This is a genomic window from Duganella sp. SG902 (assembly GCF_013376005.1).
In the GTDB taxonomy this organism is placed as follows: domain Bacteria; phylum Pseudomonadota; class Gammaproteobacteria; order Burkholderiales; family Burkholderiaceae_D; genus Rugamonas.
In genome coordinates, this window is the sequence record NZ_JABMJK010000014.1 from 1 (window position 1) to 105938 (window position 105938).

General features: G+C 65.4%; 70 protein-coding genes. 28 read left to right on the plus strand and 42 right to left on the minus strand.

What is annotated here, in order from left to right; genetic code table 11:
- Nucleotides 1-362 precede the first annotated feature (362 nt).
- Nucleotides 363-4259 (plus strand): DUF3427 domain-containing protein, encoded by a 3897-nt coding sequence (locus FHW83_RS24045; RefSeq protein ID WP_373997260.1) that lies wholly within the window; start codon nt 363-365, stop codon nt 4257-4259.
- Between the two features lie 7 nt (nt 4260-4266).
- On the opposite strand, the gene FHW83_RS24050 is transcribed toward FHW83_RS24045, so the two are convergent.
- Nucleotides 4267-4689 (minus strand): very short patch repair endonuclease, encoded by a 423-nt coding sequence (locus FHW83_RS24050; protein WP_176648896.1) that lies wholly within the window; start codon nt 4687-4689, stop codon nt 4267-4269.
- A 246-nt stretch (nt 4690-4935) separates the two neighbouring features.
- Here FHW83_RS24050 and FHW83_RS24055 point away from each other — a divergent pair, with 246 nt between their 5' ends.
- Nucleotides 4936-6156 carry a DNA cytosine methyltransferase gene (locus FHW83_RS24055; protein ID WP_229224336.1) on the plus strand — a complete coding sequence of 407 codons (1221 nt, stop codon included), beginning with the start codon at nt 4936-4938 and terminating at the stop codon, nt 6154-6156.
- Here FHW83_RS24055 and FHW83_RS24060 read toward each other — a convergent pair.
- From FHW83_RS24060 to FHW83_RS24100, 9 genes are all read right to left on the minus strand, one after another.
- On the minus strand, nt 6146-6928 hold the full coding sequence (locus FHW83_RS24060; protein ID WP_176648897.1) for an Eco29kI family restriction endonuclease: 783 nt from the start codon (nt 6926-6928) through the stop codon (nt 6146-6148). The genes FHW83_RS24055 and FHW83_RS24060 overlap by 11 nt on opposite strands.
- Nucleotides 6929-7129: 201 nt before the next feature.
- Entirely contained in the window at nt 7130-7396 is a 267-nt protein-coding gene (locus FHW83_RS24065) for a PAAR domain-containing protein (RefSeq protein ID WP_308936768.1), read from the minus strand.
- Nucleotides 7397-7401: 5 nt separating this feature from the next.
- Nucleotides 7402-9030, minus strand: a complete 1629-nt coding sequence (locus FHW83_RS24070) for a DUF2235 domain-containing protein (RefSeq protein ID WP_176648898.1) — start codon at nt 9028-9030, stop codon at nt 7402-7404.
- Nucleotides 9021-9614 carry a DUF3304 domain-containing protein gene (locus FHW83_RS31395; RefSeq protein ID WP_176648899.1) on the minus strand — a complete coding sequence of 198 codons (594 nt, stop codon included), beginning with the start codon at nt 9612-9614 and terminating at the stop codon, nt 9021-9023. Before FHW83_RS31395 ends, FHW83_RS24070 begins: the two co-directional genes overlap by 10 nt.
- Entirely contained in the window at nt 9611-10426 is an 816-nt protein-coding gene (locus FHW83_RS24080) for a DUF4123 domain-containing protein (RefSeq protein WP_176648900.1), read from the minus strand. The genes FHW83_RS31395 and FHW83_RS24080 overlap by 4 nt, the downstream gene beginning before the upstream one ends.
- Nucleotides 10426-13059: a type VI secretion system Vgr family protein gene (locus tag FHW83_RS24085; protein ID WP_373997261.1), complete on the minus strand. Its 2634-nt coding sequence runs from the start codon at nt 13057-13059 to the stop codon at nt 10426-10428. Before FHW83_RS24085 ends, FHW83_RS24080 begins: the two co-directional genes overlap by 1 nt.
- 9 nt (nt 13060-13068) lie before the next feature.
- Complete coding sequence (tssG, locus tag FHW83_RS24090; protein WP_176648901.1) at nt 13069-14007, minus strand: type VI secretion system baseplate subunit TssG; 939 nt, start codon at nt 14005-14007, stop codon at nt 13069-13071.
- The gene (tssF, locus tag FHW83_RS24095; RefSeq protein WP_176648902.1) at nt 13971-15800 is read right to left on the minus strand and encodes a type VI secretion system baseplate subunit TssF; all 1830 of its coding nucleotides are present in this window, start codon (nt 15798-15800) and stop codon (nt 13971-13973) included. The genes tssG and tssF overlap by 37 nt, the downstream gene beginning before the upstream one ends.
- Nucleotides 15801-15895: 95 nt before the next feature.
- Nucleotides 15896-16804 (minus strand): hypothetical protein, encoded by a 909-nt coding sequence (locus FHW83_RS24100; protein ID WP_176648903.1) that lies wholly within the window; start codon nt 16802-16804, stop codon nt 15896-15898.
- 269 nt (nt 16805-17073) lie between these two features.
- Between FHW83_RS24100 and FHW83_RS24105 the strand changes: the two genes are divergently transcribed.
- The gene (locus tag FHW83_RS24105) at nt 17074-17718 is read left to right on the plus strand and encodes an ABC transporter substrate-binding protein (RefSeq protein WP_229224338.1); all 645 of its coding nucleotides are present in this window, start codon (nt 17074-17076) and stop codon (nt 17716-17718) included.
- On the opposite strand, the gene FHW83_RS24110 is transcribed toward FHW83_RS24105, so the two are convergent.
- Genes FHW83_RS24110 through FHW83_RS24145 form a run of 8 tightly spaced genes read right to left on the minus strand, consistent with a single transcriptional unit; the run spans nt 17715 to nt 23944 of the window.
- Entirely contained in the window at nt 17715-18980 is a 1266-nt protein-coding gene (locus FHW83_RS24110; RefSeq protein ID WP_176648905.1) for an NAD(P)/FAD-dependent oxidoreductase, read from the minus strand. The genes FHW83_RS24105 and FHW83_RS24110 overlap by 4 nt on opposite strands.
- The gene (locus FHW83_RS24115) at nt 18977-19291 is read right to left on the minus strand and encodes a c-type cytochrome (RefSeq protein ID WP_176648906.1); all 315 of its coding nucleotides are present in this window, start codon (nt 19289-19291) and stop codon (nt 18977-18979) included. Before FHW83_RS24115 ends, FHW83_RS24110 begins: the two co-directional genes overlap by 4 nt.
- Nucleotides 19288-20052: a sulfur oxidation c-type cytochrome SoxA gene (gene soxA / locus FHW83_RS24120; protein WP_176648907.1), complete on the minus strand. Its 765-nt coding sequence runs from the start codon at nt 20050-20052 to the stop codon at nt 19288-19290. Before soxA ends, FHW83_RS24115 begins: the two co-directional genes overlap by 4 nt.
- Nucleotides 20049-20372, minus strand: coding sequence for a thiosulfate oxidation carrier complex protein SoxZ (gene soxZ, locus FHW83_RS24125; protein WP_176648908.1), 324 nt, complete (start codon nt 20370-20372; stop codon nt 20049-20051). The genes soxA and soxZ overlap by 4 nt, the downstream gene beginning before the upstream one ends.
- Nucleotides 20372-20803: a SoxY-related AACIE arm protein gene (locus FHW83_RS24130; protein ID WP_176648909.1), complete on the minus strand. Its 432-nt coding sequence runs from the start codon at nt 20801-20803 to the stop codon at nt 20372-20374. Before FHW83_RS24130 ends, soxZ begins: the two co-directional genes overlap by 1 nt.
- Nucleotides 20800-21264 (minus strand): sulfur oxidation c-type cytochrome SoxX, encoded by a 465-nt coding sequence (soxX, locus tag FHW83_RS24135; RefSeq protein ID WP_176648910.1) that lies wholly within the window; start codon nt 21262-21264, stop codon nt 20800-20802. The genes FHW83_RS24130 and soxX overlap by 4 nt, the downstream gene beginning before the upstream one ends.
- 2 nt (nt 21265-21266) lie before the next feature.
- Nucleotides 21267-23444 carry a molybdopterin cofactor-binding domain-containing protein gene (locus FHW83_RS24140; protein ID WP_176648911.1) on the minus strand — a complete coding sequence of 726 codons (2178 nt, stop codon included), beginning with the start codon at nt 23442-23444 and terminating at the stop codon, nt 21267-21269.
- Complete coding sequence (locus tag FHW83_RS24145; protein WP_176648912.1) at nt 23441-23944, minus strand: (2Fe-2S)-binding protein; 504 nt, start codon at nt 23942-23944, stop codon at nt 23441-23443. The genes FHW83_RS24140 and FHW83_RS24145 overlap by 4 nt, the downstream gene beginning before the upstream one ends.
- 152 nt (nt 23945-24096) lie before the next feature.
- Here FHW83_RS24145 and FHW83_RS24150 point away from each other — a divergent pair, with 152 nt between their 5' ends.
- The 3 genes from FHW83_RS24150 to FHW83_RS24160 all read left to right on the plus strand — a co-directional run bounded on the left by FHW83_RS24150 (nt 24097) and on the right by FHW83_RS24160 (nt 26835).
- Nucleotides 24097-24705, plus strand: coding sequence for an OmpW family protein (locus FHW83_RS24150; RefSeq protein ID WP_176648913.1), 609 nt, complete (start codon nt 24097-24099; stop codon nt 24703-24705).
- Nucleotides 24706-24811: 106 nt separating this feature from the next.
- The gene (locus FHW83_RS24155) at nt 24812-26392 is read left to right on the plus strand and encodes a methyl-accepting chemotaxis protein (protein ID WP_176648914.1); all 1581 of its coding nucleotides are present in this window, start codon (nt 24812-24814) and stop codon (nt 26390-26392) included.
- Nucleotides 26393-26409: 17 nt separating this feature from the next.
- Complete coding sequence (locus tag FHW83_RS24160; RefSeq protein WP_176648915.1) at nt 26410-26835, plus strand: hypothetical protein; 426 nt, start codon at nt 26410-26412, stop codon at nt 26833-26835.
- Between the two features lie 48 nt (nt 26836-26883).
- Here FHW83_RS24160 and FHW83_RS24165 read toward each other — a convergent pair whose 3' ends face one another.
- Both FHW83_RS24165 and FHW83_RS24170 read right to left on the minus strand, forming a co-directional pair.
- Nucleotides 26884-28509, minus strand: a complete 1626-nt coding sequence (locus FHW83_RS24165; RefSeq protein ID WP_176648916.1) for a methyl-accepting chemotaxis protein — start codon at nt 28507-28509, stop codon at nt 26884-26886.
- Between the two features lie 94 nt (nt 28510-28603).
- Complete coding sequence (locus FHW83_RS24170; protein ID WP_176648917.1) at nt 28604-28891, minus strand: DUF4148 domain-containing protein; 288 nt, start codon at nt 28889-28891, stop codon at nt 28604-28606.
- A gap of 178 nt (nt 28892-29069) precedes the next feature.
- On the opposite strand from FHW83_RS24170, the gene FHW83_RS24175 reads away from it, so the two are divergent.
- A complete protein-coding gene (locus tag FHW83_RS24175) occupies nt 29070-30659 on the plus strand; it encodes a M28 family peptidase (RefSeq protein ID WP_176648918.1) in 1590 nt (529 codons plus the stop codon).
- Nucleotides 30660-30751: 92 nt separating this feature from the next.
- Here the strand turns inward: FHW83_RS24175 and FHW83_RS24180 are convergent, their stop codons facing one another.
- Genes FHW83_RS24180 through nudC form a run of 3 tightly spaced genes read right to left on the minus strand, consistent with a single transcriptional unit; the run spans nt 30752 to nt 33495 of the window.
- Complete coding sequence (locus FHW83_RS24180) at nt 30752-32059, minus strand: thioredoxin family protein (protein WP_176648919.1); 1308 nt, start codon at nt 32057-32059, stop codon at nt 30752-30754.
- 5 nt (nt 32060-32064) lie between these two features.
- Nucleotides 32065-32625, minus strand: a complete 561-nt coding sequence (folE, locus tag FHW83_RS24185) for a GTP cyclohydrolase I FolE (RefSeq protein ID WP_176648920.1) — start codon at nt 32623-32625, stop codon at nt 32065-32067.
- Nucleotides 32626-32676: 51 nt separating this feature from the next.
- Complete coding sequence (gene nudC / locus FHW83_RS24190) at nt 32677-33495, minus strand: NAD(+) diphosphatase (RefSeq protein ID WP_176648921.1); 819 nt, start codon at nt 33493-33495, stop codon at nt 32677-32679.
- Nucleotides 33496-33704: 209 nt separating this feature from the next.
- On the opposite strand from nudC, the gene FHW83_RS24195 reads away from it, so the two are divergent.
- From FHW83_RS24195 to FHW83_RS24225, 7 genes are all read left to right on the plus strand, one after another.
- Nucleotides 33705-47516: an S-layer family protein gene (locus tag FHW83_RS24195; RefSeq protein ID WP_176648922.1), complete on the plus strand. Its 13812-nt coding sequence runs from the start codon at nt 33705-33707 to the stop codon at nt 47514-47516.
- Nucleotides 47517-47709: 193 nt separating this feature from the next.
- On the plus strand, nt 47710-50916 hold the full coding sequence (locus FHW83_RS24200) for a methyltransferase domain-containing protein (protein WP_176648923.1): 3207 nt from the start codon (nt 47710-47712) through the stop codon (nt 50914-50916).
- Nucleotides 50917-50945: 29 nt separating this feature from the next.
- Complete coding sequence (locus FHW83_RS24205; protein ID WP_176648924.1) at nt 50946-51830, plus strand: glycosyltransferase; 885 nt, start codon at nt 50946-50948, stop codon at nt 51828-51830.
- 9 nt (nt 51831-51839) lie between these two features.
- The gene (locus FHW83_RS24210; protein WP_176648925.1) at nt 51840-52262 is read left to right on the plus strand and encodes an FdtA/QdtA family cupin domain-containing protein; all 423 of its coding nucleotides are present in this window, start codon (nt 51840-51842) and stop codon (nt 52260-52262) included.
- Between the two features lie 7 nt (nt 52263-52269).
- Nucleotides 52270-53577 (plus strand): MBL fold metallo-hydrolase, encoded by a 1308-nt coding sequence (locus FHW83_RS24215; protein WP_176648926.1) that lies wholly within the window; start codon nt 52270-52272, stop codon nt 53575-53577.
- 17 nt (nt 53578-53594) lie between these two features.
- Nucleotides 53595-54707, plus strand: coding sequence for a DegT/DnrJ/EryC1/StrS aminotransferase family protein (locus FHW83_RS24220; protein WP_176648927.1), 1113 nt, complete (start codon nt 53595-53597; stop codon nt 54705-54707).
- A gap of 1 nt (nt 54708) precedes the next feature.
- A complete protein-coding gene (locus FHW83_RS24225; RefSeq protein WP_176648928.1) occupies nt 54709-55254 on the plus strand; it encodes a GNAT family N-acetyltransferase in 546 nt (181 codons plus the stop codon).
- A 108-nt stretch (nt 55255-55362) separates the two neighbouring features.
- On the opposite strand, the gene FHW83_RS24230 is transcribed toward FHW83_RS24225, so the two are convergent.
- Genes FHW83_RS24230 through FHW83_RS24275 form a run of 10 tightly spaced genes read right to left on the minus strand, consistent with a single transcriptional unit; the run spans nt 55363 to nt 64210 of the window.
- Nucleotides 55363-56703 carry a class I adenylate-forming enzyme family protein gene (locus FHW83_RS24230; RefSeq protein WP_176648929.1) on the minus strand — a complete coding sequence of 447 codons (1341 nt, stop codon included), beginning with the start codon at nt 56701-56703 and terminating at the stop codon, nt 55363-55365.
- A 2-nt stretch (nt 56704-56705) separates the two neighbouring features.
- Nucleotides 56706-56939 (minus strand): acyl carrier protein, encoded by a 234-nt coding sequence (locus FHW83_RS24235; RefSeq protein WP_176648930.1) that lies wholly within the window; start codon nt 56937-56939, stop codon nt 56706-56708.
- Nucleotides 56929-58725, minus strand: a complete 1797-nt coding sequence (locus tag FHW83_RS24240) for an HAD family hydrolase (protein ID WP_176648931.1) — start codon at nt 58723-58725, stop codon at nt 56929-56931. The genes FHW83_RS24235 and FHW83_RS24240 overlap by 11 nt, the downstream gene beginning before the upstream one ends.
- On the minus strand, nt 58722-59930 hold the full coding sequence (locus FHW83_RS24245) for an SDR family oxidoreductase (protein WP_218106431.1): 1209 nt from the start codon (nt 59928-59930) through the stop codon (nt 58722-58724). The genes FHW83_RS24240 and FHW83_RS24245 overlap by 4 nt, the downstream gene beginning before the upstream one ends.
- On the minus strand, nt 59927-60955 hold the full coding sequence (locus FHW83_RS24250; protein ID WP_176648932.1) for a beta-ketoacyl-ACP synthase 3: 1029 nt from the start codon (nt 60953-60955) through the stop codon (nt 59927-59929). Before FHW83_RS24250 ends, FHW83_RS24245 begins: the two co-directional genes overlap by 4 nt.
- A complete protein-coding gene (locus tag FHW83_RS30910; protein WP_176648933.1) occupies nt 60952-61626 on the minus strand; it encodes an MBL fold metallo-hydrolase in 675 nt (224 codons plus the stop codon). The genes FHW83_RS24250 and FHW83_RS30910 overlap by 4 nt, the downstream gene beginning before the upstream one ends.
- Nucleotide 61627: 1 nt before the next feature.
- Nucleotides 61628-62350: an SDR family NAD(P)-dependent oxidoreductase gene (locus tag FHW83_RS24260; RefSeq protein WP_176648934.1), complete on the minus strand. Its 723-nt coding sequence runs from the start codon at nt 62348-62350 to the stop codon at nt 61628-61630.
- Nucleotides 62347-62649 carry a hypothetical protein gene (locus FHW83_RS24265; RefSeq protein ID WP_176648935.1) on the minus strand — a complete coding sequence of 101 codons (303 nt, stop codon included), beginning with the start codon at nt 62647-62649 and terminating at the stop codon, nt 62347-62349. The genes FHW83_RS24260 and FHW83_RS24265 overlap by 4 nt, the downstream gene beginning before the upstream one ends.
- A 20-nt stretch (nt 62650-62669) precedes the next feature.
- On the minus strand, nt 62670-63272 hold the full coding sequence (locus tag FHW83_RS24270) for a GNAT family N-acetyltransferase (protein WP_176648936.1): 603 nt from the start codon (nt 63270-63272) through the stop codon (nt 62670-62672).
- Between the two features lie 8 nt (nt 63273-63280).
- Complete coding sequence (locus tag FHW83_RS24275; protein ID WP_176648937.1) at nt 63281-64210, minus strand: cyclopropane-fatty-acyl-phospholipid synthase family protein; 930 nt, start codon at nt 64208-64210, stop codon at nt 63281-63283.
- A 175-nt stretch (nt 64211-64385) separates the two neighbouring features.
- On the opposite strand from FHW83_RS24275, the gene scpA reads away from it, so the two are divergent.
- The 5 genes from scpA (at nt 64386) to FHW83_RS24300 (ending at nt 72735) form a co-directional block, all read left to right on the plus strand.
- Nucleotides 64386-66668 carry a methylmalonyl-CoA mutase gene (gene scpA / locus FHW83_RS24280; RefSeq protein ID WP_176648938.1) on the plus strand — a complete coding sequence of 761 codons (2283 nt, stop codon included), beginning with the start codon at nt 64386-64388 and terminating at the stop codon, nt 66666-66668.
- Nucleotides 66669-66672: 4 nt separating this feature from the next.
- Nucleotides 66673-67668 carry a methylmalonyl Co-A mutase-associated GTPase MeaB gene (gene meaB, locus FHW83_RS24285; protein WP_176648939.1) on the plus strand — a complete coding sequence of 332 codons (996 nt, stop codon included), beginning with the start codon at nt 66673-66675 and terminating at the stop codon, nt 67666-67668.
- 36 nt (nt 67669-67704) lie between these two features.
- Nucleotides 67705-70836 (plus strand): methyltransferase domain-containing protein, encoded by a 3132-nt coding sequence (locus FHW83_RS24290; protein WP_176648940.1) that lies wholly within the window; start codon nt 67705-67707, stop codon nt 70834-70836.
- Nucleotides 70837-70841: 5 nt separating this feature from the next.
- Nucleotides 70842-71936: an SGNH/GDSL hydrolase family protein gene (locus FHW83_RS24295; protein ID WP_176648941.1), complete on the plus strand. Its 1095-nt coding sequence runs from the start codon at nt 70842-70844 to the stop codon at nt 71934-71936.
- A 145-nt stretch (nt 71937-72081) separates the two neighbouring features.
- On the plus strand, nt 72082-72735 hold the full coding sequence (locus FHW83_RS24300; protein WP_176648942.1) for a hydrolase: 654 nt from the start codon (nt 72082-72084) through the stop codon (nt 72733-72735).
- Nucleotides 72736-72747: 12 nt separating this feature from the next.
- Here the strand turns inward: FHW83_RS24300 and FHW83_RS24305 are convergent, their stop codons facing one another.
- From FHW83_RS24305 to FHW83_RS24320, 4 genes are all read right to left on the minus strand, one after another.
- Entirely contained in the window at nt 72748-73404 is a 657-nt protein-coding gene (locus FHW83_RS24305; protein ID WP_176648943.1) for a Shedu anti-phage system protein SduA domain-containing protein, read from the minus strand.
- Complete coding sequence (locus FHW83_RS24310) at nt 73392-73643, minus strand: hypothetical protein (RefSeq protein WP_176648944.1); 252 nt, start codon at nt 73641-73643, stop codon at nt 73392-73394. The genes FHW83_RS24305 and FHW83_RS24310 overlap by 13 nt, the downstream gene beginning before the upstream one ends.
- 248 nt (nt 73644-73891) lie before the next feature.
- Nucleotides 73892-74317, minus strand: coding sequence for a CBS domain-containing protein (locus tag FHW83_RS24315; RefSeq protein ID WP_176648945.1), 426 nt, complete (start codon nt 74315-74317; stop codon nt 73892-73894).
- Between the two features lies 1 nt (nt 74318).
- On the minus strand, nt 74319-74789 hold the full coding sequence (locus FHW83_RS24320; RefSeq protein ID WP_176648946.1) for a VOC family protein: 471 nt from the start codon (nt 74787-74789) through the stop codon (nt 74319-74321).
- A gap of 63 nt (nt 74790-74852) precedes the next feature.
- On the opposite strand from FHW83_RS24320, the gene FHW83_RS24325 reads away from it, so the two are divergent.
- The 9 genes from FHW83_RS24325 (at nt 74853) to FHW83_RS24365 (ending at nt 84858) form a co-directional block, all read left to right on the plus strand.
- Nucleotides 74853-77693 (plus strand): glycosyltransferase, encoded by a 2841-nt coding sequence (locus FHW83_RS24325; protein WP_176648947.1) that lies wholly within the window; start codon nt 74853-74855, stop codon nt 77691-77693.
- A 44-nt stretch (nt 77694-77737) separates the two neighbouring features.
- A complete protein-coding gene (locus FHW83_RS24330; protein WP_176648948.1) occupies nt 77738-78712 on the plus strand; it encodes a hypothetical protein in 975 nt (324 codons plus the stop codon).
- Between the two features lie 104 nt (nt 78713-78816).
- Nucleotides 78817-79590 carry a glucose-1-phosphate cytidylyltransferase gene (gene rfbF, locus FHW83_RS24335; RefSeq protein ID WP_176648949.1) on the plus strand — a complete coding sequence of 258 codons (774 nt, stop codon included), beginning with the start codon at nt 78817-78819 and terminating at the stop codon, nt 79588-79590.
- Nucleotides 79587-80663 (plus strand): CDP-glucose 4,6-dehydratase, encoded by a 1077-nt coding sequence (gene rfbG, locus FHW83_RS24340; RefSeq protein WP_176648989.1) that lies wholly within the window; start codon nt 79587-79589, stop codon nt 80661-80663. The genes rfbF and rfbG overlap by 4 nt, the downstream gene beginning before the upstream one ends.
- A gap of 10 nt (nt 80664-80673) precedes the next feature.
- Entirely contained in the window at nt 80674-81999 is a 1326-nt protein-coding gene (rfbH, locus tag FHW83_RS24345) for a lipopolysaccharide biosynthesis protein RfbH (protein ID WP_176648950.1), read from the plus strand.
- A 7-nt stretch (nt 82000-82006) separates the two neighbouring features.
- On the plus strand, nt 82007-82615 hold the full coding sequence (locus tag FHW83_RS24350) for a hypothetical protein (RefSeq protein ID WP_176648951.1): 609 nt from the start codon (nt 82007-82009) through the stop codon (nt 82613-82615).
- Nucleotides 82612-83382 (plus strand): hypothetical protein, encoded by a 771-nt coding sequence (locus tag FHW83_RS24355; RefSeq protein ID WP_176648952.1) that lies wholly within the window; start codon nt 82612-82614, stop codon nt 83380-83382. The genes FHW83_RS24350 and FHW83_RS24355 overlap by 4 nt, the downstream gene beginning before the upstream one ends.
- Nucleotides 83383-83389: 7 nt before the next feature.
- Complete coding sequence (rfbC, locus tag FHW83_RS24360) at nt 83390-83959, plus strand: dTDP-4-dehydrorhamnose 3,5-epimerase (protein ID WP_176648953.1); 570 nt, start codon at nt 83390-83392, stop codon at nt 83957-83959.
- On the plus strand, nt 83956-84858 hold the full coding sequence (locus tag FHW83_RS24365) for an NAD(P)-dependent oxidoreductase (protein WP_176648954.1): 903 nt from the start codon (nt 83956-83958) through the stop codon (nt 84856-84858). The genes rfbC and FHW83_RS24365 overlap by 4 nt, the downstream gene beginning before the upstream one ends.
- Here FHW83_RS24365 and FHW83_RS24370 read toward each other — a convergent pair.
- From FHW83_RS24370 to FHW83_RS24390, 5 genes are all read right to left on the minus strand, one after another.
- The gene (locus tag FHW83_RS24370) at nt 84855-85640 is read right to left on the minus strand and encodes a glycosyltransferase family 2 protein (RefSeq protein ID WP_176648955.1); all 786 of its coding nucleotides are present in this window, start codon (nt 85638-85640) and stop codon (nt 84855-84857) included. The genes FHW83_RS24365 and FHW83_RS24370 overlap by 4 nt on opposite strands.
- A gap of 16 nt (nt 85641-85656) precedes the next feature.
- Nucleotides 85657-87021, minus strand: coding sequence for an HlyD family type I secretion periplasmic adaptor subunit (locus tag FHW83_RS24375; RefSeq protein ID WP_176648956.1), 1365 nt, complete (start codon nt 87019-87021; stop codon nt 85657-85659).
- The gene (locus FHW83_RS24380) at nt 86994-89156 is read right to left on the minus strand and encodes a peptidase domain-containing ABC transporter (RefSeq protein WP_176648957.1); all 2163 of its coding nucleotides are present in this window, start codon (nt 89154-89156) and stop codon (nt 86994-86996) included. Before FHW83_RS24380 ends, FHW83_RS24375 begins: the two co-directional genes overlap by 28 nt.
- A gap of 191 nt (nt 89157-89347) precedes the next feature.
- Nucleotides 89348-98578 (minus strand): S-layer family protein, encoded by a 9231-nt coding sequence (locus tag FHW83_RS24385; RefSeq protein ID WP_176648895.1) that lies wholly within the window; start codon nt 98576-98578, stop codon nt 89348-89350.
- A 426-nt stretch (nt 98579-99004) separates the two neighbouring features.
- Entirely contained in the window at nt 99005-105928 is a 6924-nt protein-coding gene (locus FHW83_RS24390) for a heme utilization protein (protein ID WP_373997262.1), read from the minus strand.
- Between the last annotated feature and the right edge of the window lie 10 nt (nt 105929-105938).

Consider the following 105938-nt stretch of genomic DNA (forward strand, 5'->3'; position numbering starts at 1 on the left):
TGCTCGTCGGTAAATCGTTTCTTCATCTAGCCTCCATGTGTAAAAATATCATGAAGACTAACCAGCCGCATGGCTACAAAGTTCCGATCAGGTCATACTCAAAGTCGGAATGTCCCAGAGTCCGGAAAGCTGGATGGCATGCGCCCTCTTAGCGCTTGCCGTCCGTCCTAGCGGCCAGTTTGGCGCACATCTCCGTAACCCAGCCAAGCACCCAGACGCGATCCTCTTCACTCAGGGTATTCAAGGCACCAGCCAAATCCTCTTCGTTTATTAACTAAACAATTTAAATGTTGACATAGCGAAATTACGTAAGCAACAATAATTGACAGCGATCGGGCCTTCCCAAAACTAAGGTTGGCGAAGTGCTACAGTGCATCTCGACCAATCAACTGACTTCTACAGCTTTGACCCTTAACTATTACAACCAAAACGCATCGAGCTTTTTTGAAAGCACGGTCAACGTTAATATGTCTGCCCTGCATGATCGTTTTTTATCAGCGGTCAGCGCAGGCGGTAGCGTGCTTGATGCGGGTTGTGGATCTGGGCGGGATGCGAAAGCTTTTCTAGATCGCGGATATCGAGTGACCGCGTTTGACGCTTCTTCGGAGCTCGCTCGCCTGGCTCAGGAGCACACGGGTATCGAGATTCAGGTGCGGAGTTTTTTCGACGTCGACGAGCAAGCTTGCTACGATGGCATTTGGGCTTGTGCCAGTTTGCTGCATGTTCCGACTGAACATTTGCCGCGCGCGTTGCGATCCTTATGGAACGCACTTCGCCCAGGCGGCGCTTTCTACCTCAGCTTTAAGCTCGGCACTGGCGAACGTGAGCATGACGGCCGTCATTTCACCGACGTGTCCGATGAGCAGCTGCGCGCTTGGTTCGCGGAGATGTCCGACGTCTCCAGTATTGAGTCTTGGATCTCAAACGACCAAAGGCCCGGCCGCTCCGAACAATGGCTGAATGCCCTCGCTGTTCGTGCTCACATCACGAAGACGAATCTCATCACGGGTGGAGACGATCCTTTTCTGCCTCACCTAAGCAGCGCGATCAATCAAGCCTCGGAGGTTGATCTCGCGGTTGCCTTTGTCAAGACTACTGGGCTGCGTCTCCTTATGCCTGACCTGCAAAGTGCGTTGGAAGCCGCAACAGAATCAAAGCGAAAACCAGCTCGGGTTCGAGTTCTCACTAGTGACTATTTGGATGTCACCGATCCCGAAGCGTTGCGACTGCTGATGCTGCTTCAGGAAAAGGGGGCGCAGGTTAAAGTCTACGAATCGGCTGGTAGTAGTTTTCACCTGAAGGCATACCTATTCACCAAGCGCCATGACGGGAGCGCTCACATCGGCACGGCATTCATTGGCTCCAGCAATATCAGCAAACAAGCGTTGCAGCATGGCTTGGAGTGGAATTACAAGATCGATTATCCCGGCGATGACGGATATCTTGAAGCACGCTCCCGGTTTGAGGAACTTTTTATCGATCCTCGCTGCGTTCCCTTGTCCGATGCATGGATAGATCAATACGAGGCACGTCGCGTTCCGCTGCCGCGAGCTGTCGCGCCGGGCAGTCTGGAGCAAGATCCACCGCCTGTACCGACCACAGTACAAACTGCCGCACTGGCCGCTTTGTCCGAGACGCGCGACGAGGGCTTTCGTCGCGGCCTAGTGGTATTGGCTACTGGTCTCGGAAAGACTTGGCTTGCGGCCTTCGATTCCCTGCAGATGGGCGCTCGAAGAGTGCTGTTCGTCGCGCACCGCGAAGAGATTTTGAACCAGGCGGCCGATACCTTCGTGAGAATCCGCCCCAAGGCCCATGTGGGCTTCTATGCCGGAAAAACGCGGGATGTCGAAGTCGATATCCTGTGCGCGTCTATTCAGACGCTAGGTCAAGAGGTTCATTTAGAGCGCTTCTCGCCAGGTCATTTCGATTACATCGTGGTTGATGAGTTCCATCACGCGGCGGCGACCACGTATCGACGTCTTCTGGCCCACTTTACACCGCGATTCCTACTCGGGTTGACGGCGACACCAGACCGATCAGACCAGTCCGATATCTTGTCGCTCTGTGACGATAATCTCGTCTTCACTCGCGCGCTGTTCGATGGCATTCAGTCCAAGCTACTCGTGCCTTTTCACTACTACGGCATCTTCGATAGCTCCGTGGACTACACCGAAATTCCGTGGCGCAGTGGGCGATTCGATCCTACACAGCTGTCGAATAAATTAGCGACACTAGCCCGCGCAAAGCATGCGCTAAATGAGTGGCGTCGTTTAAAGCAGCAGCGCACGCTAGCGTTTTGCGTTTCGATCGCGCACGCTGAATTTATGGCATCCCAGTTCGAGAAGGAGGGGATCACCTGTGCCGCAGTCTATGCAGGTTCCAAACTCAGTCGCGCTGACGCACTGGAGCGTTTGCGCAATGGTCGTCTTGAAATTATCTTCTCGGTCGATTTATTCAACGAGGGCGTGGACCTGCCCGCCATCGATACGGTAATGATGTTGCGCCCGACCGAATCTAAGATTCTCTTCTTGCAGCAGCTGGGTCGGGGGTTGCGAAGGAGCGATGGTAAACAGCATCTGGTAGTGCTGGACTTCATCGGTAATCACAAGAGTTTCTTGCACAAGCCTCAGGCACTCTTTGGAATAGACCCAAGCTACAAAAATCTGGCCGACTTCGCTCGCAAGGCGGAAGGCAACAAGCTGGCGCTACCGGAGGGCTGCTTTGTCAATTACGACTTGCAGTTGATCGACTTCCTCAAATCGCTGGACAGCGACGGCATCAAAAACGAATACGCCGCATTACGCGACAGCCTGGGTAGAAGGCCTGCGCTTGCGGAGTTCTACCGATCCGGCGCCAGTATGCAAGCGATGCGCAATGACTACGGTGATTGGTATTCGCTGGTGAACGAAATGGGCGATCTCGACTCCGACGATCAAGAGATCGCGGAGAGATACCGAGCCTTTTTGCGCGAGGTGGAAACCACCGCGATGACGAAGAGTTTCAAGATGGTTTTGCTTGAAGCTTTCCAAGAGCTTTCCGGATGGGAAACGCCACCAACCACTGCCGCGCTTGCTGATCGTTCATGGCAAGTGCTGCAACGTCGACGCGCGCTTCTTGGCGATTTGCCGACGGCACAACGCGAATTAGATAGCGGCACGAATTCAGCTTGGCATCGCTACTGGTTGGATAACCCAATCAATGCTTGGGTCGGCAACAATAAAGCCGCAGGTAAGAATATCTTCTTCCAAGTCAAAGACGGGGTATTCCAGCCATGCTTTAACTTAACCGCCGCGCATGCGGAGAAGCTTGAACGAATGGTTCAGGAACTCGTCGACTTCAGGTTAGCCGCCTATGAGATCCGACGCGCGAGCAGCGACTTACCTGATAACGTTATACCGTTTAGCCAAACTAAAAAAGCCAGTTCCGGTACGGAGCTTCCCTATTTCCCCAATCTCAAGATCGCGTGTGGGCATTTCAAAACTGGCACAACGGACTTTGAAGAGTATCGGACCTTAGGTGCCAACTATAGCAACCTCAATGCTCAGCGTCACTTCATCGCACGAGCATCAGGGAACTCCATGGATGGTGGAAAACATCCAGTCCGCGATGGGGACTACCTTCTGCTTGAGCACATTACTCCGACGAGCGCCGGATCAATCACTGGCTCGCTCATGGTCATAGAGCGGCAAGACGAGGCCGGCGACGGCTCTCAGTATTTGCTTCGCAACGTGGTGAAGGCGAACGACGGCGGGTATATTCTTCGAGCCAGCAATCCAGACTACGCGGACATGTTGGCGAACGAGCAAATGCATACGCTGGCACGGTTAAAGGCCATCATCAGCCCACTCGACTTGGCGCTAGGTGAAGCATTCATGCGCGAGGACATCGCGCCGCTGTTTGACGAAACCTACAGTATCGGCAACTGGAACGCTGGACATATTTCGCTGCCAAATAAAAAGGCGATCGTGCTGCTAGTAACGATCAACAAGCAGGGCAAGGCTAAGGATCATCGATTCTTAGATCATTGGATTGACGATGAGACTTTTCACTGGCAAAGCCAGAACTCCACTTCGCCAGACAGTAGGAGGGGGCGAGACATTATCGAGCACGAACAAAATGGCGTGGCGATCCATTTATTCGTGCGTGAATCGAAGTTGGAAAATGGCAAAGGCGCTCCGTTCGTTTATCACGGAAAGGTTCGTTATCAGAGCCACAGCGGTAGTAGCCCGATGAATGTCATCCTAAAGCTGGTGATTTAACTTGAAATCATCTTCGCGAGGCCGGGCCAAGGAATGACCGCAGCTTTTCTTCCAGCTTTTCCCGCTCACGAAGCTCGCACTCCCAAACCACAAGTACCTGCCAGCCCGCTTCAGCCAACGCCTTGAAGGCCCGCTCATCCCGCGCCCTATTGCCGTTGAGCTTTTCGCTCCAGAATTCGACGCGGGACTTGGGCATGCGCGCTAAGCTACAATTTTCATGTCGGTGCCAGAAACAGCCATGCACAAAGATGACCTTCTTGCGTGACGGGAAAACCAGATCCGGAGATCCCGGCAGAGTGCGCACATGCAGACGGTAACGGTAGCCCGCAGCGAACACCATCTTTCGTACGATCATTTCGGGACGGGTGTCCTTCCCTTTCACGCGTGACATCACGGCGCTGCGCGCCGCTGGGTCCAGGGAGTCAACCATGTGCGCTTCCTCCTATCGGTCGGATGTCCCTAGGATCGGAGCTAGCACAAATTATTCAAGAGCATTTTGACAACGGACAAACAGATTTCATTGAGAACTGTATAAAAACACAGTAAAATCATGGCATTTGCTGATTGAGCTGGCGCCTGAGTTGGTTAGCGTAAGGCATTGCTTTATACTGCCGCAAGCCCAGTCAGCGCCTAGTCTGGCTGGAGCCGCATTTATTCCGTCCGAGCGTTAAACACCATGTACAAGCCCCCTCTCACCGCCGCGCTGCACGAAGCCCCTCTCGTGACGGCTACACGCAGCCTGGAATCCATCGAGCTGTTCGCGGGCGCGGGCGGGCTGGCGCTGGGGTTTTCGGGCAACGACGTGCGTCACCGCGCCGTGGTCGAGTGGAACTCGCACGCGTGCAACACCATCCGGCACAATAAGCTGAACCTGGTCGATCCGATCAGCCATTGGCCGGATGTGACGGAGGGTGACGTCAAGCATTTCAAGTACGACGCGTTTGAGGGTGTGGACCTGATCACCGGCGGGCCGCCCTGCCAGCCCTTCTCCATGGGCGGCAAGCATGGCGGTTTCCTGGACGAGCGCGACATGTTCCCGCAGGCGATACGCGCCGTGCGCGAGGCGCGTCCGCGCGCCTTCGTCTTCGAGAACGTGCAGGGTTTGACGCGGGCCGCCTTCGCGGATTACTTCGACTATATTCTGTTGCAGCTGGAGTTCCCGTCGCTGGTCGCCAAGTCGAAGGAGCAATGGGGCGATCACCTCGCGCGCTTGCGGAAGTGGAAGCAAAAGCCGAGCACCGTCAGCGAGTACAACGTCACCTTCAAGCTGGTGAACGCGGCGAACTACGGCGTGCCGCAGAAGCGCATGCGCGTGTTCTTTGTCGGCTTCCGCGCGGACGAGGGCAAGGTGTGGGAGGCGCCGGCTGAGACGCACAGCGCCGACGCGCTGTTGCTCTCGCAATGGGGCTCGAACGAGTATTGGGACCGGCATAAGGTGGCGGCCCGTCACAGGCCTGCCAAGCCGGCCGGCATCGAGAAGAAGATCAGCGCCCTGATCGACATGGATTACGGCGGCAATTTACTCGCGTGGCGCACCGTTCGCGATGCCATTTCCGATCTGCCGGATCCGGAGCGCTTCCCGGGCAAGGTCCAGGCGCATCGCTTCCAGCCTGGCGCGCGCACTTATCCCGGCCACACCGGCAGTCCCCTGGACGAGCCGGCCAAGGCCTTGAAGGCCGGCGACCACGGCGTGCCTGGCGGCGAGAACATGCTGCGGCGTGTGGATGGGTCCGTTCGCTATTTCACGATCCGCGAATCGGCACGTATTCAAACCTTCCCGGACACGTTCCTGTTCGAGGGAACCTGGTCGGAGATCATGCGCCAGCTTGGCAACGCGGTGCCGGTGCGGCTGGCGTCGGTGATCGCCAAGAGCGTGTGCGACTTGCTTAGGGAGTAGGGTTGGGCGCGGGAGTGGCGTCGACCGCCTCCAGCTCGACCACGCCGTGTGCCGGCGTGTAGAAGCGATCCAGGTCCAACTGGTGCATGTCTTCGGTGAAGCGCGCGAAGATTTCGTGGATGTCGGCGTAAGGCCGGTGTGCTTCCAGGTGGGCGTTGATTTGCTCGATGATCGTGTCCCGCGATTTCTGATTTTCCGCCGTTGCGTCGGCCCATTCGCGGCCGGGGTGCATGGTGTCCCATGGCGAGCGCTTGTTGACGCGGGTTTCCGAACTGTCGCCATGCTTGCCCAGGCCGAAACATATCTTGGTTTCCGAATTCCAGATCGGCTTGAAGAAGTTGATCAGGTAGTCCTCGGCGGATTTCTGAAAGCCGGTCTGGACGATCAGGAAGCGGCATTCGAAGTCGTTGATGTCCAGTGTGGTGACGGCCTTGCGTATGCTGCGCGCATGCTCGTTGAGGCGCGCGGACAGCTTGGTGCCTTGGCTTACGGCGTCCTTGGCCGCCGGGTTGTCCGGATCGGCCTTGCCGACGTAGATCGGATGGTCGCGGCCCTTCAGCGCCGCGTAGGGCGCGAAGTCACCACGATAGTAGATGGCGTAGACGCCGGCGCCGTAGAACTCCGGAATTTTCGCCAACGGGCGCTTGGTTTGCGCTACCAAGGTCAGCGCCACGACGCGGCCGGATGTGTTGGGATCGGTGGGGTCGAAGATGGACTCGGGGCGAAGTATGGGATCCAGCTTGGTGGTTGCGTTTTTTAGCTGGGAGGTCACTTGCTCGAGACCGACACGGATTTTCTTGATGGCGCGGGGATCGTCGCCTGCTTCCGCAGCGGAGATGCGGTCTGTTAGCGTGCGCAGCTCCGACAGTAGGGAGTTTAGGGGGTGTTCCGTCTTCTTTGTCACCATCTAGTTCCTTCTCTTGCCGCTCAGATGATTTACCAAATCAGCCAGTTGTCTTTGAACTTAAGCTGACTATATCGAAGATAGAAGCTTAGCACCACAGGCCGTCTTATCGCCATCGTAAGCGACAGCTTGTCCATGGTGGTGACGCTCGCTACCTGCTGCCAGGATGGGGAAAGTCCCTTTGCATTTAGGGCATATCGTAGCATCGCCTTCCACAGCAACCGCCTTACCGAGCACGTTAAAGGTTGCCTGGGCTGAGATCACTGTGCCGCCGTGGGTGGTTTTATCACCGAGCCGAATTATTCCCTTCCCTTTTCTGTTCTTCATCGACATCATCCTTTCTATCCGATGTACGGTGTTGCCGTTCCATGAAACACGCGACGGTAACGCCAATGTCCGGTTTGTTCCACAATTTGCTTGCGGAACCCAGCCACGGAATCGTGGACAAAGTTATCAAAGAATGCCGCCAAGGCAGGATCGATTGCCGATTGCGTGGCAACGCGATTTCGCAGCTCTGGAGCCTCTGGCTCCAGGACAGGCATATTAGTCTCTGTGCCGTCACGATCATAAGCACGCCCGGGCCTTTGGACGTCCACTCTCTTTTTCCACGCTGTATAAGTCTGCATCTGATCAGCGGACCAACAAAAGTGCTGGTTCGCTTCCAGTAGATAACGACGCTCCTCGCCGCTTGCTTTCGTGGCCTGGCCTTTTGCATGATAAACCTGCCGTATCTGCCAACGCCACGCAAGGTACGGAAGCGCCCAATCTCCCATTGATCTTGGTGCTTCAGTGGAGATATTAAGAAATTGATCAAAGGCCTCTTGCAGGTCTCTTTGGACTATAAAAATGTCTTTGTCCACATCTAATAGAAGATCTTTGGATAATGGAACCTTTGCAGCGACAGCACAATCATACATATGGTTTAGAGGAATCTGCGAGAGCTTCAGTGAATCGCTTGGTGATACTCCTAGCTCTCCAGGAAAATATCCTCCGCCTACATCGCTATGTGAGCCAGGATATGCAAACTCAATACAGTTGGGAGGGAGTTCGCAATTAACCGACACTGTGTCCAGCGGAAAATTTTTACGCAACTCATGCATTGCTACCAGATGAACGCAATTCTCCACGCACGGCAGGATTCGCAACCTATCAGGTGTGGCCCAATTTGCGTGCCCTCCCGTGTTACCAGTTTGGTAGTTCTTTACACCTTCCCATATCCCCACTGATGCAACGGTATCCATTAATCCAAGAAAACGAAACCGCAAAGGAATTTCTGCCAGTTTGGAATTGGTTAACAACTCATTCAGCCAGTGGGAGAACACGCGTGCCTCGGTCGCACCACGAGAAAATCCAAATACGTCAATAATGCACTCACAAATTGTAGGGGTCTGACTGACCTTCGCCCTATCCTGAATACTCTTCGCGCACACTGCCAAAAATTTTTTGCGCCGGATTCCTTCCTCGTCATTGTCCACCAAATTACCATACAGTCCTCGCCTCTTGATCATCTTATCTTCAATGGATGTAGGGCTTGCAGTGCACAAGGCTCTAGTGAGTTGGACTCCAAATAGTTCAGTATTGAAAAGGCTGTAGTGAATCGCGTTATAAACTTTCAATAGCGCAAAAATGATGCGTGAGTCACCTCCCCGACCAAACGCACTGCCAAACCTAGTCTTACCCTCTTCTCCAATCAAGGGAAATGGCGTTCCCAAGCCGGGGATATAAATTGCATACATGCCGTTCCGGGGAATGTGAGGATATGTCTGATAAAGTCTCGCTACATTTGAACTGTCTAGTGCCTTGCTATTTATGTCTAAATGATTGCCAGTGCCATCGAAAAAAATTCCTATCTGTATCGTCATTTCGCAATCAGAGGCATGGGCATACGGTGTAGGCTTTGAAGATTTAAGGTTGTTCGTCGGGGCAACGCGAGTCGCCCGAAACTTCCAGCTTGTATCCTTCACTTCCATGGATTTCCCCTTTCCCGCGCCCGTAACTCGGCCTCAGTGAACAATTCCTTTACAGGCCAACCGGCTGTCGCCATTGCCCCTCCATCCGTAGGCCCGTAGGGTACGGGGTGATACCTACTAAGAACTGAATGCATTGTGGAGACCACACGAACCCGACCTCTAGGAAAAAAATGGACGTATACGTCGCCTGGGTCGTCATACTTTTCTACTGGCACTTTCGCTATGTAAAACCCTTTTACCGAAACGCTCCGATAGTCCCCAGCTTTTATCTCGGTGCGATTCTCATGTGACCAATCTTCGACTCTCCATCGAACATCCACAGTGAGGCCGGGTCGCCATTGCAGTGGAATCATTACGCAGCAAACTATTCCCCCGCCTCCTCCTTCCCTTCCAACTTTGCCACCGGCGTAATTGTTTATATAAAATTCCGAAACGGGGTAGTCTTTCCCAAGATGCTGAACTCCCACGATGCCCGCCGCGCCAAGTTCATCGTCCCTGTTCCCCCAAGGAAGTTGGGTATAGCCCAGCCAAACAGCTGCGCCGGCAGCGACGGCCACCAGCAATCGCACGACGTACCGTTTCATTTCCTCACTCCGTTTAGCTGATTGGTCAGACGCTGCAAATCCTTGCGGCGCGCGACGGGGTCGGTTTGTTGAAGTACCGCTTTCAAGCCTGTGTGCTGCAGGAGCCGCCCTTCGGTGTCAAACACATCGCGGGCGAACAGCAGGAGCTCTGTATTTTCCTCATGGCCGGAGGAAAGCCATATCTGACGCGCTTGCTCAGCACATTGATATGCTTCCAATGTCGAGTAATCTGGAGCGCCAGTCGGTCGCATTTTGCGCAGGTTGGCCAGTAATTGATCCGCGCCGAAGGCGTCTCTGAGGGCGGTAATTTGGATATCGCTTAACGACAAAGGAAAACTTAAATTCGACTGCGGCTCAGGGATGGTGAGTGGCTTTAGTTTTCCATCACGCCCGTGAATCTTCCAGCTTTTGAGCGGCGCCACGAGGGAAGCCCACTGTTCTGTTGTCAGGTGAACCGAAAGTGCGGAAAGTACGGCGCAGTCAGCAAACCTCAGCGTCAGCTCGACGCCGTCCTCTGTCAGGATGTACACGAATCGTCGGAAGTGCGCCTGCAACTCCATCAACGTCAGCTCCGTCTCGATAAAGGAAATTCCCAACTGTGGAAACCCGCTGTTCACTAGCCCCATCACCGTATCGATACGATTACATTGCCATGCTCGTTCCACATCAACCAGGATGGGGCTAACCGTCACCGCGTCACGCTCATAGATGGCAGCGACCCAGCTTGGTTTGCGACGTTTCTTTATCCAAGGCTTGTTTTCCGGGTAGCCGATCAACGTGGTATCGATGAGAATGTACGGGGATGTCATCATCAAGCTCCAGATTTCGCAAACGGGCTGTGCGCATCAGCTGCAATCAACAAGCACGGAACGCATATCTTGTGTGGGATTTTGTCGCCGGGGAAGGAGACGCTACGGCTCTGACCTGGGAACGTTTGATGGCTGGACGCGTGCATCTCATGTTTGCCAGAGGTGTAGCCTTTAATGCCACCGGCGCTCAGTTCCAGCTCGGTGCCGCCACCATTGATACGTACACCTTTCTTCGCTTTGATCGTGATCCAATCGGTGTTGCTGATGATCTCCACTACCTTTTTTGCCAGCACCTGCAGTTGGTCATCCTGAGCTTGCAGATCGACTTTCCCACTGGCTGCCGTCACCTTTATGCCGCCTTCATTGGCGAATAAACTCATGGCCTGTACCGAGCGGAATGCGGCGCTATCGCCAGAGGCGATTGAAGTGGCCGCGGCACTGACGATGTCCATCGTGGTTGCTGCGCCGATTGCGATATTCCTGGCGCTGGTACACATTAGCCCGGCAGGTGCGCTAAGGGCGACTACGGCGGCCCCATTAGCCTCAAGGTCTTTCAACTTGTCGATCAGATCCGAAAAATCTTTGCTGGATGCTTTGTCGCCGGCATGCTGCTCCGCTTGTTCGCTAAGTTGGGATACGAGTTTCTGCAAGCCCTCGGCGATACGGATGAGCTCGGGGCGTCCGAGGTGCGCGCCTTTTTCCACCTCTTCGGGCTCGGCCGTTATCAGCACGCCTTGCTGACCACGCACCGACACGCTCATGTCGCTACGCAGTTCCGCCCCACTTCCACGCTGCGTTCCTTGCCCCTCCGCCCGGAGCGTCGACAGCCACCCTAGATTCAGCTGGCTCGCGCCGTGCTCACTGGCCAGTTGCGCGCTGATCTGGCCCTCGGTGTCATCCAGCCGCAGCTGGTTCGCGCGGCCACCGTTGATTTCGCGACTCTTGATGCCGGAGAGGTAGCGGCTACCGGGCAGTGCGCCGGCGCTGCTCAGCGCAGCCGGCTGGGCGTCCTGGTTGTAGAGCTGGCCGACAATCACCGGCTTATCGGGATCGCCGCCAAGGAAGGCGACCAACACCTCGGTGCCGATGCGCGGCAGGCCGATGGTGCCGCATTGCTGGAACGGGCCAGGGCCGTTGCCCGCCCAGTTGGAGGCGACGCGTACCCAGGCGGAATCGGTTTCGGTGTCGGAGGCGCCGCTGCCGGCGGCTTGTTCGTGGTCGGCCATGCGGGTGCCGGGGAAGCGGATTTTTACCCGGCCCAGTTGGTCGCAGTGCACTTCCTCGCCTTCCGGGCCGACCACGACGGCGCTTTGCATCTGGGCTTGCGTCAGGTCGGCGCGTGCATCGTACGCGGGGACGATGGTCACGCCGCGCCGTACGGCGGTGAACTGGACGTGCGTGCGCAGCGGGCCGCTTGCCACTTTGTCGATCACGTCCCTCTGCATCAGCAGTTCCTGCGCGCCGGCCATCCATCGGCTGCGGGAGAACAGGCGTTCCACGCGCGTGGCCAGGGCTTTCGGCAGGTTGTTCTGCGCCGTCACTTGCAAGGCGGTGACCACGAAGTCGCGATCCTCGGGAGAATGCTCGTCCACTTCCGGGTGCTCGCTCAGCGTGAAGTACTCCCCGGCACACAGATCGCGCACGCTGCCTTCGCCGTGGAAGCATTTGGATTCGTAGTCGTGCCGGCTCATGCGCAGTTGGCCGAGGCGGCACAGGTCCTCGTTATCGTCGCCGGCGTGGGGTGGCAGGATTTGATAATCGTCCAGCGTGGCCGCGAGTTCGTTGCCGCTGACGCCTTGGTCGATGCCGCTGGTGGTGTTGGCCATCATGAAATCGCGGCCTTGCGGATTCTTGTAGTCCCAGCTTTGACGGGTCACCATGCCCGGTTGCAGGCTGCGCACGGCGCTCCAGGAAGTAATCGTGTCGCGTTCTTCGGTGGCGCTATCGCGGTGGTAGCGGATGGTGCCGGCAGCATTCTGGCGCAGGCTGTCGGCGTTATTGAACAGCACCAGGGTATGCATCATGTCGCCGGTGCGGATGTACCAGCCGATCCCACGCCGCTTGAGCAGTCTCCGGATGAAGGCCGCATCCGATTCGTTGTGCTGCATGGTGAATTCGCGCTTGGGGTAGGTGCGCAGTTCGAATGCCTCATCCAGCTCGTGCCTGAAGCAGGAGCCCAGCACCGGGCTTTTGTGCCGCCATTCGTTGAGGATGCGCTGAACGATTTCCACTTCGTCCATGTTGCGGAACACGCGGGTGTTGGTGCGCTTTTCCAGTATCGCCAACGCGTCGCGCAGCACCAGCTGGTAGCTCGCCAGGCCGCCATCGCTGTCGCCGGAGCTGGCTTCGGTGACGATGCCGCACACGCCGCGCAAGTCGCCACGGTCGGTGACGAATTCCAGCACGGCCGGCACGGCGATCAGTTTTTTCAACGGCAGCTGCGCGCTGACCGACACGCAAAGCACCCGGTATTCGATGCCGCCGCAGATGGTCTCCGATCCGAACACGCGCTGCGGCAGCAGCATGTCGTCATTGAAGCCACCCGGCAGGTCGAGGCGCAGCCGCAAGGGGCGGTTGTCGGTGATCAGTTCCTTGATCGATCCCATGAAGCCGAAAAAATCGTTGTCGCTTTCCACGGTCGCTCCTTAGCTGTGCAGCAGATACATCAACTCTTCGTGATCCTGTGTTCCCGGCCCGTCCAGCAGTCTTGCGTTCACGCCCAATCTGGCGCTGGCGTCGAGGCGTGCGCCGCATATGTCTTGCGCGCGTTGGATGAGGTGCACTTCCCATGTCATGCCCACGCCGCAGTGCAGTTCCAGCATGGCGCAAAGCTGACGCGCGCCGGCATGGCCGGGCAGGAAGCGCTGGTACTGATCCCGCTCCAGCGGGCCGATACGCAAACGCGCACGCCCATCGCAGCGATATGTGCGGCTGCCCAGCATGACGCCTGCGTCCAGGGCCACATTCGTACAACCCAATTGCGCCTGATCCGATACCGGCAGTTCGCTCCAATCACCCACCAGTTGTTCCACCCTCACCGGCACGCCGAAGTACTCGGTGTACATGCCAGCCATCAGCGGCGCGGAGCTGGTACGGGCACGGATTTGCATGGCGTAGTAAGCCAGCGTTTCACGGTCGATGATTGCATTGCCGGCATGCGTGCCGGCCAGCGCGTTCAGCACGGCCAGATAATCTTCATCCGCACATTCCGGCCGGTGCCGGGCCCAAGCCTGATAGAACATCTGTACTGGCCGATGCGACATCAGATCAAGGAAGGCGCGCGGTGCGCCGTCGTTATGTTCACGCTCATGTCTCGCGATGCGGTCCGAGTAGTGCAGCGGCAGCACTCCCTGGCTGCCCAACAGACCAATGAAGGCTGGAGTAAGGCGCACGCCGTGATCGTCGGCGCCGATGTTTTCGATCTGGTTCGGCGGGAAGCTCATCGCCAGCCGGTTGCGGAAGCGCACACCGCCGGGACGCCACTGCTCCAGCAGCCGCACCGCCTGGAAGAATTCGAAACGCTGCGGCGCGGCCAGCAATTGGCCGATCACGCCAGCGTCAGCGCGCCGTTGCGAGGTGGGCATCGCAGCAACTCCTTTCCGCTCATGTGGGACACGACCACCAGCCGCGTAAAGCTGTTCAGATGAACATGCAGCGCGAACAAGTGATCGAGGATTTGCGCAAACGCGTGGATGCCGGTGCCGGCATATGCTTGCTCGTCCAGCGACACCTGCACTTCGATGCCGCGCAGGTAGGCGTTCCCTTGCGCCTGCCGTACCCAAGCCGTCGCTGGGCGGTGGGACAGCGCCATCACGCCATCAATCTGCCGCTGCGAGACCATGCTGCCGTCCCGCGCGTACAGGCGCAGCATGGCGGCCAGCGCCGGCAAACCTTCTTGCGTCAGCGATCGGTGGTTCAGCGCCAGCTGCGCGATCAGGCTCCACTGGCGAGGCCCTTCGCCGCACAGCCGGTGCGACAGGGTTGGCCGCTGCAGCATGCGGATGGGGAAGCTGCCGAGCGGGCTTTCGGTGCTCAGGTCTCCAATGGCGCGGCCATATTGCAGGCCATGGGGCAGGTCGCGGTTGGTGCAGGTCAGCTGTACGGAGGCGATGCCGCCGTCGCCGTGTAGCGGCGAGAAGTCGCAGTCGACCAGCGTGAGCGTATGCTCATGGCCAGCGCTCATCAGGTCTTCGCGGTGCGCCAGCCAGTAGTGGCCTTTGCGGCTCTCCGCATCGCCGTGGCGCAGGGAATAGTAGGGGAAGAATTCCGTGACCGAGCCGCCATCCTCTGTCTTGTTCACCATCCGCACGCGGTCGATGCTGTAGATGTCGCAGGCGTTTCCTGGCATTTCATCGATCATGAGCGGGTAGCCGCTACGCTCATGAGTCACGCGGATGGGTGTGGCCGATTGAGAAAACAGGTTGATGATAGGCGTGCAGCCCAGCAGCAGGTTGTCCGCGTCCAATGTGCGCAGTACGCGTGCCATCGGCATGTCCGGGCGCACGTCGCGCAGCAGCAGGCGCAAGGTCAGTTGGGTGCAGTGTTCCGGCAGGCCTGCCGTCAGCGCGGCCAGATCGATGTCGAAGAAGTCGAACTTCTCGGGGAAGGCGAAGTATTCGCTCAGCAGACGGTAGGCTGCATGTTCGGAGGGGGCGGCTGGCAGCAGCGCTTCATCGGCGGAGAGACCTGCCGGCGACAGCGGCACGCGCTCCAGCATGCGCCAATGGCCGTTCGCTTCCACGCAGGCGCAAGCTGTGTGCATGAACAACGCATCACGCAAGGTGGCGCGCAGCGAGGCCTCACCGTCGATGTAGACGCGCAGCGTGGCTAGGCCAGTGCCAGCCAAGCCACGCGCCGCCTTGCTGGCGATGCCGATGCGGATCGCGACGCCAGCGTCTTGCGGCAGCGCGAGCGTGGGCGGCGTCTGCGGATACGGTTCAAGGCCGGCGGAGCTGATGACCACCGGCGCCACCACGGCATCGTAGACGGTGCGAAAGCGGCACGCCACCGCCCCTTGCCCCATCGCCTTCAAGGCGGCGCCCCGCGGCAGCACCTTGACGGTGCTGATCTGGTTGTTGTGTGCACCGCTGTAGTCGATGCGGATGATCGAGCACGAAGGCATGGGCCGCAGATAGTGCGGGTACAGCATGCCGAGCAGCGCTTCGGTGAAGTTGGCGTAGCCGTCGTCCAGCAGCTTGGCCACGCGCGCGTTGAGGAAGGCGGAGGCCTGGATCAGCCGCTCCACGTGGGGATCGGCGCAGCTGTCGCCTCTAATTTGCAAGCTGCCGGCGAGCTTGGGATAGCGTCCCGCAAACTCGGCGCCGGCGCGCCGCAGCATGCTTAACTCGCGTTCATAGTACGGCAGCAGTTTTTCCATCGTGGGCATCCCTCGGGGAGCGCGCGACCCGCAAACAGGCCGCGCAAGTCCCCGATGATGTCACGATGATTCAGGTGGTTCTTGAGCTTGCGCAATCAGCGCGTGATGCGCTCCCACCCATGCTTCACGGCTTCCTTGAACTTGTCCCAGGCCGATTGCGGGTGGCGGCGCTCCCACGTCACGCGCAGTTCGGACTCCACTTCGCCAAACGGCTTGTCCTTGTAGCCGGGGTTGCCGGCCATGGACTGGCCGTAGCGGTAGGCCGGGTCGTATTCCCGGTAGGTGCCGCCGGTGTAGGACAGGGTCTTCTCCCAGTGCGAGCGGAAGTATTCGTCATCCGCGTCGTCGTCGGTGCCGCGCAGGATGTTGAGGGTGTCCTGATTCGGCTCGTTGCGCGGGTAGATGCGCATGCCGCTGCGCTGGACGGTGCTCTGGATGTCGGCCACGGCCTCGGCCGCCGCCGGCGCCACCAGCGACAGGTCGCCGCGCTGCTGCGAGCCCGGCGTGGCCACCTGCTCGGCGCGCGCGAACACCACCGCGTCCTCGCGCGGGCGGATGCCGTGCTGCTCGGGCGCGGCCTGCTGGGCGCCCAGGCTGGTCTGCTGCGCGCGCAGGCCGCCCTGCAGCGCCTCCGCGCCCCAGCCGCTGGCGCGCCACATGGTCTCGTGGTCGTCGATGTCGATCGGGTTGAAGTCCTCGATGATGTCGGCCGCGCGTTCGGCCGCCTCCAGCGAGTGGGTGTGCACGGCCAGCACGGTGTGGCCGCGGTTCAGCGCCTCGGCGTAGACATGGCGGTCGGCGTGGTCCTTGCCGATCAATTCGCTGAACAGCTGCTTGACGTTGCCGAGGATGGAGGCGTCGTCGTTGATGCGCGCGGTGCCGGCCACGCTGCCCGAGTCGTGGATCTGGATACTTGCGGCATCGTAGCCATTGTGTACCAGTTCGTTCTTGGCGAGGTTGGCCTCGGCGCGGGTTTCAAATACGGCTGCCAGTGTGTGTGTCATGATGAGCTCCTGGTGAAAGACGCAAGATTCCGATGGTCGTCTCAGTCTAAGGTTTCTGCAAGAATGCCAGCGCCCGTTTGCCTATAGGCAAGCTCTACGGTGCGCGGCGGACGTGTCAGGGCGCAGGATGCCAGTTGCGGGTGCGCCTGCCTGTGCGTGCGCCAACATACGGCGGCTATAATTGGGGCATGCACAGTCCCTCACGCCTCCTGCCCCTCGCCCTCTGGATCACAGCCGCCCGCGCCCTGGCGGGGCCGGGGGAGCTGGTGATGCTGGCGCCCATCGACCAGTCGATGCCGCTCGCGCGCTTCCAGAATGGCGCCATCAGCGGCGGCATCGTCAAGGACGTGGGCGACGCGCTGGCCCAGCGCCTGAACCGCCGCGTGGTGTACCTGAACGCGGACACGCCGGACGTCACGCCCTTCCTCAGCGGCGGCCGCGCCGACGGCATGTGCTATGTGATGCCGTTCTGGATCGATGGCGATTACAACTGGACTCCGCCCTTCCTGCCGGACGCGGAGATGATCGCCGCCCGCCACGACGCGCCGCACCTGCGCTCGCTCAAGGATTTGAAGGACAAGCCGGTCGGCACGGTGGTCGGCTACCGCTACCCGCGCGTGCACCAGGTGCTGGGCGACCGCTTCCAGCGGGTGGACGCCGCCAATATGGACCGCAACATCGAGCAGATGGTGGCCGGCAAGGTGCCGTACACGATCATCAGCGAGGCCACGCTGGCGTACCAGCAGCGCATCCACCCGGGCCTGAAGGTGCGCGCGGAGCTGGTGTTCTCGGCCTACAAGGCGCAGTGCGCGTTCTCCAAGCAGTCCGAGGTGCCGTTCGAGGAGGTCAGCAAGGCGATCGATGCGCTCATCAAGGATGGCAGCATCGCCCAGATCCTGGCTCGCTACCGCTAGCCCAGCGTGTCGGCCCAGATGTTGCGGGCCCAGTTCATCGCGTACTCGCCTTCCAGCGCGCTGGCGGCGGACGACACACCGCCGGAGCCGGAGACCACCAGCAGGGTTTTCTTTTCCGCGTTGTAGGCGTGGACGGAGGCGACGTGGATGACGTCGCGGTCGGACACGTAGCTGTAGCAGGTGTTGGTCAGCATGGGCTGCGCGTAGGGCGCGCGGCCGCTCAGCAGGTCGACCACGGCGGCGGCGCACACCTTGACGTGCTGGTTGGCCATGTGTGCCGATTTGGGCATCAGCGGCGCCACGGCGATGGCGTCGCCCAGCACGTGGATGTTGGCGGCCTGCGTGGATTCGAAGCTGAGGAAGTCCACCGCGCACCAGCGCGCGTTGGCGTTGGCCAGCCCGGTCTGCACGGCGATGCTCCCTGCGCGCTGCGGCGGGATGACGTTGAGGACGTCGGCCCGGACCTTGTCGCCCAGTTCCGAAATGGCGGTGCGCGCGCCGGCGTCCACGTCGGCGGTGCGGAACGATGGGCGGTATTCGATGATGCCGCCGTAGCGCTCTTTCCAGATCTTCTTGAACAGCGGGCCTTTGGAGACCACGTCGTCGTTGGCGTCCAGGATCAGGACTTTGGATTTCGGCTTGTGGCGGCTGAAGTAGAACGCCACTTGCGACGCCCTTTCGTAGGGGCCGGGCGGGCAGCGGTACGGCGCCGGCGGGATGGTCATGGCGTAGGTGCCGCCGTCCGGCATGGCTTGCAGCTGCGCGCGCAGGGCCACGGTCTGGGCGCCGGCTTTCCATGCGTGCAGGATGTTGTCCTGCGCACCGGGCTTCAGCATGCCGGGCAGCTGGTCCCACATGAAGTCGACGCCGGGCGAGACGATCAGGCGGTCGTAGTTCAGGGTCTGGCCACCGGCCAGCGCCAGCGTGCGTTTCTCCGGGTTGATGGCGGTGACGGTGTCGCGCACGATGCGCACGCCGTGCCTGTCGGCCAGCGCGTTGATGGACATGGTCAGGTCGCCGATCTGCCGCGAGCCGCCCAGCACCAGGTTGGAGAGCGGGCAGGAGATGAAGCTGGCGTTCGGTTCGATCAGGGTGACGTCTATGCTGCCGCCACTCCACAGACGCACGTAGCGGGCGGCGGTGGCGCCGCCGTAGCCGCCGCCGATGACCACGACTTGCGGCCTGGCCTGGCCGGTGATGGTGCCGCAGCCGGTCAGCAGCGCGCTGGCGCCGGCGGCATGGAGGAATTGGCGGCGTTTCATTTGGCGGCCTCCGGTTTCTTCTGGGCGGCGAAGTAGGCCGCCAGCTGCGCGATCTGTTCGTCGCTGTAGCCCTTGGCGATCTGGCTCATGATGGTGGATTCGCGCTGGCCGGTCTTGAAGGCCTGCAGGCTGGCCGACAAGGCTTGCTGCGATTGGCCGGCCAGCGCGGGCAGCGTGCCGCCCTGGGTTTTGCCGTCGGTGCCGTGGCAGGCGGCGCAGGTGGCGGCCAGGCGCACGCCCGGCGGTATGGCGGGTGGCTGGGCGGCGGCGACGCTGGCGGCGGCCAGCAGGCCAAGGGCGGTCAGTTTCATGGTCGTACTCCCGGTGATTCCATCTTCATGCCCTGGTCGCGGACGGCGAGCCAGGCTTCCAGTTCAACGAGTTCCTGCGCGCCGAAGGGCGGCACTTCGGCGCGCACGCCGCTCATGCAGTTGCGCAGGCGGCGCTGCAGGCTGCCGACGCCCTGCCATTCCAGCCGGTAGATCGGGTAGGCGCTGGCATGCGCCTGCGGGATGGTGCTGCCGGCCAGGCGCTTGCCCCATTGCTGGTCGTGGCACTGCGCGCAGGAGAGGTTGAGTTGGCCGATGCGCTGGTTATACAGCTGCTGGCCACGCGCGGCGCTGGCGCGGGTGCCGGCGTCCCTCGGCGGCGTCACCGGCATGCCGCGCGATTGCATGGCGACGTAGGCTTCCATGCCCAGGAGGTCTTCGCTTTCGGCACGCCAGGGCGCGGCTTGCTGCTTGCGTTCGCGGCAGATGTTGATGCGCAGGCCCAGGTTGATGGTTTTGCCGCTGTCCGCGTGGAAGGCGGGGAAGCGGGCGGCCACGCCGCGCATGCTGTCGCGCGCGTCGCCATGGCAGCTGGCGCAGGATTTGCCGGCGCCGCCGGCTGGCGTGTTCCATTGCGCCTCGCCGCCGCTGATCCACAGCATGGCGGGGTTTTGCGCGTCGTCGCGCTGCATGGCCTGGGTGGCGGGGCTCATGAAGTCCGCGCCGGAGCGGCGTTCGTCGGCCGCCAGCGCGAACGCGGCCACCATGGCTAGGGTCAGAGCGAGGGCTGGTGCGGGCCTCATGCCGCCACCGTGAGGGTCATTTTTTCGGTGTGGGCGAAGCCGTTGTCGCCTTCCCACTTGAATTCCAGCGTGCCGCTTTCCGTCGCCACGGTGAAGAAGGCGATGTAGGGATTGGCGGCGATGGCCTGGTGCAGTTCCGCGCCGAAGACCTGCTCGCCGTTGTAGCGGCAGGCGAAGCTGCGGATGATGTCGCGCGCCAGCAGCTTGCCGTCGGTGCCGACGCGGTAGCCGGTTTCCATCGGGTGGCCGATCAGGGCGCGGATTTCGATGATCTCGCCTTGCTTCGCGCTGGCCGGCATGTGGATCAGGGCGCGTGCCATCAGGGGGCCTCGCCTTCTATGCAGGCGGCCAGCGCGACGATGACGTCCACGCCGTGCGACCAGTAGCTGCCGTCGCTCATGCGCGCCACCGCCATCAGGCGCTGCGAGGTGGCGAGGCGGATGCGGGTGGACACTTCAGCCTTGCCGCTGCGCGGGCTGAGGGTGAACACCGCCACGTCGGTTTGCGGATTGCGCTCGGTGAAGATGGCGATGGCGCGCACCTGCTCCACCGGGCTGTCGACGGAGATCGTGACGGGGACGGCGTTGCCGTTGTCGATCAGTTGGGCGATGTCGAATTTGACTTTGCCGGTTTGCGGCCTGGCGCCGCCGGTGAAGTTGTTGATGGCGGCGGCCATTTCCGCCGGCGTGGCGGAGGCCGGGCGGACCAGCGCCAGCAGCGCGCCGGCGGCAAGCAGGTCGCGGCGCTTCATGGCGCGGGCTCCTTCAGCGTTTGCAGCCACGCCACCACGTCTTCGATTTGCTGGGCGTTGAGGATGGTCTGGTCCTTGTAGCTGGCGGCCACGCGGGTCAGGCCTTCGGTCTTGTAGTAGGCGGGCATGATGGTGGCGGGGTTGAAGCGGCTGGCGTCGACGATGCGCTCGCGCAGCTGGCCGGCGCTCCAGCGCTGGCCGGCGCCGCGCAGGTCCGGCGCCAGGTTGCCTTGAAAGCGTTCTTCAGGAATGGGGCCGGGGTGGCACAGCAGGCAGAGACTGAGCTGGCGGTTGGCCACGATGGCGCGGCCGCGCGCCGGGTCGCCCGCGGCCGCGCCGGGCAAAAGCGATGCGTCGCCGTCCGCCGTGAGCGTGGGCGGCGAGGCGCTGGGCGCGACGGCGGGCAGCAGCAGGGCGAGGGCGAATGCCCTTGCAGTGCCGCCGCGCCTGCGCGCCGTCATGGCTAGGCCTTCTTCACCAGGCTGGTGTTTTTCAACGGCAGGTCGCGCACCCGCTTGCCGGTGGCGGCGAAGATGGCGTTCAGCACCGCCGGCGCGGCCACCGCGATCGTCGGCTCGCCCACGCCACCCCAGAAGCCGCCGGACGGCATGATGATGGACTCCACCTTCGGCATGTCCTCCAGCTTCAGCACCTGGTAGGTGTCGAAGTTCTGCTGCTCCATCTGCCCATCCTTGAGCGTGCACTCCCCATACAGCGCGGCGGACAGGCCATACACGAACGAGCCCTCCACCTGCGCCTCGATCTGCTGCGGGTTCACCGCATAACCGGGATCGGTGGCGGCGATGATGCGGTGGATCTTCACCTTGCCGGTCTTGCGGTCCACCGACACCTCGGCGCATGCCGCCACGTAGCTGCCGAAGCCCATGGTCTGGGCCAAGCCGCGATACACGCCCTTCGGCGCCGGCTTGCCCCAGCCGGCCTTCTCCGCCACCGCGTTCAGCACCGCCAGGTGCTTGGGATGGTCGGCCATCAGCTTGCGGCGGAAGGCCAGCGGGTCCTGTTTGGTCGCATGCGCCAGTTCGTCCATGAAGCATTCGAGGTAGATCGTGTTCTGGTTCAGGTTCACGCCGCGCCAGAAGCCCGCCGGCACCGGCGGATTGCGCATCGCGTGGTCGACCAGCAGGTTGGGGAAGCTGTAGCCGATGGACGCTTCCGGCCCCGGCGCGTTCAGCCCCTGGAACACCACCGGGTCCTTGCCATCCTTGAGCGTGGAGCCCAGCGACGCCAGGATCGACTGGCCGGCGATGCGCATGTGCAGCGCCGTCACGTTGCCCTTGGCATCCAGCCCCGCCGTCAGCTTGCACTGGGTGATCGGGTGATAGCGGCCGTGCAGCATGTCCTCCTCGCGCGACCAGATCAGCTTCATCGGCGTGCCCGGCATCTCCTTCGCGATCTTCACCACCTGCGTCACCCAGTCGTGCGTGGCGCCGCGACGGCCAAAGCCGCCGCCCAGGTGCATCTTGTAGACATCGCACTTGGCCGCGGGCAGGCCCGCCGCTTCGGCGGTGGCGGCCAGCGCCGCCTCGCCGTTCTGCGTCGGCGTCCAGACCTCGCAGCGCTCCGGCGTCCAGATCGCGGTGGCGTTCATGGTCTCCATGGTGGCGTGGTTCTGCCAAGGGAAGGAATACACCGCCTCGATCTTGCGCGCGGCCGACTTGATGGCCGCCCTGGCGTCGCCGTTCGCATTGCCGACCACCGCGTCCGGCGCGTCCAGCGCGGCCTTCAGCGTGGCGGCGACGTCCTTCTGCGACAGCTTGGCGTTCGGTCCCTTGTCCCACTCGATCGGCAGCGCATCCAGCGCGGACTTGGCGCGCCACCAGGAGTCTGCCACCACCACCACGGCGCTGTCGCCCAGCTTGAACACCTTCTTGATGCCGGGCCGCTTTTCAATCACCGCCGCGTCGAAGCTCTTCACCGTGCCGCCAAACACCGGGCAATCCTTGATGGCCGCGTTGAGCAGGCCGGGCATCTTGATGTCCATGCCGTAGACTTGCGCGCCGGTGGTCTTGTCCACCGTGTCCAGGCGCGCCAGGCGCTTGCCGGCCAGCTTCCAGTCCTTGGGATCCTTCAGCGCCACCTCGGTGGGCGGCGTCAGCTTGGCGGCGGCGTCGGCCACCTTGCCGTAGCTGACGGTGCGGCCGCTCGGCTTGTGCGTGATGACGCCAGCCGACGCCGCGCATTCGGAGGCCGACACCTGCCACGCGTCGGCCGCCGCCTGGACCAGCATGGTGCGCGCGATGGCGCCGCCCTTGCGCACATACTCGTGCGACTCGCGCACGCCGCGGCTGCCGCCGGTGGAGAACGAGCCCCACGCGCGCTTGCGCGCCAGGTTCTGGCCCGGCGATGGGTATTCGGTGGTGACCTTGCTCCAGTCGGCGTCGAGTTCCTCCGCCACCAGCTGCGCCAGGCCGGTCAGCGTGCCCTGCCCCATCTCGGAACGGGCGATGCGGATCACCACCGTGTCGTCGGGCTTGACCACCACCCAGGCGTTGACCTCCGGCGTGGCGCCGGACGCGCCCTTGGCGATGGGCGGCTGCTCCGCCGCCAGCGCGTCAAATGGAATGTGGAAGGCGACCACCAGGCCGCCGGCCATCTTGAGGAAGTCACGGCGCGCGTTCATGCCTTGCTCCCTTCGATGCGTTCGATCGCCAGGCCGGCCGACGCCGGATCGCCGCCGCGCACCGCCACGTGGATGGCCTTGCGCACGCGGTTGTAGGTGCCGCATCGACAGATGTTGGTCATGGCCGCGTCGATGTCGGCGTCGGTGCATTTGGGCTTCTCGCGGATCAGCGCGGCGGCGGCCATGATCATGCCGGACTGGCAGAAGCCGCACTGCGGCACGTCCAGCGCGGCCCAGGCTTTTTGTATGGGGTGCGAGCCGTCGGCGGACAGGCCCTCGATGGTGGTGATCTTCTGCGCGTTGGTCACGGCCGCGGCCGGGTACACGCAGCTGCGCACCGGCTGGCCGTCGATATGCACGGTGCAGGCGCCGCATTGGGCCATGCCGCAACCATACTTGGTGCCGGTGAGGCCGAGCTGCTCGCGGATCACCCACAGCAGCGGCGTATCGTCCTCCGCCTCATATTCCCTGACGACGCCATTGACGTTGAGCTTGGCCATGCGCGATCTCCTGTTTGTAGTTTGCCAAAATCGACCGCTGGTCATACTACCACTATTTCGCTTTTCAAAAGTTTTGACTTGGATCAAGGTTTTTACTGCGCCGCATCAATACACTTTTTCCTGTTACTTAACGACGACAAAGAGGAAGTGAAATGAGCAAGACCATCGCAGCAATCCTGGCCACCCTGACCCTGATGAGCGGCGCCGCCTCGGCGCAGGAAAGCCCGTGGCTGGTGCGCGCCCGCGCCGTGCACCTGGACCCGGCGGACAAATCCGATCCGGTGGCCGGCGTCGGCGCGTCGGACCGCATCGGCGTCAGCAACAAGACCATCCCGGAAGTGGACATCTCCTATTTCTTCAACAAGAACATCGCGGCCGAGCTGGTGCTCACCTATCCGCAAAAGCACGACGTGTCGCTGGATGGCGCCAAGGTCGGCACCGTCAAGCACCTGCCGCCGACGCTGCTGCTGCAATACCACTTCCTGCCGGACGCGCAGTTCCGTCCCTACGTGGGCGCGGGCGTGAACTACACCACCTTCTCGGACAACAAGCTGCTGAACGGCGCCGCCAGCCTCGAGCATGACAGCGTCGGCCTGGCGCTGCAGGCGGGCGCCGACGTGGCGATCGACAAGCACTGGTCGCTCAACTTCGACGTGAAGAAAGTCCAGATCCGCAGCGACCTGCTGATCGGCGGCGCCAAGGCCAGCCGCGTGAAGATCGACCCGCTGATGCTGGCCGTCGGGGTGGGCTACCGCTTCTGACGTTGCTTCACCGCTACACTGGCGGCACTGGGGTGGCACGGATGAGCGGATTCGGGAACAATCAATGTTCCACCAGATTCGCTCGCCGTGCACAGAAAGGCCGCCCATGTCGCTCACTCATCTCAAAATCGGAACCCGTCTTGGCATCGGCTTCGGCATCGTGCTGGTGCTGCTGGTGGCCACGGTGGTGCTCGGGCTCAGCGCCATGCGCCACATCGGCAACCGCACGCACGACATCATCGCCGACAAGAACGTCAAGATGGAGGCGGCCAACAAGATGGTGGACAACGTCCGCGGCATCACGCTCGCGCTGACCAACATCGTGGTGGTGCCCGGCACGCCGCAAATGAACGCCGAGCTGGAACGCATCGCCCAGGCGCGCAAGCGCTATGGCGACGCGCGCAAGATCCTGGCCGACATGGCCACCGAGGACAAGGAAAAAGCCCTGCTGGCCAGGCTGGACGAGCTGCTCAAGAAGGGCGCGGTGGAAAACGACAAGGTGATCGAGCTGCGCAAGGATGGCGAGATCCAGGACGCCACCACGCAGCTGACCCAGGTGGCGGCGCCCAGCCTGGGCGGCGTGCTGGGCGTGCTGGACGAGATCCTGGCCTACGAGACCGCCAGCGCGCGCCAGGCCGGCGACGACGCCAAGGCCACGCTGGACAACACGCAAACGCTGATGACGGTGCTGGGCCTGCTGGCGCTGGTGCTGGGCGGCGGCGTGGCGTGGTTCATCACGCGCTCGATCACGGTGCCGCTGAACGAGGCGGTGCGGGTGGCGGAAACGGTGGCGGCCGGCGACCTGTCGTCGCACATCGAGGTGCGCTCCGGCGACGAGACCGGGCGCCTGCTGGGCGCGCTCAAGGCCATGAACGACAGCCTGCTGCAGGTGGTGGGCCGGGTGCTGCAGGGCACCGATACCATCTCCACCGCGTCGAGCGAGATCGCCGCCGGCAACCTCGACCTGTCGTCGCGCACCGAGCACCAGGCCAGCTCGCTGGAGCAGACCGCATCGTCGATGGAGGAGCTGACCTCCACCGTCAAGCAGAACGCCGACAACGCGCGCCAGGCCGACACGCTGGCGCGCGCCGCCTCGGAGGTGGCCAGCAAGGGCGGCGTGATCGTCTCGCAGGCGGTGCGCACCATGGGCAGCATCAACGACTCGTCGCGCCGTATCGTCGACATCATCGGCGTGATCGACGGCATCGCCTTCCAGACCAATATCCTGGCGCTGAACGCGGCGGTGGAGGCGGCGCGCGCCGGCGAGCAGGGGCGCGGCTTCGCCGTGGTCGCCAGCGAGGTGCGCAACCTGGCGCAGCGCAGCTCGGCCGCCGCGCGCGAGATCAAGGAGCTGATCGACGCCTCGGTGGCCAACGTGGAGGACGGCTCGCGCCTGGTCAACGAGGCCGGCAAGACCATGGACGACATCGTGGCCAGCATCCAGCGCGTGACCGACATCATGGGCGAGATCACCTCCGCCAGCAGCGAGCAGACCAGCGGCATCGAGCAGATCAACCTGGCCATCACCGAGATGGACGAGGTCACGCAGCAGAACGCCGCGCTGGTGGAACAGGCGGCGGCGGCGTCGCAGAGCATGCAGGATCAGGCGGCGGCGCTGGCCGAGGTGGTGGGCTTCTTCAACACGGGCATGGCGCGCGGGACCGCTATAATGTTACCAAATCGATAGCCCACCCTGGAAAGCCCATGCGCAACACCCTGATTGTTTTGATGCCCCTGCTATTGGCCGCCTGCGTGGATGACTCCGCGTCCTACTACGCGGACGGCCCGGTCGGCAACCACGCGCTGACCATCCACCGGGCGCAAAAGCATTTCTGGAGCAGCGACAGCCGGGTCGAGCTGATCATGCAGCGCCTGCCGGACTGCATCCGCCGCATCGAGCTGACCGAGATGCCGGCCGAGGACGTGGAAATCGAACTGCTGTCGGGCGGCGACAATGTCTGGACCCTGCGCGCGGGGCAGGAGATGTGGCAGGTCGAAACCCAGACCTGCACCCAGTATCCCGATGTGAAGGGCGACGGCGGCGAACTGATGGGCGTGTTCCGTTCGGACGGCAACAAGTTCGTGTATGAGGCCGCCGTGGTCGAAACCGTCCCCGCCGACAGCAAATAAGCGTCGCTCCCGCGCAGGCGGGAGCCCATACGGCGTCTCCGGGCGGCGCTAGCGCACCAGCGCCATCTGGCGCGACGCCGACCGCGCGGCCGGCCGCGCACGCGGCGCCGCCGCCACCTGCTGCTCATTACCCAGCTTGAAGCGCGCCACCAGCGAGGCCAGCGTGGCCGCCTGTTCCTGCATGCTGCCGGCCGCCGCCGCCGCCTGCTCCACCAGCGCCGCGTTCTGCTGCGTCACCGAATCCATCTCCGTGATCGCCATGTTGACGTGGCCGATGCCGGTGCTCTGCTCGCTCGAGGCATCGGTGATCGACGACATGATCTGCGTCACGCGCGACACGCTGGCGACCACCTGGTCCATGGTGGCGCCGGCCTCGGCCACCAGCGCGCTGCCGGCGCCGATGCTGTCCACCGAGGCGTTGATCAGCTCCTTGATCTCCTTGGCCGCCGCCGCCGAGCGCTGCGCCAGGTTGCGCACCTCGGACGCCACCACCGCGAAGCCGCGGCCCTGCTCGCCCGCGCGCGCCGCCTCCACGGCCGCGTTCAAGGCCAGGATATTGGTCTGGAAGGCGATGCCGTCGATCACGCTGATGATGTCGACGATGCGCGTGGCCGAGGCGTTGATGGTCTCCATGGTCTGCACCACCTGCGACACCACCTTGCCGCCGCGCTCGGCCACCTCCGAGGCCGACTGCACCAGCTTGTTGGCCTGCACCGCGTTGTCGGCGTTCTGGTTCACGGTCGAGGTCAGCTCCTCCATCGAGGCGGCCGTCTCCTCCAGCGAGCTGGCCTGCGACTCGGTGCGCGCCGACAGGTCCATATTGCCGGTCGCGATCTCGCTCGACGCGGTGGCGATGGTCTCGGCGCTCTGGCGGATTTCACCGATGGTCTCGGCGAGGCGCTGCTGCATGGTCTTCACCGAGCGCAGGATGCTGCCGGTGTCCGACTCGTGGGTGCGGATCTCGACGCTGAGGTCGCCGTCGGCGATCGTCCGCGTGATCTGGCCGACGTACTCGGGGTCGCCGCCGATGGTGTGGCGCAGGCTCTTGTTGACGAAGCTGACGATCACCCACAGCAGCGCGCACACCGCCGCCAGCCAGCCGGCCGACTTCAACAGCGCGGCGCGGAAGGCGTCATCGATGTCGTCGGTGTAGACGCCGGTGGTCAGCGCCCAGTTCCACGGATCGTAGCGCACCACGCGGCTGAGCTTGGGCACCGGCTCGGTCGAACCGGGCCGCGACCAGTAATAGCTGACGAAGCCGCCGCCTTCCGGCAGGGCGGCCGTGGCGGCGATCGCGCGGTAGACGTAGGTGCCCTTGGGGTCCTTCAGGTCGGTGAGGTCCTTGCCATTGTTTTCCGGCTTGATGGGATGCATCAGCGACAGCGTGCCGTTGCTGATGGTGAAATAGCCGTCCTTGGCGTAGCGCAGCGCGCGGATCACATCCATCGCCTGCTTTTGCGCCTCTTCCTTGCTCAGGGTGCCGGCGGCGGCCTTGTCGCCGAACTGCTTGACGATGTTGAGCGCCATGTCGTCGACGTTGCGCAAATCGTTCTTGCGCTCCTCCAGACGGATGTTGCGGGTCTGGATGGTTTCAAACACAAAAATCGCCGTGATGCACAGCAGGCTGCAAATCAGCGGCACCCACAATTTCTGCTGAAATGACAATTTATTCATGATGCTGGTCTCCCTGATTGTCTTATGGAAACCAGCATACAACCAAAGCGGACCGTGTGGGCTCCGCTGTGGTTTATTTGAAACTCACTGAACCTTAACGGGCGCTGCTTTCCTTGTTCTGCTTGGCGGCCAGCTGGGCTTTCACCTCGGCGTTTTTGGCGCGCGGCGTCATGAAGGAAGGGTCCGGGTAGGCGTCGTTGATGTCCAGCAGGCCGGCCTTGCGGGCGGCGATGACTTCGGCCTTGACCTGTTCGCGGGTCAGGGTGCTGGCGGTGTTGTCGCGGAAGGCCTGGTCGAAGGCGGCTTCGTTGGTGTCGGCGGCGAACGTGGCGCCGGCGGCGGTCAGCAGGGCAACGGCGGCGAGGATGGCTTTGGTGTTCATGGTGATGCTCCTTAAGAGGAATGCGATGGAGTCATCTTAGTATTAAAAATTCCGATTAAAAAGCGCAAATATTCGCTCAAAACCATTCATTTATCCGATCTGTGCCATGCACATGGTAGTGTTCTTAAGCAACGAAATGTGTCAGAATGGTGAATTCATATTAACAATCCTTCGCCACATGAAATTGCCCCAGTCGACAGCGATCCTGGCGTTATGCGCATGCGCAGCGCGCGCCGCGGCATTGCCGATCGACGGCGCGCAGTTGGTCGAACAGATCAGCACGCTGGCATCGGACGAGTTCGAAGGCCGCGCGCCCGGCACCCAGGGCGAGAAAATGACCATCGACTACCTGCAGGAGCAATTCAAGAAACTCGGGCTGGAGCCGGGCAACCCGGACGGCACCTACCTGCAGGCGGTGCCGCTGGTCGGCATCTCCAGCCACCCCACCCTGAGCTACGGCGGCAAGCAGCTGAAATTCGGCGACGACTACGTGGCGTGGACCGCGCGGCCGCAGCCCAACCTGGACATCAGCGAATCCGAACTGGTGTTCGTCGGCTACGGCGTGCAGGCGCCCGAATTCAAATGGGACGACTACAAGGGCGCCGATCTCAAGGGCAAGACCCTGGTGATGCTGATCAACGACCCGCCGGTGCCCGATCCCAGGCGGCCCAAGCAGCTGGACGCCAACGTCTTCGGCGGCCACGCGGTCACCTGGTACGGGCGTTGGAACTACAAATACGAGATCGCGGCCAAGCTGGGCGCGGCGGCGGCGCTGATCGTGCACGAGACCAAGGCGGCCGGCTACCCGTACGAAGTGGTGGTCAATGGCTGGGGCCGTGAAAACTTCGCGCTCAAGGACAAGGAGCCGGAACCCTACCTGCCGGCGATGGCGGGCTGGCTGCAGCAGGACCGCGCGTGCGAGCTGTTCAAGGCGGCCGGGCTGGACTTCAAGGAGCTCAAGCAGCGCGCCGCCGCGCGCGACTTCAAGCCGGTGCCGCTGGGCATCAAGATCAACCTCACCGCCGTGAACGCCACGCGGGAGGTGGCGTCGCACAACGTGGTGGCGCGCATCCCGGGTTCCGACCCCAGGCTGAAGAACGAAGTCATCGTCTACACCGCGCACTGGGACCATTTCGGCATCGACGAAACCCTGCCGGGGCCGCGCACGCAGCAAATCTTCCACGGCGCGGTCGACAACGCCAGCGGCGTGGCGGCGCTGCTGCAAATCGCCAAGGCCTACAAGGCGCTGCCGGCGGCGCCCAGGCGCAGCATCCTGTTCGTGGCCACCACGGCCGAGGAGCGCGGCCTGCTGGGCGCGCAATACTACGTGCGCCACCCGCTGTACCCGATCGGCAAAACGGTCCTGAACATCAACATCGACGGCGTCAACCTGTGGGGGCGCACGCGCGAGGTTGAGCTGAGCGGCATGGGCAAATCCAGCGCGGACGACATCGTGGCGGCGATCGCGGCGCGGCAAGGGCGGGTGGTCAAGCCCGACAGCAACGTCAGCTATGGCAGCTACTACCGTGGCGACCAGCTGGAATTCGCGCGCGTGGGCGTGCCGACCATCTACCTGCGCAGCAGCGCCAGCAAGACCCTGTACTACACCGCGCACCAGTACCACACCGTCAACGACACCGTGCAAGCCAGCTGGAACACCGCCGGCGCGGTGGAAGACATCACCCTGCTGTTCCAGGCCGGCCACCAGGCCGCGCAAGCCAAGGACGCGCCGAAATGGAAGGACAACGCCGAATTCCAGCGCCGCTGATCCGGGGTCAGGTCCTCCATTTCTACACGAGCCCTGCAGTAGGCGCGCCTACTGCAGGGCTCGTGTAGAAATGGAGGACCTGACCCCGGAGTTTAGGCGCGGAGGGCGGCGGGGAGGCTGGCGTGTTTCGACGCCAGTTTTTGCAATTGGCTGAGGTTGCGCTGTTGGCGGGCATCGTCGCCGGCGGCCTGGAGGTCGGCCAGCACGCCTTCGACCGCCCGCGCGACGCGCGCGCTGTCTTGCGGCGCCAGCTCCAGCAGGCTGTTCAGGTAGGTCACGCCCCATTGGATGCGCGTGGCCGCCCCCACCGATGCTTGCCATGCCTTGCCATACCAGTCCAGCACGCCGGCGACGTCGTTGCGCCGCTTGGCGCCGGCCGCCAGGCTCAGCATGAAGTAGTACGGCGAGTGCGAACGCGGCAATTCGGCCAGCAGCACTTGCTCGGCCTGCGCCGTCAAGCCGGCGTCGTTCAACGCGCTCACCGCGGTGTTGACCAGGGTGTGGCGTTGGTAGGGATCGGTCGATTCGGCCAGCGCTTGCTCCACCCGCGCCCGCACCCGTTCCTGCAGGCCCTGCGACGGCGCCAGCAGGCGCGCCATCCGCAGTTGCAGGCGCGCGGCCATCAGGCGGTCCGGCAGGCTGAACCAGAGATCGTCGGCCCATTGCGCGGCCACGCCACCGAGGGCGGCCGCCAGCTCTTCGCGCCGGCCGGCGATCTTCACCAGTTGCAGGCCGTGGTCGTTGAATATGTCGAGGTTGGCGCGCGCCATGCGCGCGTCGGCCAGGATGGCCAGCAGGGCCGCCGCGTCGCCCACGCCGGAGGCCAGTTGCGCGTGCAGGCCGAGCCGCGCGGCGGCATCGGCGTGGCCGCCGGCCGACGCCGTCCCGGCCAGCGCGGACAGGGTCGGCGCCAACGCGCGCGTCCCCAGCAGCCTGGCTTCGTCGGTATCCCAGGAGTAGTGGCTCAGCAGCGACCACTCGTCCGCGCTCAGCGCGCGCGCGCCGGCCAGGGCCGCTTCCAGCGCGGCGGCGGCCGAGGAGCCGGCCCGGTGCACGGCCAGCGCGGTGTCGAAGGCGCTGACGAACAACTCGCCATCGAGCTCGCATGGCAGGCGGGTGATCTCGCCGCCATCCGGCGCGAACAGCACCAGCGTCGGGTAGCTGCGCAGCCCGTGGCGCGCGGCCTGCGCCTGGGCGCCGGCGCCGTCGCCATCGAGCTGGTAGCACAGCACGGATGCCGTGCGCGCCGCGAACTCGTCACGCGCGAAGATGTCGGATTTGACGCGGTTGCACGGCGGGCACCACACGGCCCCCCAGTACAGGAACAGGGGACGCCGCTGTTCCCGCGCCAACGCCTGCGCCTGCGCCAGCGTGCCGCCCAGCCATTCTATCGCCGCCATGCGCCTCAGTCCTTGGCCAGCGCCAGGAATTCGGTGCGCATCGCCAGGTTGGGCTGCAGTTCGCCCAGCATGGCCGAGGTGACGGTCTCCTCGCCCGGCGTGCGGATGCCGCGGCTTTCCATGCACAGGTGGCGGCATTTGACCACCACGCCCACCGCCTTCGGCTCCAGCACTTCCATCAGCGCGTTGGCGATCTGCATGGTCATGCGTTCCTGCACCTGCAGGCGCTTGGCGAAGCAGTCGACCAGCCGGGTCAGCTTGGACAGGCCGACGATCTTGCCGTTCGGGATGTAGCCGATGGTGGCCTTGCCGAAGAACGGCGCCAGGTGGTGCTCGCAGTGGCTGTACACCGGGATGTTGCGCACGATGATGAATTCGTTGTACTGCTCGGCGCCGTCCTCAAACGCCTTCAGCAGGGTGGCCGGGTCCTGGTCGTAGCCCGAGGTCCAGTGCTTCCACGCCTTGGCAACGCGGGCCGGCGTTTCCAGCAGGCCCGGACGGTCCGGGTCTTCGCCGATGCTGGCGATCAGTCGGCGCCAGTCGTTTTCCGTAAATTCTTGAGACATGTTGAAACACCTTTTTTTAAAATTGCCCGACAGTATATCGGACCTGCGGCCCTACCGCTTGGGCCGGTGGGCGTCCACCAGCCTGGCCGCGATCGATACCTTGACCGGCAACTCCGGCCATTCGTCGTCCGTGCCGAACCAGCGGGCGTCGGCGATTTCAGCGGGGTCGATGCGGATCTCGCCGTCGAGGTAGTCGGCGGTGTAGGCGATCATCAGCGAATGCGGGAACGGCCACGACTGGCTGCCGAAGTAGCGCAGGTTGTGCACGCGCAGCCCGACCTCCTCGTACACCTCGCGGTGGATGGCCTCCTCCACCGATTCGCCAGCCTCGAGGAAGCCGGCCAGCGCGGTGTAGCGCTTGTACGGCGAGTTGGTGTGCAGGGCCAGCAGCACCTGCTCGCCCTTGCGCACCAGCACCATCATGGCCGGCGAGATGCGCGGATAGGCGCCGTGCCCGCAAGCCGGGCATTTGTAGCAGCGCTCGCCCTCGAGCAACCGCAACGGCGTCGCGCACGCGCCGCAGTAGCGATGGGTGCGCGCCCATTCGGCCAGCTGGTAGGCGCGCCCGGCCAGGCCGAGGAAGCCGTCGTCCAGCGCGCCGAACAGCGAACGCAGGCCGTGGTAGCCGAAATCCGGCCCCGGCAGCGCCGGCTGGTCCAGCCACGCGGCCTGGTAGTACCGCCCTTCCCACAGCCCCAGCGGATGGATGCGCTCGGGCGCCAGATTCAGCGCGGCCAGCTCGCTTGCGTCCGGCAAGCCCAGATTGCTGTTGCGCAAAAGCAACTCGCCGCGATGGTACACAAATGTCAACGTATCGGCATGGTTTTGCGGACGGATCAGCGGGGTAAATGTGGCGGGAGTTTGCAGCATGGCCGTGAAAATAAAGGATAAGCGCGAAACCGCATCTTACAGTGTTTCCAGAATACTTATTTCCGGATCAAAAATAGGCGGCGAAACCGCCCCGTCAATCAACGCTAAGTCATTGTTTTCAGGCCAAGATTTGAGGGCTGAATCGGTGTTTTTTCTCTGGATAAGCCCGTTTGGCGGTACTATATTCTTCCGTCAGGAGAATATTCAACATGCCATCTTTAATCCCTGGTTTAACCACCGAACAAATCGCCGGCCTGCAGAGCAATCAGATCGCTTTATTGACGACTGCGGACATCGGCTTGCTCTCGACCCTGCAGATGACCGCCTGGGGCACGGAGCAGCTCGCCTTCTTCAGCAGCAATCAGATCCGGGCATTGTCGGTGCAGAACCTGCAAACGCTGAGCACAGACCAGCTCGGCTACGGATTCAACACGCGCCAGGTGCAGGCGCTGGCCAGCAACCAGTTGACCGGACTGACGACCAACCAGTTGACGGCCGGCCTCAATACCGACCAGTTCGCCGCCCTGACCACCGCGCAACTGAACGCCCTGACGGCCAGCCAGTTCGCCATCATCGCCACCGATGACATCGCCGCCCTGCGCACCGCGCAAGTGGCCGCCATCAACACCAACCTGTTCCACACGCTGACCAGCAAGCAAATCGTCGCCCTGACCTCCGACCAGTTTGCCGCGCTGCAGACCAGCCAGATCGCCAACCTGACCACGGCGCAGCTGGCCGCGATTGAAACCGAGGACATCGGCGCGCTCGGCACCAGGCAGCTGAACGCGCTCGCCATCACCCAGCTGGACGCCCTGAGCACCGCGCAGATGGCGGCGCTCAGCACCAAACAGATCGCCAACCTCGGCACGCTGCAGATCAACTCGCTGAGCACGGCGCAACTGGCCGCCATCGGCACCGACGGCCTGTCCAACCTCAAGACCCAGCAACTGGCCGCGCTCAACACGCAGCAATTCGCCGCGCTCAACAGCGACCAGATCGTCGCCCTGACCACCGCCCAGGCGGCCGCGCTGACCACCCAGCAATTGGGCCAGATGTCCAGCGCGCAGCTGTCCGCCATGGAGTCGCAAGACCTGCGCGCGCTGAAGAGCCAGCAACTGGGCGCCCTCGGCACCGCCGCCATCGCGGCGCTGGCCACCGACCAGATCACCGCGCTGACCACCGCGCAAGTCGCGGCGCTGACCAGCGCGCAGGTGCGCAGCCTGGGCACGGCCCAGATCGTCGCCCTGAGCACGGCGCAAGCCGCCGCATTGACCACGGCGCAAGTGCAGGCCCTGAGCAGCCAGCAAGTGGCCGCGATGGAGACGCAAGACATCGCCGCGCTGAAGACTGCGCAGCTGAACGCGCTGGGCAGCGCCCAGTTGAACGCGCTCGGCAGCGACCAGCTGGCGGCCCTGACCACGCAGCAGGCGTCCAACCTGGCCACCCAGCTCATCGCCGCCCTTGGCACCGCGCAAGTGGCCGCGCTGGAACTGCCGGACCTGGCCGCGCTGAAGAGCCAACAGATCGCCGCCTTCACCACGGCCGGCGTCGCCGCCCTGACCACCGACCAGATCGTCGCCCTGAAGACCGCGCAGACCAACGCGCTGAGCTCGCAGCAGCTGGCCGCCCTCGGCAGCGACCAGGTGCGCGCGCTGGAAACCCAGGACCTGGCCGCCATCCGCACCAGCCAGCTGAACGGCATCAGCAGCGCCAACATCGCCGCCCTGGGCACTGATCAGGTGGCCGCGCTGACCACCGCGCAGATTTCCAATTTCAGCAACAGCCAGTTGGCCGCGCTCGACAGCGACCAGATCATCGGCCTGACCACCCTGCAGGCGGGCGCCCTGACCACCGCGCAGATCGCCGGCCTGAGCAGCGCCCAGGTGGCCGCGCTGGAAACCCGCGACCTGCGCGCGCTGAAGACCAGCCAGATCGTGGCCCTGACCACGGCGCAGATCGCCGCGCTGGGCACCGACCAGATCGCCGGGCTGAGCACGCAACAAATCGCCGCGCTGACCACGCGCCAGTTCGTCATCCTGAGCACCGACCAGATCGTTGCGCTGAGCACCCAGCACATGGTGGCGCTGACCACCCAGCAGCTGAGCCAGATGACCAGCACCCAGCTGGCCGCGCTGGAGACCCAGGACTTCGCCGCGCTCAAGAGCCAGCAAGTGGCCGCGCTGGGCACCGCCACCACCTCGGTGCTGAGCACCGATCAGCTGGCCGCGCTGAGCACCGCGCAAATCGCCGCCATGCCCAGCGCGCAGATCCGCACCCTGAGCACCGACCAGATCGTCGCCCTCAACACGGCGCAGATCGCCGCCCTGCAGACCGCGCAAGTCCAGGCGCTGAGCAGCGGCCAGATCGCCGCGATTGAAACCCGCGACCTGGCCGCCATGCGCACCGCGCAGTTGACCGTGCTGAGCAGCGCACAACTGGCCGCGCTCGGCAGCGACCAGATCGCCGCGCTGACCACGGCGCAGGCATCGAATCTCGGCACCCAGCAGATCGCCACGCTGAGCACGGCGCAACTGGCGGCGCTGGAAACGCAAGACCTGGCCGCCCTGCGCAGCCAGCAGATCGCCGCCATCAGCAGCGCCGGCATCGCCGCGTTGGGCACCGCACAGGTGGCCTCGCTGACCTCGGCCCAGATCGGCGCGCTGCAAACCCGCCAGCTGGCCGCCCTGGATACCGACCAGGTCGCCGTCCTGAGCGCGGCGCAAGCCGCCGGCCTTGGCACCCAGCAGATCGCCGCGCTGTCGACGCTGCAAGCGGCCGCGCTCGGCACCGACACGCTGTCCAGCCTGAAAACCCAGCAGATCGCCGCGCTGGCCACCGGCGCCGTGGCCGCGCTGAGCACCAACCAGATCGTTGCCTTGAGCACGCTGCAAGCCAATGCGCTGAGCTCGCAACAACTGGCGGCGCTGTCGACCGACCAGCTGGCCGCCATGGAAACCCGCGACCTGGCGGCCCTGCGCACCAGCCAGTTGAACGGCTTGGGCACCGCCGGCATCGCCGCCCTCAGCACCGCGCAAGTGGCCGCGCTGGGCACCGCTTTGCTGTCCAGCCTGACCACGCGCCAGCTGGCCGCGCTCGACAGCGACCAGATCGTCAGCCTGACCACCGCGCAAGCGGCCTCGCTGACCACGCAGCAAATCGCCAGCCTCGGCACGGCGCAGATCGCCGCGCTGGAAACCGCCGACCTGGCCGCGCTGAGGACCGCGCAAATCGTCGCCCTCACCACCGCCCAGCTGGTGGCGCTGGGCACCGGACAAATCGTCGGCCTGAGCTCGCAGCAAGTGGCGGCGCTGACCACGCGCCAGGTGGCCGCCTTGTCGAGCGACCAGATCCTGTCCCTGCAGGCGTCGGCGCTGGCCGCGCTGCAATCGCAGCAGGTGGCGGCGCTGAGCAGCAACTCGGTGGCGGCCTTGACCACGGCCCAGATCGCCGCGCTGAGCACCGCCGTGCTGAGCTCGTTCACCACCGGCCAGATCGCCCTGCTGAGCACCGACCAGATCGTGGCCCTGAGCACGCTGCAAAGCGCCGCCCTGACCACCCGCCAGGTGGCCGCGCTGACCACCGACCAGGTCAACGCGCTGGAGACCCAGGATCTGGCCGCCTTCAACACGGCCCAAGTCGTCGCGCTGGGCAGCACCCAGATCGGCGCCCTGAACACCGCGCAAATCGCCGGCCTGCGCTCGCAGCAGGTGGCCGCGCTGGCCACCCGCCAGCTGGCCGCGCTGTCGACCGACCAGGTGGCCGCGCTGGAAACCCAAGACCTGGCCGCCCTCAACTCGCAACAGGCGCTGGCCCTGGGCAGCAACGCCGTGGCCGCGCTGACCACCGCGCAGGTGGCCGCGCTGACCTCGACCGTGCTGTCCGCCCTGAACAGCACGCAGATCGGCGCCCTGACCAGCGACCAGATCGTGGCCCTGAGCACCGCGCAAGCCGGCGTGCTGACCTCGCGCCAGGTGGCCGCGCTGTCCACCGACCAGCTGGGCGCGCTGGAAACGCAGGACCTGGCCGCCTTCAAGACCAGCCAGATCGCCGCCCTCGGCAGCGCGCAGATCGCCGCGCTGAGCAGCGACCAGGCCGCCGCGCTGACCTCGCAGCAGGTCGCAGCGCTGAGCTCGCAACAAATCGCCGTGCTGGCCAGCGACCAGATCGTGGTCATGTCCAGTTCCGACCTGGCCGCCCTGCAATCGAAACAGGTGGGCGCGCTGGCCACCGGCACCCTGGCCGCGCTGACCACCGCGCAAGTGGCGGCGCTGACCAGCACCGTGCTGGCCGCCCTGAACACCGCGCAAGCCGCCGCCCTCACCACCGACCAGATCGTCGCGCTGGCGACCGCCCAGATCGGCGTGCTGAGCACGGCCGACCTGGCCACGCTGTCCACCGACCAGGTCAACGCGCTGGAAACGCGCGACTTCGCCGCGCTGAAAACCAGCCAGATCGCGGGCCTGACCTCGGACCAGATCGGTTCGCTGAACACCAGCCTGATCGTGGCGCTCACCACCAGCCAGGCCGCCGCGCTGACGCTGGCGCAACTGAACGCCCTCTCCACCGACCAGCTGGCCGCGATGGAAACCCAGGACTTCGCCGCGCTCAAGACCAGCCAGCTGCTGGGCCTGGGCACCAAGGGCCTCGCCACCCTGACGCCGGCCCAGGTGGCCGCGCTGGGCACGGCGCAGATCGTGCAGCTGAGCTCGGACCAAGTGCAGGTCTTGAGCAGCGCCCAGCTGGCCGCCCTGACCACGGCGCAGGTCGGCGCGCTCACCACCGCCCAGGTCGGCTACCTGCTGACCCAGCAAGTGGCGGTGCTGACCACCGCCGACTGGGCCGCGCTGAAAACCAGCCAGCTCAACGCGCTGAGCACCAGCCAGATCGCCGCCGTCACCACCGACCAGATCGTGGCGCTGAGCTCGCAACAGGCCGCCGCGCTCACCACACGCCAGCTGGCCACGTTCTCGACCGACCAGCTGAACGCCATGGAAAGCGCCGACCTCGGCGCGCTCACCTCGGCCCAGATCGCCAGCCTCGGCACCACCAATATCGCCGCGCTGGAACTGGCCCTGCTGGCCGTGCTGAAAACCCAGCAGACCGCCGCCCTGACCACCGCGCAAATCCAGGCGCTGGGCACGGCGCAGATCGCCGGCCTGAGCACGCTGCAGGCGTCCAACCTGACCAGCGCGCAAATCGCCGCCCTCGGCAGCGACCAGGTGCGGGCGCTGGAAACCGCCGACCTCAACGCGCTGAAGAGCACGCAGATCACCGCCCTGGGCAGTGAACAGGTGGCCCAGCTGACCACCGACCAGATCGTCGCCCTGAATTCGCAGCAGGTGGCCGCGCTGGCCACGCGCCAGCTGGCCGCGCTCGACAGCGACCAGATCGCCGCGCTGGAAACGCGCGACCTGATCGCGCTGCAGACCGCGCAAATCGCCAGCCTCGGCACCGACAAGCTGAACGCGCTGACCAGCGCCCAGGTGCAGGCGCTGAGCACGGCGCAGATCGCCGCGCTGGGCACCAGCCAGTTGCGCAACCTGAGCACCGACCAGGTGGCCGCCCTGAACACCCTGCAAATCAGCAACCTGCTGACCGCGCAGATCGCCGCCCTGACCACCGACCAGCTGGCCGCCTTCGGCACCCACGACCTGGCCGCGCTGAAGACCTCGCAAATCGCCGCGCTGACCACCGGCCAGATCAGCGAACTGAGCACCGACCAGATCGCCGCCCTGAACGCGCAGCAAGTGGCGGCCCTGAGCAGCCGCCAGTTGAACGCGCTGACCACCGACCAGATCGTGGCGCTGGAAACGCGCGACCTGATCGCGCTGACCACGGCGCAGATGAGCAGTCTCAACACCGACAGCCTGAACGCCCTCACCAGCACGCAGCTGCAGGCGCTGGGCACGGCCCAGCTCGGCGCCCTGAGCACCGGCCAGCTAGGCGCGCTGGACACCGCGCAGATCGCGGCGCTGAGCACGCTGCAGGCGTCCAACCTGAGCACCGCCCACATCGCCGCGCTGAGCAGCGACCAGTTGCAAGCGCTGGAAACGCAGGACCTGGCCGTGCTGAAAACCGCGCAGATCGCCGCGCTGGGCACGGCGCAGATCAGCCTGTTGAGCACCAACCAGATCGTGGCCCTGAATTCGCAGCAAGTGGCTGTCCTGAGCAGCCGCCAGCTGGGCGCGCTGACCAGCGACCAGATCGTGGCCATCGAAACGCGCGACCTGGCGGCGCTGACCACGCTGCAAATCGCCGGCTTCAGCACCGACAACCTGAACGCGCTGACCACCGCGCAATTGCAGGCGCTCAACACGGCGCAGATCGCCGCCCTGAGCAGCAACCAGCTGCGCGCGCTGGACACCGCCCAGATCGTCGCCTTGAGCACGCTGCAGGCGTCCAGCCTGACCTCGCAACAAATCGCCGCGCTGACCAGCGACCAGCTGCAAGCGCTGGAAACCGCCGACTTCGCCGCGCTGAAAACCGCGCAGCTGGCGGTCCTGTCCACCAGCCAGATCGGCCTGCTGAGCAGCGACCAGATCGTCGCACTGACCACCCAGCAGATCGCCAGCCTGAGCACGCGCCAGCTGGCCGCGCTGGAAACCAGCCAGGTGATCGCGATTGAAACACGCGACCTGGCCGCCCTGACCACCGCGCAAATGAGCGGCCTCGGCAGCGAAAGCCTCAACGCCCTCGGCAGTGAGCAGGTACGCGCCCTGAACAGCGCCCAGCTGAACGCCCTCAACAGCGCGCAACTGCAGTCCTTGTCCACCGCGCAAGTGGCGCTGTTGAGCACCGCCCAGGCGACCAACCTGAGCACCACGCAAGTCCAGCTGCTCGGCAGCGACCAGCTGGTCGCCCTGGGCACCGACACCCTGGCCGTACTGAAAACCCAGCAGGTCGCCGCCCTGAAAACCAGCCAGATCGCCAGCCTCAACGCCGCGCAGATCGCCGCGCTGAGCACCCTGCAGGTCAGCAACCTCGGCACGCAGCAAGTGGCCGCGCTCGGCACCGACCAGCTGAACGCGCTGGAATCGCAAGACCTGCAAGCGCTGCGCACGGCGCAGATCGCCGCGCTGGGCACCAGCCAGATCGCCGGCCTGAGCACCGGGCAGGCCGCCGCCCTCAGCACCCTGCAGATCAGCAACCTGAGCACCACGCAACTGGCGGCGGTCGGCAGCGCGCAACTGCAAGCGTTCTCCACCACCGACATCGTGGCGCTGAAGACCGCGCAAGTGACGGCGCTCACCACCAGCCAGCTGGACGCCCTGCTGAGCGACCAGTTCCGCGCCCTCAACACGGCGCAGATCAACGCGCTGGGCACGGCGCAATTCCAGTCGCTGGGCAGCGAGCAGATCGTGGCCCTGACCACGCTGCAGGCCGCCAACCTCAACTCCGCGCAACTGCAGGCGCTCAGCGCCAGCCAGCTGGCCGCGCTGGAAACCGAAGACCTGGCGGCGATGAAGACCGCGCAAGTCAACGCCTTCAAGACCAGCCAGATCGTCCTGCTCAACAGCGATCAGATCGCCGGCCTGAGCACGCTGCAAGTGTCGACCCTGGCCTCGCAGCAAGTGGCCGCGCTGGGCACCGCCCAGGTGCAGGCGCTGGAAACCCAGGACCTGGCCGCGCTGAAGACGGCGCAACTGCAAGTGCTGGGCAGCGACCAGCTGGACGCCATCACCACCACCCAGCTGCAAGCGCTGACGGCGGCCCAGCTGGCGTCGCTGGCCACGGCGCAGATCCAGGCGTTGCTGACCACGCAGATCGCCGCGCTGACCACGCAACAAGTGGGCGCCCTGGCCACCGGCCAGATCGCCAGCCTGAGCACCAGCCAGCTGGCCGCCTTCACCACCGATGAAATCGCCGCGCTGAAGAGCGCGCAGGTGGCGTCGCTGCTGACCGCGCAAGTGGTGCGCCTGAGCACCGACCAGGTATTCGCGCTGACCAGCAACCAGGTGGCCGCCATGACCACCGGCCAGCTGTCCTCGCTGAGCTCCGACCAGGTGGGCGCCTTCGGCACCGAGGACCTGGCCGCGCTGAGCGCCGCGCAACTGGCCGCGCTCGGCTCGCTGGCCAACCTCAGCACCGACCAGATCCAGGCCCTCACCACGGCCCAGATCGGCGGCCTGACCACGGCCCAGATCGCCGCGCTGAACACCGCGCAAATCGTCGCCCTGACCACGCGCCAGATCGGCGCCCTCAGCACCAACGGCGTTGGCGTGCTGAGCAGCGACCAGCTGAAAGCGCTGGAACTGGAAGACTTGGCCGCGATGAAGACGTCGCAGATCAACGCCCTGAGCACCACCCAGGTGACGCAGCTGAGCACCGACCAGATCGCCGCCCTGACCACGCTGCAGTTCGGCACCCTGCTGACGCAGCAGGTGGCCGCGCTCGGCACCGCGCAGATCAAGGCCCTGTCGGCCGACGACATCGCGGCGTTGAAAACCGCGCAAGCCGCCACCCTCGGCAGCGACCAGCTCGGCGTGCTGTCCGACCTTCAGGTGCAAGCCCTGTCCGGCACCAACCTGAACGCCCTCGGCAGCGCGCAAGTGCGGGCGCTGAGCACCGACCAGATCGTCGCCCTGACCACGCAGCAATACGCCCTGCTCGGCAGCGCGCAAGTGGCCGCCCTCAGCACCAAGCAACTGAGCGCGATCGAGCAGGATGACCTGGCCGCGCTGAAAACCGCCCAGATCGCCATCCTCGGCACCGACCAGATCCAGGCGCTGGCGCCGGACCGCATCGCCGCGCTGACCACCGCGCAGGCGCAGGCGCTGAGCAGCACCCAGCTGCAGGCGCTGGGCTCGGCCCAAGTGCAGGCGCTGAGCACGGCCGACCTGTTCGCGCTGAAGTCGGCGCAGATCGCCGCCCTCAACACCAACCAGCTGAACGCGCTGCTGGACTACCAGCTGCAAAGCTTCGGCCTGGTCCAACTGGGCGCGCTCAGCAGCACGCAGCTGCAGGCGCTCGGCAGCGACCAGATCATCCAGCTAACCACCACGCAGTACGGCTACCTGACCACCGCGCAGGTCGCGCTGCTGACCACCGCCCAGCTCGGCGCCATCGAGCTGGAAGACCTGGCCGCGCTCAAGACCGCGCAGTTGCTGGCCCTCGGCAGCGACCAGATCCAGTCGCTGACGGTGGACCGCATCGCCGCGCTGACCACGCTGCAGGCCCAGTCGCTGGCCACCCAGCAACTGGCGGTGCTGACCACGGCGCAAGTGCAGGCGCTGGAAACCGACGACCTGGCCGCGCTGAGATCCAGCCAGCTGCAGGCGCTGAGCAGCGCCCAGCTCAACGCGCTGAGCTTCAGCCAGGTGCAAAACCTCGGCAGCGCCCAGTTGAACGCCCTGACCAGCGCGCAATTCCATGCCCTGGGCAGCGACCAGATCATCGCCCTCAGCACCACGCAAGCCAGCCAGCTGGCCAGCGCGCAGTTGATCGCGCTGAGCTCCGACCAACTGGCCGCGCTGGAACTGGAAGACCTGGCCGCGCTGCTCAGCAACCAGATCGCCGCGCTGACCACGCAACAGTTCAGCCAGCTCGACCTGGCGCACGTCGGCGCGCTGACCACGGCGCAAGCCATCGCCGTGACCACGGCGCAACTGGCGGCGCTGTCCACCAGCCAGTTCCAGGCGCTCAGCACCGACAACCTGGCGGCCCTGAAAACCGCGCAGATCGCCGCGCTGACCACCAACCAGCTGATCACGCTGACCCAGGACCAGCTGCAAAACCTGACCACCGACCAGATCGACGCGCTGACCTCGGCCCAGGCCTCGTCGCTGACGACCGACCAGATCGCCTCCCTGACCTCGACCCAGGTCGACAACCTGGGCACGCGCCAGTTGAACGCGCTGACCAGCGCGCAGATCGCCGCCATCAGCACCGACAACTTCACCACGCTGTCGAGCGTGCAGATCGGCGCGCTCAACGCGGCCCAGTTCGGCGCCATCACCACCGACCAGATGGTGGCCCTGAGCAGCGAACAGGCCGTGGCGCTGACCACCGCGCAGATCGCCGCATTCAGCAGCGACCAGCTGGACGCGCTGGAAACGCGCGACTTCGTGGTGCTGAAAACGGCGCAGATCGCCGCCATCAGCGCTGCCAACGTGGCGGCGCTGACCACCGACATCGTCAGCGTGCTGACCACCGCGCAGTTCGCCGGCCTGAACACCGACCAGATCGCCGCCCTGCAGACCGACCAGATCGTGGCGCTGACCAGCGCCCAGGTCACCACGCTGAGCTCGGCCCAGATCGGCGCCCTCAGCCCTGATCAGGTGAGCGCGTTGGCGACCGAAGACTTCGTCTCGCTGCGCAGCAGCCAGCTGGCCGCCTTCAACACCGCGCAGTTCGCGGCGCTGACCAGCGACCAGCTGAACGCGCTGTCCACCAGCGCCTTCACCGCGCTGACCACGGCCATGCTGAGCCAGCTGACCGCCAGCCAGTTCAGCCAGCTGAGCACGGCGCAGATCGGCGCCCTGACCACGGCGCAGGCTGTGTCGCTGAGCACCGACCAGCTGGCTGCGCTGACCAGCGACCAGTTCCCGGTCCTCAGCACCAGCGCCATCCGTGTGTTGCAGTCCGACCAGTTCGGCGCGCTGAGCACCGATCAGATCGTGGCGCTGGCCACCCAGCAAGTGCGCGCCCTGAACAGCATGCAACTGGGCGGCCTGACCACCGACCAGGTGGCGGCGCTGGAAACCCGCGACCTCGCGGCCTTGACCACCGCGCAACTGAACCTGCTGAACACCGACCAGGTGCAGGCACTGCTGACCGACCAGCTGGCCTCGCTGTCCACCGCGCAGCTCAGCACCCTGAGCACCGACCAGATCAGCGCCGGCCTCAACACCGACCAAATCGTCGCCCTGACCACGCAGCAAGCCGCCGCCCTGGCCACCAAACAGGTCGCGGCCCTGACCACCGACCAGATCGTCGCGCTGGAAACGCAGGACTTGTCCTCGTTCAGCACGCGCCAGATGGTGGCGCTGACCAGCGACCAGGTGAGCGCGCTGCGCAGCGACCAATTGAACGCGCTGACCACGGCCGAACTGGCCGCGCTCACCACCAGCCAGCTGATCAACGGTCTGAGCACCGACCAGCTGGTGGCGCTGGACACCGCCCACCTGAACGCGCTGACCACCAACCAGCTGACCTACGGCATCAGCAGCGACGCCATCGCCACGCTGACCACCGACCAGCTGCAATCGCTGCGCACCGCGCAGACCGCCTACCTGGGCACGGCGCAGGTGGCCGCGCTGACCACCGACCAGATCGTCGCCCTGAGCAGCCAGCAGGTCGCCACCCTGACCACCCAGCAGGTGACCTCGCTGACCACCGACCAGATCGTCGCGCTGGAAACGGCCGACCTGGCCTCGTTCACCACGCGCCAGATGGTGGCGCTGAACACCGACCAGGTGGCGGCCCTGACCAGCGACCAGTTGAACAGCCTGACCACCACCGAGCTGGCGGCACTCACCACCAGCCAGCTCAGCCTCGGCCTCACCACCGACCAGCTGGTCACGCTGGATAGCGCCCACATCAGCGCGCTGACCACCAACCAGCTGGCCTACGGTGTCGGCGTGGCGTCGATCGCCGCCTTGACCACCGACCAGATCCAGGCGCTGCGCACCACGCAAGCGGCGACCCTGACCACGCTGCAAGTGCAGGCGTTGACCACCGACCAGATCGTCGCGCTGACCACCGCGCAGGCGTCCACCCTGAGCACCCAGCAGGTCGCGTCGCTGACCAACGACCAACTGGCCGCGCTGGAAACGGCCGACCTCAACGCCTTCAGCACGCGCCAGGTGGTGGCCCTGCAGGTCACCCAGGTGGCCTCGCTGAGCAGCGACCAGCTGAACAGCCTGAGCACCACGCAACTGACGGCGCTGACCACCAACCAGCTCGTCAACGGCCTCACCAGCGGGCAGGCACGCGCGCTGAGCACCGACCAGATCTACGCCCTCAGCACCCAGCAGCTGGCCTACGGCTTCAGCGTCGACAACCTGAACGCGCTGACCAGCGACCAGATCCAGTCGCTGCGCACCGTGCAGATCGCCGGCCTGACCACGCTGCAGGCGAGCGGCCTGAGCACCGACCAGATCGCGGCGCTGGCCACCGCGCAGATGACCGGCCTCAACACCGCGCAAATGCAGGCGCTGACCGGCGACCAACTGGCCGCCATCAACACCGCGCAGCTCGCCGCGCTCGACACCCAGGACCTGGCCGCGCTGAGCGCCAGCCAGTTCACCGGCCTCAGCACCGACCAGACCGTGGCGCTGACCACGGCCCAGGTGCGCGGCCTGAAGACGCTGCAAATCAACGCCATCGGCGCCAGCCAGATCGGCGTCTTCACCAGCGACCAGCTGCAGGCGCTGAGCACCCAGCAGGCCGCCGCGCTGAGCGTGGACGCCGTCACCGGCCTCTCGACCGCGCAGCTGAACGTGCTGACCACGGCCGACGTCGCCGCGCTGGGCACGCTGCAGATCTCCAGCATCGACACCGCCAAGCTGGTCGGCCTGAACACCGACCAGATCCAGGCCCTGACCAGCGCGCAACTGGGCGCCATCACCAACGACCAACTGATCGCCTTCGGCACCGGCCAGGTCGCGGCGCTGCGCACCGCGCAGATCGGCTACCTGAGCACCATCCAGCTGGGCGCGCTGACCAACACCCAGGTGCAGGCGCTGACCACCGACCAGATCGCCTCGATCAAGCTGACCCAGATCCCGGCGCTGACCGTCGATCAAATGGGCGTGCTGCAAAGCGACCAGCTGCGCGCGCTGACCACTGGCCAGATCCAAACGCTGTCGGCCTCGCAGCTGACCGCGTTGAGCAGCGCCCAGGCCGGCGCCCTGACCACGGCGCAGATGGGCGCGCTGAAGGTGGCCCAGATCAGCACGCTGGACGCGACCCAGATCAACGGCTTCAGCACCGACCAGCTGGGCGCGTGGAGCACCACCCAGTTCGGCGCGCTGACCAACGCCCAGATCGGCTACCTGTCGACCGACCAGATCGCCGGCCTGACCACCACGCAAGTGGCCGGCATCAAGACCAGCCAGCTGATCGTGTTCAGCAACGCCCAGCTGCAAGCCTTCACCGCCACCCAGGTGCCGGCGCTGGCCACGGCCGGGCTGACCTCGCTGAGCGTGGCGCAGGCCGACGCCTTCAGCGGCGCGCAGGTGGCGGCAATGTCGGTCACGCAGACCATGGCGCTGCCGTCCGGTTCGGTGAACTACGCCACCCCGCTGATCCTCGACCTGGACGGCAATGGCGTACAAACCCTGAGCATCGCGGCCGGCGTGCAGTTCGACATCCGCGGCGAAGGCAAGCCGGTGCAGACCGGCTGGGTGGACGCCCGTGACGGCCTGCTGGCCCTGGATCGCAACGGCGACGGCGTCATCAACGACGGCGGCGAACTGTTCGGCGGCGCCACCACGCTGGCGGACGGCGGCAAGGCGGCCGACGGCTACAGCGCCCTGCGCGCGCTGGACAGCAACGGCGACGGCCAGATCACCAGCGCCGACAGCGCCTACGCTGCCCTGCGCGTGTGGGTGGACGGCAACTCGGACGGCATCAGCCAGACCGGCGAGCTGAAAACCCTGGAGCAGCTCAACATTGCCGCCATCAGCACCCAGGCCGACCACGCGCTGGCCCAGCAAAACGGCAACATCGTGGGCCTGACGTCGAGCTACACCAGCACCGACGGCAGCGTGCACGCCAGCGCCGACGTCTGGTTCCTGGCGCAAAAACAGGCGGCAACATCCACTGCCACCTTGCAACAGCAGGTGTCGGGCCTGAGCCATGCGATCGGCGGCTACGCTGCCGCGGACGCGGCACCTGCGGCGCAAACGCAACAGCTGGACGTGCTGAAGCCTGCGGCCGGCGTGGATACGCAGACGCTGAGCGACGCCCTCAAGCACTACAGCGCCGCCCAGGGCCTGCAAGGCCTGACCGCCGTCTTCACCGGCAAGCCGCAACAACAGGAGCACGCCACCAGTTGGTTCGCCGCCCCGAACCGCTAACGTCATCCCGGCGAAAGCCGGGATCCATGGCACGCTCAGCATGGATTCCGGCTTTCGCCGGAATGACGTAACTGGTGAATGGTTGAGCAGCGGGGGTTTTACAGTCTTGCTCCAGAGCCAAAAGTTGCCCCTTACCCAGCGACAAAAAGGTATGATAGGGCCTACCTTTTTTGGTTCGTTCCCAAGCTCAGCTATGACCGTACAAGCCCCCGCAGCACCCGTTCCCGATAACAGCCCGCTGGGCACCGTCATGGGCATGGCCGCCCAGGGCGTTCTTTCCATCGGCGACCTGTTCGGCGCAGCGGCTGTCCTGCAGGAAAGCGGGCAGTTGCCGGCCGCCATTGCCCTGTACCGCACCTGGATCGAGCACACGCCGTCGCCGCTGGCCTATGCCGCCTGCTTCAACCTGGCCGTGGTGCTGTCCAATGCCGGCGACGACGCCGGCGCCGAGGCCGTGCTGCGCAAGGCCATGGCGCAAAACCCGCATTTCGTCGAGGCCCGCCTCAACCTGGGCACCCTGCTGGAACGCACCGGCCGCCCGGACGACGCGCTGGCCATGTGGAAGTCCATCCTGTCCGACCCGATCGAACCGGATATCAAGACCAACACCACGCTCTACATCCAGACCCTGAACAACCTTGGCCGCCTGCTGGAAATCCAGAAGCGCTACCCGGAAGCGGAAGCCATGCTGGCCCTCAGCCTGCGCGTCGATCCGCAACAGGCCAATGTGATGACGCACTGGGTCCACCTGCGCCAGAAGCAGTGCGAATGGCCGGTGTACGCCGGCCTGGAACACATCTCGGTCGCCACCATGATGGAAGGCACCTCGGCGCTGGCCATGCTCAGCGCCTCGGCCGACCCGGCCATGCAGCTGGCCGCGGCCAAGCGCTTCGTCAACGAAAAGATCAACGCCGCCGTGGCGCCGCTGACCGGCGCCCACGGCTATGGCCACAACCGCCTGCGCATCGGCTACCTGTCCTCGGACTTCTGCTCGCACGCGGTGTCCATCCTGACCGCCGAACTATATGAGCTGCACGACCGTAACAAGTTCGAGGTGTACGCCTTCAGCTGGAGCCGCGAGGACGGCTCGCCGATCCGCGCGCGCGTGGTCAAGGCCATGGACCACTACATCCGCATCGATAAACTGAGCGACGAGCAGGCCGCGCGCACCATCCGCGCCCACGAGATCGACATCCTGGTCGACCTGCACGGCTTGACGCTGGGCGCGCGCCCGCAGATCCTGGCCTACCGCCCGGCGCCGGTGCAGCTGACCTACCTCGGCTTCCCCGGCAGCACCGGCCTGCCCGGCATCGATTACGTGATCGCCGACGAATTCCTGATCACGCCGGAGATGACCGAGCACTTCACCGAGAAGCCGCTGTACCTGCCGGACTGCTTCCAGATCAACGACCGCCAGCGCGCCATCGCGCCCAAGCCGACCCGCGCCTCGGTCAACCTGCCGGAAGACGCGTTTGTCTTCTGCTCGTTCAACAACAACTTCAAGTTCACGCCCGACCTGTTCGAGGTCTGGATGAACATCCTGCGCCGCGTGCCGAATTCGGTCCTGTGGCTGGTGGCCGATTATCCGGAAGTGCGCGAGAACCTGTTCCGCTACGCCGAGCAGGCCGGCATCGACCGCAATCGCCTGATCTTCAACACCCGCGCGGTGCCGGCCGAATACCTGGCGCGCTACCAGCTGGCCGACCTGTTCCTGGACACCTTCCCGTTCAACGCCGGCACCACCGCCAGCGACGCCCTGTGGGCCGGCCTGCCGCTGCTGACCTGCGCCGGCCAGACCTTCTCGTCGCGCATGGCGGGCAGCCTGCTGCGCGCGGTCGACCTGCCGCAGCTGATCACCTACAATTTCGCCGACTACGAAGAGAAGGCGGTGGAACTGGCCAACAACCCGCAGCGCATCGCCGCCATGAAGCGCCAGCTGCAGGCCAACCGCATGACCTGCGCGCTGTTCGACAGCCCGCGCTTCGTGCGCAATATGGAGGCGGCGCTGCTGAAGGTGGCCAAGCCGGCCGCGCCGCGCCTGGCCACGCCGGCGCATGCGGTGCGGCCGTCGGAAGAGTCGCCGGCCGCGCCAGTGCGCATCGACCAGATCCCGATCGTGGCCGTGTCCTACAACGCGCCGGACCTGATCGAAGCGCTGCTGCGCACCCTGCGCCAGCACTACACCAACCGCGTCTACATCATCGACGGTTCGAATCCGGACGTGGCGGAGCAGATCCGCGCCATCACGGACGGCCATGAGAATGTGGAGTTCATCCCCTTCGGCTACAACATCCACCACGGCCCCGGCATGTCGTGGGCCATCAACCACCTTGGCCTGTCGGGCGAGGTGCTGTTCCTGGATTCCGACGTCGAGATCCTGAAAGCCGGCTTCCTGGAATCGCTGCACAGCCATCTGAAGCCGGGCATGTACGGCGTCGGCAATGTCCAGTGGGTCAACGAGTCGGGCCACAGCCGCGAGGCCGGCACTGCGGACGCCATCCCTTATCTGCACCCGGCCTGCATGCTGGTGAACGTGGAAGTGATGCGTCAGTGGCCGCTGCCGATCAAGCACGGCGCGCCGCTGCTGCCGGCCATGATCGCGCTGCACCAGGCCGGCGCCTCCAATCTGCTGCAAGGCGTGGACTGGGTGCGCGATGACTTCAGCCGCGAGCCGAAACGCCACTACATCAAGCATGACTGGCAAGGCACCGTGATCCGCACCGGCGGCTATCACTACGACCTGCCCAGCAGCGGCGGCGAATTCAATGCCGACCTGCTCGGCCTCGTGCCGACCAACGCGCGCAAAGTGGTGGAACTGGGTTGCCGCGACGGCTCCTTCGCAAAAGCCTACCGCGCCCGCAACCCGCTGGCCAACTACACCGGTATCGAGGCCGATCCGGCGCCGGCGCAAGCCGCGCGGCCGCACTGCGACTTCGTGTTCAACGAGCATATCGAACAAGCCGGCGCCGACCTGTGGGACCACGTGCGCGGCGCCGATTGCTGGGTGCTGGACGAAGCGCTGGAAACGCTCGACGATCCATGGAGCCTGCTGCAAAAAATCCGCACCAACATCGCACCGGGCGGCAAGATCGTGGTCGCCCTGCGCAACTTCCAGCACTGGAGCATGCAGGCGCGCCTGAACGCCGGCGACCTGCGCTACGGCCCTGGCGGCATCGAGAAGGCCAGCAAGCGTATCTTCACGCGCGGCGTGATGCTGGAGATGCTGCAGCAGAGCGGCTTCCAGATCAGCGGCGGCAGCGCGCGCATCGTTGACGAGCCGGCACGTGAAAAATACCTGCCGGCCATCCGCATGATGGCCGGCGCCAGCGGCGTCGATCCGGTGGTGGCGGTGGAGGATGCGCTGCCGTGGCAGTACATCATGATCGCCGTCGCCGCCTGACGCCTGTTACCGAATACACGGACTTTTACATGAGCTATCCCAAAGTCAGCATCGTCATCCCGTCCTACAAGCCGCAGCATTTCGAGATGTGCCTGCGCTCGGCCATCGGCCAGTCGTACCTGAATATCGAGATCCTCGTCAGCGACAACTGCCCGACCGAGGAGATCCGCGACATCTGCGCCCGCTACGCGCACAACGGCGTGATCTACCAGCGCTCCAGCGTCTACCGCGAGCAGAACGTCAACGCCGCGCTGGCCGGCGCCAAGGGAGAGTTCATCAAGCCGCTGTTCGACGACGACCTGCTGCACCCGTTCTGCATCGAGCGCATGGTGGCCGCCATGCAGCCGCGCCCCGACGTGCAGATGGTGTTTTCGGCTTCGCAGGTGATCAACTCCGACAACGAGCGCATCGAAACGCGCCGCCCGTATGAGGCCAGCGGCACGCTGTCCGGCCTGGACGTGCACCGCCGCGTCACGCTGGGCATGGAGAACTTCATCGGTGAATTCACCACCGTGATGTTCCGCCGCCAGACCATGTGGGACGTCGGCCTGCACCAGCTGTACAAGATGGGCGACCACGATTTCCTCACCGGCCTGGCCGACCTGATCGCCTACCTGAACCTGACCAGGGACGGCAGCATGTTCTACATCGACGAGGAGCTGACCTACTTCCGCAAGGACCCGCGCCTGCAGTCGAACTCCAATCCGACCTCCAACCCGTTCTTCGGCAACTGCTTCTCGGACTACATTGACCTGCTGCGCGTGTCGCTCGACGCGCAGATCATCAGCTCCGACGAGTACCGCTCGATGCACCCGCAGGTGGACGCGGTGTTCCTGCGCCTGAATAACCTGTTCCCGCAAGTCGGCGAGGCGCGCGAACGCTACCTGGCCCGCATGGCCAAACTGGACCAGTAAGGAGAAGCGATGTCCCACCTTGACGAAGCCCGGCTGATCGACCTGCCCAAGTTCCACGACCCGCGCGGCAACCTGTCGGTGATCGAGGGCGGACATCACGTCCCCTTCGACATCAAGCGCGTGTACTACCTGTACGACGTGCCGGGCGGCTCCTCGCGCGCCGGCCACGGCCACCTGCACCTGCAGCAGTTCTTCATCGCCATGTCGGGCAGTTTCGACGTCATCGTGGACGACGGCTACAACCGCAAGAAGATCCACCTGAACCGCTCCTACTACGGCCTGTACGTGCCCGGCATGATGTGGCGCGAGGTGGAGAACTTCTCCTCGGGCGGCGTGTGCCTGGTGCTGGCCTCGACCCACTACGACCCGTCCGACTACTATTTCGACTACGACGAATTCGTGGTCGCCGCGCGCAATCATCACCCTACCTGAACGCATCATGATGAATCCTCAACTGACCCGCTTTTACGAACGCTTCGGCGCCGGCGACGGCCTGTTCTATCCCGGCCACGCCTCGGCGCTGGTGGTCCTGGGCGGCAAGAAGATTTTGTTCGACCCGATCGTGCTGTCGCAGCCCTACGACAATGCGTGGGTGTTCTACCCACCGCAGATCGTCGACCCGCGCTGGTACGAGGTCGATGCCGTGGTGGTGTCGCATATCCACCAGGACCACTACGACTTGCCGTTCCTGCGCAAGCTGCCGCCGCAGGTCAAGCTGATCGTCGTCGGCGACCGCCCCGGTTTCGAGAGCGACATCAAGGAAAAGGTCGGCCGCGAAGTCACCGTGGTGCCGCCGGAAACCGTCAACGAGATCTTCCCCGGCGTGAAGCTGTACGCGATCAACCACGAAAGCAACGGCATCGATTCCTCGGCCATCGTCTACAACGACAACTTCTGCGTCTACCACGGCAACGACAACTACCTGCAGCCGGCATCGATGCGCAAGTTCACCGAGATCAATCCGCACATCAACGTCGCCTGCGTGCCTTACGCCTACATCCACTGGTATCCCTTCCTGATGGAGTACGACAACGACCAGGAGGGCAAGCTGCACAAGGAGCGCGAGCGCGCCCGCCTGGTCAACCACTACATGGACGACTTCCTCAACAACGTCGACATCCTGAAGCCAGACGTCGCCATCCCCTTCGGCGCCAACCTGCTGATCGACGACGGTAATATGCGCTCGGACATCAACATGGCGGTGCAGACGCCGGTCGAGCTGACCGACTACGCCCGCAAGGTGCGTCCGGAAACCGCCAAGCGCGTGCAGCCCATGCTGGCCGGCGACTACTACGGCATCGGCCCGAACGGCCCTGAACTGACCATCGCCCGCACCTATGAGGCGGAGAGCTACCGCGACGACGCCCAGGCCTTCCTGGCTTCGCGCCCGCAGAAAACCCCGAGTGTCGACGGCCCGCCCGTCGATCTGGACCAGTTCCTGCAAACGCTGAACAAGCGCCTCGAAGGCTGCGGCGCGCCGATCGACAATATCGTGCGCATGGACCTGAACTACCGAGGCGGCAAGGTGCTGATCGAGATCGACTGCCTGACCTACAAGGCGCGCGCGGTGGACAGCTTCACCGAAGGCCGCCCGTATCACCACTTCAAGCTGGACCCGGTGGCCTCGTCCGACTGGCTGAACGGCGACGCCTTCCTGGAAATCCTCGGCACCCGCCGCTTCACGCTCAAGCGCGTGCCGGACCTGTACCTGCCGGACCTGCTGCGACTTGTGAACACGGTGTTTTAAAACAGATTGGAACTATCATGAGCGTACCCTTCCTCGACCTGAAAGCCATCAACCTGACGCAAGCCGCCGAGCTGGAAGCCGCCTTCAAGCGCGTGCTCAACTCCGGCTGGTACATCCTCGGCTCCGAAACGGCGGCCTTTGAAGCCAGCTTCGCGGAATACTGCAACAGCGCGCACGGCATCGGCGTGGCCAACGGCCTCGATGCCATCTTCCTGATTTTGAAGGGCTACGGCATCGGTCCCGGCGACGAAGTGATCGTGCCGTCCAACACCTTCATCGCCACCTGGCTGGCGGTCAGCCACTGCGGCGCCAAGCCGGTGCCTGTGGAGCCGGTGGAAGGCACCTACAACATCGATCCGTCGAAGGTGGAAGCGGCCGTCACTGGCAAGACCAAGGCCATCATCGCCGTCCACCTGTACGGCCAGCCGGCCGACATGGGTCCTATGAAGGACATCGCCAAGCGCCGCGGCCTGAAGCTGATCGAAGACGCGGCGCAGGCGCACGGCGCGCGCTACCACGGCGGCGTCACCGGCCAGTTGGGTGACGCGGCGGCTTTCAGCTTCTACCCAGGCAAAAACCTTGGCGCGCTGGGCGACGGCGGCGCCGTCACAACCAGCGACGACGCGCTGGCGGAGCGCATCCGCACCTACCGCAACTACGGCTCCAAGATCAAGTACTACAACGACGTCCCCGGCTACAACTCGCGCCTGGACGAACTGCAGGCGGCCCTGCTGGCGGTCAAGCTCACCACGCTGGACGAAGGCAACGCACAGCGCCGCGCCATCGCCGCCTACTACCAGCAGCACCTGGCCGGCATCGCCGGACTGACGCTGCCAGAAATCCCGTCGTGGGCGGAACCGGTGTGGCACTTGTACGTGGTGCGTCACGCGCAGCGCGACCTGCTGGCCAAGAAGCTGGCGGAAAAACAGATCGGCACCATCGTGCACTATCCGGTGCCGCCGCATTTGCAGCCGGCGTATGCGGAAATGGGCTACAAGGAAGGCGACTTCCCGATTGCGGAAGCGATCCACCGCGAAGTTCTGAGCCTGCCGGTGTCGCCAACCATGACGCTGGAAGATGCCGCCGAAGTGGTGGCTGGCGTCAAAGCCGTGCTGGCGGAATTGGGCTGAGATGTTCCGCAAGCCGCGTTCAGTGCGCGGACGGCAGCTGCTGTTCCGCGACGCCACCGTGGCGGATGCCGAGTTTATCCTCGCACTGCGCACGGACGAAAAGAAAGGCGAGTTTTTATCGGCCACCGTGCCGGACGTGCAAGCGCAGCGCGACTGGCTGGCGCGTTACGCGGCCGATGATGCGCAGGTCTACTTCATCATCTGCAAATTGGATGGCACACCGGTCGGAACCGTGCGGCTGTATGATCAGCGCGGCGATTCGTTCTGCTGGGGATCGTGGATCAAGAGCGATGGCGCGCCCAGTGGTTTCGGCGTCGAGTCGGCGCTAATGGTGTACGACTTCGCGCTGCAAACCGGCTTCACCCGCGCGCACTTCGATGTCCGCAAGGGGAATACGTCCGTGATCCAGTTCCACGAACGCTTCGGCGCCGTGCAGGTGGGCGAGACCGATGAGGACAATCTCTACGAAATGAGCAACGCCGCCATCAAGGCGGCGCTGCAGCAGTATCGCAAATACCTGCCGGACGGCGCGGCCGTCGCGTTCTAACGTCATTCCGGCGAAGGCGGACGGTCCGCCGCTGCGGTCCATGGAATATATGCTTTAACACGGCGGATGCGTTCTATGGATTCCAGCCTTCGCCGGAATGACGGGGTTTCACTCGCGGCGGATCTTTTTCTGGCGGACGCTGTGCAGCGGGCCTTCCGCCAGCACCACCTTGGCAGGCACCTTGAACGGCGCCAGGTGCGCCAGGCATTCCTGGCGGATGCGCTTCTTCAGGCTGTCCACGCTTTCCGGGCTGTCCACCACCACCTTGGCCACCACGATGTTGCCGAGCATGGCGTGCTTCTCACCGAACACCGCCACGTCCTGCACGTTGTCCATTTCCAGAATCACGCTCTCGACTTCCGACGGATACACCTTCTGGCCGGCCACGTTGATCAGGTCCGTCACGCGGCCGAGGATGCGGAAGTAATCGCCATCGACCTCCACCTGATCCTGCGTGTTGAACCAGCCGTCCGCATCAAACTCCGATGGCGCATTCAGGTAGCCCACCATCGCGTACTGCGATTTAATCCACAACACGCCATCCACCACCTTGGTCTGGAAGCCCTCGCCGCCCACGCGCACCCAAAGCGAACCATCCTCGCGCGACTGCGAACGCAGGACGCCCACTTCGGACAAGCCATAGGTCTGCAGCAGGTCGACGCCAGGGAACTGCGCACGCACGCGGTCCAGCGTCGATTGCGGCATCACTTCCGTGCCGTAGGTGATGCGCTTGAGCGACGACAGGTCGTACTGATGCTGCAGGTTGGACGCCATCATCAGCGTCAGGAACGACGGCGTGGCCGGCAGCAGCTCCACCTTGTATTTCTCGATCGCCGCGCAGATGTTCGGCACCGAGCGGTCGGCCACCGTCACCACCGTGCCCAAGCTCGACGTGATCGCCAGGATGGTGTTGATGCCGCCGAAGTGGTCGATCATCAGGAACGGAATCGCCACCACTGGCGCGCGCTGCTTGCGGAACTTCTCGGCCACCTGGTGGAAGTCGTGCAGGATGCCTTTCGGCTTGCCGGTCGAGCCGGACGAGAACAGCACCATGCCCGGCGTGCCGCGCTGGCGGAATTCGTTGAGCAGCGCGTTGTCGGTCTTCAGGCCGCGATGGGTGATGGTGGCGTCGCGGCCGGCCGCGTCAAACTCCACGTACCACTCGCAACCCGAAACGCCCAGCGCCACCGACTCTTCCACCACCGAGGTGCGCGTCAGCGGGATCACGATGCTGCCGTTGCGGCACAGCGCCATGATCATGCAGAACACTTCCGGCGAATAGTCGCCCAGCACCACCACCGTCTCGCCGCGCTGGATGCCGGCGTCCTGCACGCGCTGGTAGAAATCGTCGATCAACGCAACGACGCCGCCATAGCTGACCTCACGGCCTTCGTGGATGAAAGCGATGCGCTCGGGCGCGCTCTGGAACCGCTCGATCAGCCATTCCATGATTACACTCCCAGATCGTTCAGCACCAGCTTGATCAGTTTGTAGGAGGTGATATTGCCCGCGTCTTCGTCGGGGATGGTCACCTTGAATTCCTCTTCCAGCGCCAGCACCAGGTTCATATGGCGCAGCGAGTCCCAGTTCGGCACGTTGTCCATGCTGGAATCTTCATTGATGGTGGCGGCGTCCACGTTCAGCATGGTGGCCATTACTTGTTTCAGGGCGTCTTCATTCAACATAAGTCATCTCTATCCATGGGTTGGCGGGTGCGGCGAAATCGGCCGCGGCGATGGCGTATCTTCGCACACCTTCGCTGGTTTCTTCTTGCAAGGGCATGCCCAGGCGGGCATAGAAATCGGCCACTTGCGCGTTCTTGGCGCTCGGGATGTATTCCGCACGCAGTTCGGTGCAGCCGCGCTGCATGGCGTCGGCGGCGATGCGGGTCCAAATGCCCGTTTCGACACCGCGGCCGATCACACGGCAGCTCATAAGGAAATTCTCGATAATGGCCGCCCGGCCTTCGTAGCGCATCACGGCCACGCCGGTCAGGCCGGCATTGCCGAATTTATCGCTGACCACCAGCGAGTAGACGGCATGCGTATCGCTACCCATCATCTGCTCGATCTCGGCCACGCTGTAGCGGGTGGTGGTGAGGTTGAACTGGTTGGACTTCTGCGACAGCTCGCTGATGCGGGCCGCGCTGGCGCGCGCATTGCGCGTCAGCTCCACCTTCAGTTCCAGCGATGCCAGATACTCTTCCTGCGAGCCGAATTGCGCCTTCAGTTCTTCCGCACCGGCGCGCTGGCGGTATTGTTCGGTCTTGCCCTTGCTGTCGGCCGCGATGCCGCCGGCCAGGAACAGGGACTTGATCTCGGCCACCACGCGCGGGTAGTCGGAGAGCGTGGCCGGCACCTGCACGGTTTTCACCATCGGCAGCTGCTGGCGCACGGCTTCGCATTCAAACGAGGAATCGTCGAGGAACACGAAGCTGTCCAGGCCCACGTTCAGTTCCTGCGCCAGGGCGCGCAGGTTGGACGGCTTGTCTTCCCAGTTGACCTTTTTGGCCACCAGTTGGGATTCTTTCAGCACCATGTCCGGATGCTTGTGCAGCACTTCGTCGACATCGGCCGGGTTGTTCTTGGTGACCAGCGCCAGCAGGATGCCCTGGCGTTCCAGCGCGGCGAATTCCTGTTGCATGCGCCAGAAGATATTGCCAGGATAATCGTAGGGACCGAGCTTGATGCCGTTCAGCAGATCCTCGCCGATCACGCCGCTCCACAGGGTGTTGTCGCAGTCCAGCGCCAGCACCTTGTAGAAGTGGGCGCCGAAGCCGCGCGCGGCGGCGGCGATGCGGCGCGCCAGTTCGTTCATGTAGGCGCCCGTGTACGGCGCCTTGCTGCGGAAGTAGAAGCGCGCGTCGAAGGCGGCTTGCTGGCCGACCGCGCGCACGATGTCTTCCGTATCGATCATGCGGATGTTGGCGAACGGCGCAGCCTCCTCGCGCAACGCGGCGTTGAAGCGCGCCAGCACAATCGCCACCGCGTCCTGTCCGCCTGCGTCGGCCGCCACGCCCATGCGGTGGAAGGTGCCGAGGTAAATCGCCGGCACCGCGCGCGCCTTGTCGAACACCATGCGGTAGCGCTGGCGCAGCTCCGCCTCCTTGGCATCGATGATGGCCGGGTCCAGGCTGTCCAGCTGCGCTTCAAACGATGGCAGCAGGTTGTCGAAGAATGGCAGCAGCACGATCTGCTCCACGCCGGCCTGCGCGAACAGGTCGATGTCGCCAATCGGATCGTCGTAGTTTCCAGCCACCAGTTCAATCCGCGCCCCGTTCAATAGCCCGTGCTTGCGCAGGTAGATGTTCAGCAGGTCCACCGTCGCGGAGGACGAGACGCCGATCTTCACGGTGCGCGGCTGGTCTTCTTTTTCCAGCGCGGTGACGGCCTGCGTCAACTGCATCATGGTGCTGTCGGCCTTGCCCAGCACTGCGAGTGCGGCCCCGCGCGGATCAAGCGAGTCACTCATCGCATCGCCATCCCGCCGTTGACGGCAATGGTGTCGCCGGTGATGAAGCCAGCATCCTCGGACACCAGATAGGCAACGGCGGCCGCCACGTCCGACGGCTTGGCCAGGCGGCGCAACGGCGTCTGGCGCGCGATCATCAGTTGTGCCTTCTCGGGAATGTCCCCGATCAGCGTGGTCTCGCACATGCCCGGCGACACGCAGTTCACCGTGATGCCCTGCGGCCCTAGTTCAGCCGCCATGTAGTTGGAAAACACCTGCAGCGCGCCCTTGGCCATGGCGTAGCCGGTCCAGGTGACGGACGGCGGACCGTCCAGCACCTGCGAAGTGATGTTGACGATGCGGCCCCACTTGCGGGCAGCCATCTCCGGCACCACGGCGCTGGTCATCAGGAACGCGCCCTTGACCTGCACATCCATCTGCTGCTGCACGTCGTCCCACGCGGTGGCGCTGAACGGCTTTGGATTGATGCGCGGCGACGCGTTGTTCACCAACACGCTGACTGCGCCAAACGCCTTCACCGCCGCCTGGTACAGCGCCTGCGCGCCTGCCTCGGTGGCGATGTCCGCCTGCACCGCCAGCGCGCGGCCCTTGCCTTCGCCGGCGGCCGCATTGATGTCCGCCACGATCTGCGCCGCGCGGTCGGCCTGTCCGCGATAGTTAACCACCACGCTGTAGCCGTCCGCCGCCAGACGCTGGCAAATCGCCTTGCCAATGCCGCCGGCGCCGCCGGTGACGATGGCCACGCGCGGGCGCGCATCGGCGGCCGGCGCGGCCTCCGGCTCGGCGGTGACCAGCACCTTCACCTTGCCGACGCCGGTCAGGATCACCTGCTGGTTCTGGTTGACGATGCGGGTATCCAGCTCCAGCAGGCGCTCGCGCTCATGCTTCTTCAGCACCGTGGCGCTGATGGTCAGCACGTCGCCCAGCCGCACCGGCAGCAGGAACTCCATGTTCTGCGACACCCACAGCGCGCCGGTGCCCGGCAGCTTGGTGCCGATTACGGTCGAGATGAAGGAAGCGCCCAGCATGCCGTGCACCACGATGTCCTTGAACGCCGTGGTTTCCGCATACGCACGGTCCACGTGCAGCGGATTATCGTCGCCGGTCATCTCGACGAACTTGCGCACGTCCGCTTCGGTAATGTGTTTGGTCAGCGTCTGCGTTTCACCAACCTGGATCGCGTCGAAATCTTTAAACATGCTCATGCTTCCTTCCTGGCCATCTTCCAGCGCCACACCGAGGCGCCGAAGTTGAAACCGGCGCCCACGGCGGCCAGCACCACGGTATCGCCATCCTTCACCAGCTTCTTCTCCACCGCCTCGCTCATGGCGATCGCCAGCGACGCGGCGCCGGTATTGCCCACGCGCGCCACGTTGGTGTACGTCTGTTCCAGCTTGTAGCCCATCTTGCGCACGATGTATTCGATCATGCGCAGATTCGCCTGGTGGAACAGCATGAAGTCGACGTCGGCCGGCGCCACGCCGCTCTTCTCGCAAGCCTTGCGGATCACGCGCGGCAGGTGGGTGATGGCCTGCTTCCAGGTGGCGATGCCGTTCATTTCCATGTAGTCCACCGCGCCGTCGAAGGCACGGCCGATGATCGGATGGCTGGAACCGCCGCCGCGCATGCGCACCGACTCGTAGTTCGAGCTGTCGGTATGGAAAGCGGAGGAGATGATGCCGTCGGCCGGGTCGTCGCTGCGGCTCAGCACTGCCGCGCCGGCGCCATCACTCAGATAGATGGCGGTGTTGACGTCGGAACGGTCGATGTAGCGCGACAGGAACTCAACGCCGATCACCACCGCGTTGCGCACCGACGGGTCCACGCGCATGCGGTCCGAGGCCACCGTCAGGCCGGTGACGAAGCCGGTGCAATTAGCCTGCAGGTCGAAGATCTGCGCGTTCGGCGCCTTCAGCTCCATCTGCACCTTGGCCGACAGCGGCGGATAGATGTAGTCGCCCGAGAAGGTGCAGGCGATGATCAGGTCCACCTCGTCCATGCTGATGCCGGCCATGTCGATGGCGCGTTGCGCCGCCAGCACCGCGTACTGCGACGCCGATTCGTCCGGACCGGCGATGTAGCGCTGCTCGATGCCGGTTTTCTCGACGATCCATTCGGGGGTGACGTCCAGGTTGCGGCACAGCGTCGCGTTATCCTCCGCGTGTTCCGGCAAGTGATGGCCGACGCCGGTGATGGTAATGCCCGGGAAGGGAAATGGAGTAGTGCTCACGATGCTGCCAACCCTAAAAAGTTTAACAATGCGGCGTTGCCGGTGCGGACCGACAGGCCGTCGGCCGCGTTGCCGTGGCCGGGATAAATGGTGCGCTCCGGCGTCAGGTCCTGCCAGTAGCCGAGGATAGTCTGCTTCAGCACCGTGTGGTCCTCGCCCGGCAGGTGAGACAGGCCGACGCCGCGCGCATACAGCGTGTCGCCGGTGAACCACGCGCTGCCGAATTCAATGATGCAGGAACCGGGCGTGTGGCCCGGCGCCGGCAGGTAGCGCAGCGGCGTGCCGGCGATGTCGGCTTCGTAGCCCGGTTCCACCAGCGTGGCCTCGGGCAGCACCACCTTGCGCTGGATTTTCATCGCCATCAGCAGGAAGTTGGAGGCCTTCATCAACTTAGCGTCGGCCTTGGGCACGAACACCGCGCAGCCGTATTTTTTCTGGAAGTGCGAGGCGCTGCCGGTGTGGTCGAAATGGCCGTGGGTGCAATACACTGCGTGCGGCCGCAGGCCATGTTCGCTCAACTCTGCGTCGATGGTTTCGCCATCGAGCCCGGCGTCGATCAGGATGCCGCCGCCTTCCACTGCCGCTTCGCAAAAATAGGCGTTGGAAGAGAACTCGCCGCTGGTCACGCGCCAGACATTGCCGCCGCCCCAGTTGCCGACCACGCTCGCCATGTCAGTTCACTCCACCCATGTAGATGGTCTGCGCGGTGATGTAGGAGCTGCGCTCGGAGGCCAGGAAATCCACGATGTTGAAGATGTCGTCCGGCTCCGCGTAGCGCGGGATCGGCAGGCCGGCGATCACCGCGTCGATCTTGTCGCCCGGGAGCTGCGCCAGCATGTCGGTCTTGATGGCGGTGATGGACAGCGTGTTGCAGGTGATGTTGAGCGGCGCCAGTTCCTTGGCCATGACGTTGGACAGCGTCGCCAGGCCGGCCTTGCAGGCGGCGTACACCGAATCGCCGATCGGCTCCAGGCTCACCGCCATCGAGCCGATGTTGATGATGCGGCCCCACTTCCCCTTGCGCATCAGCTTCGAGGCCTCGCGCGACACCATGAAGGCGCCCATCAGGTTGGTGTTGATCATGGCCTGCGCCTGCGCCGGCGGCATGATCATCGCGTACTGCGAGGTCAGCACGGCGGCGTTGTTGACCACAATGTGCACCGCGTCCGACACCTTCTTCAGCGCCGCAAAGCCCTGCTGCACCGAGGCCGGGTCGCCGATGTCGACCTGGAAGTGGTGATAGTCCGGATGTTCGATGGTGGCCTCGCCGCGCGCGAAGCCGGCCACGCGGCCGCCGTTGCGCAGGATATGCTCGGCCAGCAGGCGGCCCACACCGCGCCGGCTGCCGGTGATCAGCGCCAGCTTGCCAGCATAGGTGGAGCCGGTTGGGTTCATGCCTTTTCCGACAGCAGCAGCTCGATGTAGGCGGTCAGCGAGCGCACGTCGGTGAACGGCGACACCGGCTGGCTCATGGCGCGGTCGTCGGTCAGGCTGATATCGCGGCCGGCCTGCTCGGACACGGCGCCCTCGACGTCGACGATCACCGACACCAGCGACAGCGAATCGAGCACCGCGTCGGCGCCGAACAAACGGGTGTCCAGGCCGACGGTCAGCTGCTCGTCCGGGCCGCGTTCGTCGTTGATGTTGTTCAGGGCCTGCAGGATGATGGCGTGGATGGCGTCTTGGTTCAGCATGGGGTGGTCCTTGTAATGAATTATTCGGCGGCGCGGCGGGCGGCCGCGATCAGCACGTTCATGCGCGGCAGCGCGGTCTTGCGGTATTCGTCGGCCAGCATGCCAAGGTAGACGGCGTCCTCGAACGAACCGTCCTTCTGGCACAGGTGCTGGCGCAGGCGGCCCTCTTCCTTCATGCCCAGGTACTTCTGCCACTTGATCATCAACGTGTTGTTGGCGGCGATGATGCCGCACACGCGCAGCAGGCCCAGACGGTCGAACGCCAGCTCGTACAGCAGCTTCATGGCCTCGACGGCGGCCGGGACGCCCTGCGTGGCCGCCTCGTCGCCGATCAGGAAGCGTCCTGGCTCGCCGTGACGGTTGGCGCGGTCGATGCCGACCAGCGACAGCATGCCGACCGGATGGCCGTTTTTCAGCTCGATGATGTAGTTGTATTCCGAGGCCGGGCGGCTGGCGATCCATGCGGCCTGCTGCTCCACGCTGGCGGCGCCGGCGTTGAGGAAGCGGGCGCGCTGGGCGTTGCGCCAGCCCAGCGTCAGCGCGGCGTCTTCCGGCCGCAGCGGGCGCAGGTTGACGAATTCACCGCTCAGCACTTCGGTGTTCGGTACAACGGCTTGGGACATAAGGCTTCCTAGTAGACGATGAAGGCGGCGGCCTCCGGCACCGGCACGCCGGGCGCCGACGGCTTGTAGGCCATGCCGATGAACGATTGTTCCAGCGTGAAGCCGGCTTCGATCAAGTGGGCCAGCACTTCGCCGCCGTTGCGGTACAGGTAAATGTGGTCGGCATGGGCCGCGTTCAGCGCCGCCGTGATGAAGGCCTTGGCGCCCGGCGCCATGTTGCGGCGCAGACCGCGCAGGAAGGCCACCGGATCGTCCAGGTGCTCCAGCACTTCCACGCATACCAGCCAGTCGGCCTTCGGTTCCAGCGGTTCGGCGGTGACGTCGCGCAGCTCGGTGCGATAGCGGTCGGCCACGCCCAGCGCCTTCAGTTGTGTTTCTGTAAACCGCTGCGACGACGGGCTGATGTCCAGCCCCACGCCGCGCACCTGCGGCAGGGCACGCAGCAGCAGGCCGGAATACAGGCCGGTGCCGATGCCAACTTCCATGAAGGAAGTGGCGCCGGCCACACGCATGGCCTGCACGAAGGCGCTGTTGAAGAACTGGATCTGGCGGTAGTGGTGCGGCCACAGGAAGTGCGACAGCAGCAGGCCTGGCAGGTATTCCTGCATCATGTGCGCTTCGTTGAAATACACCTCGCTCGACGCCTGCTCGTGGGTCTTGGCCTTGTATTCGCGTTCACGCTCGAACACCGCCTGCAGTCGCATCGACTGCATGGCGAACACCGCATAGCCTTTGGCCGCCGCGCTCACCGCGTCCTCGGTCGGGAACAGGGCGTTCAGCACCGGCTCGAATTCATCGGCCCACTCAGCGCCGAACAGGGCGGCGCCACGGTCGACGATGTCGGCCGCGAAGCGGTGTTTCGCGCGCAGGGTATCGGCCAAGCGGGTCAGGCCAGGGTAGCGGGTCCGGTCCAGCTGGAAGGGGTGATTTTCAGGCATGAATATCGCAGTCGGCAAAACGGCAGAAGGCTGCACTCTAGCATACCAGTCCCCCTTTGGGTATGCCAAACAGCGACGGAAAAGCGCCCCTGCTCAGCCGCTGTGCGACGGGTAGGAAAGCCTGCCGCCGCAAGGTACAATCCCAGCACAACCGTCCGCCTGCCGAAAGTCCGATATGACCGAACCACGCACCGCCCCGACCACCCCGGCCGCCACCCTGGCGGACTGGCAAGCGGCGGCGGCACGTTCCGCGCCGGGCGGCGATCCCGCCCGCCTCGACACCCCGCAGCCGGACGGCATCACCATGAAGGCGCTGTACACGGCGGCCGACCTGCAAGGCCTGCCGCACACCGACACCCTGCCCGGCTTCGAGCCGTTTGTGCGCGGCCCGCAGGCCACCATGTACGCCTCACGCCCGTGGACCATCCGCCAGTATGCCGGCTTCTCGACGGCGGCCGAGTCCAACGCCTTCTACCGCCGCACGCTGGCCGGCGGCGGCCAGGGCGTGTCGGTGGCGTTCGACCTGGCCACCCATCGCGGCTACGATTCCGACCACCCGCGCGTCAAGGGCGACGTCGGCAAGGCCGGCGTGGCGGTCGATTCGGTCGAGGACATGAAGATCCTGTTCGACGGCATCGCGCTCGACAAGGTGTCGGTCTCCATGACCATGAACGGCGCCGTGCTGCCGGTGTTGGCCGGCTACATCGTCGCTGCCGAGGAAGCCGGCGTGGCGCCGGAACAACTGTCCGGTACCATACAGAACGACATCCTCAAAGAATTCATGGTGAGGAATACCTATATTTATCCGCCCGAACCGTCGATGCGCATCGTGGCCGACATCATTGCCTATACGGCACAGCACATGCCCAAGTTCAATTCCGTGTCGATTTCCGGCTACCACATGCAGGAAGCCGGCGCCACGCCGGCGCTGGAGCTGGGCCTGACCTTGGCCGACGGCATGGAATATGTCCGTACCGCCATCAACAAGGGCATGGACGTTGATGATTTCGCAGGCAGGTTGTCATTTTTCTTCGGCGTCGGCATGAACTTCTACATGGAGGTGGCCAAGCTGCGCGCGGCGCGCCTGCTGTGGTGCCGCATCATGAAGGACTTCGGCGCGAAGTCGCGGAAATCGCTGATGCTGCGCACCCACTGCCAGACCTCGGGCTGGTCGCTGACCGTGCAAGACCCCTACAACAACGTGGTGCGCACCACGGTGGAGGCCATGGCCGCCGTGTTTGGCGGCACCCAGTCGCTGCATACCAACTCGTTGGACGAGGCGATCGCGCTGCCGTCCGAATTCGCCGCGCGCATCGCCCGCAACACGCAGCTCATTTTGCAGGAAGAGACGCAGATCACCAACGTCATCGATCCCTGGGCCGGCTCCTACATGATGGAAAAGCTGACGCAGGACGTGGCGGACCAGGCCTGGGCCATCATCCAGGAAGTGGAACAGATGGGCGGCATGACGCAAGCCGTTGGCTCGGGCTGGGCCAAGCTGAAGATCGAGGCGGCGGCGGCCGTCAAGCAGGCGCGCATCGATTCGGGAAAGGATGTCATCGTGGGCGTCAACAAATACCAGAGCGGCGTCGAGGACCAGGTCGAGGCGCGCGAGATCGACAACACCGCCGTGCGCGAGCAGCAGATTGCGCGCCTGGCCCAGATCCGCGCCACGCGCGATCAGGAAGCGGTGGGCGCGGCGTTGGCGGAACTGGGCACGGCGGCCTATGAAGGCCGCGGCAACCTGCTGGAACTGGCGGTGCGGGCGACCCGCCTGCGCGCCACCGTGGGCGAGATTTCCGACGCGCTGGAGCAAGCGTGGGGCCGGCATCGCGCGGCCAATCAGAACGTCTCCGGTGTGTACGGTGCCGGCCTGGCGGATGACGAAAACTGGTCGCTGCTGCGCGCCGAGGTGGAACGGTTCGCGGTGGAGCAAGGCCGCCGGCCGCGCATCATGGTGGCCAAGCTGGGGCAGGATGGACATGACCGCGGCGCGCGCGTGGTCGGTTCTGCGTTTGCGGACCTGGGCTTCGACGTCGACCTCGGGCCACTGTTCCAGACGCCACAGGAAGCCGCGCGCCAGGCCGTCGAAAACGACGTGCACGCGGTCGGCGTCTCCACGCTGGCGGCCGGCCACAAGACGCTGGTGCCGGAACTGATCGCCGCGCTGCGCGACGAAGGCGCGGAAGACATCATCGTGTTCGTCGGCGGCGTGGTGCCGACGCAGGATCACGGCTTCCTGTACCAGGCTGGCGTTAAAGGCATCTTCGGCCCCGGCACGCCGATTCCGCTGTGCGCGGCCGAGGTGCTGCAGCAGATCCGCGAGTCGCTCGGCGCCGACGCCCACAAGGGCGCGGTATCGTCCGATGACGACGGTGACGGTGCGCCGCCGCCCGACGCGGCGGCGGCCGTTGCCATCGCGCTGGGCGCGACCGCCGGCACCTCGGCAGCCACCTGACCCGATGGCAATCGAGCCTGACGACGAAGCCCTCGCCGACGCCCTGCTGGCGCGGCAGCGGCGCGCGCTGGCCAAGGCCATCACCCTGGTGGAATCCTCGCGGCCCGACCACCGGCTGCGCGCCCAGGCCCTGCTGGACAAACTGCTGCCGCACACCGGCGGCGCCTACCGCATCGGCATCAGCGGCGTGCCCGGCGTCGGCAAATCCACCTTCATCGAAGCCTTCGGCATGTACCTGCTGGCGCAGGGGCTGCGCGTGGCCGTGCTGGCGGTCGACCCGTCCTCGCCGCTGACCGGCGGCTCCATCCTGGGCGACAAGACCCGCATGGAATGCCTGTCGCAGCAGGAGAACGCCTACATCCGCCCCTCCCCTGCGCGCGGCGCGCTGGGCGGCGTGGGCCACCAAAGCCGCGAGGCGATGCTGGTGTGCGAGGCGGCCGGCTTCGACGTCATCATCGTGGAAACGGTGGGCGTCGGCCAAAGCGAAACCGCCGTCGCCGGCATGTGCGACGTCTTCCTGCTGCTGCAACTGCCCAACGCCGGCGACGAACTGCAGGGCATCAAGAAAGGCATACTGGAACTGGCCGACATCGTGGTCTACAACAAGGCCGACATCGACCCGCGCGCGGCCGCCGTCGCCGCAGGACAAATGCGCGCCGCCCTGCACATGCTGCGCCCCGCCTCGCCGCACTGGCACATGCAGGTGCTGCAGGCCAGCGCCGCCACCGGCGCCGGCATGGAAGACATCTGGGCCACGCTGCAGAACTACCGCAAGACCATGCGGCACACCGGCGCCTTCGAGGAACGGCGCAAGCAGCAGGCGCAAACCTGGATGTGGAACCTGGTGGAAGCCGGCCTGCAGGAACGCTTCCGCAACCACGACGCCGTGCGTGCCGCGCTGCCGCAAGCCTTGCGGCAGGCCGCCGACGGCACCGCCAATCCGGCCACGCTGGCCACACTGCTGCTGGACGCTTTCGCCACTGGGGCGAAGCAGGTATGATAAGTCCAGCCCCACCGACCAACCGACTACGCCTCAATGACCGCTTCCAATCACGCGCAATGGCTTAAACAGGCCGCCCGCGGCAACATGACGATCCCGGAATTGTTCGACGCCGCCGCCGCACTCACGCAACAAGGCCAGTCCCAACTGGCCATTGATCTGTATCGCACCTGGCTGGAACACACCAAGCGCTCGCCGCTGGCTTACGCCGCATGGTTCAACCTCGGCGCCGTGCTGGCCGCCGTCAACGATGACGAGGGCGCCGAAGCGGCCTACCGCAAATCCATCGCCCTGCAGTCGCGCTTCATCGAAGGCCGCCTGAATCTGGGCACCTTGCTGGAACGACGCGGCAAGCCGCAAGAGGCGCTGGACATGTGGCGCTCCATCCTTGGCCCGCAGGTCAAGATCGACAAGGTGCAGCAGCGCGGCCTGTACCTGCAAACCCTGAACAACCTCGGACGCCTGCTGGAAATCCAGAAGCAGTATCCCGAGGCGGAAGAGATGCTGGCGCAAAGCCTGCGCGTCGATCCGAGTCAGGTCAACGTCATGACCCACTGGGTGCACTTGCGGCAGAAGCAGTGCCACTGGCCGACCTGGGCGGGGCTGGAGCACATCAGCCGCAAGCAGATGGAAGACGGCGCCTCGGCGCTGGCCATGCTCAGCCTGACCGACAACCCGGACCTGCAAAAAGCCGCCGCGCTGCGCTTTGTACGCGACAAGATGAACGCCGACGTCGCGCCGCTCACCCAGCAGGGCCAAAGTTACGGCCACTCGCGCCTGCGCGTCGCCTATCTGTCGTCCGACCTGTGCTCGCACGCGGTCTCCATCCTGACCGCCGAACTGTATGGCTTGCATGACCGCGGCCAATTTGAAGTCTACGCCTTCAGCTGGAGCCGCGACGACGGTTCGCCGCTGCGCGCGCGCGTGGTGGCCGGCATGGACCACTACATCCCGATCCACACGTTGAGCGACGAGCAGGCCGCTCAGCTGATCCGCGCCCACGAAATCGACATCCTGGTCGACCTGCACGGCCTGACCTCCGGCGCGCGTCCGCAAATCCTGGCCTACCATCCGGCACCGGTGCAAATGACGTGGCTGGGCTTCCCCGGCACCACCGGCCTGCCGGGCGTGGACTACGTGATCGCCGACGATTTCCTGATCACGCCGGAGATGGAAAAGGACTTCACCGAAAAGCCCCTGCGCCTGCCGGACACCTTCCAGATCAACGACCGCCAGCGCCTGATCGGCTTCACACCCACGCGCGCCTCGGTCAACCTGCCGGAAGACGCGTTTGTGTTCTGCTCCTTCAGCAACAGCTACAAATACAAGCCGGAACTGTTCGCGCACTGGATGAACATCCTGCGCCGCGTGCCGAACTCGGTCCTGTGGCTGGTGGCCGACACGCCGCTGGTGGGCGAGAACCTCAAGCAGCACGCGCGCGAGGCCGGCATCGATCCGGAGCGTCTGATCTTCGCCACCCGCGCGCTGCCGGCCGACTACCTGGCGCGCTACCGCGTGGCCGACCTGTTCCTCGACACCTACCCGTTCAACGGCGGCACCACCGCCAGCGACGCGCTGTGGGCCGGCCTGCCGGTGCTGACCTGCTCCGGTCCCACCTTCGCCTCACGCATGGCGGGCAGCCTGCTGCGCGCGGTCGACCTGCCGCAGCTGATCACCACCAGCTTCGCCGACTACGAGGAACTGGCGGTGGCGCTGGCCAACGACCCATCGCGCATCGCGGCGATGAAGCGGCAGCTCAACGACAACCGCATGAGCTGCGCCCTGTTCGACACTCCGCGCCTGGTGCGCAACCTGGAAGCGGCCATGAAGCGCGTCGCTGCCCCCATTCCGAGTAAAGCCATGAACCCTATCGACCAGATCCCGATGATCGCGGTGTCCTACAACGCACCCGACCTGATTGCCTCGCTGCTGTCCACCTTCCGCCAGCATTATCCGCACAACCCGGTCACCATCATCGATGGCTCGGCGCCGGAGATTGCGGTGCAGATCGCGCCGATCTGCGCGCAGTATGCGGGCGTGGACTTCAAGCCGTTCGGCTACAACATCCACCACGGCCCCGGCATGGCGTGGGCGATCGAAAACCTTGACCTGAAAGGCCGCGTGCTGTTCCTCGACTCCGACGTCGAGATCCTCAAGCGCGGCTTCCTCGAATCGCTGGACGAGCACCTGGAGCCGCAGATGTACGGCGTCGGCAACGTCACGCCGGTCGATGAAAACGGCTTCTCGAATGGGCCCAACAGCATGCCATACCTGCACCCCGCCTGCATGCTGACAAATATTGAAGTGGTACGCCAGTGGCCGTTGCCGGTCAAGCATGGCGCGCCGATGCTGCCGCCGATGATCGCCCTGGCCAAAGCCGGCAAGAGTGACCTGCTGCGCAACGTCGCCTGGGTCAACAACGACTTCGGCGACAATCCGGCGCAGCGCATCTTCATCCGTCACGACTGGCAAGGCACCGTGCGCCGCACCGGCGGCTACCACTACGACAAGCCGAGCGCCACCCAGATCAACGCCGAGCTGCTGTCCTTCGTGCCGCCGGCCGCCGTCAAGGTGGTGCAGCTGGGCTGCGGCGATGGGGCGTTCGCCAAGGCCTATAAACAGATCAACGCCGTCTGCAATTACACCGGCATCGAGCGCGACCCGATCGTTGCGGAGCAGGCGCGCGCGCACTGCGACTTCGTCTACAGCCAGGACTTCGAAACGCCGGACGAGCAACGCGACCGCCAGCTGGCGCAGGCCAACTGCTGGGTGCTGGACGGCGCGCTGGAGCGCGTGCGCGATCCGTGGGCGGTGCTGGAAAAAATCCGCAGCAGCATGGCGCCGGACGGTACGCTGGTGCTCTCGGTGCGCAACGTGCAGCACTGGAGCGTGCAGGTGCGCCTCAACATGGGCGACTACCGCTATCGTCCGGACGGCGTGCTGCAAAAAGATGAACTGCGCCAGTTCACACGTGGCTCGCTGCTGGAACTGCTGGCACAAACCGGCTTCCGCCTGACCGGCGGCGCGCCCGTAATCCGCGACGAAGCGGGACGCGACACGTTCCTGCCGATCCTGCGCCAGCTGGCCGTGGCCAGCGGCAGCGATCCGGAATTGTCGGTGCAGGACGCGCTGGCGCAGCGCTACATCATCACCGCCGTTCCGGCCTGACGACAATGCGCATCCTCATCATCGGCGGTTCGAATTCCCTGCTCAAGGGCGGTTATGTGCAGGGGCTGGCGCAGTCGCTGCAAGGCTATGCGGAGGCGGAGATCGTGCAGATCTCGGTGGGCGCGACCACTTCGCTGTCGGCCATCGGCCGCCTGCACGAAACCTTCAACGGCCAGCCTGCCGATGTGATCCTGTATGAATATGGCATTAACGACGCCGGCCACTTTGCGCCGCGTCCGGGAGGCGCGGAATCGTGGCTGATGTGCTTCCACCTGCTGCTGAAGACTGCGGCACGCCTGTACCCATCGGCGGTGTTCGTGCCGCTGGTGCTAGCGCAGCAGCAGCACTTCTCGATGACGGTGCCGAACCCGATCTACGATGCGCAGATCCGCGCCTACCAGGAACTGGCACTGCCCTTGATCGACATCCGCGCCTGGATGTCGGCACTGTTCCTCGGCCGCGCGCCGGAATGGATGTACCGCGACGCCGCCCACTACGACACGCCGCACGCCACCTCCATCATCGGCGCGCTGGTGGCGCAGCGCCTGCTGACATTGAAGGCGCAGAACGCCGAACCGCTTTCCACCACGCTGGCACGGCTGCAAAGCATATCGCCGTTCGCGAAAACGGAAGTGATGTACATTCCGGCCATGAATCTGCAGCAGTTCACCAGCGGCCCGGTGGAGCCAGGCCACATCGCCAACCGCCTGATGCAGCTGGACTACCTGCGCATGCTGCCAGGCAGCCGGCTGGACCTCAACAGCGAAATGTTCCCGCTGGCGCTGTTCCTGAAATCCGACCCCTGCCACGACGCGCTGCAGCTGGAGCTGAGCACGCCGGAAGGCTTCGCCATCAACACGCGCGTCGTCACGCGCCATGCGGACACCGAGACGCTGCCGTTCATCTATTCGAGCATCCCGCTGCCGCTGCTGTGGAGCCATTCGCTGGTGATGCACTACGGCGCCAGCCGGCTGGGCGTCTCCGTGCCGCTGGACGCCGGCGGCGGCCAGACCGGCTTCGACTGCTACGCCCCCGGCCTGCCCAACCCCCCCCAGCGCCACCTCGACTTCGTTGGCCTGCTGATGCTGGTGCAGCAGTAAATCTCAATATTCGAAAATTTCGACAATAAAGCGGAAATTTTTCCGCTTTTTGTTTTGGTTCGGCGCGTTCATACTTCACTCCATCGATGCAGACAACGCATCAAACACCAAATCGAAATTATTGAATATCTCAAGGAGAATGAACATGCCAACCGCAATCGCCAAACCAGGTCAAACCCTGCTGAGCCCAAACAACCACGCCCTGATCCTGATCGATCACCAATCGCAGATGGCATTTGCCACCAAGTCGATCGACCCGGTCCAGCTGCGCAACAACGTGGCGCTGGTGTCGAAGGCGGCCAAGGAATTCAAGGTGCCGACCATCCTGACCACCGTGGCGGAAAAATCGTTCTCCGGCCCGATCTTCAACGAAATCAAGGAAGTTTTCCCGAACGAAGTGGCGATCGACCGCACCACCATGAACACCTGGGAAGACCCACGCATCGCGGAACGCGTCAACGCCATCGGCAAGGAGAAAATCGTGCTGGCCGGCCTGTGGACTTCGGTATGCATCGTCGGCCCGGCCCTGTCGGCCCTGGACCAGGGCTTTGAAGTCTACGTCATCACCGACGCCAGCGGCGACATCTCGGATGAAGCCCACGAACGCGCCGTCGAGCGCATGGTGCAGGCCGGCGCCCGCCCGATGACTTCGCTGCAATACCTGCTCGAACTGCAGCGCGACTGGGCCCGTGGCGAGACCTACGACGAAACCGTCGCCACCGCGATCGCCAACGGCGGCGGCTATGGTCTGGGTCTGATCTACGCGAAAACCATGTTCAACGCCAGCGAAGGCCACTGATCCGCAGTAGAGTCAACGCGACAGCCACTGGGCTGTCGCGAGTAGTCGATTACAATTGGTCCGTAATTCCCGGGCCAATTCGTCAAAAGTTACGCAATGTACGTGCAGGCTGTTAATGACTGTGTGCCGCCTGCGCCACTCAAATCGCTGCGTCAAGCCGGCCCTCTGTAGAAAACAGTCGCGGCCAATCACCAGCAATCCAACGTACCTAATCGCAGGCACGCCAAAGTGTTCCTGCATCCTTGCAGTCCTGTGATAGTCATCCAGACGATAGTACCAGTCCACAATTTGACTAAACCCATGCTCAAAGCTACGCGACCATTGATAGCTTTGATGGGCTTTAGTCGTCGCCTTAACGGCGAAAATGCTGTGCTCTTTAGCGTGCTCAAATTCGATGAAGATAAACTTGGAGCGCTCGTTATTTGCCACGGCATAATCAGCTCGAAACTCATGCAGGATTGAGCATTGAGCAAGGTACGCGGCGGGTAACAGGTCTGAGATAAAAGCTCCGGGTATCAAGAGCAACAGATTCGGACGCGCAGCAAAGAACTCCTGCAAGCTGCCGCTCCCAGTTTCTTCAAGATCGGAACTCAATAGCAGTTGATCCAGCGCCAGCAAGTCCTCGACTGCCTGCTGCAGGTCGAGCCGGGCGCTGGTCATTTTGAGCATTCAAGTACCAATCGCAAATTTAAAATGTCCTGCACTTCAACCGTATCGGCTTCACGCTTGAACACCAGACCAAAATCCTTGAAGCGAGCGAGGAATACATTGGGCTCGGAAGGGTACGGCTGGGCTGCAAGATCTTTGCCAGCTTCAAGCTGGGACAACGAATCGGTTAGCCACTGTTTCAGTTCTCCATCTGCGTTCTGGAGTGAAAAAGTCGCCCGCAATGTCATGTGGATGCGCATGGAGTCCTCCTGGGCCGGTATACAAGTCTATACGCATCAACCATTCCCCGTTTGGCGCAGCTCAAACACGCGCTAGTGCGCTACGCCACCTTCCAGGAAGACGCGGAAGCGCCCTCTCGGTGGATCAGATAATAACGAAACTCCTGCCCTCCGCTCGAAGTCCTTCTTTCAGTTGCTTGCAGTAAGGCTTTGGAAAACTTTGTAATGAGCTTGAATGGAGGAAGCGTTTGACCGCTATGTTCTAGATTTCAAAATTCAGCTAGCAATTTGCTTTTTTCCCGGAGCGCCCTCAGGATGTCGCGCCAGCTGAGGATGCCGACCAGGCGGTCGTCGGCGCTCAGGATGGGGATGCAGGAAATGGCGTGTTCGTTAAACAGGTCGATCGCCGCGTCAACCGTGGCATCTTCGCGCAGGATTTTCGGCTTGCGCGACATGATCTGGTGCACGCGCTTGTTCAAGGTGGCCGTGTCCTTGTATGTCTCTACGTTGGTGCCGATGTTGGGACTCAGGGCCTTGAACAGGTCGCGGTCCGACACCACGCCCAGCAGCTCGCCCCCTTCCATCGCCAGCAAGTGATGGAATTTGCTGTGATCGAAAATCTCCTTCACCAACCCCAGCGTGTCGTCCAGCCCGACGGTCACCACGTTACGGCTCATGATGTCTTTCACCAGCATCTCACCCTCCCTTGCGGTAGGCCGCGATCACCTCCGGCGGCGCCTGCACCAGCTCGATCAGCACGCCGGCGCCGGCGATCGGGAATTGTTCGTTGGCTTTCGGATGCAGGAAGGCGATGTCGTGGCCGGACGCGCCTTTCCGTATCCCGCCCGGCGCGAAGCGCACGCCTTGCGCCGTCAGCCACTCCACCGCCACCGCCAGCTTGTCCACCCACAGGCCGACGTGGTTCAGCGCCGGCTGGTCCACGCGCGGGCTGCGCGCCGGGTCCAGCGGCTGCATCAGGTCCACTTCCACCTGGAACGGGCCGCTGCCCAGCAGCACGATGTCCTCGTCGACGTTTTCCTTTTCGCTCACAAAATGGCCGGATGGCGCCAGGCCCAGCATGTCCACCCATAGCTTGCGCAGCGGCTCCTTGGAGGCGGCGCCCACGGCGATCTGCTGCAGGCCAAGGATTTCAAACGGTCGGCTCATGACTACTGTCTCACTTTGTATGCGAAGATTGAATCCTAGACCGATTCAGCCGACAATACCAGTATGACTGCCAGCCTCCCCAGCGATGAATCGCAACTGCAGGAATTGAACCGGGCTCTCGCCGCCAACGAACTGACGCACGCGGCCAAGCTCGCGTTTGTGCTGGCCAAGCGCGGCGCCCTGCCCATCATGCAGCTGATCGGCCTGGCCGGCCTGATGGGGCACGCCGGCCAGGCCGAACGCGCCGCCGAGCTCTACCATCTATGGCTGCGCTGCACCGAGTCGCCCCTGCTGTTTGCCGCCTGGTACAACCTCGGCGTGCTGCAGCTGCAGGCCGATGAGCAGCAGGAGGCCGAACAGTCGCTGCGCGCCGCGCTGGCCATCAAGCCCGATTTCATCGACGCCCGCATGACGCTGGGCACGCTGCAGGAACGCCTGCGCCAGTACGACGCCGCGCTGGCCACCTGGCGCGCCGCCCTGGCCCAGATCGATCCCGACCATCCCGCCAGCCGGCCGCAACAGATCCAGGCGCTGAACAGCGTGGCGCGGGTGGCGGCCCTCCGCAAACACTATCCGGAAGCCGAGGACGCCTGCGCGCGCAGCCTGCTGCTCGATCCCAGGCAGCCCGAGATCGCGGCCCAGTGGATCCATCTGCGCCAGCTGCAATGCGCCTGGCCGGTGTGCGCGCCGCTGCCGGGCCTGGCGGAGGCCGACCTCAGCCACAGCGCCTCGGCCGCCTCCACCCTGTGCATCAGCGACGATCCGACCGAACAGCTGGCGGCCGCCCAGCGCCACCCGGTCAACCGCGCGGCCGCGCCGGCGCCGCTTGCCGACCAGCAAGGCTATCTGCACCGCAAGCTGCGCATCGGCTACCTGTGCTCCGATTTCAGCAGCCACGCCGCCGCCCGTCTCACCGCCGAGCTGTATGGCCTGCACCAGCGCGACCAGTTCGAGATCTACGGCTTCAGCTGGCAGGAGGAAGACCGCAGCGGCCTGCGCGCCCGCATCGCGCCGCAGATGGACCACCACATCCGCCTGACCGTGATGAGCGACCTGCAAGCGGCGCAAACCATCCGTGCCCACGAGATCGACATCCTGGTCGATCTGCACGGCCTGGGCACCGACGGCCGCCCCGGCATCCTGGCGCACCGCGCCGCGCCGGTGCAGATCGGCTGGCTGGGCCATCCCGGCAGCAGCGCCATGCCGGCCCTCGATTACATCCTGGCCGACGCCTTCGTGCTGCCGCCGCAACTGCACTCCTCATTTACCGAACAGCCGCTTTATCTGCCGGACTGCGTGCAAATCCACGACCGCCGCCGCGCCGTCGGCCCCGCGCCCAGCCGCGCCAGTTGCGGACTGCCGGACGAGGCCTTTGTGTTCTGCAGTTTCAACAGCAGCCGCAAGCTGGCGCCGGCGCAGTTCGCGGTCTGGATGCGCATCCTCAAGCGCGTGCCCGGCAGCGTGCTGTGGCTGGCCGCCGACAGCGAGCCGGTGCGCGACAACCTGCGCATCGCCGCCCTGCGTCACGGGGTGGCCAGCGAGCGGCTGGTGTTCGCGCCGCATATGCCGCAAGCCGATTACCTGGCCCGCCTGCAACTGGCCGACCTGAGCCTGGACACCCTGCCGTTCAGCGGCGGCGCGGCGGCGGCCGATGCGCTGTGGGCCGGTGTGCCGCTGCTGACCCACGCCGGCCGCAGCTACGCGGCCCGCCTCGGCGGCAGCCTGCTGCACGCCATCGGCCTGCCGGAACTGGTGACGCGCAGCGCCCGCGCGTATGAGGACAAGGCGGTGCGCCTGGCCGCCCGGCCTCAGGAACTGGCGCGCCTGCGCCGCCGCCTCGCGAAGAACCGCGACAGGACGCCGCTGTTCGACACCCCGGCACTGGTGCGCAACCTGGAACAGCTGTACCTGCAGGTCGCGCGCGGCGCCCTGCAGCCCGCCAGCGGTGCCGGCGACGGCGCCGCCCACCGCGACGCCGATGCCAGCCTGCCGCTGGTCAGCATCCTGATCCCCACCAGCGACCTCGACACCGCCGAGCAGCTCGACCGCACCGTGCGCAGCGCGCTGGCCCAGCACTACGGCCGCTGCGAGATCATCGTCAGCGACAGCGGCAGCGGCGACGCCCGCCGCCGCAAGCTGGCCCGGTTGCTGCAGGCCCATCCGCGACTGCGCTACAACCGCGCGCCCGCGCTGGATGCCGCCGACAACCTCGACCATTGCCTGACGCTGGCGGTCGGCGCCTACATCGCGGTGGCCCCGGCCGGCGACCTGCTGCATCCGGAAAAGATCAGCCGCATGATGCACTTCTACCAGACCTACCCGAGCATCGGCCTGGTGGCCTGCTGGCGGCAACCGGTCGACGCCAGCGGCCAGCCGCTGCCGGGCGCGCCGCTGCTGCCGGCGGAAACGGCGGTCGGCGGCGCCTCGCTGGCCGGGGTGCTGCTGACCAGCGAACGCGGCGCCGGCGACGTGCTGTGCCAGCCGGCCTGCCTGTTGCTGCGGCGCGACCATCTGGGCGCGGCGTTTGGCCACTATCAGGGCAAGCGCTACCGCAACCTGGCGGGCGTGGCCACCGCGCTGGCGGTGCTGGCCGGACAGGAATGCGCGTATCTGCCCGCTCCGCTGTGCAGCGGCGAACCGCCGGCGCCGCCAGCCGAGCCCGGCGACGCGCTCGACCTGGCGCTGGAACGCCTGCAGCTGTTGTATGAACCCCACACCCGCCAGTACTTCCTGCCGGACGCGGCGCGCTTCAAGGCCTTGCTGGCGCAACGGCTGGGCGCGCTGGCGGCGCTGGTTGGCGCGCGCTACGACGCGCTGGCCGGGGGCGACCGCCTGCACAACGAGGCCGTCCAGCAGGCCCTGCGCGAAGGCTATGCGCTGCTGCTGGGCCCACCGGGCGCCTGAGGCCCGCTACAATGGGCGCTCCTGCAACGATCCTGCCGCCCATAATGTCCAGCCTGCTTTCGCGCATTGCCGCCACCGAACGTCCAGACCTGGTGGTCGTCATCGGCTACGGCGATGAATTGCCCGTGTTCCGCCATGCCCGCGCGCTGTGGCAGTTTTACGCGTCCCACTTCCCCGCCATCGACCTGGTGTTCGTGCGCTGGAGCGACCAGCTCAAGCCCGGCGAAGTGCATCACAACGGCTACGACCTGCTGGTCGGCATCGGCGACCGCATGCAGGGCGCCACCGGCTACGCCAGCAGCGGCGTCTGGTCCGGCAGCGAGAACGCCAAATGGATTTACCGCCAGATGCTGGTGCAGGACTATCTGCTGCGCACCCGCAGCGCGCCGTTCTACTTCTATCACACCACGCTGACCTCGGTGGTGGACTTCCGCGCCCTGTCCACCGTGCTGGACCAGTTGCCCAAAACCGGCTGCTACGCCGGCCCCATCGCGCGCCTGAACGGCCCGCCCGAGATGGCCGGCCTCACCTTCACCAGCGGCGCCAGCACCATCCTGTCGCACGATGCGTTGCAGCACATGCGCGCACATTACGACCCGCAGCATCCATGGGCGCAGTTTCCCAACGATATCTGGGCGGCACTGATGCTGCCCCACTTCATGCGCACGCCGCTGCCGACCTTCAACTTCGTACGGCCGCGCGCGCCGATGGCGGACGCGGCCGAGTTGAGCGCCATCGCCCGTCATTTGCTGCAGCAGGGACACTTCCATTTCCGCGTCAAAACGGTGGAGCCGCAGGACGCGGCCGGCCGCCGCCAGGATGTCGATCCGTGGATCATGTTGCGCCTGATGGAAACCGTGCTGTCGAGCGAGCACGAGCCTGAACGCACGCGCGCGCTGATGGCCCAGTACGCGCAGGAAGCCAGCGGCGGCGAGCAGGTGCCAGCCCGGCGCGGCGAGTCATTGTTCAGCGGCGCACGCACGCTCCCGCTGTCGGACAGCGAGCTGTTTGCGACATAAACACCGGGGTGAACGGCCAAAACCCCGGTTCTTTTCGTTTAGAATGTTTAAGCAATGGCTGACAATGCAGTCTGTACAGCATTCACCACCCACTTGGAGACAGCATGAAAGCAGTGATTCTGGCAGGCGGCCTGGGCACACGGCTCAGCGAGGAAACCACCGTCAAGCCGAAGCCGATGGTCGAGATCGGCGGCAAGCCTATCCTGTGGCACATCATGAAGAGCTATTCCGCCCACGGCATCAATGACTTCGTCATCTGCTGCGGTTATCGCGGCTACATCATCAAGGAATTCTTCGCCAACTACTTCCTGCACACCTCGGACGTCACATTCGACCTGCAAGCCAACAGCATGGAAGTGCACGAGCGCCACGCCGAACCATGGCGCGTGACCCTGATCGACACCGGCGCCGACAGCATGACCGGCGGCCGCCTCAAGCGTGTGCGCGAGCACCTGAAAAACGAGGAAGCGTTCTGCTTCACCTACGGCGACGGTGTGGCCGACATCGACATCAGCGCCTCGATCGCCTTCCACAAGGCGCACGGCAAGCTGGCCACCATGTCCGCCGTGCAGCCGCCGGGCCGCTTTGGCGCCATCGACTACGAGGGCCAGCGCATCGTCAGCTTCAAGGAAAAACCGCAGGGCGACGGCGCCTGGATCAACGGCGGCTACTTCGTGCTGTCGCCCAAGGTGATCGACTACATCGACGGCGACGCCACCATCTGGGAAAAGGAACCGATGGAAGGCCTGGCCCGCGACAACCAGATGGACGCTTATTTCCACAGCGGCTTCTGGCAGCCGATGGACACGCTGCGCGACAAGATCCACCTGGAAGACCTGTGGGAAAGCGGCAAGGCGCCGTGGAAGAAGTGGCCATGAAGCCGTCGTTCTGGCAAGGCAAGCGCGTCTTCCTGACTGGTCACACGGGCTTCAAGGGCAGCTGGCTCAGCCTGTGGCTGCAACAACTGGGCGCGCACGTCACCGGCTTCGCGCTGGCCCCGCCCAGCCAGCCCAGCCTGTTTGAGGTGGCCGGCGTCGGCAGCGGCATGACCTCCGTCATCGGCGACATCCGCGACGGTGCCGCTTTACAACAAGCCATGCAGGCGGCGCGGCCGGAAATCGTCATCCACATGGCGGCGCAGGCGCTGGTGCGCCATTCCTACGCCCATCCTGTGGAGACCTACGCCACCAACGTCATGGGCCTGGTCCACTTCTTTGAGGCGGTGCGCAACACGCCCGGCATCAAGGCGGTGGTCAACGTCACCAGCGACAAATGCTATGAAAACAAGGAATGGGCCTGGGGCTATCGCGAGAACGAAGCCTTCGGCGGCTACGACCCTTACAGCAACAGCAAGGCCTGCGCCGAGCTGGTCACGTCCGGCTACCGCTCGTCCTTCTTCAACCCTGAAAAATACGCCGAGCATGGCGTGGCGCTGGCCTCGGGCCGTGCCGGCAATGTGATCGGCGGCGGCGACTGGGCCGAAGACCGCCTGATTCCCGACATGGTGCGCGCGATTGCAGCCCGCAAGCCGGTGCGCATCCGCAGCCCGCACGCGATCCGCCCGTGGCAGCACGTGCTGGAGCCGCTGTCGGGCTACCTGACGCTGGCCGAGCACCTGTACGAGCAGGGGCCGGCGTTTGCGGAAGGCTTCAACTTCGGCCCGCACGACATCGATGCCCGGCCGGTCGAATGGATCATCGAGCGACTGTGCCAGAGCTGGGGCGACGGCGCCGCGTGGGAACTGGACTCCGCGCCGCAGCCACATGAGGCACACTATCTCAAGCTGGACTGTTCCAAGGCCCGCGCCCGCCTGCAGTGGCAGCCGCGCTGGCATCTGGGACACACCATCGACATGATCGTTGCATGGCACAAGGCGCAGATGTCCGGCGCCGACATGCGCGCACTGACGCTGGCACAAATCGACACTTATCAAAACACCGCACCCCTTTAAGGCAGCAATCATGAGCGAAGCAAAAACCAAGGAACAACTCCGCGCGGAGATCAACAAGCTGGTGGCCGAATACGGCGCCCTGGCCAGCGTGCCGAAGCCATTCGAGCCCGGCGTGACCGTCATTCCGCCGGCCGGCAAAGTGGTCGGCGCGCCGGAAATGGAACTGATGGTCGAAGCCTCGCTGGACGCCTGGCTGACCACCGGCCGCTTCAACGACCAGTTCGAGGCCAAGCTGGCCAAGCTGATCGGCGTTGATTTCCTGATCACCGTCAACTCCGGCTCCTCGGCCAATCTGGTCGCCTTCAGCACGCTGACCTCGCCCAAGCTTGGCGCGCGCGCCATCCAGCAGGGCGACGAGGTGATCGGCGTGGCGGCCGGCTTCCCGACCACCGTCAACCCCATCATCCAGTTCGGCGCCGTGCCGGTGTTCGTGGACGTGGAGCTGGGCACCTACAACATCGACGTCACCAAGCTGGAAGCGGCGATCTCGCCCAAGACCAAGGCCATCATGCTGGCCCACACCCTGGGCAACCCGTACAACCTGGACGTGATCACCGCCATCTGCAAGAAACACAACCTGTGGCTGATCGAGGACTGCTGCGACGCGCTGGGCTCGACCTACCACGGCAAGATGGTCGGCACCTTCGGCGACATCGGCACCATGTCGTTCTACCCGGCGCACCACATCACCATGGGCGAGGGCGGCGCCGTGTTCACCAACAATCCGGAACTGAAGGCGATCGCCGAGTCGTTCCGCGACTGGGGCCGCGACTGCTACTGCCCGCCGGGCAAGGACAACACCTGCGGCAAGCGCTTTTGCCAGTGCTTCGGCACGCTGCCGCCCGGCTATGACCACAAGTACACCTACAGCCACCTCGGCTACAACCTCAAGATCACCGACATGCAGGCCGCCTGCGGCCTGGCGCAGATCGACCGCGCGGCCGGCTTCGTGCAGGCGCGCAAGGACAACTTCGCCTACCTGAAGGACCGCCTGAAGTCGTGCGAGGAATTCCTCATCCTGCCGGAAGCCACCGAGCATTCCGACCCGTCGTGGTTCGGCTTCCCGATGACGCTCAAGCCGGAGGCCAACATCGCCCGGGTCGACCTGCTGACCTACCTCGACCAGCACAAGATCGGCACCCGCCTGCTGTTCGCCGGCAACCTGGTGCGCCAGCCATACATGCAGGGCCGCAATTTCCGCGTCTCGGGCGAGCTGACCAACACCGACCGCGTGATGAACGACACCTTCTGGATCGGCGTCTATCCCGGCTTGTCGCGCGAGATGCTGGACTTCGTGATCGACAAGCTGGAAGCCTTCTTCGGTGTCAACTTCTAAGCCTGCCGTGAGCGAAGCGGCCGCCTACGTCGCGCCGTTCCGCGACCTGCTGCTGCCCAACGCCCGCCTGCTGGTACAGGCCGGCGCCGGCGATGGCGGCCTGGCGCGCGCTTACCGCAAGCTCTATCCGGCCGCCGGGCTGATGGTGGTGGACGCCGATCCGGCGCTGGCCGCGCAGGCGCGCGAGTACGCCGACCGCGTCTACCAGGCCGACCTGGACACCGTCAGCGCGGCCTTCTACCAGCAGCTGCAATGGGCCGACGGCTGGTACTTCGACGCCACGCTGGAACAGTATGCCGATCCGCCGCGCGTGCTGCGGCAGGTGCGCGCGGTGATCCAGTGCGACGCCGCCATCGTGGCCCGCATCACCAACCGCGCCTACTGGGACGCGCCGGCCGCCGCGCCGCGCCACGGCTGGGTGATCGCGGACATGCTGGAGCTGTTCGCCAACAGCGGTTTCCGCGTCGTCAGCGGCGTGCTGCTGAACCCCGGGCCGCTGCCGGCCGAGGTGCTGGCCTCGCTGCAAGCGCAGGCGGCGCAAGGCGGCGCCACGCTGGAACAGCTGATTGAAGCGGCGCAGCCATCCCATTACCTGATCAAGGCCATGCCCGCGTGATGAATCCGACCCCGCCCTTTTACTGCATCGCCCACGCGCCGTTCAACTGGAAGATGCCGGACTTCATGACCATGGTCGGCTCGGGCGACTACGTTCCGGAAACCGGCCTCGCCATGAGCCAGTTGCTGTCGCCGGAGGAGGCGCTGCGCAACCGCTACCTGGGCGAATACCTGGCGCTGTTTGAGATCCGCCGCCGCCTGATCGCCGAACGGGCCGAGGGCTTCGTCGGCTTCTGCCACTACCGCCGCTTCGCCCTGACCGAACCGATCGGCGTGCTGCACCAGTTCAACTACCATGCCCACCCGGACATGCTGGCCAAGGTCCAGCCCGAGCATTTCTACGGCGACGGCCAGACCCCGATCGTGCCGATCTCGGTCACCTGGGCCGGCACCGTGCTGCAGCAGTATGAAGCGTGCGTCACCGGGCGCGACCTGCTGATGTTCTTTGGCGACGCCATCGATTGCGGCGTGATCAGCAACCTCGAGGCGGCCAATTTCCTCAGCGGCAAAGCGTTCATTCCGGCGCCGACCGTGGCCTTCATCCCGGTGCAATGGTTCGTGGAAATCATCCACGACCTCGAACTGGTGGCCTCGCGCTACTACCGCCACCACTACGTCTACCGCGAGGGCTACGCCGACCGCAGCATCGCCTTCTGCTGCGAGCGCCTGCAAGCCTTCCTGCTGGCCAAGCGCATTGCCGCGTGGGGCCAGGACAAGGTCATCCAGCGGCCGCTGGTGTTGCTGGGCGAAACCTATCCCAACCTGTAGAGACATCATGAAGATTGTTGCCACCGCCATCCCCGGCTGCTACCAGATCGTCACCGACATCCGCCGCGACGAGCGCGGCAGCTTCGTCAAGGTGTTCCATGAGGACATCTTCCGTGAGCACGGCCTGGCCACCGATTTCCGCGAGGAATACTATTCGACCTCGCGGCGCGGCGTGATCCGCGGCCTGCATTTCCAGACGCCACCGCACGACCACGCCAAACTGGTCTACTGCACCCATGGCGCGGTGATGGATGTGGCGCTGGACCTGCGCAAGGGTTCGCCTATGTACGGCCAGCACATCACGCTGGAGCTGAGCGCGGAGAACGGGCACATGCTGTACCTGCCGGCCGGCCTGGCGCACGGCTTCTGCTCGCTGAGCGAGCAGTCCCTGATGGTCTACAAGGTCACCACCGCCTACGCGCCGCACAACGACGGCGGCGTACGCTGGGATTCGGCCGGCATCGCGTGGCCGGTGCAGGATCCCATCATGTCGCCACGTGACGGCACCTTCCCCACGCTGGGCGCGTTCGATTCGCCGTTCGCTTATTCAGCCGGCGCGGCTGGAGCAGGCGCATGAGCGCCGCCGCGCCACGCCGCGCGCTGGTCACCGGCGCCTCGGGCTTTGTCGGCGCCGCGCTGGTGCGCCGCCTGCTGGCGGACGGCTGGGAAGTGCATGTGCTGCTGCGCGAAAGCTCGTCCACTGACGGCCTGCCGGCCGCCAGCCCGCAATTGCAGGTACACCGTCATGACGGCAGCACCCTGCAGCTGATCGACATCATGCGCGTGGCCGCGCCGCAGGTGGTGTTCCACCTGGCCTCGTTGTTCCTGGCCGCGCACCAGCCGCAGGACATCGAACGCCTGATCAACGCCAACCTGCTGTTCTCCACCCAGCTGGTGGAAGCCATGGCCGCCTGCGGCGTGCGCAAGCTGGTGAATACCGGCACCTCCTGGGAACACTATCAGGATCAGGCCTACAACCCGGTCTGCCTTTACGCCGCCACCAAGGCCGCGTTCACCGCGCTGCTGCGCTACTACGTCGAGGTGCATGGCCTGCGCGTGGTCACGCTCAAGCTGTTCGATACCTACGGCGCCGGCGACACCCGGCCCAAGGTGCTGAACCTGCTCAAGCGCCTGGCCAACGACGGCAGTTCACTGGCCATGTCGCCCGGCGAGCAACTGGTGGACCTGGTCTACATCGAGGACGTGCTGGACGCTTTCCTGCTGGCCTGCCAGCAGCTCGACACGCAACCGCAGCCGATGGAGGAGTACGGTGTCTCCAGCGGCCAGCCGCTGCCGCTGAAAGACATCGCCGCACTGTATGCGCAGGTCAGCGGCAAGCCGTTGAATATCGAATGGGGCGGGCGCCCCTACCGCGAGCGCGAAGTGATGGTGCCGTGGCACAGCTACCGCGGCGTACCGGGATGGCAGCCGCGCGTGGGCTTGGCGCAAGGCCTGGCCCTGTTCCACGCCGCCTAGTAGTGGGCGATGTCCAGCACGATGCCGGCGCTGGCCATCAGCGCCTGCCGTGCCTGCCGCGTCGCCATGTTCGGCGCCGGATGCTTGCGGTACAGCTGCAGCATCACTTCGACGATCTTGTCATCGCGTGAATTCCCGCGCCGCATGTTTTCCGGCGCGGTGGCCGCGCTCTTGTGGATCACCACGCCATCGGTGGCGAAGTGCACCAGCGTGCGCCCGTGCATGGCGGCCAGCAGGAAATCCCAATCCTCATAAATGATCAGGTCGGTCTCGTTGCGCACGCCGCGCAGCACGTCGGCACGGTAGGCAACGCAGCTGTTGGGTATGCGGTTGCGCACGTACACGCTGTCGAAGGTGACGTCGGCGATCGATACGCTTTGCCCGCCCGGCAGCGGCTTGGGCGGGTACACCGTGCGGTCCTCGTTCTGGATCTGGAAATCGCAGAACAGCAGTTCCGGCTTGTCCTTCAACAGCCGCGCCTTGAGCTTGGCCAGGTGGTCCGGGCGGTAGGTGTCGTCGTCGTCGAGGAACAGAATGTATTCGGAATCGGCGATCGCCAGCCCGAGGTTGCGGCTGGCGGCCGGGCCCGGCACGCCGGTCGAACGCAGCACGTAGTCGAAGCGCTTGTCCAGCTGCGACAGTTCCTGGTACGGCGGCAGATAGCCGGGCGTATCGGACACCACCACGATCTTGAAGTCCTGGCAGGTCTGCGCGATCAGCGACTCCAGCGTGCGCTTGAGCAGCAGCGGGCGGTCGTGGGTGGGAATGATGATGGTGAACACGGGCAGCCCTCGGAGGTTATGGTTCGCGGATCGATTCGTCCAGCGCGCGGGTGAGCGGGAACAGCAGGTAGGACATCACCGTGCGGTGGCCCACCACCATTTCCGCCGTCACCGTCATGCCCGGCATCAGGCGCGCGCCGGGGCGCAGCTTGCGCAGCTGGCCGGTGTAGGGAATGCGGCTCAGGTAGTACTGGTCCAGGCCGCCGCCCTTCTCGGCGCTGTCGCGCTTGAACGAATCGGAACTGACGAAGCGCACTTTGCCCTCCAGCATGCCGTGCTCCTGGAAATTGAAGGCGTCCACCTTCAGGTGCACCGCAGCGCCCGGCTTGATGAAGCCGACATCCATGGAATCGATCTGCACTTCCGCCTCCAGCTCGGCGCCCAGCGGCACCAGCGTGAACAGCGGCTCGGCCTCGCGCACGATGGAGCCCACCGACAGCTTGCCGATCTCCAGCACCACGCCATCGGCCGGCGCCACCATCTGCACCATCTTGTGGCGCTTGTCGGCCTTGGCCAGCTGCTCGTTGATGCCGTCGCGCTCGCGCGTGGCGTTCAGCAGGTCTTCCATCGATTTCTGGCGCCAGCTCTTCTCGAACGCGGCGCGCTCGGCCTCGGCCGAGGCCAGCTCGCGCGCCATCTCGATCGACTTGTTGCGTTGCAGGTCCATGTCGCGCTCGACTTCGAGGCGGCGGTCGCGCGCTTCCAGCAGGTGCATCTTGGCGCCGAACTGCTCGGCCATCAACTGCTCCTGCATGGCTTCCACCTCGCGCAGCGATTTCACGCGCTGGGCCAGGATGGTCTGGTCGTGCTTGTTGGTTTCCAGGCCGGCCTTGAGGCGCGCGATGTTCTGGTCCATCTTGGTCTTCTGCGCCTCGTAGTTGGCGCGGCGCTCGCTCGACAGCTGGGCTTGCAGCTGGGCGTCGTCGCTGTTGGCCTTGCCGTTGGCGGCGGCCGGCTTGCCGGACAACTCGGCGCGCAGCCCGGCCGCCTGGGTGTCGAGCGAGTCCAGCCGCACGCGCAGCTGGGTCTCGTCGGCGGCGGTGAAGGTCGGGTCGAGCGTGGCCAGCACCTGGCCCTTCTTGACGATCTGGCCGACGCGCACGTCGATGCTCTGGATGATGGAGGTGTCGAGCGGCTGCACCACGATGTTCGGCAGCGGATTGACCAGCTTGCCGTGGGCGACCACGATCTTCTCGACCGGCGACAGGCAGGCCCAGACGATGAAGCAGACGAACGCCAGCAGCATGGTGTGCAGCGTCAGGCGCACGGACCTCGGCAGCGGGCCGCGCTCGATGGCGTCGGCGTCCGGCAGGAACTCGATCTCGGTCTCGTCCTTCTTGCCGCGCTTGAGGTTTACAGGTGACTTGTTTGCTGGTTCCATAAGTGCTGGTAAGTTTCGCTACGGGTGAGCAGTTCTTCGTGGCGGCCGGAATCAACCAGCGTGCCCTGATGCATGACCATGATGCGGTCGGCGTCGACCAGCGTGGACAGGCGGTGCGAAATCATCACCACCGTGCGGCCGACGGCGATCTTCGACAGGTTGTTGATGAAGATGGCTTCCGATTCCGGGTCCAGCGCGGAGGCCGCCTCGTCCAGAATCAGGATGCGCGGGCGCGACACCAGCGTGCGCGCGATCGACAGGCGCTGCTTCTGGCCGCCAGACAGGTTGGTGGCGTTCTCCTCCAGCACGGTGTCGTAGCCCTGTGGCAGGCGCTCGATGAATTCGTCGGCGCCGGCCGCCTGCGCGGCCGCCACCAGTTCCTCGAAGGTGGCGTCCGGCTTGGTCACCGACAGGTTCTCGCGCACCGTGCCGCGGAACAGGAAATTCTCTTGCAGCACCACGCCGATCTGGCGCCGCAGGTGCGACAGCTCGATCTCGCGCGCGTCGACGCCGTCGAAGCGCACCAGGCCCTCCTGCAGCGGATAGAGGCCCTGGATCAGCTTGGTCAGGGTGGTCTTGCCGGAGCCCGAGCGGCCGACGATGCCCACCACCATGCCCTGCTCGATGGTGAAGGAAGCCTTGTTCAGCGCCAGGTTCTGCGCGCCCGGATAGCGGAACACCACGTTGTCGAACTTGATCTCGCCCTGCAGCACCGGACGCAGGCCGTTGGCGCCGGGACGTCCCTCCGGCGCGCGGTTCATCACCTCGCCCAGCATTTTCACCGACAGCGCGGTTTCCTGGTATTCGTTGACCAGGCCGACGATGGAAATCAGCGGCTGGGTCACGCGGCCGGACAGCATCTGGAAGCCGATCAGCGCGCCCACGGTCAGGGTATTGTCGAACACCTCGGCGGCGCCGACGATGATGATGGTGACCGGCAGCAGCTTGCCGAGGAAGTCGGTCACCGAGTTGCCGGCGATCGAGATCTGGCCGACGCGGAAGTGCATGTTGATGGCCTCGGCCGAGCGCTGGTCCCACACGCGGCGCTGCGACGGCTCGATCGCCAGCGCCTTCACCGTGCGCATGCCGTGGATGGCTTCCACCAGCATGCCCTGGCGCTGGCCCTCGGCCGCGTACAGCTGGTTGAGGCGGCGCTGGAAAGTCGGCACCATGGCCAGCACGATGCCGCCGATCATGGCCGCGAACAGCAGCACGATCAGGGTCAGCTTGAACGAGTAGCTGAACAGGATGGGGATGAACACCACCAGCGCGATCAGGTCGAGGCCGGTCATGAACAGGCGGCCGGTCAGGAAGCTGCGGATTTTCTCCAGCTGCTGCATGTGGCGCGTGACCACGCCGGCGCTGGTGGTCTCGAAGAAGTCGATCGGCAGCGACAGCAGGTGGGCGAACACGCGCCGCGTCAGGCGCATGTCGATCTTGTTGGAGGCGGCCAAGGTCAGCGTCTGGCGCAGGAAGCCGAAGGTGGAGTCGAACACCAGCGCCATCACGATGCCCACGCCCAGCACCTGCAGCGTGGTCACGCTCTGGTGCGTGAGCACCTTGTCGATCACCAGCTGGAAGAAGATCGGCGAGGCCAGCGCCAGCAACTGCATGGCGATCGCGGCGATGAAGATGTCGCGGAAGGCGGCCTTCTGCTTCAGGATTTCGGGGATGAACCAGCGCAGGCCGAACGGCTGGTTGGGGTCGGTCAGCTTGTGCTGGCGTTTGACGAACACCACCTCGCCATGCCAGTGCTGTTCAAAATCGCTGCGCGTGACCAGCACCACCTGGGCGTTGGCGGCGGCCGGGTTCAGCACGGCCACCTGGTCCTGGGTGCCGGGATGGCCCACGGTGTCGGCCGGCTTGACGCCCACCACGATGATCATGTTGCCGTTGTCCAGCTTGGCCATCAGCGGGAACACGCCCCCTTGCGCCATCAGGCGCGACCACGTCAGCGTGTCGGCCTTGGCTTTCAAACCGATATCCGAGGCGATGCGCAACAGCGCCCCGGTGGTCGGTTCCTCCGCGCGCAACGCGTTTTCGTCAATGATGCGTTCCGGGTTGATTTGCAGACCGTGATGCTGCGCGATGGCAGTCAGGCACTGGATCGCGGTATGGGGGAATTTATCTTGCATAGGCCCGAAAAGGTAAAAGCTTGCATTAGCGCACTATTGTGTCAGCCTTGGGATTCTAACCCAGCACAACGTTTCACGCCGCCTTTTCTGTTGTAGAAACACAAGCCCGTTTACCCTGCTGTTTCACCGCTCAAAAAAAAAAACGGCAAGGCCCAAAGGCCTTGCCGTTCTGGCGTCAATCAACGCGCTGCTTACTTGGCAGCCAGGATGCCGGTGCTGTGGTTGCCACCGAACAGCGCTTTCAGGCGCTGGCTGTCTTCGGTCGCGGCCTGGTTGCTGGCGGCGGTCAGCTGGGTGTTGTCGTAGCTGCCGATGGCGCTGGCCAGGGCGGCCACCGAGGCGTTGGTGGCGCTCGGCAGTTCCAGCTTGGTCGCGTTCTCGGTCGCGGCGGCGGCCTGGGCGTTGAAGCTCGACAGCGCGCTCGACAGGTTGCTGACCGAGCTGCTCACGCTGCTGGTCGTGCCCTGGGCGAACCAGACGTCGGCGGCGGTGTGGCTGGCGCCGTCGGCGGTCTCGAAGGTCGAGGTGATGCCGACGAAATTGCCGTTGTTGGCCGACACGTTCTGCTTGGCGTCCAGATTCAGCTTGGTGATGCCCAGGTCGCCCAGCGATCTCAGCTCGTCCGCCTGGCTGACGCCGTCGGCGTTGCCGTCGACCCAGACACGCAGGTTGCCGAAGGCGCTGTCCTTGGCGTCGATGGTGCCGTCGCCGTTGCTGTCCAGTTCCGCCAGCGCGGTGTAGCCGTTGGTGGCCTTGCCGCCGGTGCTCAGCGTGGTGCCCGAACCGAACAGTTCGCTGCCATCGTTGATCGTACCGTCGCCGTTGCGATCCAGGGCCAGCAGGCCGTCGCCGCCACCCACCCAGCCGGTGTTGACCTTGCTGCCGGTGGCGTTGACGTCAAAGTTGACGCCAGCCGACAGACCCAGGGTGGTGATGCCGTCGTTGTTCAGGTCCAGCACGATCGGCGTACCCAGTGGCGAAGGCAGCGCGTTGATCTGGTCGGTGGTCAGGCCCGGCACTTGCGCGGTGGTGATGGCGCACACCTGGGAGCTGGTCATCGAGTGGATCTGGTCGGTGGTCAGCGAGGTGATCTGGGCCGTGCTCAGGGCTGCGATCGCGGCCGTCTTCAGACCGACGAAGTCGGCGGTCTCGATGGCGACCAGCTGGGTGGTCGACAGCGCCTTGACCTGGTTGCTCGACAGTGCAGCCACCTGGTTGCTCGACAGCGCCACGATCTGATCGGTCGTCAGGGCCGCCGCTTGGGCGGTCTGCAGGGCGCCGATGGCCGAGGTCTTCAGCACGGTCACGTCCTCGGTGCTCAGCGCGGCGATCGAGTTGGTCGACAGCGCCGCCACTTGCGACGAGCTCAGCACGCCAACCTGGGTGGTGGTCAGCGCCACGATCTGGTTGGTGCTCAGCGCGCTGGCCAGCGAGGCGGTGGTCAGGGCGCCGATCTGCGCGGTGCTCAGGGCCGCCACCTGGTCGGTGGTCAGGGCGGCGATCTGCGCGGTCTTCAGCGTGGCGATGATGCTGGTTTTCAGCGCGCCGATGTCGGCCGTTTCAATCGCGGCCACCGAGGTGGTCGACAGCGCGTTGACCTGGGCGGTGCTCAGCGCGCCCAACTGGTTCGACGACAGCGCCACCACCTGGTCGGTGGTCAGGCCGGAGGCCAGCGCGGCGGTGCTCAGCGAGCCGATCTGCGCGGTGCTCAGCACGCCAACCTGGTCGGTGGTCAGGGCAGCCAGCTGCGCGGTGCGCAGGGCGGCGATGGCCGAGGTTTTCAGCGCGCCGATGTCGGCGGTCTCGATCGCCGCCGTGGCGGCGGTGCTCAGGCCGGCCACCTGGGTGCTGCTCAGGGCGCCGATCTGGGTCGAGCTCAGCGCCACCACCTGGTCGGTGGTCAGGGCGTTGGTCTGGTTGGTGGTCAGGCCGGCGATGGCGCTGGTCTTCAGCGCGCCCACGTCCGCCGTTTCAATCGCGGCGATGTCGTTGGTGCTGAAGGCCGACACTTGCGCCGAGCTCAGGGTGGCAACCTGGTTGGACGACAGCGCCACCACCTGATCGGTGCTCAGCGCGGCGATGCTGCCGGTGGTCAGCGCCGTGACTTGCAGGGTGCTCAGCGCGCCCAGCTGGTCGGTGGTCAGCGCGGCCAGCTGGCCGGTCTTCAGCGACGCGATGATCGAGGTTTTCAGGCCGCCGATGTCGGCCGTGGCGATGGCGGCCACGGCGGTGGTCGACAGCGCGTTGAACTGCGTGGTGCTCAGCGCGCCCAGCTGGTTCGAGGTCAGCGCCACCACCTGGTCGGTGGTCAGGCCCGAGGCCAGCGCGGTGGTGCTCAGCGAGGCGATTTGCGCGGTGCTCAGCACGGTCACCTGGTCGGTGCTCAAGGCCGCCACTTGCTGGGTGCTCAGGGCGGCGATGGCCGAGGTTTTCAGCGCGCCGATGTCGGCCGTCTCGATCGCGGCGATGGCACCGCTGCTCAGGGCGGCGACTTGCTGGCTCGACAGCGTACCGATCTGCTGGCTCGACAGGGCCACCACCTGGTCGGTGGTCAGGGCCTTGGCCTGGCTGGTGGTCAGCGCGGCGATGGCGCTGGTCTTCAGGCCGCCGACGTCGGCCGTTTCAATCGCGGCGATGTCGTTGGTGCTGAAGGCGGCGATCTGCGCGCTGCTCAGGGCGCCGAACTGGTTCGACGACAGAGCCACCACTTGATCCGTGGTCAGGGCGGCGATGCTGCCGGTGGTCAGCGCGCCAACTTGCTGGGTGCTCAAGGCGCCCAACTGGTCGGTGGTCAGGGCGGCCAGCTGGCCGGTCTTCAGGGCCGCGATGATCGAGGTTTTCAGGCCGCCGATGTCGGCGGTCTCGATGGCGGCCACGGCGGTGGTCGACAGCGCGTTGAACTGCGCGGTGCTCAGCGCGCCCAACTGGTTCGACGACAGGGCCACCACCTGGTCGGTGGTCAGGCCGCTGGCCAGGTTGGCGGTGCTCAGCGAGGCCACTTGCGCGGTGCTCAGCACGGTGATCTGGTCGGTGGTCAGCGCGGCGCTCTGCTGCGTGGTCAGCGCGGCGATCGCATTGGTTTTCAACGCGCCGATGTCGGCGGTTTCAATCGCGGCAATCGCGGTGCTGCTCAGGGCGGCGACTTGCTGGCTCGACAGCGAACCGATCTGCTGGCTCGACAGGGCCACCACCTGGTCGGTGGTCAGGGCCTTGGTCTGGTTGGTGGTCAGCGCGGCGATGGCGTTGGTTTTCAGCGCGCCGACGTCGGCCGTTTCAATCGCGGCGATGTCGTTGGTGCTGAAGGCGGCGATCTGCGCGCTGCTCAGGGCGCCGAACTGGTTCGACGACAGGGCCACCACTTGATCCGTGGTCAGCGCGGCGATGCTGCCGGTGGTCAGCGCGGTGACTTGCTGGGTGCTCAGGGCGCCCAGTTGGTCGGTGGTCAGCGCGGCCAGCTGGCCGGTTTTCAGGACCGCGATGATGGAGGTTTTCAGACCCACGATGTCGGCGGTCTCGATGGCGGCCACGGCGGTGGTCGACAGCGCGTTGAACTGCGCGGTGCTCAGCGCGCCCAACTGATTCGACGACAGCGCCACCACCTGGTCGGTGGTCAGGCCCGAGGCCAGCGCGGTGGTGCTCAGCGAGGCCACTTGCGCGGTGCTCAGCACGGTGATCTGGTCGGTGGTCAACGCGGCGGTCTGCTGCGTGGTCAGGGCGGCGATGGCCGAGGTTTTCAGCGCGCCGATGTCGGCGGTTTCAATCGCGGCAATCGCGGTGCTGCTCAGGGCGGCGACTTGCTGGCTCGACAGCGAACCGATCTGCTGGCTCGACAGGGCCACCACCTGGTCGGTGGTCAGGGCCTTGGTCTGGTTGGTGGTCAGCGCGGCGATGGCGTTGGTTTTCAGCGCGCCGACGTCGGCCGTTTCAATCGCGGCGATGTCGTTAGTGCTGAAGGCGGCGATCTGCGCGCTGCTCAGGGCGCCGAACTGGTTCGACGACAGGGCCACCACTTGATCCGTGGTCAGCGCGGCGATGCTGCCGGTGGTCAGCGCGGTGACTTGCTGGGTGCTCAGGGCGCCCAGTTGGTCGGTGGTCAGCGCGGCCAGCTGGCCGGTTTTCAGGACCGCGATGATGGAGGTTTTCAGACCCACGATGTCGGCGGTCTCGATGGCGGCCACGGCGGTGGTCGACAGCGCGTTGAACTGCGCGGTGCTCAGCGCGCCCAGCTGGTTCGACGACAGGGCCACCACCTGGTCGGTGGTCAGGCCCGAGGCCAGCGCGGTGGTGCTCAGCGAGGCCACTTGCGCGGTGCTCAGCACGGTGATCTGGTCGGTGGTCAACGCGGCGGTCTGCTGCGTGGTCAGCGCGGCGATGGCCGAGGTTTTCAGCGCGCCGATGTCGGCGGTTTCAATCGCGGCGATGGCGGTGCTGCTCAGCGCGGCGACTTGCTGGCTCGACAGCGAACCGATCTGCTGGCTGTTCAGGGCCACCACCTGGTCGGTGGTCAGGGCCTTGGTCTGGCTGGTGGTCAGCGAAGCGATGGCCGAGGTCTTCAGCGCGCCGATGTCGGACGTTTCAATCGCGGCGATGTCGTTGGTGCTGAAGGCGGCGATTTGCGCGCTGCTCAGGGCGCCGAACTGGTTCGACGACAGAGCCACCACCTGGTCGGTGGTCAGGGCGGCGATGCTGCCAGTGGTCAGCGCGGCGACCTGGTTGGTGCTCAGGGCGCCCAGTTGGTCGGTGGTCAGCGCGGCCAGCTGGCCGGTTTTCAGGACCGCGATGATGGAGGTTTTCAGACCCACGATGTCGGCGGTCTCGATGGCGGCCACGGCGGTGGTCGACAGCGCGTTGAACTGCGCGGTGCTCAGCGCGCCCAACTGATTCGACGACAGCGCCACCACTTGGTCGGTGGTCAGGCCCGAAGCCAGGTTGGCGGTGCTCAGCGAGGCCACTTGCGCGGTGCTCAGCACGGTGATCTGGTCGGTGGTCAACGCGGCGGTCTGCTGCGTGGTCAGCGCGGCGATGGCCGAGGTTTTCAGCGCGCCGATGTCGGCGGTTTCAATCGCGGCGATGGCGGTGCTGCTCAGCGCGGCGACTTGCTGGCTCGACAGCGAACCGATCTGCTGGCTGTTCAGGGCCACCACCTGGTCGGTGGTCAGGGCCTTGGTCTGGCTGGTGGTCAGCGAAGCGATGGCCGAGGTTTTCAGCGCGCCGATATCGGACGTTTCAATCGCGGCGATGTCGTTGGTGCTGAAGGCGGCGATCTGCGCGCTGCTCAGGGCGCCGAACTGGTTCGACGACAGGGCCACCACCTGGTCGGTGGTCAGGGCGGCGATGCTGCCGGTGGTCAGCGCGGCCACCTGGTTGGTGCTCAGGGCGCCCAACTGGTCGGTGGTCAGCGCGGCCAGCTGGCCGGTTTTCAGGACCGCGATGATGTTGGTCTTCAGACCGACGATGTCGGCGGTCTCGATGGCGGCCACGGCGGTGGTCGACAGCGCGTTGAATTGCGCGGTGCTCAGCGCGCCCAGTTGGTTCGACGACAGCGCCACCACCTGGTCGGTGGTCAGGCCGCTGGCCAGGTTGGCGGTGCTCAGCGAGGCCACTTGCGCGGTGCTCAGCACGGTGATCTGGTCGGTGGTCAGCGCTGCTGTCTGCTGCGTGGTCAGCGCGGCGATAGCCGAGGTTTTCAGCGCGCCGATGTCGGCGGTTTCAATCGCGGCGATGGCGGTGCTGCTCAGCGCGGCGACTTGCTGGCTCGACAGCGAACCGATCTGCTGGCTGTTCAGGGCCACCACCTGGTCGGTGGTCAGGGCCTTGGTCTGGCTGGTGGTCAGCGAAGCGATGGCCGAGGTCTTCAGCGCGCCGATGTCGGACGTTTCAATCGCGGCGATGTCGTTGGTGCTGAAGGCGGCGATCTGCGCGCTGCTCAGGGCGCCGAACTGGTTCGACGACAGGGCCACCACTTGATCCGTGGTCAGGGCGGCGATGCTGCCGGTGGTCAGCGCGGCCACCTGGTTGGTGCTCAGGGCGCCCAGCTGGTCGGTGGTCAGCGCGGCCAGCTGGCCGGTTTTCAGGACCGCGATGATGTTGGTCTTCAGACCGACGATGTCGGCGGTCTCGATGGCGGCCACGGCGGTGGTCGACAGCGCGTTGAACTGCGAGGTGCTCAGGGCGCCCAGCTGGTTCGACGACAGGGCCACCACCTGGTCGGTGGTCAGGCCGCTGGCCAGGTTGGCGGTGCTCAGCGAAGCCACTTGCGCGGTGCTCAGCACGGTGATCTGGTCGGTGGTCAGCGCGGCGCTCTGCTGCGTGGTCAGGGCGGCGATGGCCGAGGTTTTCAGCGCGCCGATGTCGGCGGTTTCAATCGCGGCGATGGCGGTGCTGCTCAGGGCGGCAACCTGCTGGCTCGACAGCGAACCGATCTGCTGGCTCGACAGGGCCACCACCTGGTCGGTGGTCAGGGCCTTGGTCTGGCTGGTGGTCAGCGAAGCGATGGCCGAGGTCTTCAGCGCGCCGATGTCGGACGTTTCAATCGCGGCGATGTCGTTGGTGCTGAAGGCGGCGATTTGCGCGCTGCTCAGGGCGCCGAACTGGTTCGACGACAGGGCCACCACCTGGTCGGTGGTCAGGCCGGCGATGCTGCCGGTGGTCAGCGCGGTCACTTGCTGGGTGCTCAGGGCGCCCAGTTGGTCGGTGGTCAGCGCGGCCAGCTGGCTGGTTTTCAGCGAGGCGATGATCGAGGTTTTCAGCCCGCCGATGTCGGCGGTGCCGATGGCCGCCACGGCGGTGGTGGACAGGGCCGAGAATTGCGCGGTGCTCAACGCGCCCAGCTGGTTGGACGACAGCGCCACCACCTGGTCGGTGGTCAGGCCGTTGGCCAGGTTGGCGGTGCTCAGCGACGCGATCTGGCTGGTGCTCAGCACGGTGATCTGGTCGGTGGTCAGGGCGGCGGTCTGCTGGGTGGTCAGCGCGGCGATCACATTGGTTTTCAGGGCGCCGATGTCGGCCGTCTCGATCGCGGCCACGGCGGTGCTGGTCAGGGCGGCAACCTGCTGGCTCGACAGCGCGCCTACCTGCTGGCTCGACAGGGCCACCACCTGGTCGGTGGTCAGGGCCTTGGTCTGGTTGGTGGTCAGCGCGGCGATGACGTTGGTTTTCAGCGCGGCCAGGTCGGCGGTTTCAATCGCGGCCACGGCGTTGGTGCTCAGCGCGGCCACTTGCGCCGAGGTCAGCACGCCGGCCTGGGTGGACGACAGCGCCACGATCTGGTCGGTGCTCAGGCCGCCCACGCTGGCGGTGCTCAGGGCGGCGATCTGGCCGGTAGTCAGGTTGGAGACCTGGTCGGTGGTCAGCGCGGCCAGCTGCGACGATTTCAGCGCGGCGATGATGTTGGTTTTCAGGCCGACGATGTCGGCGGTCTCGATGGCGGCGATGGCGCCGGTCGACAGCGCGGAGAACTGCGCGGTGCTCAGCGCGCCCAGCTGGTTCGAGGTCATTGCCACCACCTGGTCGGTGGTCAGGCCCGAGGCCAGGTCGGCGGTGCTCAGCGAGGCCACCTGCGCGGTGCTCAGCACGGTGATCTGGTCGGTGGTCAGGGCGGCCGTCTGCTGCGTGGTCAGGGCGGCGATGGCGCTGGTTTTCAGCGCGCCGATGTCGGCCGTCTCGATGGCGGCGATGGCGGTGCTGCTCAGCGCGGCGACCTGCTGGCTCGACAGCGAACCGATCTGCTGGCTCGACAGGGCCACCACCTGGTCGGTGGTCAGGGCCTTGGTCTGATTGGTGCTCAGGGCGGCGATGACGTTGGTTTTCAGCGCGGCCAGGTCGGCCGTCTCGATCGCGGCCACGGCGTTGGTGCCGAGGGCGCCCACTTGCGCCGAGGTCAGCACGCCGGCCTGGGTGGACGACAGCGACACCACCTGGTCGGTGCTCAGGGCGGCCATGCTGCCGGTGCTCAGGGCGGCGATCTGGCCGGTGGTCAGGTTGGACACCTGGTCGGTGGTCAGGGCCGCCAGTTGCGCGGTTTTCAGCGAGGCGATGATATTGGTTTTCAGGCCGACGATATCGGCGGTGGCAATCGCGGCGATGGCGCTGGTCGACAGCGCGCCGAATTGCGTGGTGCTCAGCGCGCCCAGCTGGTTGGACGACAGCGCCACCACCTGGTCGGTGGTCAGGCCCGAAGCCAGGTTGGCGGTGCTCAGCGAGGCCACTTGCGCGGTGCTCAGGGCGGCCACCTGGTCGGTGGTCAGGGCGGCGGTCTGCTGGGTGGTCAGGGCGGCGATGGCGCTGGTTTTAAGCGCGCCGATGTCGCCCGTCTCGATGGCGGCCACGGCGGTGCTGCTGAGGGCGGCGACCTGCTGGCTCGACAGCGCGCCGACTTGCTGGCTCGACAGGGCCACCACCTGGTCGGTGGTCAGGGCCTTGGTCTGGTTGGTGGTCAGGGCGGCGATGACGTTGGTCTTCAGCACGGCCAGGTCGGCGGTCTCAATCGCGGCCACGGCGCTGGTGCCGAGGGCCGCCACTTGCGCCGAGGTCAGCACGCCGGCCTGGGTGGCCGACAGCGCCACCACCTGGTCGGTGCTCAGGCTGGCCATGTTGGCGGTGGTCAGGGCGGCGATCTGGCCGGTGGTCAGGTTGGCCACCTGGTCGGTGGTCAGGGCCGCCAGCTGCGCGGTTTTCAGCGCGGCGATCACATTGGTTTTCAGCGCCACCAGGTCGGCGGTCTCGATGGCCGCGACGTTGGTGGTCGACAGCGCGCCGAACTGGGCGCTGCTCAGGGTGGCCAGCTGGGCCGAGCTCAGCGCCACCACCTGGTCGGTGGTCAGGCCGCTGGCGATGGCGTTGGTGCTCAGCGAGCTGACCTGGCCGGTGGTCATCACGCTGACCTGGTCGGTGGTCAGGGCTTTGACTTGCGCGGTGTTCAGGCCGCCGATCGCATTGGTTTTCAGGGCGACGAAGTCGCCGGTCTCGATCGCCACGATGGCGTTGGTGCTCAGGCTGCCCACCTGGGTGCTGCTCAGGGCGGCGGCTTGCTGGCTGCTCAGGGCCACCACCTGATCGGTGGTCAGGGCGCCCAGCTGGGCGGTGCTGAGGCCGGCAATGGCGCTGGTTTTCAGGGAAGCAAAGTCACCGGTTTCAATCGCCACCAGGTTGGTGGTCGAGAGCGCGTTGATCTGCGCCGAGCTGAACACACCCACCTGGCTGGCCGACAGCGCAACGATCTGGTCCGTGGTCAGGCCGTTGCTCAGCTGTTTGGTGGTCAGCACCGCGATGTGGGTGGTGGTCAGCGCGCCGATCTGGTCGGTCGTGAAGGCCTGGGTCTGGGCGGAATTGAGCGCAACCAGATCGGCAGTTGCGAGAGCTGCAATGCTTGCGGTCGGCAAGGCTGCGATCTGTGCGGTACTAAAACTAGTTACGAGGCTCATTTTCCATTCTCCTTGGGGCACTACACGGTTCTATACGGACAGATGATGGAGCCCACGGGATGCTTCCCTGCGGCTCCAGCTTGAATTGGGTGTTCCGGTGTTTCTTGCAGATCGGCGCGTACGAAAACCGCGCGCTTTAGTTCTTAACGTCAATCTTTGCGGCAACTTTAGGATGAGCCAGGCATGATTTTTCCTGTGGTTAACATTTAAATCGCCGCGAAGTAACACATAGCTTCAGTTAATCAGCCGCAAGAATCTGCGGAGGCTGGCTGGCCTGAACGTGTAAAGCGACCTTTTTCTTCAGCGCATTAAGTTTTTTTGTTTACGTGTGGCAATGCAAAAAGCGGGCCATATTTTCCAAAATGCAACTCCAGAGACACAAACGGCAGAGCGTTTGCTCTGCCGTTCGCCTGCTACTCCCGCCGCTTACTTGCCGGGCACCGCGAGGTAGCCCTGGGCCGCGCCGCCATGCAGCGCCTTCAGCTTGAGCTCATCGGTGGCCGCCTGGCCGCCGTTCAGGGTCGGCTTGGTCTCGGCGTCGAACTGGTTCAGCGCCGCGGCCAGCTGGGCCACGCTGCCGCCCACGCCCTGGCCCGGCACCTCCAGCTTGGCGGGGGTGTTCACCGCCGCGCCGTGGCTGAACGACGCCAGCGCCTGCGACAGGCCGCTGACGTTGCTGCTCAGCTGCTGTTGCGCCGGCGACACGGCGAACCAGACGTCGGCCGCCGCGTGGCTGGCGCCATCGGCGGTCTCGTAGGTCGAGGTGGCGCCGATGGTGTTGCCGTTGTTGCCGGTCAGGCCATCCTTGACGTCGAGGTTGAGCTTGGTGATGCCGAGGTCGGCCAGCGACTTCAGCTCGCCGGCCTGGCTGACGCCGTCCGCGTTGCCGTCGACCCACACGCGCAGTTCGGCGAACTTGCCATCCTTGGCGTCGATGGTGCCGTCGCCGTTGGTGTCCAGTTCGGCCATGGCGATATAACCGTCGGCCGCGCGCTGGCCGTTGGCCAGGGTGGTGCCCGAGCCGAACAGTTCGCCGCCGTCGTTGATCACGCCGTCGCCGTTGCGGTCCAGCGCCAGGAAGCCGTCGCCGCCGGCCAGCCAGCCGGTGTTGAGCTTGGTGCCGGTGGCGCCCAGGTCGAACTGCACGCCGTTCGCCAGCGAACTGGTCTGGATGCCGTCGCCGTTCAGGTCGAGCGCGATCGGGGTCAGCGAGATCAGCGCGTTGATCTGGTTGGCGGTCATGCCCTGGCGCTGGTCGGTGGTCAGCGCGTGGATCTGCTGCGTGGTCAGCGCGTGGATCTGGGTGGTGGTCAGCGACACGATCTCGCCGGTGGTCAGCGCGCGCAGCTGGCGCGACGACAGGGCGCGGATGCCGTTGGTGGTGATCGCCACCAGGTCGGCGGTTTCCAGCGCGGCCAGGGCGTTGGTCGACAGCGCCTGTACCTGCTGGGTGCTGAGGGCCGCCACCTGGGCCGAGGTCAGGCCCACGCCCTGCGCCGAGGTCAGCACGGACAGATGGGTGGTGCTCAGCGCGCCCACCTCGCTCACGGTCAGCGCCGCCACCGCGGCGGTGGACAGGGCCACCAGGTTGCGGGTCGACAGCGCCGCCACTTGCGTGGTCGACAGCGAGGCCGCCTGCGCCGTGGTCAGGGCGCCGATCTGGGCGGTGCTCAGGCCGACCGCGAACGCGGCCGTGCCCAGCGCCGCCACCTGGCCGGTCGACAGCGCCGCCACCTGGTTCAGCGACAGGCCGGCCAGCTGCGCGGTGCGCAGGGCGGCCATGTCGTTGGTGGTCAGGCCGCCGAGGTCGGCGGTCTCGATGGCGCCGATGCTGTTGGTCGACAGCGCCACCACCTGCTGCGTGCTCAGCGAGGACAGCTGGCTGGACGACAGCGCCACCACCTGGTCGGTGCTCAGCGCGCCGATGCTGCCGGTGCTCAGGGCGGCCAGGGTGGTGGTGCCCAGGCTGCCGACCTGGGCGGTGCTCAGGGCGCCGACCTGGGCCGTGCTCAGGATGGCGATGGCCTGCGTCTTGATGGCCGCCAGGTCGGCGGTTTCCAGCGCGCCCACCGCGTTCAGGGTCAGCGCCGCCACCTGCTGGGTGCTCAGGGCCGAGGCCTCGGCGGTGGTCAGCGCCACGATCTGGTTGGTGCCGAGGGCCTTGATCTGGTTGGCGCTCAGGGCCGCCAGCGCGGCGGTCGACAGCGCCGCCAGGTCGGCGGTTTCCAGCGCCACCACGCCATTGGTGGTCAGGGCCGCGGCCTGGGTGGCCGTCAGCGCCGCCGCCTGGGCCGTGGTCAGGGCCACGATCTGGTCGGTGCTCAGGCCGGCGATGCCGGCGGTGGCGATGGCCGCCACCTGCGCGGTCGACAGCGCCGCCACCTGGGCGGTGCCGAAGCCGGCCAGCTGCTGGGTGCGCAGCAGGCCGATGTCCAGCGTGCTCAGGCCGGCGAGGTCGGCCGTCTCAATCGCGGCGATGCTGTTGCTGCGCAGCGCCACGATCTGGCCGGTGGACAGCGCGCCCAGCTGGGCCGAGGTCAGCGCCACCACCTGGTCCGAGCTCAGCGCGGCGATGCCGGCGCTGCTGATGGCGGCCAGGGTGGCGGTGCCCAGGGTGTTGATTTGCAGCGTGCTCAGCGCGGCGACCTGGGTGGTGCTCAGCGCGGCCACGGCCTGCGATTTGAGCGCGGCCAGGTCGGCGGTTTCCAGCGCGGCCACCGAGCCGGCGCTCAACGCCGCCACTTGCGTGGTCGACAGCGCGGCCGCCTGGGCGGTGGTCAGCGCCACCACCTGGTTGCTGGTCAGCGCCTTGACCTGGTTCACCGTCAGCGCGGCCGCGGCGGCGGTCGACAGCGCGGCGAAGTCGGCGGTCTCCAGCGCGGCGACACTGTTGGTGCTCAGGGCGGCGGCTTGCGAAGCGCTCAGCACGCCGGCCTGGGTGGTGGTCAGCGCCACCACCTGGTTGGTGCTGAGCGCGGCGATGCCGGCGGTGGTGAGGGCGGCCACTTGCGCGGTCGACAGCACGGCCACCTGCTCGGTTTCCAGCGCGGCGATCTGGTGGGTGCGCAGCGCCGCCACGTTGGCGGTGCTGAGGCCGGCCAGGTCGGCGGTTTCAATCGCGCCGATGCTGTTGCTGCTCAGGGCCACCACTTGCGCGGTGCCGAAGCTGGCGATCTGCGCCGAGCTCAGCGCCACCACTTGCGCGGTGCCCAGCGCGGCGATGCCGGCCGTGCTGATGGCCGCCAGCGCGGCGGTGGCCAGGGTGTTGATCTGGGTGGTGCCCAGGGCCGCCACCTGCGCGGTGCTCAGCGCGGCGATGGACTGGGTCTTGAGCGCGGCCAGGTCGGCCGTCTCCAGCGCGCCGATGGCGGCGGTGGTCAGGGCCGCCACCTGCTGGGTGGTCAGCGCGGCCGCCTCGGCGGTGGTCAGCGCCACCACCTGGTCGGTGGTCAGGGCCTTGATCTGGTTGACGGTCAGGCCGGTGACGGCGGTGCTCGACAGCGCCGCGAAGTCGGCGGTTTCCAGCGCCGCGATCGCGGTGGTGCCCAGCGCGGCCACTTGCGCCGTGCCCAGCGCGGCCGCCTGCGCGGTGGTCAGCGCCACGATCTGGGCGGTGTTGAGCGAGGCGATGCCGGCGGTGCTCAGGGCGGCCACCTGCGCGGTCGACAGGGCGGCCACTTGCGTGGTGCTCAGGCCGGCCAGCTGGTTGCTGCGCAGCGCGGCCACCTGGCTGGCGCCGAGGCCGGCCAGGTCGGCGGTCTCAATCGCGCCGATGCTGTTGCTGCTCAGGGCCACCACTTGCGCGGTGCCCAGCGCGGCGATCTGCGCCGAGGTCAGCGCCACCACCTGCTCGGTGCCCAGCGCGGCGATGCCGGCCGTGCTGATGGCCGCCAGCGCGGCGGTGGCCAGGGTATTGATCTGGGTGGTGCTCAGGGCCGCCACCTGCGCGGTGCTCAGCGCGGCGATCGAGGCGGTCTTGAACGCCGACAGGTCGGCCGTCTCCAGCGCGGCAATCGCGTTGGTGGTCAGGGCCGCCACCTGCTGGGTGGTCAGCGCGGCCGCCTCGGCGGTGCTGAGGGCAACCACCTGGCCGGTGGTCAGGGCCTTGATCTGGTTGACGGTCAGGCCGGTCACGGCGGTGCTCGACAGCGCGGCGAAGTCGGCGGTCTCGATGGCGGCAATCGCGTTGGTGCCCAGCGCCGCCACTTGCGCGGTGGTCAGGGCGGCCGCCTGCGCGGTGGTCAGCGCGACGATCTGGTCGGTGCTGAGCGAGGCCACGCCGGCGGTGCTCAGCGCGGCGATCTGGGTGGTGCTCAGCGCGGCCACCTGGCTGGTGGTCAGGCCGTCCAGCTGGGTGCTGCGCAGGGCCGCGATGGCTGCCGTGCTCAGGCCCGCCAGATCGGCGGTCTCGATGGCGCCGATGCTGTTGCTGCCCAGCGCGCCCACTTGCGCGGCGGTCAGGGCCGCCAGCTGCTGCGAGATCAGCGCGACGATCTGGTTGGTGGTCAGCGCGGCGACGCCGGCCGTGCTGATGGCGCCCAGCGAGGCGGTGGCCAGGGTGTTGATCTGGGTGGTGCTCAGGGCCGCCACCTGCGCGGTGGTCAGCGCGGCGATGGACGCGGTCTTGAACGCCGACAGGTCGGCCGTCTCCAGCGCGGCGATGGCGTCGGTCGACAGCGCGGCCACCTGGGCGGTGCTCAGCGCGGCCGCCTCGGTGGTGGTCAGCGCCACCACCTGGCCGGTGGTCAGGGCCTTGATCTGGTTGACGGTCAGGCCGGTCACCGCCGCGCTCGACAGCGCGGCGAAGTCGGCGGTCTCGATGGCCGCGATCGCTGCCGTGCCGAAGGCCGCCACTTGCGCGGTGGTCAGGGCGGACGCTTGCGCGGTGGTCAGCGCGACGATCTGGTCGGTGCTCAGCGAGGCGATGCCGGCGGTGCTCAGCGCGGCGATCTGCTGGGTGCTCAGCGCGGCCACCTGGCTGGTGGTCAAGCCGTCCAGCTGGGTGCTGCGCAGGGCGGCAATCGCGTTCGTGCTCAGGCCGGCCAGGTCGGCGGTCTCGATGGCGCCGATGCTGTTGCTGCTCAGCGCGCCGACTTGCGCGGCGGTCAGGGCGGCCAGCTGCTGCGAGGTCAGCGCGACGATCTGGTTGGTGGTCAGCGCGGCGATGCCGGCCGTGCTGATGGCGCCCAGCGAGGCGGTGGCCAGGGTGTTGATCTGGGTGGTGCTCAGGGCCGCCACTTGCGCGGTGGTCAGCGCGGCGATGGACGCGGTCTTGAACGCCGAGAGGTCGGCCGTCTCCAGCGCGGCGATGGCGTCGGTCGACAGCGCGGCCACCTGCGCGGTGCTCAGCGCGGCCGCCTCGGTGGTGGTCAGCGCCACCACCTGGCCGGTGGTCAGGGCCTTGATCTGGTTGACGGTCAGGCCGGTCACGGCGGCGCTCGACAAGGCCGCGAAGTCGGCGGTCTCGATGGCGGCGATGGCACTGGTGCCCAGCGCCAGCACTTGCGCCGCCGTCAGGGCCGCCGCTTGGGCGGTGGTCAAGGCGACGATCTGGGCGGTGCCGAGCGAGGCGATGCCGGCGGTGCTCAGCGCGGCGATCTGCTGGGTGCTCAGCGCGGCCACCTGGCTGGTGGTCAGGCCGTCCAGCTGGGTGCTGCGCAGGGCCGCGATGGCGGCCGTGCTCAGGCCGGCCAGGTCGGCGGTCTCGATGGCGCCGATGCTGTTGCTGCTCAGCGCCAGCACCTGGGCGGTGCCCAGCGCGGCCAGCTGCTGCGAGGTCAGCGCCACCACCTGGTCGGTGGTCAGCGCGCCGATGCCGGCCGTGCTGATGGCGCCCAGCGAGGCGGTCGCCAAGGTGTTGATCTGGGTGGTGCTCAGGGCCGCCACCTGCGCGGTGGTCAGCGCGGCGATCGACGCGGTCTTGAACGCCGACAGGTCGGCCGTCTCCAGCGCGGCGATGGCGGCGGTCGACAGCGCGGCCACTTGTGCGGTGCTCAGCGCGGCGGCCTCGGTGGTGGTCAGGGCCACCACCTGGCCGGTGGTCAGGGCCTTGATCTGGTTGACGGTCAGGCCGGTCACCGCCGCGGTCGACAGCGCGGCGAAGTCGGCGGTCTCGATGGCGGCAATCGCGGCGGTGCCCAGGGCCGCCACTTGGGCGGTGGTCAGGGCGGCCGCCTGCGCGGTGGTCAGTGCAACGATCTGGTCGGTGCTGAACGAGGCGAGGCCGGCGGTGCTCAGGGCCGCCACTTGCGTGGTCGACAGCGCGCCCACCTGGCCGGTGGTCAGGCCTTCCAGCTGGTTGCTGCGCAGCGAGGCCACGGCAGCGGTGCTCAGGCCGGCCAGGTCGGCGGTCTCGATGGCGCCGATGCTGTTGCTGCTCAGGGCAGCCACTTGCGCGGTGCCCAGTGCCGACAATTGCTGCGAGGTCAGCGCCACCACTTGCGCGGTGCCCAGCGCGGCGATGCCGGCCGTGCTGATGGCGGCCAGCGAGGCGGTGGCCAGGGTGTTGATCTGGGTGGTGCCCAGCGCCACCACTTGCGCGGTGCTCAGGGCGGCGATGGCGGCGGTCTTCAGCGCGGCCAGGTCGGCGGTTTCCAGCGCGGCAATCGCGTTGGTCGACAGCGCGGCCACCTGCGCGGTGCTCAGCGCGGCCGCCTCGGTGGTGGTCAGGGCCACCACCTGGCCGGTGGTCAGGGCCTTGATCTGGTTGACGGTCAGGCCGGTGACGGCGGCGCTCGACAGCGCGGCGAAGTCGGCGGTCTCGATGGCGGCGATCGCGTTGGTGCCCAGCGCCGCCACTTGGGCGGTGGTCAGGGCCGACGCTTGCGCGGTGGTCAGCGCGACGATCTGGTCGGTGCCCAGCGAGGCGATGCCGGCGGTGCTCAGCGCGGCGATCTGCTGGGTGCTCAGCGCGGCCACCTGGCTGGTGGTCAGGCCGTCCAGCTGGGCGCTGCGCAGGGCGGCGATGGCGGCCGTGCTCAGGCCAGCCAGGTCGGCGGTCTCGATGGCGCCGATGCTGTTGCTGCTCAGCGCGCCCACTTGCACGGTGCTCAGCGCGCCCAGCTGTTGCGAGGTCAGCGCCACGATCTGGGCGGTGGTCAGCGCGCCGATGCCCTGGCTGCTGATGGCGGCCAGGGTGGCGGTGGCCAGGGTGTTGATCTGGGTGGTGGTCAGGGCCGCCACTTGCGCGGTGCCCAGGGCGGCGATGGCCGCCGTCTTGAGCGCGGCCAGGTCGGCGGTCTCCAGCGCGGCCACGGCGGTGGCCGACAGCGCGGCCACTTGCGCGGTGCTCAGCGCCGCGGCCTCGGTGGTGGTCAGGGCCACCACCTGGTCGCTGGTCAGCGCTTTCACCTGCGCCACG

Excerpts from the sequence above, each read along its gene's own strand:
- FHW83_RS24210 (WP_176648925.1), top strand. The coding sequence starts at position 51,840 with ATGTCCCACCTTGACGAAGCCCGGCTGATCGACCTGCCCAAGTTCCAC.
- FHW83_RS24220 (WP_176648927.1), top strand. The coding sequence starts at position 53,595 with ATGAGCGTACCCTTCCTCGACCTGAAAGCCATCAACCTGACGCAAGCC.
- tssG (WP_176648901.1), bottom strand. The coding sequence starts at position 14,007 with ATGCCCACCTCGCAACGGCGCGCTGACGCTGGCGTGATCGGCCAATTG.
- FHW83_RS24105 (WP_229224338.1), top strand. The coding sequence starts at position 17,074 with ATGCTGGCGCCCATCGACCAGTCGATGCCGCTCGCGCGCTTCCAGAAT.
- FHW83_RS24115 (WP_176648906.1), bottom strand. The coding sequence starts at position 19,291 with ATGAAACTGACCGCCCTTGGCCTGCTGGCCGCCGCCAGCGTCGCCGCC.
- FHW83_RS24325 (WP_176648947.1), top strand. The coding sequence starts at position 74,853 with ATGACTGCCAGCCTCCCCAGCGATGAATCGCAACTGCAGGAATTGAAC.
- FHW83_RS24310 (WP_176648944.1), bottom strand. The coding sequence starts at position 73,643 with ATGCGCATCCACATGACATTGCGGGCGACTTTTTCACTCCAGAACGCA.
- FHW83_RS24205 (WP_176648924.1), top strand. The coding sequence starts at position 50,946 with ATGAGCTATCCCAAAGTCAGCATCGTCATCCCGTCCTACAAGCCGCAG.
- FHW83_RS24200 (WP_176648923.1), top strand. The coding sequence starts at position 47,710 with ATGACCGTACAAGCCCCCGCAGCACCCGTTCCCGATAACAGCCCGCTG.
- FHW83_RS24050 (WP_176648896.1), bottom strand. The coding sequence starts at position 4,689 with ATGGTTGACTCCCTGGACCCAGCGGCGCGCAGCGCCGTGATGTCACGC.
- FHW83_RS24315 (WP_176648945.1), bottom strand. The coding sequence starts at position 74,317 with ATGCTGGTGAAAGACATCATGAGCCGTAACGTGGTGACCGTCGGGCTG.
- FHW83_RS24235 (WP_176648930.1), bottom strand. The coding sequence starts at position 56,939 with ATGTTGAATGAAGACGCCCTGAAACAAGTAATGGCCACCATGCTGAAC.
- FHW83_RS24245 (WP_218106431.1), bottom strand. The coding sequence starts at position 59,930 with ATGAGCATGTTTAAAGATTTCGACGCGATCCAGGTTGGTGAAACGCAG.
- FHW83_RS24275 (WP_176648937.1), bottom strand. The coding sequence starts at position 64,210 with ATGCCTGAAAATCACCCCTTCCAGCTGGACCGGACCCGCTACCCTGGC.
- FHW83_RS24320 (WP_176648946.1), bottom strand. The coding sequence starts at position 74,789 with ATGAGCCGACCGTTTGAAATCCTTGGCCTGCAGCAGATCGCCGTGGGC.
- FHW83_RS24070 (WP_176648898.1), bottom strand. The coding sequence starts at position 9,030 with ATGGAAGTGAAGGATACAAGCTGGAAGTTTCGGGCGACTCGCGTTGCC.
- FHW83_RS24055 (WP_229224336.1), top strand. The coding sequence starts at position 4,936 with ATGTACAAGCCCCCTCTCACCGCCGCGCTGCACGAAGCCCCTCTCGTG.
- FHW83_RS24300 (WP_176648942.1), top strand. The coding sequence starts at position 72,082 with ATGCCAACCGCAATCGCCAAACCAGGTCAAACCCTGCTGAGCCCAAAC.
- FHW83_RS24180 (WP_176648919.1), bottom strand. The coding sequence starts at position 32,059 with ATGGCGGCGATAGAATGGCTGGGCGGCACGCTGGCGCAGGCGCAGGCG.
- FHW83_RS24385 (WP_176648895.1), bottom strand. The coding sequence starts at position 98,578 with ATGAGCCTCGTAACTAGTTTTAGTACCGCACAGATCGCAGCCTTGCCG.
- FHW83_RS24160 (WP_176648915.1), top strand. The coding sequence starts at position 26,410 with ATGCGCAACACCCTGATTGTTTTGATGCCCCTGCTATTGGCCGCCTGC.
- rfbG (WP_176648989.1), top strand. The coding sequence starts at position 79,587 with ATGAAGCCGTCGTTCTGGCAAGGCAAGCGCGTCTTCCTGACTGGTCAC.
- FHW83_RS24170 (WP_176648917.1), bottom strand. The coding sequence starts at position 28,891 with ATGAACACCAAAGCCATCCTCGCCGCCGTTGCCCTGCTGACCGCCGCC.
- FHW83_RS24270 (WP_176648936.1), bottom strand. The coding sequence starts at position 63,272 with ATGTCCCAAGCCGTTGTACCGAACACCGAAGTGCTGAGCGGTGAATTC.
- FHW83_RS24100 (WP_176648903.1), bottom strand. The coding sequence starts at position 16,804 with ATGACACACACACTGGCAGCCGTATTTGAAACCCGCGCCGAGGCCAAC.
- FHW83_RS24155 (WP_176648914.1), top strand. The coding sequence starts at position 24,812 with ATGTCGCTCACTCATCTCAAAATCGGAACCCGTCTTGGCATCGGCTTC.
- FHW83_RS31395 (WP_176648899.1), bottom strand. The coding sequence starts at position 9,614 with ATGAAACGGTACGTCGTGCGATTGCTGGTGGCCGTCGCTGCCGGCGCA.
- scpA (WP_176648938.1), top strand. The coding sequence starts at position 64,386 with ATGACCGAACCACGCACCGCCCCGACCACCCCGGCCGCCACCCTGGCG.
- nudC (WP_176648921.1), bottom strand. The coding sequence starts at position 33,495 with ATGCTGCAAACTCCCGCCACATTTACCCCGCTGATCCGTCCGCAAAAC.
- FHW83_RS24330 (WP_176648948.1), top strand. The coding sequence starts at position 77,738 with ATGTCCAGCCTGCTTTCGCGCATTGCCGCCACCGAACGTCCAGACCTG.
- FHW83_RS24175 (WP_176648918.1), top strand. The coding sequence starts at position 29,070 with ATGAAATTGCCCCAGTCGACAGCGATCCTGGCGTTATGCGCATGCGCA.
- FHW83_RS24365 (WP_176648954.1), top strand. The coding sequence starts at position 83,956 with ATGAGCGCCGCCGCGCCACGCCGCGCGCTGGTCACCGGCGCCTCGGGC.
- rfbC (WP_176648953.1), top strand. The coding sequence starts at position 83,390 with ATGAAGATTGTTGCCACCGCCATCCCCGGCTGCTACCAGATCGTCACC.
- FHW83_RS24080 (WP_176648900.1), bottom strand. The coding sequence starts at position 10,426 with ATGATGACATCCCCGTACATTCTCATCGATACCACGTTGATCGGCTAC.
- FHW83_RS24145 (WP_176648912.1), bottom strand. The coding sequence starts at position 23,944 with ATGGCCAAGCTCAACGTCAATGGCGTCGTCAGGGAATATGAGGCGGAG.
- FHW83_RS24165 (WP_176648916.1), bottom strand. The coding sequence starts at position 28,509 with ATGAATAAATTGTCATTTCAGCAGAAATTGTGGGTGCCGCTGATTTGC.
- FHW83_RS24195 (WP_176648922.1), top strand. The coding sequence starts at position 33,705 with ATGCCATCTTTAATCCCTGGTTTAACCACCGAACAAATCGCCGGCCTG.
- FHW83_RS24260 (WP_176648934.1), bottom strand. The coding sequence starts at position 62,350 with ATGAACCCAACCGGCTCCACCTATGCTGGCAAGCTGGCGCTGATCACC.
- soxA (WP_176648907.1), bottom strand. The coding sequence starts at position 20,052 with ATGAGGCCCGCACCAGCCCTCGCTCTGACCCTAGCCATGGTGGCCGCG.
- FHW83_RS24265 (WP_176648935.1), bottom strand. The coding sequence starts at position 62,649 with ATGCTGAACCAAGACGCCATCCACGCCATCATCCTGCAGGCCCTGAAC.
- FHW83_RS24140 (WP_176648911.1), bottom strand. The coding sequence starts at position 23,444 with ATGAACGCGCGCCGTGACTTCCTCAAGATGGCCGGCGGCCTGGTGGTC.
- rfbF (WP_176648949.1), top strand. The coding sequence starts at position 78,817 with ATGAAAGCAGTGATTCTGGCAGGCGGCCTGGGCACACGGCTCAGCGAG.
- FHW83_RS24110 (WP_176648905.1), bottom strand. The coding sequence starts at position 18,980 with ATGAAACGCCGCCAATTCCTCCATGCCGCCGGCGCCAGCGCGCTGCTG.
- folE (WP_176648920.1), bottom strand. The coding sequence starts at position 32,625 with ATGTCTCAAGAATTTACGGAAAACGACTGGCGCCGACTGATCGCCAGC.
- FHW83_RS24305 (WP_176648943.1), bottom strand. The coding sequence starts at position 73,404 with ATGCTCAAAATGACCAGCGCCCGGCTCGACCTGCAGCAGGCAGTCGAG.
- FHW83_RS24380 (WP_176648957.1), bottom strand. The coding sequence starts at position 89,156 with ATGCAAGATAAATTCCCCCATACCGCGATCCAGTGCCTGACTGCCATC.
- tssF (WP_176648902.1), bottom strand. The coding sequence starts at position 15,800 with ATGGAAAAACTGCTGCCGTACTATGAACGCGAGTTAAGCATGCTGCGG.
- meaB (WP_176648939.1), top strand. The coding sequence starts at position 66,673 with ATGGCAATCGAGCCTGACGACGAAGCCCTCGCCGACGCCCTGCTGGCG.
- FHW83_RS24375 (WP_176648956.1), bottom strand. The coding sequence starts at position 87,021 with ATGGAACCAGCAAACAAGTCACCTGTAAACCTCAAGCGCGGCAAGAAG.
- FHW83_RS24240 (WP_176648931.1), bottom strand. The coding sequence starts at position 58,725 with ATGAGTGACTCGCTTGATCCGCGCGGGGCCGCACTCGCAGTGCTGGGC.
- FHW83_RS24295 (WP_176648941.1), top strand. The coding sequence starts at position 70,842 with ATGCGCATCCTCATCATCGGCGGTTCGAATTCCCTGCTCAAGGGCGGT.
- FHW83_RS24225 (WP_176648928.1), top strand. The coding sequence starts at position 54,709 with ATGTTCCGCAAGCCGCGTTCAGTGCGCGGACGGCAGCTGCTGTTCCGC.
- rfbH (WP_176648950.1), top strand. The coding sequence starts at position 80,674 with ATGAGCGAAGCAAAAACCAAGGAACAACTCCGCGCGGAGATCAACAAG.
- FHW83_RS24150 (WP_176648913.1), top strand. The coding sequence starts at position 24,097 with ATGAGCAAGACCATCGCAGCAATCCTGGCCACCCTGACCCTGATGAGC.
- FHW83_RS24130 (WP_176648909.1), bottom strand. The coding sequence starts at position 20,803 with ATGAAGCGCCGCGACCTGCTTGCCGCCGGCGCGCTGCTGGCGCTGGTC.
- soxX (WP_176648910.1), bottom strand. The coding sequence starts at position 21,264 with ATGACGGCGCGCAGGCGCGGCGGCACTGCAAGGGCATTCGCCCTCGCC.
- soxZ (WP_176648908.1), bottom strand. The coding sequence starts at position 20,372 with ATGGCACGCGCCCTGATCCACATGCCGGCCAGCGCGAAGCAAGGCGAG.
- FHW83_RS24290 (WP_176648940.1), top strand. The coding sequence starts at position 67,705 with ATGACCGCTTCCAATCACGCGCAATGGCTTAAACAGGCCGCCCGCGGC.
- FHW83_RS30910 (WP_176648933.1), bottom strand. The coding sequence starts at position 61,626 with ATGGCGAGCGTGGTCGGCAACTGGGGCGGCGGCAATGTCTGGCGCGTG.
- FHW83_RS24065 (WP_308936768.1), bottom strand. The coding sequence starts at position 7,396 with ATGATGTCGATGAAGAACAGAAAAGGGAAGGGAATAATTCGGCTCGGT.
- FHW83_RS24230 (WP_176648929.1), bottom strand. The coding sequence starts at position 56,703 with ATGGAATGGCTGATCGAGCGGTTCCAGAGCGCGCCCGAGCGCATCGCT.
- FHW83_RS24215 (WP_176648926.1), top strand. The coding sequence starts at position 52,270 with ATGATGAATCCTCAACTGACCCGCTTTTACGAACGCTTCGGCGCCGGC.